The sequence below is a fragment of the Rhodococcus sp. 15-2388-1-1a genome (assembly GCF_002259145.1).
Lineage (GTDB): Bacteria > Actinomycetota > Actinomycetes > Mycobacteriales > Mycobacteriaceae > Rhodococcoides.
Genome location: NZ_NPFP01000016.1, coordinates 1 through 103,905, shown reverse-complemented (window position 1 = coordinate 103,905; position 103,905 = coordinate 1). Strand labels below are relative to the sequence as shown.

Genomic DNA, 103,905 nt, shown 5'->3' with positions numbered 1-103,905 from the left:
TTCTCGAGCTGGGCACGGTCGGAATCGGCGATCAACAACGGTGCGGCGCGCATGAGTAATTCAACCAAACAAAACCGCCCAACTACTTCAGGCGCGCCGCACTAGTGGGAATTCACGGCGCCTGCAGGCGGTGCGGATTCCGACGAGGGGCGTGGATGGCCGGCTACGCCTGCCGTTTCGGTCAGGACGTACGCGTAATTGCCAGTCGCCGCTGAGCGATGGCAACCACAGCCACGATCGCAACTCCGACGGCGAACAATCCCAAGGCAGCGGGCCATTCGTTGCTGACGGCCAGCAGCTCTCTGTTCTCGCCCTGCCACGGCCACAGCGCGCGCAACGACCCCAACAGCAGGCCGGCAGCGGCGACCATCGCGAGATCGTGGTAGTTCGCCAGCAACCACTCGAGCACTCGAACGAAGCTGACCAACCCCACCAGAGCGCCCAACGCGAAGACGGCCAGGTACGTCAGGTTCCGCTCGTCGACGGCCGTGAGCGTCGGCGCGTACAGGCCGATGACCAGGAGAAAGAACGACCCCGACACGCCTGGCAGCACGAGCGCACATATGGCGATCGTCGCGGCGAAGAACACCAGAATCAACGACGGGCTCGACGGCTCGACCCCGGGTAACGACGTGAGAACAACGACTCCGGCAGCGAGAACGACGAACAGAAGTACGGCAGACAGTCGAGACCGGGTGGTGCAGAAAGCGCCACGCGTGATCTCCATGAACGGGATCGCCACCGACATCGCGATCATGCCCATGAACAATGCCTTGGAGTGGACGGGCTGATCCGTGACGAACGACGCCATGATTCCCGCCACCGAGAACACCATCAACAGCATGCCGACACCGACCGTGACGAGCAGCCACCAATCGACCTGACGGACCTCGGCGCGCACGTCGGACCTCGTCGCCACGGCCTTGGGGATGTCCGTCAGATGCTTCGCCGACGCGATGGCCCTGGTGTAGATGCCGGTGACCAGGGCGACCGTGCCGCCGGAGACCCCGGGAACCGTTTCAGCCAGACCGATCAGACCGCCGCGAACGACGTTCGCCGCCAATTCCGTCGCCGGCGGCCGTCCCCTGGGAACCTCATCGAGTCCGGGTCGCTGATCCAGGCTGGGTCGACTCTGCTCGTTGTCCCCATGGTCGGAGGGCGTCTGCCGGTTCGTCGTCATGCCCGAATCGTCCCAAATGCCGCAGTGTCACCTGACACCGGCTCGATCAGCACCGATCGTTCGGCGACGGTCCCTGGTTCCTGATTCCGCTCCCGGGGGTCGGAGTTCTTTCGTTCGCGCCCCGCGTCAGATCGGCTCCTTGCTTTCGGAAATCCGACGCCGATCGGAGTCAGGAATTCGAAACGGAGGAGCCGATTCGGAGGTGTACGTCACCCGCCCCTGCGGGCTTGCTGAAGGTTAACCAGACTGCCGACGTAGTTCGAAGGGTGATGGTGCCTCGAACATGTCAGGTAGGAAGACCCGGTAGATGAGGCGGTGCTGGTCAACGGTGATATCCGGAGCGGGACTCGACATGATTTGCCGTAAGTAGGGGATCGAAGCCGGCTTTCGATGTACTTCGAGCTGTTCAGCCGTTCCGGTTTCGTGATTGCGTTCCCGTGCGAGGTATCGTAAGTGGGCGGATGTCAGCCGCGGACACGGGTGACGATATCGATGCCTGAAAAGTTGCTGGCTCGGACCGTCGCCCGTGCAAAATTTGCGACGAGGTGTTTAGATACCGATATGTCTGTGTCGGGAGATAACACAAATGTTTCGCGCGCTATCGGTGATGTCGTCGATGTAGTTCGACCTGAGAGCGGGGTCTGCGCCGGGACCATCGTCGAGGATTTCATCGATGTGTTGTCGGCCTCGAACGATCTCGGTCGAGACTGGGCGCAACCGCGGCGATGGGCGGTCGCGCTCGAGACCGGTGTGCTCGTCTTCGTCGACGATGCAGATCTCGACGATGCAGATCTCGCCGAGGGGGATACCGATGACGCCCCACGAAAACGATGACTGGATGGGAGATCGGTCTCTGTGTCGTGGGTGCGGTCGCCGTGAAGCGGAAAAGGTGCGATACGCGATGAATGTGATGAAGTTCTGGGAGTCGTGGTTGCCCGGGAGGCGTAGAACTGCGCGAGTGCAGACCGCGGCGGTGGTGGCCCGAGCACGAAAAGCGTTGCTGCATCATCAGAAGCTGGCGCGTACTGCGCAGATTACCGGCAGCGCCGATGATCGGCATGCCGCAGATGTAGCGCGCAGGTATTGCCAGCATCGGTGGTTCGCGATCGGCGAGGCAATGCGGTCTCTACCCAAACGGGAGCAGGAGTTGGTGCGGGTGTGGGACCACGCTGCCGCGATGACGTGGTGGCACCGAACCGGTGATCGTCAGGGGTGGGCTCGCTTCGAAGCGGCTGTGGCGCAAGTGATTGCGGCATTGCCCGACGGTGTGAGTTCCGACGCTGTCGCTGCGGTGATCGAGACGAACGCACGTCGTTGCGAACTGGAGTTGCAGCGGTGGAGCGATATCGATCCCGATCGGTCGGTACCGGGTGGGCCGGAGCCGATCGACCAGAACGAATTGCTGAACCTGCTGCGTGAAAACCAGTTGCAGGTGCTCACCGACGAGTCGGGATCGGTGCGTGCGGACGAGGCGCTGCGGTATTTCGAGCCGTGGCTGTGTGAGTCGATCGTGGAGTTGTCGCGCCCACAGTCCCAGGACAGGCTGCTCGAGATCGCCGATCGATGGCGCGCGCTGCGAGTGCGGTTCTCGGGGCACGTCGCCGGTCGGAGTGATCCGACACCCGCATGCCGAACCGCGTCCGGACAGCATCACGCGCACCCGCCTGTTCTGCGGCTTCGCGGGATGCCGCCCTGGCACCGGAAATCGCCGACTACGTAGATGATCGACCAGGCCGGCCGTAGATCTTGCCAACCGACCCCCGCAGAACATGAAACCCCGAGATTTCACGGGCGTGGTGACAAACTGGACGAAGCCGACGACGAGGGGCCAGCAGGCCTACCCACAGATGTGGAGGACGCAGCCGTGCACCTGCGTTACATCGACACCGGGAACCCGCACTGGACCAGCGCTGTCCTGTTCCTGCTCGCAGCCGTCATAGCGATCAGCCTCACCTGGTGGTTCTTCGGCAACGACGAATAGGCCTTCGCTCAGCCGCATGCGAGACCTCGCTCTGCTCGGAGTAGTCGGACGAACTACGCGTCCTCGACCAGGAGGCCTCACTGGTTGGTCCGTTGGAAAGGCCCTGGACGGCCCACGATCCGGATGTCACTCGCGAACCACGTTGACGTCGCAACGCTTTCTCGGCTACGGATTCGGAACGTCCCTGAGAAACAAGGGCGTCACCGCCCTGTTGTCGAACAGCCAGCGGCCGTCTTCATCTCTGACGTAGGTGTCGGAGTAGTCGGCCACGAGCACCGGATCGAGTCGAAGGGGAGGCGCACCCTGCTCGGCGTGCAAGGTCAGTACGCTGATTCCCGTGATGGCATCGTCGTTGGCTGTCAATCGAAGTCCGGTGAACAGATGTCGCGACGTTCGTGAGCCGCGAGCCCGACGGTCGTCGTAGAAGTGCTTGATGTCCTCTCGCCCGCTGATCACCCAGCCGGCGATGTCGTATACGCCGTGTTCGGTGAAGAGGTTCTCGACCCCCACGCCGTCGTTGTGGTCTACGCGCCAAGCGAATTCGGCGACCAAGTCGTGAATGGCGGAACGATGCTCCAGAGCGATGGGCATTGCCTTCAACTTTCTGTTCGAGCGTGTTCGGGGAGCGGACTCGACGGCACCGGCCATCACCCCGAGGGTGCGCGCCCGACCGATTCCACTGAGTTACATACTGATTCGCGCCTCGAAAGGAGTAGTACCGCGGGGTGGCACTCAGGGATTGCTCGATCTGCAGATCGAGTTGTCCAGACGACCGAGAGTATCGATTTCGATCGACACGGTTCCGCCGAACTGTGACAGATCGATCGATCTGATGGTCGGGAACCGATCCGGTCGGCTGGGCCGAGCTGCCGTGCCGAAGTGCACGATGTCTCCGGGCAGGAGTGTCATGGATTGGGACAGGTGCGCCAATACTGTCTCGATGGAGAAGGTCAAGTTAGCGGTCGAATCCTCCAGTACCAGTTCGTCGTCGAGGTATCCCCGAACACCGAGCGCATTGGGGTCGGGTACCGAGTGCGCCAAGGTGATCCATGGTCCGATGGGCGCGAATGTATCGGTACCTTTCGAGCGAGCGTGATACGTGAGGTAGAGCGACGTGTCCTGGGGGCCACGCATGGTGCGCCACGGTTCGTTCACATCGAAGCCCTCGGGCATGACGAGTTCGACGCTGTCGTCCGCTTTCAAACCAGGAGACGTGACATCGTTGATGATGGTGTACCCGAATATCGCGTCCAGCACTTTCTCGGGTGCCACGTTCTTCATCTCGGTACCGATCACTGCTGCGAGTTCGGGCTCAGGATGTACCAGTCCCCATGCAGGATCGATGCGAATGGCGCCGCGGTGCCCGGTCATGGCCGTCGACGGGCTCAGAAAGTACATCGGGGCGTTCATCTTCCGCGACGCGAGATAGTTGAACACGTCGTTGTTCAGGGCCACACCGACGATCTTCGATGGAGTGAGTATCGGTGGTCGCCAGGTGATCTCGTCGATGCTCACCACTGCCTCGTGTGTGGCGTGGCGTACTCGATCCAGGAGATGCCCTCGGCTGGTCGGGTCCAACTCGATGAGCTCGCGCATGGTCAAAGTTCGTTGTCTCGCAACGAACCCGACATCGACGAGATGGCCGTCGGTGTTCTGGGACAGCACAGTATCGCGGTCGCCGATGCGACCGGTAGCGAGCTTCATGATGGGAAACCTCCGTTGGTCACGGTGAGCAGAGCTGCCGTTGCGAGAACAACCATCGCGGTGCCGAACAGCAGGACGTTCAAGTCGAGGCCGTACCTACGTCGACCGATCGGTATCGCCAACTGCGGGTAGCCGTTCGGATCCGCGAGTCGGCCGTCGTAGAGCGGCATCGCGAGGGCGGAGACGAAGAATCCCAAGAGGACGACGAATGTGAGGGACATGGCCGTCACGAGGCGTAGTTCGATGGATCCGAGCGGTACCCAGACCAGCACCAGCGCAACAACTCCCACCCCGATGTGAGTGAATACCTGCCACACCACATGGAATCGGGCATGGCCGCCCCACAGGGGGTTGGTGGCGTGGGTGCTGTTGAGGTCGGCCGCTGCGGCTACGGCGGCGTACGCGAGAATGCTGATGGTCACAAGCAATTGGATCGCAAACAGCATGACTCACCTCCAAATATAGTAATCCAGCGATCGATGCGGTATCCGGGCGCGTGGGCTCTCACTTCTCACCGCTCAGCGGCACCAGTCGAAGCGGGAGTTCCTCCCAGCGGTAGATGACGTTGTTGGACGCTCTCTTGCCAGGTCCGCGACGTTCGATGGACTCGACGTGGTCGAGCAACGCCTCGAGGATCGAACTGGTCTCCAACCGGCCGAGACCTTGTCCGGCGCAGGAATGTACGCCGTAGCCGAAGCCCACGTGACCTACCAGATCCCTCGAGATGTCGAATGCGTCGGCGTCGTCCCAGACTCGGTCGTCGCGGTTGGCAGAGGCGAAGAGCATGAGAAGTCGTGAGCCGGCGGCCAGGTTCGTGCCCGCGACGACCGTGTCGTTGTTCACGCGACGCTGGAACGCTCTCAGGGGAGACGCGAGGCGGACGACCTCGTTGATTGCCTTGGGCATGAGCGATCGGTCGTTGCGCAGTGCGTTCCACTGATCAGGATTGTCGGCGAACAACTGCAGTGCGGCGGCAATGATGCTCGCTGTCGTGTCGATCGACGGTGCCAACAGGTCGATCAGCAGGGACGCGCACTCGGACTTGGAAAGAGTGCCGTCGTCTACCGCTGCCAGGAGTTCCTCTCCGGCACTATCGGGTGCGAAATCCCGACGGCGAACGACTTTTCCGACGAACATGCGCATAGCGATGACACGGGGCAGCGACTTGAAAAAGAGGCGGTTCGTGGGTCCGGCGAAGTCGAATCCTGCAATGCCCCAGTCCAACAGCTTCGCGCGCCCGTACTCGGGCCACCCGATCAAGTTGGGAACGACCGTCAGCGGCAGGGCGAGAGCCAGGTCCGCCACGCCGTCGATATCGCCACGGGACACGGCGGTCTGCACAAGCCCCTGTGCCAGCTCGGCGACTTCGGCCCGCAAGGGCCGCAAAGCCTTCGGAGTCAGTCGGCTGGTTACGAGCTTTCGGCGAGCAGCGTGCACATCGGCGTCGCTGACGAGAGCGGTCTTGCTTCCGAAGAAGCGCGCCAACTTGTTGAGTGCGATCGCATCTCCGGACCGGAACGTCGAATCGTCGGCCAGGACGTCATGAACCTCGGAATACCTGGAGACGGCGTACATGTCATGTTTCGAAAGCCACACGACCGGCCCGAGTTCCCGCAGTGCGCGGTAGTGGGTATAGGGATCGGCGATGGCATGCGCCGAGTACAGATCCACGTCGTAAGTCGGAACCGAATTCGACGACGATGAACGGTATCGCTCACGGCGAGTGGCTGGGTCCGCGTCAGCAGGTTCGGTTCGAGGAAAAGTGGGGTGTTCGTACATAGCTACTTCCGGGTTCCTTCCCTCGCTGTGAATGTGCGGTTTCACGTCACGCGCCACCGACGGCACCGATGATCGCGACCAGCGTGTCGATCAGAGAGTCGCGACTGACTCCGGTGTCTTCCGTCAGCCACCACGAAAGGGTGCCGGTGAGCATCGCGAACTCTGCCCGAACGGTGGCCCGTTGGTCAGGATCGACCGTGCTCGTGGTCGATGTTCGAGCGGCGACGAGTTCGAGTCGTCGCTGTTCCAGCAGGGCGTCGAACGGGTCGGCACCCGCGAGTAGCGAGGATGCGCGCATCGCGCCGACGAACAGATCGCGGTTCTGCTCGGCACACGACACGATGGCGTCGACGGCTCGACGATCTGTGGCCGACAACGACGAATCATCCTGTCTGACTTCCCATAGCGCTCGCGCAAGCTCTTCCACTGCCTGGCCGACGACGGCTGCTACCAGAGCGTCTCTGTCGTCGAAATGAAGGTAGAAAGTTCCGTTGGCGACACCCGCGTCTCGTGCGACGGAGGCTGTCTTGACACCGTCCAAGCCTCCCTGAGCCAATGCGCGACCACCCGCTTGAATGAGGCGGGCGTGAGTATCCCGCCGCATGCGTGCATGTGCGGACCCCTCTTTGGAAGACGTTTCTCTCATTCGGTGAGACTACTCTCAGTGAATTGCGTTCGTCAACGCTCTATCCGCCAGGAAAGTGGACTTCTCAGGAGGCTTCGGACATCCGACGCCGACCGGAGGCCGGAATTCAGAGCCGAGGGGCCGATTCGATGACGAAGCCGAGATCCGAGCCATCAGTTGTGTCGTCACCGACCAATGCGCGTCGCATCCAGCCGTACACCCTTTCGTCGTTGAGCAAGGTGAAGTGATGTGCGCTGTTGATCGCCAAACCGTCGTCCGGACGAAGTCCTATGTCGCGGAGCTTGTTTCGACCACCGGCGCTGTCGGTGCGGACCAGGCCGTCGCCCACGAAGATCCCGACCGGATGTCGAGGGTTTCCGGTGATGACGGCGGAGGCGTGATGATGCCGAACCCCCTCCGGAACCGTGATGTCCGCGGCCGTTCCGACATCGAATCCGTCGGCGTAGCTGGCATGTCCCTCTGTTTCGGTGATCGATCCGTGGACCAGGTCGCGGATTCCGGCGCTTCGGCGCGCCAACAGGTGTGCGAACGGCCGGGTTTCGGGCGCGAGTGCCAGCGCCGCCACAGCGACATGGACGCCGTGCGCGAGCGGTGCACCCAGATGCGGTGTCCCGAGTGTGAATACGTCCGTCAACAGGTCCACCCACCGGCGGCCGCTCTCGGCGGCGTGATGAGCGGCGCTGCGTGAGACCAAGCCGCCCATGGAGTGCCCGACCAACGTGATCCGGTGAACCCTGACGGGCCATGCCGTCACGAGCTGTTCCAGTAGGTCCGACAGGTCGGCACCGTTCGTCCCGATTCGACGTCCGGTGTTGTAGCGCAGGCAGATCGAGGTGGTGTCGGCTTCGGAGTCCAGCCGTTCCCCGTAGGTGGGTCGCCCGCCGAGTCGCCATGCCGATTCTGTCTCGACGAGCCCGTGCAGGAACAACACGAGGTGCGCTCCCGCGTCGGGGAACGCCGCGGCGAGGGCGCGGTACTTCGGAAGTACCGGGCGACCGTCGACGCGAATCGACATCGGGTAGGCGAGCACTCGGGCGGTCTTTTCCATGTCGTCGCCGATGAGACCGTGTAGGACCGCGATGGTCTGTGCCCCGAGGGCAGTGTGCGACGGCGACGGCCGGAGATCGTCCTCGATCGCGGCGTCGCCTCCGGTCAGCGCACCGACGGCCTTGGCTGCGCCGGTGCAGGCGGCCGCGATGCTCGCGTAGGTGCCGGCGGCGATAGCGTCGTGCATCAGCTGTGTCGGCAGGACGGCGGGTCCGACGCCGAGTTTCACGGCAGCGAATGTGCGTCGCGCGATTGCTGAGTGAACTGCGCGAACACCACCCGCGGCCGACGCCAATTCTCGTAAGGCGAGCTCGCCGAGTTCGCCCAACTCCTGTGTGCGCTGAGTTTTCGTCCCCACCGTTTCCAGTGTACGTATGTTCACTCGAATGGGTCGTCGGTTCTCTAGGACACCACCCGGCCGCCGTGCCACTATTGTCCGGTATTTCCCCTCGAACAGGAGAGAGCCGATGACGGTTGGACGACTTCCGCTGAAAGTGGCAACGATCGCGGCATTGACGGTTGCAGGGCTGTTCGTCGTGCCGGGGGTAGCGTCGGCCGCTCCTGCCTTCGATCCGAACAACGACGGTGCGGTCACCCTCGGTGAAGTGCTCGATGCACCGCTGTTGCCAGCGTCCCTGTCTCCGGGGCTCGACAGCAACGGTGACGGTGCACTCAGTATCGGCGAAGCGTTCGAGGGCAGAATCCCCACCAACCCCAAGCGGTGTCTGATGGTGGACGATGGGTTCATCTGCCCGTGACCGGTTCAGTCTCGGCGGCCCACCACCGGGTTCAGCTCCGAGGCCGCGAGGCCGCCGGGCTCGACGCCGGGTAAGAATTCGCGCCAGGTGCCGCTGATCAGCGTCGGCGACTCCACAACACGAGCCCCGTCGGCGAAGTAGGTGGTGGCCAGCGCTCGGCGCGGCTGCGTCGTCCGATTCGGCCCGGCAGTGTGGAAGCACAGCGCGGAATGGAACGACACGTCTCCTACCGAGAACGGCTCGGATTCCACCGCAACGCCGCGCTCGACGAAGCGATGAGCGACGGCCTCGTCGTACGAGGTGCCGACCTTGTCGAACTCCAGGTCGGCAACCTCGTTCAGCACCTCTCGGCCGCGGGCGAACGACAGCGGACCCATTCGGCCGGGGATCGCCGACATCGGCATCCACGCAGTGACCGCCTGCGTGGTTTGGAGCGGGAAATGCTCGGCGTCGTGGTGCCACGGTGTGCGTCCGCAACCGGGCTCCTTCGACAGCGCGTTGTCGTGATAGAGCCGAACGGCCGGTTCGTCGAGCAATGCCGCGGCCAGGCCGCCGATCCGAGGCGACAATGCCACGGCGCGCATCAGGTCGTCGTGCAACCACATCTGCTCCAACGCGGTGAACCGGCCGGAAACGTTGTCGCCGTGCTCGGCGCGCAGTAGCTCCTCGAGGCGTTCGGCGAGGCGTCGTACCACTGCGGGAGACAACACCGCGGGCAGCCGCACGAAGGCTTCCCGAGCGAAGGACTCGACTGCGGCCGGGTCGAGGGCGTACGGCTCGGCAAGCTCACGCTCGATCTGCTCGTCGGAAGCCGCCTCGATGTCGGGCAGGCCCGGCCCGTCGACCAACTCGGTGGGTGCCTGATCGTTGGCAGCCAGCGTGACGTACCAATCCCACCAGTCCTGATCGTTTCCGGCCCAGTCCTGGTCGATTCCGCCATCGCGGTTCTGCTCGGGAAGTCGTTCGTTCGTCAGATCCACAGCAGAGCTGCCTCGTGGGAGAAGGTGTAGGAACCCGACGCGTCGCGGCAGGACGCGAGGTAGTCGCCCAGCACCGGTGCCGCCTCCATCTCCTCGAGCGACACGGAGTCGTCGAAGGCGCAGCGCTGCAGAAAGCCCTCGGCGACAAGGCGATCGGATGTCGAGGTGGTGTAGGTGACGCGCTGGTCGCGCACGTCCGCGCCCGCTCGGATCAGCGCGTCGCGGACCTGCTCGGCCGTCGTGTACGGCGTTGCTTCACGGACGCCGGCGCGGAAGGCGTCGTAGAACGCGATGTAGTGGGACGCTTCGGTGGCCTGTGCAACCAAACCGAGGCCACCGGGGGCCAACGCAGCCACGAATCGTTCTGCCGCGGCGTCCAACTCGGCAGGCGGAAGGGCATACAGCGCGTGCGTGGCCCACACGATGTCGTATCCGGTCCGATCGGCGGGCAGGTCTTGCAGGGTCATCACCAAGTCTTCTCGAGGCACGAACGGCGCACCGAGCGCGCCGCGCGCCTCGGCCACCGAGAACGCAGACGGGTCCAGCAGGTCGTAGGCCAGCTCGGGCACCGCCGACAGATCGGTGTAGCGGCGCAGTGCGGTGGGGAACTTGCCGCTGCCGCAGGCCACGTCGAGCAGCGACCAGCCGTCGTGCGCGTGTTCGGCGAGCAGGGCGGGCCAGTCGGCTGCCAGTGCCAGTTGGTGGTAATCCTCCGTGGCCAGGGCGTAGAAGGCCTCCATGCCCGTTCGGCCTGCCTCGCTCCAATGCTCGAGACTGCGCTCGGCTGTGTCTCCGTTGCTCATGGCACTCCTCTCGGGAACCCAACAGCAACACCCTCGTGGATGGTGTCGTGGTTCACTCGATACTGATGTCCAACATAGCTCCGGTTCCGTCGAGCGACACTGCAGCCGGGTTTCTCGACGCGTTGCGCGCCCTGCGGCGTGGCACCGGGCCCCTGCCCGGTCTCGCGCCCGACTCCTATGCCCGAGACCACGCCGCTTTCGAGCGACTGTCCAACCAGCGCGGTCTGATCGCCGAGCACTTCACGAGCAGGCTGGCCAGGATGGGGGACGGACCGATCTCGGTGCTGTCGGTGGGCTGCGGTGACGGGTCGCTGGACGTCCGGATTGCCGAGGGGCTGGTGCAGCGGCTGTCCGGCGAACCGGTGCGGTACGTGGGTATCGACCCCTGGCCCGGCAGTGTGGAGCTGTTCACCGCCAGGATGGCCGCGCTGATGGCCGACGACCTCAGCGTCGATGCACACGTCGCGTCGTTCGGCGACGCCCCGATCGACGAGTCCTTCGACGTCGTGCTGTTCGTGCACTCGATGTACTACGTCGCCGACGTGGGGGCAACGCTGCGTAGCGCGCTCGATCTGCTGAGGCCCGGCGGTGAGCTGTGGGTGGCCGTTGCGCCGACGGCCGCGTTGAACAAGTTGGTCGGCGTTCTCGCCCCGCCGCTGCAGGGCCACCGACAGTGGTTCAGCGCCGACGTCGAGAGTGCCTTCGTCGACGCCGGGATCTGTCTCGACGACGTGGTCGCTCTGGATGCGCAGATCGACCTCTCTTGCGCGAGCGACGAGGTGCTCGACTTCTCCGTACAGGCCCGGCTGACGCCAGATCTGCGCGCGCCGGTACGGGCCTACCTGGATGCGGTCTCGGTGCCCGGTTCCGACGGCAGGCCCCGGGTGCCGCACCCGGTCGACGTGTTCGCCGCGACGCGTCGATGAGAGGGCCCGCAACATCGACCCGACGGTGACCGGAGTCGACTCCGCGGTCGCGACGCGAGTCGGCAACACAGCCTGGTGGAATCGACGGTCACGTCCACGGCAGGCGGGAGCGGTTGTTCCAGTAGCGCTCTGGATTCTCTGCGCTGTTCGGGCCGGCCGCCACGATCAGCTCGCGGTCGACGGAGAGTGCCGCAACATTCTGCTCGAGTTGCGTAGCGGTGGCCGCGCCGGACAGCACCACATCGGCCCACGGTTGCGCGAGTGCGATCGCCAGCGCGAGTGCGTCTCGGCTGATCCCGGCCGAATCCGCGACCCGGCCGAGTGCTGAATCTTCGGCCACGAGTCGGCCATTGGCCATTGCTTCTTTGACGACGACGAACCAGCCGGCGTCGTGTGCGTGTGCCAGTGCGGGGCCTACGGACGGCTCGAGTGGGTTCCACGTCGACTGCACCGAGCTGAAGACCCCCGTCTTCAACGCTGCGTGAACGACGTCGGCTTGGTGTGGCCCGCTCGTGCTGATGCCGATTCGGGTACCGCTGTCTGCCACGGCCCGCAGGTCGTCGAGCAGTGCACCGTCGCTCAGGGCCGGGCTGTCCGGGGTGACGCTGTGGATCAGATAATGGTCGGGCGCACTGCCGAGTTCGTGGAGGGTTTGTGGCCACTGCTCGGCCAAACGGGCAACCGAGTGTTCTTTCACCTCGTGAACCTCGGCTCCCTGCTGGAAATCGGCGACGTAGGCGTATCCCCACTTGGAGCCGATCACGAGGTCGTCGCGCCGATTCGGCTGTCGAGACAGCCAGCTGCCGAGGAACCGCTCGGCCCAGCCGTAGGACCGGGCCACGTCGAAGTGCCGAACTCCGCTGTCCCACGCCGCGTCGAGCACTGCGTGGCAGAGCTGTTCCAGGGCTGCCGGGTCGAATCGCCCGTCCACAGCGTCCGAGTGCCCGACCGTCAAGTACTCGGGGCGTCCGAGTGCGGCAAGGCCGAGACCGAGTTGGGTCATGTCGTCAGTACTTTCGTCGTGTTCATGTCGGAAACCGCCACCCTATCCGCGATCGGGTAGCGCTTGCGGCCTCGATGCGAAATGTTGCGAGACATGAGTTCTCGCCTGAGACTGGGAAGTTGCTGAGCCGCGCGACGCGATATCGAGAAGGCCCGGCCTGTGGATCGATTACGAAGGAGAGAGCTGTTGCCCGATTTTGCAGGTAAACCGTTGATAGGTGAGATTCGGCTTGCACGAGTACGCGCTGGATTGAGTTGGGCCGCTTTGGCCGAGGCGATCGACAAGCCGGTGGCATGGACGGTGTCGGCCCTGTACGGCCAGCATCCTCTGAGCGTTGCTCATGCCGATGTGCTCGCAGAGAAGCTGGGGATGCCCGAAGGTTCGTTGTTCGAGTTGACCCTGGCTCCTTATCGCGGATCACTCGACATCTCGTCGGACCCCACGGTCTACCGATTCCACGAGGCGCTGGAGGTGTACGGCCCGGCGCTCAAAGAACTGATCGCCGAGGAGTTCGGCGACGGCATCATGAGTGCCATCAACTTTACGATGAACGTCGAACGCCGCCCGCACGAGGACGGAGATCGTGTCGTGGTGACGTTCGACGGGAAGTTCCTCGACTATCGATGGACCGAGTAGAACTGGCGTGTCTCGGAACTCGGCCGTCTGACGTTCGGCCCGTCTTTTCTGATTCCTAGCTCGATCCGTTCCCGGTCCCGTCGCTGCGTCGGAGAAGTTCCAACACCAGATCTGCTGCAGCGCGCATACCCTCTGCTGTCGGATGGAACGACCCGGCGAGAAGTCCGTTGGGTCGGAAGCCGTGAACCCAGGGTTGTGCGGTACCGATACCGTGGCCGGACTCGAAGGACGACGCGGACACGATCTCTGCCCCGGTCTTCGCTCCGGCGGCGAGGTAGATGTCGGACAACGTCGCCGAGACGTTGCGGGCGAACGCAATCTCCTCGGCGGTGAGAGGAACGGTGTCGCTGGGAACAGTGGTGTCGTCGACGATCGGGACGTAGTCGACCATCACAACCCGCGCGTGTGGTGCACGCCGCCGTACCTCGTCGATGATCCTGACGACGGAGTCTGTGGTGTCCGATACGAGACCGTCGGTGATGTCTTTCTTGGACAGCGCCTTTCGGAACAACCATCCCGCCGGACGGCCGTACCAGCGGTGCGCTACCCGGTTCGCCGCAGCGCACCCGAGCAGTGCGCCGAGATAGCCCAGATCGTTTCCACCGACGGTGATCGTCACGAGATCGGTGGAGGTTCGGACTGCGTCGATCTGTGGCGCGAACCGCTTCGTCGAGACTCGTTGCTTCTTCTCGAGGATCGTGGCCGTGGTGGCACCCGACACCGTTGCATCCGTGAGCGCGGCACCCAGGTCCTTTGCGACGAGGTGTGCGTAGTTTCTCCCGGACCGCATCGCCTTGTCGTCGACCACGGGGTCGATTCCGGGTCCGGCAGCGAACGAGCTGCCCAATGCGACCATGACGGAGTACGTGCGTGTGCCCGGCATCCGAGGGGATGTATCCACCACTCCACTGTGGCCGATGCCACGGCCTGCGTCCAGCCGCTTCGAGCACACCCTCTTGATCACCGAAGCTGATTCACCAACGGGTCAATGGATGTCACGCAGTGGGATCGACGAAGATGTCGAGAGAGATGGGTTCTTCCCCGCCGTACGGACCGAGATCGGTGATTCCGGATTCGGCAAGGACGTCGACGTCGATCAGAGTTCGACCGTTGATCTCTCCCTGTTTGCGATCGAGCACGGCGACCGCGGCGTCGGCCATGATCCGGGGGGATCGCGAATGTGCCACTCCGGCTTTGCCTCCGAGGAGGTTCTCCACTGCAGCCGTGGCGATCGTGCTCTGCGGCCACAGGCAGTTGCTCGAAATCGGAAGGTGTGCAAATTCTGCAGCAAACCCGAGTGTCGCGAGCGTCATGCCGTATTTCGCGAGCATGTAGCCCGGATGTTCGCCGAGCCACTTCTGTGACATGTTCAGCGGCGGCGACAGCGTGAGAACGTGCGGGTTCGGTGACTCGACGAGGTGAGGGAGGCACGCCTGGGTCAACGCGAACGTGCCACGGACGTTCACCTGCTGCATGAGATCGAACCGCTTGAGCGGAAGCTCCTGCGTAGGAGCGAGATTGAGCACGCTGGCGTTGTTGACGACGATATCGATTCCGCCGAATCGGTCCACTGCCGTCGAAGCGGCCTTGGCGATGTCCTCGTCCTTGCGCACGTCGCCGACCACGGCAACTGCGTCGCCGCCGGCGGCGATGATGTCGGCGACCGCAGTGTGGACGGTGCCGGGAAGGCGGGGATCCGGGGTGTCCGTCTTGGCGAGGAGCACGACGTTTCCGCCGCGTTCGGCGATGGCGATGGCGAGTGCCAACCCGATCCCACGACTACCTCCCGACATCACTGCGGTTCGTCCTTCGAAGCTTCGTTCGGTCATCGGTGACTGCTTTCGTTCGAGTACTGGCGGGCTGTGAAGAGGAGCGGTCGTCTGCCGGCGACTGCGGAGAGTCCCGTGCGTGCCTTTGGATTGAACATCGATTTCACCACACAGTCAAGACTGACTGCTTTTGCCTCGATGGTCCAGACACGCTCGCGCACGGCAGTATTGCGACACGTTCGCGAGTGGTGCGTTTGCTGTGGGCGCACTCAGCGGCAACACTCGACGTATGCAGTCACGCAGCCTCGTCACGCAGAACCGTATTCTGAATGCCGCAGTGCAGGCCCTGGTCGAGTTCGGCTATGCGGGCGCGTCGACGGTGAAGATTCAGGAACTGGCGGACGTGAGCCGAGGCCGCATGCTGCACCAGTATCCGTCGCGGGACGAGCTGTTGGTCGCGGCCGTTCAGCACCTGGCGTCGGCTCGTGTCGATGACGCCGGCGCGCAGGTCGATTGGCCCGCCGCACCCGGCGCACGGATCTGTGCCGTGGTGGATGCGATGTGGTCGACGTACCAGCAGGACTATTTCTGGGCGGCGACCGAACTGTGGATCGGGGCTCGGCACAACGACGGACTCCGCCGTGCGCTGGTCCCGGTCGAACGCGCGTTGAACAAGCGAGTCCGCACCGCGACCGATGCGATGTTCGGAGTGCCCTTCATCGACGCACCGGCATACCCGGTGGTGCGTGAACTGCTCAACACCAGCATGCGCGGTGTGGCGCTGACGTACGCGTTCGACCGACGGAGGCCGAGCAGCGAGCCGGATCTGGCATTGTGGAAGGACTTGGCGCTGGACCGGCTGCTCGGACCGGATTGCCGCTGATGGTCGGTCTGTTCGTCTTCCTCGACGATCGAGACCTCGCGACGGACATCTGAGCCCCTGTCATTCGCCGATGCGGCGTGAGCGCAGGGGAGGTCGCGTCGAGTAGTTCAGGAGGCGTTCACGGAGAGCCGGTTCGAGGTGTTCCGTGCTCGGGCTTCTGAGCTGCTCGGCAAGCCGACGTCGATATTCGACCATGTGCAGGCCGAACTCCACGAACACATCTGCCGCCGACGCGCCTCCGTACGGCTCCCATGCCACCGCAAATGCCATCAATGGGTCGACCGAGTCGAGGGGTGTCATCGTTCGCTCCTGGTTCGTTCGATCCGTCCGATCGTCGATTACATATTGACACGAAGGCGTTCCTAGTTGCATGGTGAACTGAGAACGGTGCCGTTCCTGATTGGTGCCGATGACGGAATGCGGAGGAACGGTCATGGCGTCGAGCGCAGCACTGATGTCTCGGAAATGGGTGACGGGTCGGGCGGTCGGCCGCCGGATCGAGGAACTCGACCCGGTCGTCGGCAATGAGGAAGCCACTCATCTGAGCCTCGAAGTGCGTTATGGGGACGCCGTTTTCGCTCACGCCGCATACACCGTGGCCTTTGCCCGTCAGGTGGCGATTCCGTCCATTGCGCGAATTCTGTACCGGACCGGAACCGGCGACATGATGCATGACGTACGCAGACGCAACGACGACACGTTGCTCTTCTTCGGAGAGATGCTCCATCACGGGCATTCGAGCGAATACGGCCGATCGGTCATCGACCGGATGGAGCAGATCCACTCGCGATTCGGCATCACCGACGACGACAAGCTGTACACACTGGGATCGCTGGCTTTCGAGCCGGATCGCATCGTCGAACACCTCGGGTTGAACGTCTTCACCGACAACGAGCGTGAAGCGCGCTTCCACTTCTGGCGCCAGGTCGGCGAATACATGGGACTCGACGTTCCGCAGACGCGGGAGGGGTTCTTGCGCTGGACCTTCGACTACGAGGCCGGCTACGAGCACACCGACGGGGCCCGCAAGATCGTCGATCAACTGTTCCTCGATTGGCAGGAGCGGTGGTTCCCCGGTCACACGAAGCGCTTCGCTGACGGCATTCTGCTGTCGGTGTTCACCGAGGACCTGCGTGCACTCCATCGGCTGCCCGACCCGTCGGCCGGCTACCGGCGGGTGGTGCCGCCGGCAATCGGTGCCTACCTGGCATTTCAGGGCGTTCGCCCGCATCGGCCCCACCGATCCTGGTCCGATCACTTCGGAACGCGGCATCCCAAACCGCTGGACATACCGACGCTCGGCCACCGCAAGTCCATCGTGCGCGCGATCCGTCCGGCAGGAGAAGGCCGTTGAGCAGCAAAGGGATCGGTTCGCCGCTGACGGTATGCGAGGCGTTTCAGTGGACCAGGAAGATCGATCCCGATGCCGTCGCATTCCGTACCCCGGGCGACGCGGTCGCGGTGACGTGGGCCGAGTACGACTCTCGGGTGCGGGCATTGGCCTCGGGTTTGCATGCTCTCGGTGTGCGCCGCGGCGACGTCGTTGCCCTGATGATGCGCAATCGTCCCGATTTTGCGCTCGTGGACACTGCCGCAATGCATGTGGGTGCTACGACACTGTCGGTGTACAACACGTCCTCCGCAGCGCAGGTAGCGTACGTTCTCGGTCATTCCGGTGCCCGAATCATGCTGTGCGAGAGCGGAATGGTCTCCACTGTCGTGGCCAGCGGAGCCGAGCTCGATCACCTCGTGTCGATGGATGGCCCCGTCGAGGGTGCGGACCTGACCTTCGCGGAACTGGAAACGATGCAGTCCGCTACTCTCGATTTCGAAAGTAGCTGGGAAGCAACGAAACCGGACGACATCGTCACGCTCGTCTACACCTCGGGCACCACCGGCGATCCCAAGGCCGTCGAGATCTCGCACGCGAACGTCCTTGCTGCGGCCTTCGGCCTGGATGCGGTGATCCCCATCGAATTCGGCGATCGAATCACCTCGTTCATGCCTGCCGCGCACATAGCGGACCGGGTCTCGAGTCTGTACTGGATGGCGATCCTCGGCATGCAAGTGACCTACGTCGAGGACGCCAAGGCCATTCTCCCCGCGTTGATCGACACGCGGCCCACGGTGTGGTTCGCGGTTCCCCGGGTGTGGGAGAAATTTCGGGCAGCGCTCGAAGCGAAGGTCGATTCCATGACCGAAGACTCCGCTCGGGAAACCACCCGTCGAGCAATCGAACTGGGGCGTCGGCGTTCACGCGCCCGGCTCGGCGGACCCGACTTGCCCGCCGAGGACGCCGCCGAGTGGCGGACGTTGGACGCTCGGGTGTTGTCGCAGTTGCGCGCCGCCATCGGCCTGGATCAGGCGCGTGCGTCGATTTGTGGCTCGGCACCCATTTCACCCGCGACGCTCGAGTTCTTCCTTGCCATCGGGATCACCGTCGTCGAGGTGTGGGGCATGACGGAGACCACCGGAATCGGAACGATGAACCCGCCGGACGCTATTCGGCTCGGTTCGGTCGGAAGGGTGTTCCCCGGAAACGAGATCTCGGTGGCCGAGGACGGAGAGCTGCTCGTTCGAGGGCCGGTCTGTTTCGGTCGTTACCGGCATGCGCCGGAACTGACCGTGGCGGCCATCGACGGTGACGGATGGGTGCGCACCGGGGACATCGCGACCATCGATTCCGACGGGTACGTGCGCATCGTCGATCGCAAGAAAGAAATTCTGATCAACGCTGCCGGTAAGAACATGTCGCCGGCGAACATCGAGAACGCAGTGAAGGCCGCGTGTCCGCTGATCGCCACCGTCGCCGTCATCGGCGATGCGAGACCGTTCAACGTGGCACTGGTGACGTTGGACCCGGACGCAGCCGCGGCACTTGCCGCCAGGCTGGGAATCGGCGATATACCGAGCGAAGCTCTGGCACAGGACGAACGGATCGCGGCGGTGGTGGCCGAGGGGATCGCAGCGGCGAACGAGAACCTCTCGCGGGTGGAGCAGATCAAACGTCACCGCATACTGGGTGGGGTCTGGGACGCCGGTGGTGACGAGCTGACCCCGACGCTCAAGCTGCGGCGCAAGCCGATCTCCGAGAAATACGCAACCGAGATCGAGGAGCTGTACTCCTCGGGCACCGTGCACACCCTGGACAGTCTGGGCGGGCGCTGACAGCCGGCTTCCGAACAGGGTCAGGTCAGCAGGATCGTGCCGTGGGATCGTACGAGGGTCTTACCGTCCGCGGTGCGCAGTTCCGAATCGAGAAGGCAGAATCGGCGACCCCGTCGCACCAGGGTGGTCTCGATGATCAACTCGCCCATGGACAGCGCGGGAGAGCGGATGAGATCGACGCCGATGTCGGCGAGATAGAAGCCCTGTCCTCGTTCGGCAAGTGGCCGGGCGGCCACTTCGGTGGCAGTAGCCATGAGGCCGACGAGAACACCGCCCTGTACCGAACCGAAGGGATTGAGCATCCAGGACTTCGGCTCGACGCTCGCGGTGGTTGTCCCTGCCGACCTGTCGACGACCGTCAGGCCATAGACATCGGCCGGGCCGCCGCTGTCGGTGGTCGATGTCGGACCGAGAGGTAGATCGGCGGGGGACAGGGCCGGTATGCCGTCGATCATCGACCGCTCCACTTTCGCGGCGCGGGCGGTCGCGGTTGCCAGCACCACCCCGTCGCCGGTCCGAACTTCTGCGCGGCCGAGCGCTGTGCCCGTCGTGTCGTCCACGTGGACTGGCCAACCGTCGGCGACCAGTTCCGCGGAGTGGGACGTCGCGCCGGTCAGCGCGATCGACATGCTGGCGACCACGGCAATCGGTTGCGTCTCGCTTGCGCAATACCCTGCGGACCCGACTGTGCAATCCAAGAGCACACCGAACATCGGGAGTCCGAATCGGCCCACGTCGTCGGCGAGGGCAGGAATCGTGTTCTGCGCGAACGACACCGAATCGTGGTCCGATCGCACGTAGCGCACGCCCATGGCGGCGGCCGCCGCATCGCGACTCAGTAGCGCCGATGTTGCCGAATCTTGCATCAGGAGTTGTCCCCTCGTAGACGTTCTCCTGGGACTGTAGCTCAAATTTACGTACCGTTATATTTCCTGCCCACCCCTCGTTCTCGCCGGGGTGCGACCGGTCGAGTGTTGTCAGGGGCGGTCGCCTCGGCTAAGTTCCATGTGACCCAGGACATAGCCGCGCAAACATCAGGGCACAAGAATTGAATACAGATTCGATTCTCTGAGAATTTCGGCGGTGTCCCACCTCTCCGAACCTCGAAGGAGCTCATGCTGTGGCAACTCCGACCACCCCCCCGGGCGTCAGTCCGATCGACCGATCACCTGCCGTCACTGCGAGCCACGGCATCGACTACACAATTCTCCGCGTCTGCGTGTACTCCGGAGCCGCCTACGTGGTGCTCGGCCTGCTGGGATTTGCGGTGTTCGCCGGATTCTGGCCGCCGCCTGCGGAGAGCCTGACGGCGCGGGAGATCGGAGACTTCTTCCGCGAGAACAGCGTCGACATCCGCATCGGGATGGTGTTGATGGCAATGTGTGGGCCGTTCTACTTCGTCTGGAGCGCAGTGCTTTCCAAGATCGTGAGCCGCATCGAGGGTCCGATGGGCGTGCTGTCGAGCGTCGAACTGCTGGGCGGCCTGCTGACCGGGCTCGTCACGTTCACCCCCGCAGTCATCTGGGCGACGGCCGCATTTCGCGTCGACGCTCGGTCGGACGAGACGATTGCGCTCTTCTACGACTACGGCTGGCTGTTCTTCGACCTGACCTTCGTCTGCTCGTCGTTGCAGAGTGTCGCGTTGGGAGTGGCAATTCTGCGCGATCGACGCTCGACGCCTCTGTTCCCCAGCTGGGTCGCGTGGGTGTGCTTCCTCACCGCAGTGACCTATGTGCCGTTGGTCGGGGTCCCGTTCTTCCAGTCGGGTCCCTTCGCATGGCATGGCCTGATCAACTTCTGGGCCGTGTTCGTCATGTTCTTCATCATGATCTTCGTCGTGAGTCCGTACGCGTACAGAGCATTGCGCGCTCTGCAGGCGGAAGATTCACGAGTGTGATCGACGTCGGACATGCTCGTGCGAAATCGGGGCGGTTGCCCGGTATCGAGGGCGTGTGGGTGCTCATCTGTGGTGACCTGGCAATCTTCACACTCCTGTTCGGATCGTTCGTGCATGCACGGTCGACAGCGGTTCCGGAGTTCGAGTCCGGACGGCAATTCCTCTCTCCCGACTGGGGTGGGCTCAATACCCTCGTTCTGCTGACGAGTTCGTGGTTCGTCGTCCGGGCGCTCCTTGCCCTGCGGGCGGGAAGGGTCGGGGAGGGGCGGCGCTGGATCGGCGCAGGGGCCGCACTCGGCGCCGTGTTCGCAGTCTCGAAGGCCTTCGAGTACGCCCGGGAGATGCGGCACGGATTCACCCCTGCGTCGAGCGAGTTCTCGATGTACTACTACTCGCTGACCGGCATCCACCTGGTGCACGTCCTCTGTGGCACAGTGGGTTTGACGGTCTTCGCGCTCGTCCACACACGCGCTGCACGCGCGGGTGCTTCCGCAGGATTCGAGAGCATGGCGATCTACTGGCACATGGTGGATCTGCTGTGGATCTTTCTGTTCCCGATGCTCTACCTTCTGAAGTGAAAGCGCTACGTCCGGTTTCCTCGGTCACCGGCGTGTGGTTGCTGTTGATGACCGCCACCGTCCTCACCACGTGGGTACTCTCCGACGGAGCTGTCGGCGGGGAGGTCTCCACAGTGGTCGTCCTGCTCATCGCGGGCTCGAAGGTCCGGCTCGTGATGCGGTACTTCATGGAATTACGCGATGCCGGTCGGATTCCACGGGTGATACTCGAAGTCTGGGTCCTCGGGGTGACACTGATGATCGTCGGCTTCTACGTTCTCGCCCCGATGGGCTGAGGGGCCATTGACTCCTCGCTGCGGCCTACGTTACGTTTCTAATCCATAATCGAATCCGGCCTCCATGTGCGGTAAGACCATCGGAGACAAATCGAATGAACCCACGTGTGCTCACGGTGTGCGCTTTCGGCGGCCCGGCTGCCGTGATCGTCACCCTCGTCGGCTGGTCGATCGCGGGGGTGCTGCCGCTGCCGATCGGCCCGGGCGCTCCACAGGCCGAGGTCATGAGCTTCTACCTCGACAACAGCGTCAGAACCGGTACGGGCTTCGTCATCGCCTCGCTGGGAATCGTGCTCTATGCGCCGCTGGTCGCACTGACGACCATGCACATGCTGCGCATCGAGGGTAGAAGGCCGGTCCTGGCCTTCACTCAGTTGGTCACCGGCACAGCGACATTGCTCATCAACGGACTGCCCATGCTGCTGTGGGCACTGGCGACGTTCCGGGCCGACCGGAGCGCCGATACCGTGCTGCTTCTGCACGACATGGGATGGCTCATCCTCTTCCCGGGCATCATGTTGTTCTGCCTGCAGAACATCTCGATCGGCCTGGCGGTCGTCACCAGTGACGGCTCGGTCTTCCCGCGGTGGCTCGGATATCTGAACTTCTTCGTCGCGCTGTCGTTCGTTCCCGATCCGCTCGCCTTCTTCTTCCACTCGGGCCCCCTCGCATGGAACGGCGTCTTCGTGTTCTGGCTCGCACTGACGACCTACTGCATCTTCTTGTGTGCGATGACGTGGGCATGCCTGCGGGCCAACGTCACACTCGGCAGCGCGCTGGACCGCCCACGTCGTCGGGACGAGACCGTACTGTCCTCCTCATGAGGGCTCCGAGACCGTCATGAGCGAGCGTATGCCCGAATTCCTCTGGGACGATGAAGAACTCGACAGCAGATCGGTAGTGGCCGAGCAAGGTGTGCCGCGCCCGCAGACACCGGGACTGCCCGCGGAAACGGGCCTGTGGCTGTTCGTACTCGGGGACATGACGGTCTTCGGATGGTTCTTCCTCGTGTTCATGTGGGAGCGCCGCCGCGACGAGGGTCTGTTCGTGAGGTCATCGGCTGCCCTGTACCAACCGATCGGCGTGGTCAACACCCTTGTCCTTCTGGTCAGTTCGCTGCTGGTGGTACTCGCGCTGCATGCACATCGGGTCGGTCGTCGGCCATCGGCAATTCGGTACCTCGGTGGTGCTGGTCTGTGTGCCGTCACCTTTGCCGGGCTGAAGGCAGTCGAGTACACGCTCGAGATTCGGGCCGGCCATACGCCGACCGAGAACACGTTCTTTCTCTTCTACTTCGCGCTGACCGGTATTCACCTGGTGCATGTGCTGGTCGGTGCGTTGCTTCTCGGGGGATGGTGGCGAGTCGCGCGACGCGACAACTCGTGGAGCCGTGACCGTCTCTTCGTCGAATCGGCTGCAGTCTACTGGCACATGGTCGATCTGCTGTGGATCGTCATCTTCACTCTCGTCTACTTGGTGGGTACCGAATGAACGACGAGACCACGACCTTCCCGCGGCGGGCGGTGATCGTATGGGTGCTGTTGGTGGCGTTGACGATCTCGACGTTCTGGCTCGGCACACACCAACCGTTCGGCAGCACCGACACACGGGTTGCGTCGGCGCTGGTGATCGCGCTGGCCTTCGCCAAGGTGTATTTCATCGTCGCCGATTTCATGGAGGTGCGGCACGCCCCCCGCGCGCTGAAGATTGCCTTCGGCATCTGGTTCACCACGATCGGTGGTGCCATCGTGGTGCTGAACCTCGTCTGAGCAAGATTCCTCGTCAGGAGTCGATCCAGTCGACCACCTCGTCGATGTCGGCCCGGCTGGTTCGGAAGCTGTTCGTCGGGTCGTCCGTGTCGGCGTATCCGAACGAGATTCCGCAGACGATCGTACGGTCGGTTGCGAGGCCGAGTTCGGCGCGAATCACGCTCGGGTACATGGCCAGCGCGGCCTGTGCGATGCTACCGACCCCGTGGGCCGTCGCCGCAAGCAGGAAGCTGCTGACGTATCCGCCGCAGTCGACGGCTCCGTAGGAACCGAGCGCCTCGTCGGAATGCACGATCGCTACGTGCGGGGCGTCGAAGAACGAGAAGTTGCGAAGCGACTGCTCCATCTGTCGCTGGTGGTCGCCGCGTTCGATGCCGAGCGCGTTGTAGAGCTGCAGACCGCTCTCGCGTCGACGCGTTCGGTGCACATCCCGGTACTCACGGGGAAAGGGAATGTCCGGTGAATCCGTGCGGCCCTCCGTTGCGGCCGCGGTCAGGGCGCTCCGGAGCCTGTCCGTTCCCGCACCGCTGGTGATCGAGAGCTGCCACGCCTGGCTGTTGCACCAGGACGCCGTCCGCTGAGCGGTGTCCAGAATCGACCGAATCGTCTGGCGTGGTACGGGTTCGGGCATGAACGAGCGGCAACTCGTGCGCACCGCCATCAGATGATTCAGGGTGTCGACGGCGCCGTGTGGCAGCTCGGACGAGCGGCGGGTATCGAGCACGGATCGGATGTCGTTCGTCATGAGATTCCTTCGATGATGGTGGTGCCGAGTTTGTCGCGTCCTGCGACCAGACGTACCGCGTCGGCGGCGTCGTCGAGCGTGAAGCGTCCGGTGATGGGCGGGGTGATCCGGCCGGAGGCGAGCAGTTCTTCCAGTGCGTCGCGGTTCTGGGCGGCCTGCACGGGTTCGCGGTTCTCGAAGTCGGCGATCTCGTATCCGATGATGGACGAGCCCTTGAGCAGCACCAAATTCATCGGTACCCGGGCCGGCCCGCCGGCGGCGAATCCCACGATCACGAACCGACCGCCGTAACCTGTTGCCCGAAGCGCAGGTTCGGTGATGTCTCCTCCGACCATGTCCAGTACTACGTCCGCGCCCTGTGGGCACACGGCTTTGAGAGCGTCCTTGAACCCGGGTTCGGTATACGACACCACTTCGTCGGCCCCGATGTCACGGCAGAACTGCAGCTTGTCCGCTGTGGACGCGCAGGCAATCACTCTGGCACCGAGCGCCTTTCCGATGAGGATGGCAGCGCTGCCGACGCCACCCGAGGCTCCCAGGACCACCAGGTCCTCGCCTTCCCGCAGCGAGCCCTTCGAGACGATCGCGTCGTATGCCGTCCGGTACGGCACACCGGCCAAGCAGGCCAGGTCGAAGGGGAGGGCATCGGGGGTCGGGCGGAGCTTGTCCTCGGATATCGCAATGCGCTCGGCGAAGCCTCCGACGAATGCCAGTCCGTGTACGCGATCGCCCACCGAGAATCGCGTGCACGCATCTCCTACCTCGACGACGACGCCGGCAACGTTGTTCCCCGGAACGAACGGACGAGGCACGGGAATCTGATAGATCCCCCTCATGACGAGGGTATCGACGAAGTCGACCGAGGCCGCGCGTATGTCGAGCAGTACCTGGCGCGGCCCGGGGAGCGGGTCGGCGACCTCCTGCACGCGCAACTCGTTCAGGTCTGCGTCGTCACAGAGCAGGGCCTTCATGGCGAGTCCTTCCGGAAATGTCGACCGGGTGTCACGAATTCCGTGACAATAATCGAATCTAGGATAGATTATTTGCAACTACAGAGGAGAGATCATGACGCCCCATCCTACCGACCCGGAGTTCACTCAGGCGTTCTCGAAGGCGTGGACCGACGACCCCGATGCCTTGGTGGAGTTCTTTTCACCGAAAGCCTACTACCGCGACATGGCGTTCGAGCCGAAGTATGTTGGCCGTGAGGCAATCTCGAAATTCCATCGGTACATGTTGAAGTTCGCGCCCGACTCGTTCATCGAGTTCGAGGACATTCGAGCCGCAGATGGCCGCTTCTACGGAAAGTGGCGGTGGTCCGGTACCTACGGCGGCCCCCTCCGGTTACGCAACGGGAAGGTGATCGACGCGTCGGGCAAGCAGTTCACGGTGTCCGGGGTGGCGATTTGCGAGTACGGCGACGACGGAAGACTGACGAGCCACGAGGACTATTGGGACCTGGCAACCGTCCTCGACCAGGTCGGCGTCACGATCGCCTGACCGAGAGTTACTTCCCTGCTTGCCTGCCGGTCGTGATCGGTGAGCCCGGTGCCGACCGGTAGCGGCACCGAGCCGAGATCATCCGATCAGGTTGCGGAGCAATGCGATCTGGGCAATGCGCTCGGCCGAGTCCTTCGTGACCGGGGTGACGTTGAGTGTGGTGACGCCGGCCTCGGCGAACGCGGCGATTCGTTCCTTCACGTAACCGGCGGGTCCGATGAGGTTGACGGCTCGGGCCAGGTCGTCGGGTACCGCAGCGGCCGCCTCGTCCTTTCTCCCCGCGAGATACAGGTCCTGGATCGTCGCCGCCTCGGTTGCGTAGCCGTATCGGCATGCCAGATCGTTGTAGAAGTTCTTGCCCTTCGCTCCCATGCCGCCGATGTACAGCGCCAGATGCGGTTTCACACCGGCGAGGTATTTGTCTGCGTCCTCACCGATGGCCAAGGTCGGTCCGGCATAGATGTCGAGCTCGCCCAGCGACGGATCCCGTCTGGCCTTGCCCGCGGCCAGCGCATCGCCCCACACCGAGTGCGCCTTCTCCGGGGCGAAGAAGATCGGTTGCCAGCCTTCGGCGATCTCGGCCGTGAGCTCGACGTTCTTCGGCCCGATAGCCGCAACGAGGATCGGGATCTTCTCTCGAACTGGATGATTGATGAGTTTGAGCGGCTTGCCGAGTCCGGTTCCCCTGTCGGCCGGAAGCGGAATCTGGTAGTGCTTGCCCTGGTGCTGAACGCGCTCCCGTCGCCACACCTGTCGGCAGATGTCCACCACTTCTCGGGTACGAGCGAGGGGAGCGTCGTAGGTGACCCCGTGAAAGCCTTCGACCACCTGCGGACCGGACGCGCCCAAGCCGAGGACGAATCTGCCGTCCGACACGTAGTCGAGGCCTGCGGCAGTCATTGCTGTCAGTGACGGTGTGCGGGTGTAGATCTGGATGATGCCCGACGCGAGTTGGACCGTCGAGGTAGTGGCTGCAAGATAGCCGAGTTGGCTGACCGCGTCTAACGAGTACGCCTCCGGGACGAAGATGATGTCGAGCCCGACCTTCTCCAGCTTCGACACCTCGGCTGCGGAATCTCGGAACCCGCCCGAGTAGTCGATCATGGTGCCGATTCGCATAGCTCTCCTGATTGAGGTTCTCGCGGTGAACTTCACCGACGCAATCTCACAATTTTTAATCCATATTATGTAAAACTGCAAGAATGCGTTGGGAAATCGCGCGCTGGTCTGTGCTCGAAACGGAGGACATATGACAACACTGGAGACTCGCCCGGCCGATCGAGAGCGCGATCCTCTCGTCATGTCGTTCTGGGAACGAGACACGAGCTCGGATCTGGTCGACCACACGGTGGGTGGCGTACTCGCCGAACGCGCGGTCACTCACTCCGCGGTGACAGCGCTGATCGGAACTCGCCACGGAGACGGTGCGGAGCTTCGATTCACCTACGCCGAACTGTACGAGGAATCGCTGAAGGTGGCGACGGCTCTGCGGCAGCTGGCCGAGCCGGGGGAGTTCGTCGCCCTGTGGGCACCGAACAACGTCGAGTGGCCGATAATTCAGTTCGGTGCGGCCCTCGCAGGCGTCGTCCTGGTTGCGTTGAACCCGGTTCTTCGACGCGGCGAACTCGACTACGCACTCGGTCACTCCGGCGCACGCGTTCTGATCCATGCGGATTCGAGCCGCGACTACGACATGGCCGAGGTGGCGTCGAGCATCGCGGGGGATCGATCGGACTTGATCGTGATCAGCCTGTCCGAGCGCGCTCGCTGGCGGGCGGACGAGGTATCCGCCGAGACGTTGTCCAACGTTCCCCACGATCCTCTCGCGCCCGTCATGCTGCAGTACACCTCGGGGACCACGGGAAAGCCGAAGGGGGTGCTGCTCTGTCATCGATCTCTGGTCAACGTTGCCAAGCTCACGATGGAGTACGTCGGAATCGAATCGGGCTCGGTCGCGGTCAATCCGCTGCCGATGTTCCACACCGCGGCGTGTGTGGTCGCAACGCTCGGGCCGGTGTGGGTCGGTGGCACGGTGGTCCTGATCGAACAGTTCGCCCCGGCTCCGGTGATCGAGACCGTGCGGCGTGAATCAGCGGACCTGTTGTTCTACGTGCCGGCGGTACTCGGGGCCATCCTCGAATCCGTTCGAGGTGAGGAGGACAGGGCACCGCACGTGACCACGATGTTCGGCGGGGCCGCACCAGTGCCCTCGGCGATGATCGAATCTGCCGAGAGAGTGTTCGGATCGGCGGTGTTGAATGTGTTCGGACAGACAGAACTATCGCCGGTGCTCTCCGCGACCCGGCGGACCGATTCGCGGCGGGACCAGTTGACGACCGTCGGACACCCGTTGGCCCAGGTGGACTGCAAGGTGATCGACCCGGTGACGGGCGACGTGCTGCCGATCGGCGAGGTCGGTGAAATCTGCGCTCGCGGTTACCTGCAGTTCCTGGAGTACTGGAAGGATCCCGACGCGACCGCGCGAGCGCTGGACCGCGACGGCTTCGTGCGCACCGGCGATCTGGGCTCGATGGACTCGCGCGGCTACCTGACGCTGGCCGGTCGGCTCAAGGATCTCATCATCAGGGGAGGGGAGAACATTTCCCCGCTCGAGATCGAGTCGGCGCTGCTGGCCGTCGATTCTGTTCTGGACGCCACCGTGATCGGACTTGCCGACGCCCGGCTGGGTGAGGTGGTGGCCGTGGTGGTTCGAGTTCGCGGCGAGGCCGCCGCGGACTTGCGCGAGCAGCTCGAGCGGCATGCTCGGGCGGTCCTTTCGCCGTACAAGGTGCCGAGTCGGTGGTTCCTGGCCGAAGAATTACCGCTGACTCCGACCGGCAAGATCCGTAAGTTCCGGGTTGTCGAGGGCATTCGGAACGACGAGTTCCACGAGTTGCTCTGACTTCGCCGTCTGCGGCAGAAGCGAGGACTCGGTTGACTCCGATATATTTTTATCTATATTAGATTATGAACGAGCTGGTGCGATCGCGCCGGCCACCCACACGAACAAGGGACGGTCCAGCCGTGCAGGGTCTGATCAACGACAACGACGAGCACCGCCTGATCCGAGAGAGCGTCGCCAAGATCGCGGACCGATACGGTGCCGCGTACTTCCTCGAGCGCGCGCGGGCGAACGGGAACATCGACGAGCTGTGGAAGGAACTGGGAGAATCCGGCCTTCTCGGAGTGCATCTACCCGAGGAATTCGGCGGCGGTGGCGGCGGAATGGCCGAGGCCGTGGTTGTCGTCGAAGAACTCGCTGCGCATGGTTTCCCGCTGCTGATCTGGGTCATCTCACCGGCCATCTGCGGCTCCATCGTCAACATGCACGGGTCGACCGAGATGAAGCAGAAGTGGCTGCCGGCGCTGGCCGACGGATCGAAGAAGATGTCCTTCGGACTGACCGAACCCGATGCGGGCTCGAACAGTCATGCTCTGAAGACGACGGCGACGCGCGACGGCGACGGCTGGGTACTCAACGGCGGAAAGTACTACATCTCGGCGGTGGACGAGGCCGACGCGCTTCTCGTGGTGGCCAAGGACGTCGAGCATTCGACGGGCGAGCGCAAGGCGCTGTCGCTCTTCGTCGTTCCGACCGATACTCCCGGCCTGACCCTGCAGAAGATCGACACCGCGATCGTATCGCCCGACAAGCAGTTCACCGTGTTCCTCGACGACGTGCGGGTGGGACCGGACGCACTGATCGGTGCGGCCGGCCAGGGATTGAAGCAGGTGTTCGCCGGACTCAATCCGGAGCGGATTCTGGTCGGTGCGATCTGTGGTGGGGTCGGTCGGTACGCGCTGGACAAGGCCGTCGACTACGCCAAGACCAGGGAGGTCTGGTCGGTTCCGATCGGGTCGCATCAGGGTGTGGCCCACCCGCTCGCGGCCGCGCAGATCGACGTCGAGCTCGGACGTCTCGCCACGGCGAAGAGTGCCGAGTTGTTCGATGCAGGCAAGCCGTCGGGCGAGGCCGCGAACATTGCCAAGTACGCGGCCTCCGAGGCCGCTCTGAGGGCGCTGGACCAGTCGATCCAGACACACGGTGGAAACGGACTCACCCACGAATACGGCTTGGCGGAGTTGTGGTTCGTCACTCGCTTGATGCGTACGGCACCGGTGAGCAAAGAGATGGTCCTGAACTTCGTCGCGCAGACCACCATGGGGCTGCCGCGCTCGTACTGACACCCCGTACCGACACAAAGCCAACGCGCCGAACTGGTTTCGGTGAGCTGATCTCGAGGAGCACAGAACGATGAGTACACCGGAAACACAGCAGTTCGATGTCGTGGTGGTCGGTGCGGGCGCAGGTGGCCTGTTCACCGCAGCTCGGCTGGCGCACAAAGGGTATCGGACTTTGGTGGTGGAATCCCTCGACAAGGTCGGCGGACGCGCATCCACCGACGAGATCGACGGATTCAAGGTCAACAACGGCGCAATCGTCATCGAGTTGGGTGGCATCACCGAGGAGACGTTCGCGGAGGTCGGGGCGAAATTCGACATCCGGATGCCGTCCCCTCCGATTCTGTACAGCATCGGTGGCAAGAACGTCGACGTCACCGGTGGCGGGTGGGGCTTCCTGCTCTCCAAACTGACCCGACAGGGTGCCAAACTGGTCAGCGGCCTCGGTGCTGCCCGCAACGACAGCGGCATGCCCGAGGACGAGCTGTCCACCGCGGAGTGGGTTTCGAAGTACACGAAGAACGAAGGTGTGCACGGGATCTTCCGCAACATGTGTGCGTCGGTGTTCGCCGTCAGCTCCACCGAGCTCCCTGCGAAGGTGTTCCTGACCTACTTCACGCGCAAGAGTGCGTTCAAGAAGTTCGGCTTCCACCCCCAGGGCACCATCGGTGTCTGGCAGTCGCTGGTCGAGTCCATCGAAGGCAACGGCGGGCAGGTGTGGCTGTCGACGTCCGCAGACCGCATTCTCGTCGAGGACGGCGTGGTGCGCGGAATCGTGGCAACACGTGGTGGAGTCGAGACGACGGTCGAGGCGCGCGTGGTGATCAGCGACGTCGGTCCGAGCGCAACGCTGAAGCTGACCGGCGACGACGCCGTGGGTGCGGATTACGCCGCCCAGGTACGTGCGGCCGATCGTCCGTGCTCGATGATCGCGGTGAACTTCGCCAGCCAGGAGCGCCTCGTCGACGTTCCCGGAATGCTGAGCTTCGCGAAATCGCGTCGCCTCGCGTACATCGCCAACTTCACCGAGACCTGCCCCGAAATGGCTCCGGACGGGTGGAACCTGTACGTGGGTGGTGCAATTCCCGAACCCTCGGTCGGCGATTTCGATTCCGACACCGAGGTCGAACTGGTCATGGAGGACCTGCGTGACGCGATCGAGAACTTCGACTCACGTGCACGGGTGATCTCGGTCAACGTCACTCGTGACGGCTGGCCACCGCAGCGGGCAGTGGCCGGCTTCGATCTACCGAACACGACACCGATCACGGGCCTGTGGAACGTGGGTGACGGAGTGAAGGAATTCGCCAACGGCGGAACCACGGCCTGCGCTGAAACGGCAAAGATCGTGGCCGACAGTGTGATCGAGAGCTTCCCTCTCGTTCACCAGAGCTGAACCGAACTCGGCCGGTGCCGATGCCTCCACGAAGGCATCGGCACCGGCCGAGTCGTTTCGAAGCCGGGATCGAAGAGGCCGAGCTCAGATCGGGGAGATGGATCTGCGTTTGTGCGGCACCCGCGGTGGGCGACGGGCAGCGACGCGGGAGAGTGTCTCGGCTATCAACCGGCGAGACTGCGACGGCAGTACGACGTCGTCCAGCCCGAATCCGTCGGCCGCATGGAACGGGTCGATGTTCTTCTCGAACCCGGCGATCAGCTCCGCCCGTCGAGCAGCCGGATCCTCCGCGGATTGCCAGTCACGGCGATAGGCGATGTCGACGGCTCCGTCCACCGGCATCGCGCAGATCTGCGCGGTGGGCCATGCCAGAGCCAGATCCGGTGAGTACCCGCGCCCACCGCCCATGGCGATGTACGCGGCTCCGTAGGCCTTGCGCACCACGATGCTGATTCGCGGAACGGTGGCCTCGGCCAGCTCGTACACCAGACGGCCGCTGCGCCGGGCCAATTGTGTTGTCTCGGCTGCCGATCCGATCAGGAATCCCGGCAGGTCGATCAAGATCAACAGCGGTAGACCGAAGGCATCGCACACCGCGATGAAGTGTGCCGCCTTCTCGCAGGCGGCACTGTCGAGTGCGCCGCCGAGGTGCAGGGGCTGATTGGCCACCACTCCGACGGCGCGACCGTCGACGCGAGCGAAGGCCGTCACCACGTTGGGGGCTGCCGTTTCGCGTAGCTCCAGTATCGAATCCTCGTCGCAGATGCCGCGAACGGCATCCCGCACGTCGTAACCCTGGCGTCCGCTCAGCGGAACGAGAGTGTCCAGATCGATGTCCTCGGGCCACCGGGCACCCATGATCCGAGGCGGGGCCTCGAGCGAATTGGACGGGAGGAAGCTCAGATACGCGCGGACTGCGTCGATAGCCTCGTGCTCGTCCTCCGCAGCGAAGTCGGCGACTCCGCGGCCGGCCTGAACCTCGGCACCGCCGATCTCCTCGTTGGTCATGTGCTCACCGGTTGCTGCCGCGACGAACGGTGACGAGGACATTCCCAGGGTCGAAATGCCTTTGACCATCACGACGAAGTCGCACAGGGCCGCCAGATTCGTTCCGACTCCGAAGCCGGGGCCCATCATGACGGTGACGATCGGTACCAATCCGGACAGATCGTCGAACTGCTGAAACAGCGGTGAGCCGAGCGCCGCGTGCCGGGAGTCGAGACCTTCCTGCATTCGGTGCCCGCCGCTGTCGCTCAGCACTATCAGGGGAATGCGGTCCAGCAATGCGCGTTCGGCGCATCGCGACAGCTTGGCCATGCCGACGGCCCCGGTGCTTCCGCCCAGAACCGTGAAGTCGAACGCGGCGATGGCCGTTGCTCTGCCGTCGACATAGCCGATGCCGGTCACCATGGCGTCGGCCGGTGCCACCAGGGTGGGGCTGCCCGGTTGCGCCGGCCCCGGCCCGGCCAGCGCGCCGAACTCGAAGAACTCGCCCTCCCCGGTCAGTAGGTCGATTCGTTCTCGCGCCGTGAGCTTTCCGCGACGGTGCTGATGTTCGACGGCGTCCGGCCGAGCGACATCCGTCCCAGCGCGGTGTCGACTGTTCACTTCCTCGTGCAGGCACAGCCGCGCAGCGTCGTCACTCATCAGCTGTCCAGGCCACCGCGTGCCACGAGCTGCGAGACGATGACGTTTCGCTGTATTTCGTTGGTGCCTTCGCCGACGATCATCAGCGGTGCGTCGCGGAAGTATCGCTCGACGTCGTACTCGGTGGAATATCCGTAGCCGCCGTGGATGCGAACAGCGTCGAGGGCGATCTCCATGGCGACCTCCGATGCGTACAGCTTGGCCATGCCGGCTTCCATGTCGCACCGTTCGCCTGCCTCGAACTTCTCGGCGGCGTAGAGCACCAGCTGGCGAGCAGCGGTGAGCTTGGTGGCCATGTTCGCGAGGTAGTTGCCGATCGACTGGTGCTTCCAGATGGGCTTGCCGAAGCTCTCTCGGTCCTGCGAGTAGCGAAGTGCCGACTCGAGCGCAGCCCCGGCCACGCCCAAAGCCCGTGATGCGACCTGGATTCGGCCGGTCTCGAGGCCCTTCATCATCTGCGCGAAGCCTTTGCCCTCCGCCCCGCCGAGTACGGCGGACACCGGTACGCGGAAGTCCTCGAACGTCAGCTCGCAGCTCTCGACACCCTTGTAGCCGAGCTTGGGCAGATCACGCGAGACCGTCAGTCCTGGGCCGTGTTCGACGAGCAGGATGCTGATACCGCGATGTTTCGGCTCGGCCGTGGGATCGGTCTTGCACAGCAACGCGATCAGCTGCGAGCGGCGGGCATTGCTGATCCACGTCTTGGATCCGTTCACCACGAAGTCGTCGCCGTCCTTGCGCGCCACCGTCGTCATCGCCTGGAGGTCGGAGCCACCGCCCGGTTCGGTCAGCGCCATGGTGGCTCTGATCTCGCCGGTGGCCATCCGAGGCAGGTAGTGATTCTTCTGTTCTTCGGTCCCGAACGCGAGGATCAGTTTGGCGACAACGGTGTGTCCGCCCATTGCGCCGGCGAGGCTCATCCAGCCTCGGGACAGTTCCTCGGTGACCCTGGCATAACAGGGCATGCTGACGGGCGCTTCACCGTACGGTTCGGGAATCGCGAGTCCGTAGATCCCCATTTCCTTCATCTGCTCGATGAGCGCTTCGGGGTACGTGTTCGAGTGCTCGAGCACGTGGACGACAGGAAGCACCTCTTTGTCCACCCACGCTCGAACGGCATCGACGATCATTGCCTCGTCTTGAGATAGGGCGCTCATGGTTTCCTCTCGATCGTTGTCAGGTAGGCAAGGCAGGAATGCGGGCGATCAGGCCATCAGGGCGGAGAAGCGCCAGTCGAGTACGTCGGTGGAGTCCCCGTCGCCGACCGAGTGCACGACCGAGCGAAGGTGCAGGATCCCGCCCTCGCTCAGCGGTTCGGCGCGTTCGACGAATACGGTGCTGGTCAGGGTGTCGTTCTCGCGGACGGGTGCGAGGTGATCGCACGATTCCCAGCCCAGAACGGTGACGATGTTCGGCAGTGCCCGCGTGGCCTGAGCCAGCGCGAGGCCGATGGTGTGACCTCCGTACACCAGCCGTCCGAGCGGGCCCGAGCGCTGATCATGGTGTGTTGCTGCGATATTGAGACTCAAACGCGCCAGTTCCGGTGCGCTGGTGACGACGTCGGCGCTGCATTCGAATGTCACGCCCGCGAGCTCCGGCGAGAAGTGGGGTCCGTTCGCTCCTGTCCGGAACGTCGGGAGGTCGAGCCCGCCGACGATGGCGTCGCCCTCCTTGGTGCCGGCAGGTGCGGTGGGCTCGAGAGTGTCGGCGTGACGCACTCGTCCTTCGTCGGGGTCGTCGCCGATCGGCAGCATGGCGCATCGATGGAAATCCAAGACGGTACGCCCGCGCTGATCGGTGGACTTCATGTGCAGCGCTGCCAGCCCGGTCGATCGACGTCCTGGCTTCGGTGAGTTCTCGCGTAGGCCGGTGACGGTGGTGACCGTGGTGAGCGAATCGCCGATTCGTGGGAGCGTGTGGAAGCGCAGACCCCGATAGAAGAGGTTTGCCTTCACATGATGTGTGGCCGTGGTGGATTGGCCGATGGCGACGTCGCAGACCAGCGCCGGGTTCACCAGGGTTCCGCCGTGGCCGGCGACGCGTCGAGACAGACCGGCATCGAGTGGTAGGCGGAGCCGAATCCCGAGTATCGATTGATGAACTGCGGCCATTCCGTCGGTGAAGGTCACCGTCGGGGCCGTGTCGAACACGTGGCCGACCGACAGTTCGTCGAAGTACGGGCCACCGACCAGGACGGGGGACCGTACGGTGTTCTCGCTCATCGCCGACCGGCCTGCGCCAGTACGCGACGGGCCGCGACAGCAACGGCCTCGTCCAGCATCTGTCCGTCCAGCAACGCCGCGCCCGCACCCGCGTCCTCGGCAACCGCGAGTGATTCGACGACGCGCCGAGCGTGCTCCACCTGTTCGGCAGTGGGTGTGAACGCCGTTGTCACCGTGGCGATCTGTGCCGGATGGATGACCCATTTGCCGTCGAAGCCCAGCTGGGCCGACCACGTCACCGCACTCCGGAACTTCTCGTCGTCGGCGATCCCGAGAGCCGGGCCGTCGATGGCAGCCACCCCTGCCGCGCGGGCCGCGAGCAGAACCCGATCTTGGATGGAGATCCACTGTCGGATGTCCGCGGGGGATCGTCCGATCGCTGCGCCGAGGTCCGCGTAACCGATGATCACCGCACTCAGTCGCTCCGAAGCGGCGCAGATCTCGCGCGCGTTCAGAATCCCCTCGGGTGTCTCCAACAGGGCTTGAATCCGCAGTCCTGAGTTGTGCTCGAGAGCCCGGTCGACGTCCTCGATGTCCCTGCGCGAGTGGACCTTCGGAAGGACGATGCCGGTGAGGTGAGCGCACTGCGACACAGCAGCCACGTCGTCCGCGTACCAGGGAGAGTCGGGCGCATTGATGCGTACCGACACGGTGCGCCCGGCCGCATGCTCGTCGGCCAGACGCACTGCCGTATCGCGAGCCATCTGTTTCTGCGCCGGCACCACGGCATCCTCGAGATCGAGAACGACCTCGTCGGCATCCGAGTGCAGGGCTTTGAGCGCTTTGCGTTCGTCGGATGCCGGTGCGATGAGCACCGATCGCCTTCGATGGCCGCTGAGGGACATTCCACTCCGTCCGAGGTCCGTGGTCTCGTCGGCTCGATACCCGACGAGGTGTTCGAGAACGGTGACGCCCGAGGATCTGTGCACTCGAGCGTCACCGTTGTCTTTCATGCGATCAGGTCGCGACCGATGATCTGCTTCATGATTTCGGTGGTGCCGCCGTAGATCGTCTGGATGCGAGTGTCCACGTACGCTTTTCCGACGGCGTATTCGTTCATGAATCCGTACCCGCCGTGCAACTGCAGGCACCGATCGATGACCCGCTTCTGCAGCTCGCTGACGAACCACTTGCCCTTGGCTGCATCGACGTCGCTGAGGGTGCCGTCGTTGTACGCGCGCACAGAGCGATCGACGTAGGCCTCGGCGATGTCGATCTCGGTCGACATCTCGGCCAGCTCGAACTGAATGTGCTGGAAGGTCGAGATCGGCTTGCCGAATGCCTTGCGGTCCTTGCAGTACGCCACGGTGATGTCGAAGATCGCCCGGGTGGTGGCCAGCGCCATGGCGGTGACCCCGAGCCGCTCCCTCGGGAGGTGGCCCATCAGATACTGCAGTCCGAGCCCCTCCTCACCGAGAAGGTTGCTCGCCGGAACACGCGCATCCTCGAAGAACAGTTCCGCGGTGTCCTGGCCGGGGAGGCCGATCTTGTCGAGCTTGCGGCCCCGCTCGAAACCCGGTGTGTCCCGTTCGACGACGAAGAGGCTGAAGCCACGCGAGCCGCCCTCGGGGTTGGTACGCACAGCGACGACGAGCAGATCGGCCATGATTCCGCTGGAGATGAACGTCTTCTGGCCGTTGAGGATGTACTCGTCGCCCTCGCGTCGGGCAGAGGTCTTGATGCCACGCAGATCGCTTCCGGTTCCCGGCTCGGTCATCGCCAGCGCGCCGATCTTCTCACCGGAGGCGATCGAGGGCAGCCACCGCTGCTTCTGATCGTCGGTCGTCAGATCGAGCAGGTACGCCAGGAACAGGTCGTCCTGCAGAGCGACGGTGAGGCCGAACGACAGTGCGTTGATGCGGGCGACTTCCTCGCACACGACCATGCGGTATCGATAGTCGGTCTCGCCGGAACCGCCGTACTGCTCGGGGATCTGGATTCCGTACAAGCCCTGCGAGGCGGCCTTCGCGAAGACCTCGCGGTCGATCCACCGGGCCTCGTCCCACTTGTCCTTGTGCGGCTCGACCTCGCGAGCGAGGAAGTCGCGCACCGATTCCCGATAGATCTCGTGATCCTCGGTATAGAGCTGACGATCCATGTCAGAGCCTTTCGATGATGGTGACGTTGGCCTGGCCGCCGCCCTCGCACATGGTCTGCAGGCCGTAGCGTCCGCCGGTGCGCTCCAGCTCGTGCAGCATCGAGACCATCAGCCGTGCCCCGGTGCAGCCGATCGGGTGACCGAGAGCGATCGCGCCGCCGTTGGGATTGACCTTCGCCGGGTCGGCACCGATGTCGGCCAACCAGGCGAGCACGACCGGCGCGAATGCCTCGTTGATTTCGACGACGTCGATGTCGTCGATGGACATGCCCGTCTTCTTGAGGGCGTGCTGTGTTGCCGGAATGGGAGCGCTCAGCATCATCACGGGGTCTGCTCCGAGGACCGACATGTGGTGAATACGGGCACGCGGAGTGAAGCCGTACTGTGCGACGGCGTCCTCCGAGGCGATCAGCAGGGCGGCCGAGCCATCCGAGATCTGGCTTGCGGCAGCGGCAGTCAGGGTGCCGCCCGGGGTGAGAGTCTGCAGCGAGGCCATCTTCTCGAGGGTGGTGTCGGCGCGCGGGCCCTCGTCCGTCGAGATCCCTGCGAACGGGGTGATCTCCCGCTCGAAGTGCCCGGCGGCGATGGCAGCAAGCGCGCGTTGGTGGCTGCGCAGCGCAAACGCCTCGCTGTCCTGTCGGCTGATGTTCCAGCGCTCGGCGATCATCTCGGCTCCGCGGAACTGGGAGATCTCTTCGCTGCCGTATCGAGCGGCCCAGCCGTCGGAACCGGTCCAGGGATCGGTGGAGCCGAAGGGCTCGCCGGCGGTGAAGGCGCTCAGAATCGGGTACTGGCTCATTTTCTGGACGCCGCCGGCGACGATCAGGTCGGTGGTGCCGCTCATGACGCCCTGTGCAGCGAAATGTACTGCCTGCTGGGCGGATCCGCACTGGCGGTCGATCGTGACGCCGGGAACCGTTTCCGGCAGACCGGCAGCGAGGGCTGCGGTCCGGGCGATGTCGCCTGCCTGCGAGCCGATGTTGTCCAGGCAACCGAGGATCACGTCGTCGATCGCGGCGGGATCGAACGAATTGCGCTCGACGAGCGTCTTGATGACGTGTGCGGCCATGTCGGCCGGATGTGACTGTGCGAAACCTCCTTTGCGGCGTCCCACAGCGGTACGGGTGGCGTCGACGATATAGGCCTCGGGCATGTGTCCTCCTGGTTGCTGACGATATTTCAAGAATTTAACATAGACTCAAAAGTGGAACCACCGTCGCCCGGATCTGCGGGGATCCCGAAAAGCCCGGCGCATACGATGCTTTGCGCAGTGGCGACCAACACGTCGATCGAGTCGGTCGAGGTGCGCCACCACTCCGGCGTCCAGTTCAGTGCCCCGATGACGAGCATGCGCGCAATCCCGAGGTCGAGGTCCGGTAGGAGCAGGCCCTCGCTGCGTGCGGTTTCGAGGAGCGTGCGCCACATCCGGTGGTACCTGTCGCTCTCCGCCTGCTGGGCGCCGCGGACCTGTTCAGTCAGCTGGCTGGTGTTCCGGGTGACCGCCGTGGCGAACTCCGACAACTCGAGTTCCACCCGCAGGTGCGCCTCGACCGCAACTCGGATTCGTTCACGGGGCCCGGCATCATCTGGAACCGAGGCCAGGGCGGACTCGACGTGCTCGCGCACTCGACGCTGACCCACTCGCATGACCTCGGCGATCAATTCGTCCCGAGACGCGAAGTAGTAGTAGACGCCGGGAGTTCGTACGTCGGCCTCGGCGGCGATATCGGACAATCGGGTGGCTGCATACCCTTTGGTGCTCAACACCGTGGCCGCAGCGCTCAATATTCGCTGGCGAGTGGCATCGCCGCGATCGCGGGTGAGCGACGAGGTTCTGGTGTTGCTCGGCTTCACGGCGTGCTCATGGCATCGTGTATCCGCCGCTGACGGAGAACATCTGACCGGTCACCTGGCGGGCGGCGGATTCGGAGGACAGCCACAGAACCGACTTGGCGACGTCGTCGGCGGTCGTCAGCCGGCGTAGGGGAGTGTCCTTCCGTAGATACTCGATCTGCTTGTCGTTGAAGACGGCGTCCTGGCCGACCGACCACAGGCTTCCGCTGCCCACCGCCTCCGGTCCGTCCGGGATGACCAGGCCGGGGCAGACGATGTTGGATCGAATTCCGTTCCTGCCCTGCTCTTTTGCGGTCGTTCGGGCCAGCGCGACCACCGCCGCTTTGGTGGCCCCGTAGATCCCCTGGCGAATCTGTCCGAATGCCGCGTCGCTGGCGATGAAGACGATCGAGCCGCACCCCGCCTCGGTCATCGGCTTCAGGGCTGCCTGGGTGGTTGCTACCGCGGTGTAGAAATTCACCTCGACGGTCCGTTGCCAGCGTGCGCGATCGGTGTCCTCGCTCAGGAACCCCGGCACGCTCCATCCCGCGTTGTTGACCAGGACGTCGATGCCGCCCCAGTTGCTCGTGACCGTGTCGACGGCTGCGTCGGCGGCGTCCGGGTCGGTCAGGTCGCCCGCGCAGACCAGCGCGGACTCCGCACCCAGGGCGAGGGCTTCTGCGGCAACTCTGTCCGCCTGCTCGCCGTCGATGTCGCTGATGACGATCCGGCAGCCTTCCTCCGCAAAGGCGTGGACGATGCCCCGTCCGATGTTGGACGCGCCTCCGGTCACCAGCACCCGCGCGCCGACCAATCCGAGATCCATTCTTGCCCCTTCGCTGCCGTCCGACGATTGACTGGACGCTTACTTTAATTTAGATTCAATTCAAATACTATACCTACGAGATGGGGCGCTGCATGAAGATCTTCGAGGGGTTGCACGAGCTGAAGGACGCAGCCGGATGCGATCTCGGAACCACCGACTGGCTGGTCGTCGACCAGGAGCGGGTCGATCTGTTTGCCGATGCAACCGGCGATCACCAGTGGATCCATGTCGATCCCGAGCGAGCTGCGTCCGGGCCGTTCGGAGGCACCATCGCCCACGGCCTGCTCACGCTGTCGCTGCTGCCGCTGTTCCTGAACCAGCTCTACCGGGTCGACAACATTTCGATGGCTGTGAACTACGGAATGAACAAGGTGCGTTTTCCCAGCCCGGTTCGTGTCGGTGCCCGGCTCTCGGCCTCCGCCCGGATCGACAGTGTGCAGAGCCTGGAGGGTGCGGTGCAGGCGGTGTTCGTGACGACGATGAACGTCGAGGGTGCCACCAAGCCGGCGAGCGTCATCGAGTCCGTCGTGCGGTACATCGGATGAGCGGGCACGTAGTGGACGTGGCCCTGGTGCAGGGTAGGACGGCGATCGTCACCGGTGCAGCCCAGGGGATAGGCCTCGAGATCGCTCGGGTGCTGTACGCAGGTGGTGCGTCGGTCGTCCTGGCGGATCTCGACGCCGCAGCCGCCACTGCAGCTGCAGTGGCCCTCGGTGACCGCGCAATCGGAGTCGGTGCGGACGTCACGGACGAGTCCGCGGTCGACTCCCTGGTGGCGAGGGCCGTCGAGCATTTCGGCAGCCTCGACATCATGGTCAACAACGCAGGAATCACGCGGGACGCGTCCCTGAAGAAGATGACGGTCGACAATTTCGATGCTGTGATCACCGTCCATCTGCGTGGTACCTGGCTCGGTGTTCGGGCAGCGTCGGCCGTGATGCGCGAGCAGAAGTCCGGGTCGATCATCAACATCTCGTCCCTGTCCGGGAAGTCGGGCAATCCCGGCCAGACGAACTACAGCGCCGCCAAGGCCGGCATCGTCGGCCTGACGAAGGCAGCGGCCAAGGAGTTGGCACACCACAACGTGCGGGTGAATTCGGTACAGCCCGGGCTGATCCGAACGGCGATGACCGAGGCGATGCCGCCCGAGGTGTTCGCCGAGCGCGAGGCCGCGATCCCGATGAAGCGCGCGGGAGAACCTCGGGAAGTGGCCAATGCAGTGCTCTTCCTCGCCAGTGAGTTGTCGAGCTACATCACCGGCGGCGTCCTCGAGGTCGGCGGAGGTCGATTGATGTGAGCGTCGTCGACACCGTCGTGGACGGCCGCGTCGGCCGAGTCTTTCTGAATCGGCCCGAACAGATGAATGCCATCACGATCGAGCTTGGTCGTCAGTTGGAGGATGCGATCCGGACCCTGGGAACTCGGCCGGATGTCTGCGTCGTCGTCGTTCGCGGCCGGGGCGGAAACTTCTGCGTCGGTGGCGACTTCGGCGAGGTCGAGAGATTGCGGGAGTCGGGCCCGGCGGCATTGCAACCCCTGTTCGACAACTTCGGCGCGGCCTGCGCCGCGATTTCGGAGGTCGAGGTGCCGGTCGTCGCCGTCGTCGAGGGCTACGCCATGGCAGGCGGATTCGAGTTCATGCAGGCCGCCGACATAGTGCTGGTACGCAACGACGCCAAGATCGCGGACAATCACTCGAATTTCGGCCAGGTACCCGGTGGTGGCGGGTCGCAGCGGCTACCTCGACTTGTCGGAAGGCAACGAGCACTGGGGCATATCCTCTCCGGCGATCGTCTGTCGGGCCGGGATGCAGTCGAGTGGGGAATTGCCTATCGCGGGTTCGAGCCCGACGAATTCGATTCCGGTGTTGACGGTTTCGTTCGGAGACTCACCGAAAAGCGCAGGGACGCACTCGTGGGCATCAAACGGTTGGTGTGCGATGGGTCCGCGACATCTCTGAGCGAGGGCCTCGCCATGGAACGCGAGGCCGTTGTCGCCCACATATCCGGCGAGGCCGGGGGCTCCGGTGTATCCAGCTTCAACAGCAGGTAGTCCAACGCATCCCCGAGGAAGAGGAGTTCGATGACAGTGAGCAACACATTGATCGAGACCGGTCCGGTACTGCTGGAGGTCGAGGATTCGGGCGTCGCGCGACTGCGGCTCAATCGCCCGGAATCGTCCAACGGAATGAACGTCGAGTTCCTGGTCGCGCTGCACACAGCGATTCTCCGATGCCACTCCGAGCCCACCGTGAAGGTCGTCGTCATCTCCGGGGAAGGCCGGAACTTCTGCACCGGCGGTGACGTGAAGACCTTCCAGTCCAAGGGAGCCGACCTACCGGAATATCTTCGGGAAGCCACGGCGTGGCTGCAGATCGCCACATCTGCACTGATTCAGCTGAAAGTCCCGGTCATCGCCGCGGTCCACGGATACGCCGCAGGCGGCGGGGGTTTCGGCCTGGTGTGCGCAGCCGACCTGGTGATAGCAACGGAGTCGGCGAAGTTCTTCTCCGGCGCGGTCCGCGTCGGGATGGCACCGGATGCGGGCGTGACGGTGACGCTGACCCAGCTCGTCGGACTGCGCAAGGCGATGGAAATCTTGCTCACCAACTCGGTGTTGTCGGCGGCGGAAGCCAAGGACTGCGGAATCGTGACGTCGGTCGTCCCCGATGCCGAGTTGCCCAGCGCAGTAGACGAACTCGCGCTCGGACTGGCGCAGCTGCCCCCTCTCGCGCTGGCCGCGACCAAGCGGTTGGTGTGGGCCGGTATCGGTGCAGGCGTGGCAGGTCAGCTTCCAGAAGAAGCGCGAACGGTATCGGAGCTGTCCGGAACGGCAGACGCGCTCGAAGGACTGGCGGCCGTGCTCGAGCGTCGTACCCCCACGTTCGTCGGGCGGTGAGTCGAACTGTGACGACGGACGAACACACCCTGGTGACGGTCGAGGATCGAGACAGCGTCCGAGTTCTCACACTCAACCGTCCGCGGGTGAAGAACGCGATCGACATGCCACTGCGCGTAGTCCTTGCCGAGGCAGTGGAAGCGGCGATGGACGACGACTCGGTGCGAGCGATCGTGTTGACCGGTGCAGGCGGGGCGTTCTGCTCGGGTGGTGACATCTCGACGATGGCGCGGCAAGCTCCCGAGCTGACCCGCCCGCGAGCGCAGGCGGCGCAGCGGGTGATTCGTGCACTCTGGCGAGGTAAGCCGGTGATCGCGGCCGTGGAGGGCCCGGCATTCGGGGCGGGCACGGCGCTGGCGCTGGCCTGCGATCGTGTGGTCGCCGCGCGAGACAGCCTGTTCGGCACCACGTTCACCGGGGTGGGGCTGGCAGGGGACATGGGAATCTTCACCAGCCTGCCCGATCGCATCGGAGTCGCAGCAGCGAAGCAGTTGCTGATGTTCCCGCGGCGCATCTCGGGATCGGAAGCGGGAGAACTCGGTCTGGTCGATTCCGTCGTCGAACCCGGTGCCGCTCTCGACGCCGCGCTGTCCGATGCGGCCGCTGCGGCAGCAGGTCCCCCGTTGGCGTTGGCGGCGATCAAGGCGACATTGGCGAGCGGGATCGTCGACCGCGACGCGCGGCTCGATCTGGAAGTGGAGAACCAAGCGGTTCTGTTCGACACCGAGGACTTCGCCGAGGGTGTGCAGGCATTTCATGCGAGACGTCGACCGCAATTCGTGGGTCGGTGAGGGATGAACGGTTCTCTGCGCTCGGGTACATTTATTAATCTAACGGAGAATAAAGTGAGGCTGGCATGACTACCGGTATCGAGGATCGGCGCAGTGCGCTGATGAGCGAGCATCCCGAGTGGATACCACGCACTCTGGACGGCTGGCTCGACGAGTGCGCCGATCGCTATCGGCACCGTCCGTTGGTGCTGACGGAGGAGGTCACGTACTCGTACTCCGACGTGGCCGAACAGTCACGCCGCCTTGCGGACGGCCTGGCCTCGCTCGGGGTCCAGCGAGGTGATCGGGTCGGCCTGCTCATGGCCAACCACCCCGAGTTCGTCCCCCTCAAGTTCGCGATCGCGCGCGTCGGAGCGATCGCCATCCCCTTCAATTATCTGTACCGCCAGAACGAACTGGAATACGTTCTGCAGCAGTCCGAGTGCCGGGTGCTGATCACGATGAACGCGTACTCGACGCTCGATTACGTGGCCATGCTCGACGAAATCGCACCGGGGTGGGATTCCCTGTCGTTCGCGACACGGCCCGATTCGGCCGCCGACGCGGTGCCCGCTCTGCGTTCGGTCGTCGTGCTCGACACCGGCGGTACTCGACGCGTGAGTGCCATGACCGTGGCCGACCTGTCGGACCTCGGCATCGAGAATGCCGACGCGGCCGTGGGCCACGGTGCGGATCCGACCGACATCGGCGACATGCTCTACACCTCGGGGACCACAGGTTCGCCCAAAGGTGTACTCGTCACCCACGATGCGGTGCTGCGCACCGGGTACGCGTCCGCCCTGACCAGAGCGTACGAGGACGGACGTCGAATCCTGTTCTCGCTACCGTGCTATCACATGTTCGGCTACGTCGAGGGTCTGCTGTCGGTCATGTTCGTCGGCGGTGCCATCGTTCCCCAGACCTCGTTCAGCCCCGTCGGCTATCTCGCGGGAATCGAACGATTCGGGGCAACGGACATTCTCTGCGTGCCGACGATGGCTGTGGCGATCGTCGAACATGCCGACCGGCACAAGTACGATCTCCGGTCACTGACCGCGATCCTGTGCGGATCGGCCCCGGCCCCGGTGTGGCTGTGGGAGAAGGTCGAACGTGAATTCGGCGTCTCCGAGATCGTGACCGGATACGGCATGACCGAGTGCGGCGGGGCAATGACACTCACGCTGCCCGAGGACCCGCTCTCCCTCACATCCGATACCGTCGGCCGGCCCAAACTCGCCGGCGCGGCCAGCATCGAAGGATCGGACTCGTTGGTGGTCTATCGCACCGTCGATCCGCTCACCGGTGAACTGCAGCCGAACGGCTCCGAAGGCGAACTGGTGTCCTCGGGTCCCTCGACGATGAAGGGGTACTGGAACAAGCCCGAGGAAACTGCGGCGGCACTGCGGGGCGGGTGGCTCCACTCGGGCGACCTCGGCCTGGTCCGAGACGACGGGTACCTCCAGGTGACCGGGCGCAGCAAGGAGCTCTACAAGAGCGGCGGCGAGCTGGTCATGCCGAAGGAGATCGAGGATCTGCTCGCGGCACACGAGGGCATCAGCCAGGTCTTCGCGATAGGCCTGTTGGACGACCGATGGGGCGAGATCGGTTGTGCCGTCGTGGTTCGTGCACCCGGCTCGACCGTCACAGCAGCCGAGCTGATCGAGCTGTGCCGATCGAATCTGGCGCGATTCAAAGTACCGAAGAAGGTCGTCTTCCTCGACGCCGAGGAGCTTCCGACAACCCCGACCGGCAAAGTGCAGAAGTTTCGACTGGTGCAGCTGGCGACAGCGGCAGCAGCCCAATCCATGGAAGGAAGTGGAGTATGACCGCAGTCGTCCCCGCAGGGATGGACACCACCGGTACCGGAAGTCCGTCCGGGGAGTCGAAGTGCTCCCGATTGATCGAGCCGACCCGCGTGCACGGATCGCTCTACACCGATGAACAGATCTTCGCCGAGGAACTTGCCAGGATCTGGTACACCACATGGGTGTTCGTGGGTCACGAAAGTGAGATCCCCGAGCCCAACGACTACATCCGCAAGAAGCTCGGCCTGCAGGACGTGGTCATGACCCGTGACCGCGACGGCGAGGTGCATCTGTTGCTGAACCGGTGTGCACACCGAGCGAATCTGGTGTGCGACGACGCGCGCGGCAACTCGAGTTCGTTCCGTTGCCCGTACCACGGGTGGACGTACCGCAACACCGGTGAGCTGCTGGGGTATCCGTACAACAAGGGGTACGGCGGTAAGAACAACCTCGACCTGACCATGGGAAAGGTCCCACGAGTCGCGTCCTACCAGGGCTTCGTGTTCGGCAGCTTCGCGCAGGACGGACCCAGCCTCGTCGAGCACCTGGGCGGAGCCGCCGGTGAGATCGATCGGCTCGCGAATCTCTCGCCCGAGGGAAAGGTCGAACTCACCGCAGGGTGGCTGCAACACAAGACCAAGGCCAACTGGAAGCTGCTGACCGAGAACGAGACCGACGGCTATCACCCGCAATTCGTCCACGGATCGATATTCGGCGTGACCGGCTCGCCGATCGGCGCGCTGTACAGCGATGCGTCGACGGCCGTGACGCGAAACCTCGGAAACGGCCACAGCGAGAACGACCTTCGACCGGAGTTCCGCAAGTTCGACGAACCGATGCGCTGGTTCGGTACCACGGAATTTCGGGTACCGGATTACGTCGAGGCGATCCGGGCCCGTCACGGTGAGGATGCCGAACGAATTCTCGTCGAGGGCGCACCCCACGTCATGGTGTTCCCCAACCTGTTCATCGCCGAGATCCAGGTCTTCAACATTCAGCCTGTCGCCGCGGACGAGTGCGTGCAGTATGCAACCGCGGTGCAGCTCGCCGGAGCGCCGGAACTGAACAAGCGCATGATCTCTCAGTCGATCGGCTCCGTCGGACCGGCCGGAATGCTGCTCGCGGACGACACCGAGATGTACGAGCGAAACCAGCGCGGCGTCGGCATGCTCGCACCGGAGTGGCTCGACGTGCGTCGCGGTATCCATCGCGAGCAGACCGACGAGAACGGGTTCACGATCGGCACGGCCACGGACGAGGTCGGGATGCGCGGCTTCTGGGCTCACTACAAGAAACTGATGGAGGCCGACCAGTGAAAACAGCAGAGATCGCCGACGGACTCGTCGATGTGCCGGCAGGAACCGATCTTCGTGAGGTCGAGCAGTTCCTCTATCGGGAAGCACGATTCGCCGACGAGAACGATTACGACTCTTGGGAGGCGCTGTGGACCGACGACGCCATCTACTGGGTCCCCGCCTCGGACATGGACTCGGACCCGCTGACCTGTGTGTCGATCATCTACGACAACAGGAATCGTATTTCGACTCGGCTGAAGCAGGTTCGTACCGGAAAGCGGTATGCCCAGGCACCGCCGTCGCACATGCGTCGCCTGCTGTCCAACGTCGAGATTCTGGGCGGCCGTCGTTCCGCGGCAGGCGATGTCGATATCGAGGTCGGGTGCAATTTCATCGTCTTCGAGTCCAGGACACGAGGCAACGAGATCTGGGGCGGACGCACCACGTATCGGCTGCGACGAACGGAGACCGGCTTCGCGCTGGCCTACAAGAAGGTCGTGCTCGTCGATCACGACAAAGCCGTTGCCACAATGGGTTTCTTGATATGACGGTGGTGGGGGCAGGCAGTTCCGACGCAGGCGGTACCTCGCCCGGCGACATCGTCGGCAGCGAGTTCGCCGAAGTCGAGGTGACGTTCGACCGCTCCGGCAACGGCATTCGGCTTCGTCTGGAGGATCTGCGGACCGGGCGGGTTCGGTTTCTCGATGCGTTGGAACTGGAGACCATCGTATGGCTCAGCGACGGCCATCTGAATCAGTTGCTCGATCCGTCGTCCGACCGATGGAACAACAACAGTGCCGGGTAGCGTGATCGGCGCAGAACAGTCACTCGATCTCACGCGATTCGTTCGGCCCGGCGACAGCATCGTATGGGGTCAGGCGTGCGGTGAGCCGCAGACCTTGACCGAACGTCTTGTTGCACAACGCCATCAGATCGGTGCCGTTCGCTGTTTTGTCGGAATTCCGGCTCGGTCGATCCTGCAGCCGGAGTCGGTCGACGGACTCTCGTTGTCCTCGTACTGCGGGACCGGCAGCAATGCCGCACTGCACCAGGCAGGATTGCTCGAGATCGCACCGGTGCACTACTCGCGCATTCCGGACTTGTTGACGTCCGGTCCGGCGCGGGCCGATGTGGTGTTCGTTCAGGTCTCGGCTGCCGACGAGACCGGTCGACATTCGATGAGCTTGACCGACGACTACCTCTCCGCCGTCATCGATTCGGCCGCCGTCGTGATCGTCGAGATCAACGACAGGGCACCGGTGGTCGCGGGTGCCAGGACTCTCGGCCCAGGGGAGTGGACCGCGGCCGTTCGCAGCTCGCGTGAGCCGGCGCAGATGGAATCGGCTCACGCGAGCGACGTCGTGCACGCAGTGGCGCGGAACGTGGCGTCGTTGATCGAGGACGGAGCGACCCTTCAATTCGGGATCGGTGCCGTACCCGAGGCAGTGTTGCGTGAGCTGCACGGTCGACGCGATCTCGGTATCCACAGTGGCGTTCTCAACGAAGCCGCCATGGAATTGATGGAGTCGGGGGCGGCCACCGGAGCACGGAAGTCGCTCGACCGCGGCATTGCCGTCGCGGGGTTCGTCACCGGTACGCGTCGACTCTTCGACTTCGTGGATCGAAACCCCGCCGTGAACGTCAGATCGACCGGCTACACCCATGATTCGGCGATACTGTCCGCGCAGCATGCTCTTGCCGCGATCAACTCGGCCATCGAGGTCGACGTGTTCGGAGCGGTCAATGCCGAGGTCGCGGCGGGGAAGTATGTCGGTGCAGTCGGCGGGGCCATGGACTTCCTGCGCGGTGCGGCCGCATCACGTGGCGGACTACCGATCGTGGCTCTGCCATCGTCGGCCCGCGGGCTGAGCAGAATCGTGGCCGCACTCGGCGGTCCGGTCAGCACACCGCGGGCCGACGCGGCAATCATCGTGACAGAGAACGGCATTGCCGACCTTCGGGGGTTGTCGCTCGAACGCCGGGTCGAGGAAATGCTGAGGCTGGCCGACCCGGTGCACCGCGGCGAACTCGCGGCCGCGGCCGAGCCGATTCTTCGAGGAGAACATCAGTTGACGAGAGGAACTGTCAGATGAGACGCGCAGCAATCGTGGCACCACTGAGAACCCCGGTGGGTGCCTTCGGCGGTGCCCTGCGCCCGGTTCCGGCCGAAAACCTGGCCTCGGCGGTGATCCAGGCCGTGGTGGCTGCGTCGGGAGTCGATCCCGAACGGATCGAGGACGTGGCGTTCGCGCAGTCGTATGCCAACTCCGAAGCCCCGTGTATCGGACGATGGGCTGCGCTCGATGCCGGACTCCCGGTGGCAGTTCCTGGCTTTCAGACCGACCGGCGATGCGGGGGCGGGCTGCAAGCGGTGGTCACCGCGTCGATGATGATCCAGACGGGCGCGGCGGACGTCGTCCTTGCGGGTGGGGTGGAGTCGATGAGCAACATCGAGCACTACACCACCTCGGCTCGCTGGGGTTCTCGGTCGGGAAATCTCGCACTGTACGACCGGCTCGATCGCGGGCGGGAACGGTCGCAGCCGGAATGGCGGTTCGGGCGTATCAGCGGAATGATCGAAACGGCCGAGAATCTGGCGCAGAAGTACGAGATATCCCGAGAGCGGGCAGACGAGTTCGCGGTGCGCAGTCACCGCGCCGCCGCTCGAGCATGGGCGGACGGTTCGTTCGACGCCGAGATCGTCCCGGTGAATGTTCCCCAGCGCAAGGGTGATCCGATCACGGTCACCCGGGACGAGGGGGTTCGACCCGACTCGTCGATCGAGACTCTCTCTCGCCTGCGTCCCCTCATCGCCGGGGGAACGGTCACCGCGGGAAACGCGGCCCAGCAGAACGACGCGTCGAGTGCCTGTCTGGTCGTGGCCGAGGACAGGTTGGACGAGTTGGGTCTCGAGCCCATCGGCTTCCTGCACAGTTGGGCGGCCGTCGGATGCGAGCCGTCGATGATGGGGATCGGACCGGTCGGCGCAGTGCAGAAGTTGTTCGCCAAGAACGGCCTGGGTTTCGCGGATCTGGATCTGATCGAGATCAACGAGGCCTTCGCTGTACAGGTTCTGGCGGTGCTGTCCGGCTGGGGTCTGACACTCGACGACGTCGATTCCAGACTCAACGTCAACGGTTCCGGTATTTCCCTCGGGCACCCGATCGGTGCCACCGGCGGACGCATCATGACGACGATGCTCAACGAACTGCAGCGTCGCCGGGGGCGGTACGCACTCGAGACCATGTGCATCGGCGGCGGCCAGGGAATCGCCGCCATGTTCGAGAGGGCCTGACATGACTGCCGAGTTGGTGTCCTACGCCGCCTACCTCCCCACCTACCGACTGGCACCCGAGGACATCGGTGGCCGAGTGGGCGGAGCAGATCGGGTGGTGGCCTCGTTCGACGAGGACAGCACGACCATCGCCGTGGAGGCAGCCTCCGCCGCGTCGGCGGCGGAGTACGTACCGGCAACGGTGTACTTCGCGAGCTCGTCTCACGCATACGCGGACAAGACCAATGCCGTTGCAGTTCATGCTGCCTTGGGTTTGCCCTCCGACGTGTTCTGCGCGGATTTCGGTGGCACCGGAAAGTCGTCGATGGCCGCCATCAGGTGCGCGGCCGAATCCGGCGGTATGGCCGTCATGTCCGACGTGCGGACCGGACGACCCGGTTCCTCGGACGAACGGTCGGGCGGCGACGGCGGAGCTGCGTTCGTCTTCGCCGAGACCACCGAACAGGGCGCCGGAATCGCAGCATTGCTGTCCACGGCGTCGTCGACGCTCGAATTCCTCGATCGCTGGCGGGATCCGGCGTCGATCGGCGGGAGCCAGTGGGAAGAGCGCTACGGCCAGGAGGAGTACACCCCGTTGATCGCGGAGGTGCAGCGCCGGGCGCTCGCTGCCGCGGGTGTCGATGCACCGGACCACGTCGTACTCACCTCGCCGAACAGTGGAATTCGAAAGCGGCTGACCGCGTTGGCCTCCGGAACCGTCTCGACGGTCACGTCGACGTTGGGGTTCAGTGGTGCTGCCGACGTGGGGATCGCGCTGGCGGAGGTATTGGACTCGGCTGCGCCGGGGGAGACCGTTCTGGTCCTGTCCGCGGTCGACGGATGCGACGCTCTGGTTCTGCGCGTCCTTCCCGGCATCGTGAACCATCGTGCGAGACGTCCTGTTGCCGAACAACGCAGCGGGGGACACCGGATCTCGTATCTGACCTACCTGTCGTGGCGTGGGCTCCTCGACCGTGAGCCGCCGCGACGGCCCGAACCCGATCGACCGGCCGCGCCGCCCTCGGGGCGCGCGACGGCATGGAAGTTCGCATTCGTCGGATCCGGTTGTGATCGCTGCGGATTCGTCCACCTTCCGCCCGCGAGAGTGTGTCGCGGTTGCGGCAGCGTCGACTCCATGCACCCGGAATCTCGGCGAGGTGCGCGCGGGACGGTGGCTACGTCGACGATCGATCGCCTGGCGTTCTCGCCGTCGCCTCCGGTGGTGGAGGCCGTCGTCGACTTCGACGGCGGTGGCCGGTACTCACTGGAGGTCGCCGACGGCGCGGCGTCCTCGGTGACGGTGGGAAGTCGCGTCGAGCTGTCGTTTCGACGGCTGTTCACCGCGGGTGGAGTGCACAACTATTTCTGGAAGGCGCGACCGGTGAGCGAGGATCGTTCCGCAGTGGAGGAGTCGGTATGACCAGCAATGGGATTCGAGACCGTGTTGCGGTGGTCGGGATGGGCTGCACCGCCTTCGGTGAGCGGTGGGACAAATCCGCCGACGATCTCGTGATCGATGCCGTGCAGGAATGTCTGCCGGCCGACGGACGGCTGAGCCTGGCGGACGTCGACGCGTACTGGCTCGGCACTCTCGGATCCGGACAGTCCGGACTGGCGTTGAGCAGGCCGTTGGGCATCGACTACAAACCCGTCACCCGGGTCGAGAACTATTGCGCCACCGGCTCCGAGGCCTTCCGCAATGCGTGTTACGCGGTCGCCTCCGGTGCCTACGACACGGTGATGGCCGTCGGCGTCGAGAAGCTCAAGGACTCGGGCTTCTCGGGTTTGCTGCGTGCGGATCCGCCTGCGGACGGCACAGCCAGTGAGTTGTCACTCACGGCGCCGGCGGCGTTCTCGTTGCTCGATCCTGCCTACTGCGCGAAGTACGGCGTCGATCCGAACGACATGCGCAGCGCGATGACGCACGTGGCGTGGAAGAACCACGTCAACGGGTCGAAGAACGACAAGGCTCAGTTCCGGAAGGAAGTCGAACGCTCGAAGATCGAAGGTGCCGCCAAGGTGGCAGGGAGACTCGGTGTCTTCGACTGCTCGGGAGTGTCCGACGGGGCTGCCTGCGCGCTGATCGTCCGGGCCGAGGACGCGCTGAACTACACGGACACACCGATGTACGTCAAAGGCCTCTCGCTGGCTGCGGGGCCGATGCGAGGTGCGGTGGATCCGGCCTACGACTTCACGACCTTCCCCGAGGTGGTCCACAGTGCACGCGACGCCTACGCGCAGGCAGGTATCGAGGATCCGCGCCGAGAATTGTCGCTGGCGGAGGTGCACGACTGCTTCACTCCGACCGAGATCGTCCTGATGGAGGACCTCGGTTTCAGTGACCGGGGACAGGCCTGGAAGGAGATGCTGGCCGGCGATTTCGACTCCGACGGCAGCCTTCCCGTCAACCCGGACGGCGGCCTGAAGTCCTTCGGGCATCCGGTCGGTGCCAGCGGGCTGCGGATGCTCTACGAGTGCTGGTTGCAGTTCTCCGGGCGCGCAGGGCGTCGCCAATTGGACGATCCAAGGCTGGCGCTGACGCACAATCTGGGTGGTCGTCCCGGCGGTTGCGTCTCCTTCGTCTCGGTCGTCGGCAACTCGCCGAGTCGATAGTCGAGCAGCGCCTTGACGGGCGAGGCTATTTTTATTTATATTAAATTCGACAACCACGACGAAGGGGCATCATGGCGGAGGCCGGACCGATCGAGACCGCTCGCGCGCTGTATGCGGCGTTGGCCAGTGGTGACCGTGAGGTGCTGAAGAACGTCCTGCATCCCAGCTTCCGTGGCCACGCAACGGAGGGGCTCCCGTTCGGCCTCGGCGGAGACTACTCCGACGCGGCAGACATGCGGCGGAATTTCTGGGGTGGCATCGCCAAGGAATATTCGGCGGCGGCCCGCCCGGAAGAATTCGTCGGGCTCGAGGACGGACGGCTCTACGTGGCGGGAAGGTATGTCGGCACCGGTAGGTCGACGGGTGCCGCCCTGGACGCGGAGTTCGTACACGTGCTGACCTTCGTCGACGGCAAAGTCTCGAAACTGGTGCAGCTGACCGACTCACAACGCTGGCACGAGGCAGTCGATCGAACATCGCGGGGCGAACGGCAGCTGACGACCATCCGATATCGCGTCGAACAGTCGGTTGCGCGCATCACCCTCGATCGGCCCGAACAGCGCAACGCCATCGATCTCGCCCTGGCCGAGGACACGCTCGAAGTGGCCCGACGGTGCGCGGCGGATCCGACCGTGCGAGCGGTGCTCATCGAAGGATCGGGAACCAACCTCACTGTCGGCGGCGACATCACCTATTTCGTCGACGGCGACCCCGAGCAGATCGGACCGCTGCTGCGGCGGATGACCGGCCCGTTCCACGAAGCGTTTCGGCTGTTCAGCATGCTCGATGTACCCATCGTGACTGCTGCGCAAGGTGCCGTTGCCGGCGGCGGTCTCGGCTTCGTGTTTGCCGCCGACTTCGTGCTGGCGGCTCCGAACGCGCATTTCTCGACGGCGTTCGCAGCGATCGGATTGTCCGGCGACGGGGGCGGAAGCTGGTACCTGCCCCGGCTCGTCGGACCACGGCGTGCCGCGAAGATGTTCTTCCAGAACTACCGGGTAGGAGCCGAAGAGGCGGTGGAGTGGGGGCTGGTGACCGAGGTCGTCGACGCCGACCGGCTGGCCGACACGGCCTTCTCGCTTGCAGTATCGCTTGCGTCGGGCCCCACTCGAGCCTTCGGGAAGATGCGCCGACTACTTCGCGAATCGTCGACCAACACCCTGTCCGAGCACTTGCTCGACGAGATCGACGCTCTTGCGATCACCGGCGGGACGTCCGATGCGCGAGGTGCCATCGCCGCGTTCGTCGGTAAGCAAGCACCACAATTCGAAGGTCGCTGACCGTACCCGAAGAGGGGCGGTGAGCCGAGTGAAAGGAAATACGATGAAGGTCGTCGTCGATCGAACGAAGTGCACCGGATTGGGAATCTGCGAATCCCTGGCACCTGCCTTTTTCGAGGTGGATGATTCCGGTGATCTGCTCGCGCTCAAGGAGGACATCGAGCCCGACGAGTTGGCCGAGGTCGAGGAAGCCATTGCCGGCTGCCCCACCGAAGCCTTGCGAATCGAGCACTGACCGTGTTGGACACCCCCGGCAAGGTCACCGTCACATGACCGGTGTGTCGGCCGACAGCAGGCATCTGGTTGTCGTCGGTGCCTCGCTGGCCGGACTCAGAGCGGTCGAGAGTGCGCGGAAAGCCGGATTCGAAGGCACGATCACCCTGATCGGTGCCGAGAAACATCTTCCGTACGACCGGCCGCCGCTGTCCAAGGCATATCTCGAACCCGGTGTCGACGGGTCGAGCCCGGACGTCCCCTTCTTTCGTACTCCCGAGACCTTCGCCGAAGAACTCGACGTGACGATGCTGCTCGGCAACCCGGCCACCGGGTTGAGTATCGAGGAAAGAACTGTGCAGGTGGGGGATTCGGATATCCCGTTCGATCTGCTGATCATCGCGACCGGGGCCCAGGCGCGAGCTCTGTCCGGTACCGAACATCTCGACGGAGTGCACGGACTACGCACCATCGACGATGCGATCGCCGTTCGGGCTGCACTGGATTCGGGTGCTCGGACAGTCGTCATCGGCGCGGGATTCATCGGGTCCGAGGTGGCCTCCAACGCCAACAAGCGTGGTATCCCCGTCACCGTCGTCGAGGCGCTGGCGACTCCGCTCGTGCGCGCGATCGGACCGTCGATGGGTCCGGCGATCGCGTCGCTGCACAACCGTAACGGCACCGAATTGCGGTGTGGAGTCGGAGTGGACCGCGTCGAAGGGAACGGCCGGGTCGAGCGGGTCGTGTTGGCCGACGGAACCGTGCTCCCGGCAGAACTGGTGATCGTCGGCATCGGCACCGTTCCTGCCACCGGGTGGCTCGAAGGCTCGGGATTGACCCTGGACAACGGGGTCCTGTGCGACGAGACGCTGTTCACCGGAATTCCCGGCATCTACGCAGCCGGTGACGTGGCCAACTGGCGCAACCCACTCTTCGACCGCCACCAGCGGCTCGAACACTGGACAAGCGCGGCGGAGCAGGGTGCTGCTGCGGCCAGAAACGCACTGGATCCGGCGGCGGCCAAGCCGTACTCGACGGTCCCGTACTTCTGGTCGGACTGGTACGACAGCCGCATCCAATTCGTCGGAATCACCGATGCCGACGAGGTCGTCCTGGTGGAGGGTGATGTCGACGTCCCCGGCAAGTGGGTGGCGCTCTACCGCAAAGGCGAGACCGTCGTCGGCGCACTCACCGTCAACGGACAGGCGGACATCATGAAGTACCGCGTGCTCATCTCGAAGAAGACGGACTGGTCGGCAGCGTTGGAGTTCGCGGAGAAGCGCAAACTGATCGCGGCGGCGAAAGTCTGACCGTGACGAGGCCGGCGACTCGCTCCGGTCAGATCGCGGTCTGACCGGAGCGGCGACGGGGCCGTGCCGGTGCGGCTGTCTTGCGCGGCGCTGCAGCAGCAGTCGACGTGGTTTTGGGAGACAAGCCGGCCGAGACGATGGACTGGGCGGTGGCGACCACGGTGTCGAGGGAGCCCCGGCGTGGGTTCCACCATTCGGCCGCCCAGTTCAATGCTCCGATGACGAGCATCCGCGCCATCTTCACATCGAGGTCGTCGCGAATCTGGCCCTCGTCTGCAGCGTCCTTGAACAGCTTCTGCCAGATCTTGCCGTACTTGGCCTCCTCGGCCACCTGCCGCGCTCGGATCGACTCGGGAAGCTGACCGGCATTGCGAATCGATGCGGTCGTGTAATCCGAGATCTCGAGTTCGTGTCGCAGGTGTGCCTCCACCGCCACCAGAATGCGGTCCATCGGACTCGACGCGGGATCGACCGCGTCCAACACCGCGAGCACGTGCCGGCGCATGTCGGCGATGCCGACCCACATCACTTCCTCGATGAGTTCTTCGCGCGAGGGGAAGTAGTAGTAGATGGCCGGTGCCTGAAGTTCCGCGTATTCCGCGACATCGGTCAGCCGCGTTCCCGCATACCCCTTGATGCTGAGCACATGAGCAGCCGCGTCCAGAATGCGGCCGCGAGTCCGTGCGGATTTCGATTCGGGCAGTTCGCCCTCGTCGGTGAGCTTCGCGGTCGCTTTTCGTGCCATGGTCCGACTATAGATGTGCCGGGCACAATTCACGGTTCCGACCGATGTTGCAGCACTGGATATGGTGCACTGTTCGAACCTGACTTCGAAAGCACGGAACGAGAAGAATGCCTCCGCGGAACGACGCTGCTACCCGGCCTGTCACGGCGCGCGGGCGGGCGCGACGAGAACAGATCACCGCCGTCGCGGCCGAGCTGTTCCATCAGCGTGGCTACGAGGACGTGACACTCGCGGAAGTTGCTCGACGAGTGGATCTCACGGCACCTGCTCTGTACCGGCACTTCTCGTCCAAGGAACAGCTGCTGATGGCAGCGGTGGTGTCGACCCTCGGACCCGCCGAGTCGGTGCTGCGGCAGTACGCCGATCGCGACGTCTCCCATCTCGTCGCGCCGATGATCGACGTCGCGCTCGAGCGACGTGAGATCTGGACCCTGGTGCAGCGAGAAGTTCGACATCTGGATGCCGACGACAGACGTGTGATCGAGGGCCGCTACGCGATGATCGTGCATACCGTGACCGCATCGGTCTCCGCCTCGCACGCGGACCTCTCCCACGAGAACTGTCATCTGATCGCCTGCGCGATGCTCTCGGTTGCGGGCAGTCCATCGACCGACCCGGTGGACATGGATCTGTCCCGCTACAGAGAAGCGCTCGAGAACATCGAATTCGCACTGCTGTCCTTCGACCTTCGTCGGACTCGGGCGCGCCGTGACGGTGTCGGGGCTCTCGGCGATGGTGCTCGCCCTGGCTCCGATGAGGGCAGGACCGGGTCGAGGGTCACGGCCGTCGAGGACGCGGCCGTCGGACTGTTCTACCGGGTCGGTTACGCCGCGGTGACCGTGGACGACATCGGAGCCGCGGCCGGAATCACGGGTCCGAGTGTCTACCACTACGTCTCGTCCAAATCGGAGCTGCTGGTCGACGTCCTGTTCAGGGCGGTGACGATGGTGGCCGACGGTGCGCGCACGGCTCTGGCGCAGGCTGGCACGCCCGACGAGAAGCTGCGGGTGCTGGTGCGCAGCTATTGCGCAGTCGCTGCCGCGAACCGAGAGTTGTTCGGGGTCTACATCACCGAAGCCGGAAACGTGCCTCTCGGAGACGCTCGTCGGCTCCGTGAGTCGATGGCACGAGATGTCGATCGATGGGTCGAGGCAGTCATGCGATCGAGGCCGGGACTCGACGTGAACGACGCACGCGTTCGTGTCTTCGCGGCCCGTCGCGTGGTGACCGACATGGTCCGGCTCGAGCGAACCGACGAGGATCGTCTGGCCCACGTCACCGAGTTGCTGGCGCTCACCGTTCTTCAGGAGTCCTGAAACCGACCGAAGGTTTAATTTATCCAAGAATAAAGTTAATGAGCGTTAGGCCTTGCACATCGGCCGACGCTTGTGACAGGCTTCACAGGCGCGAGCGGCCCGCGGGGAAGCCGGTTCGTCGCCGCTGCCGGACAGGCAGGGTGCGCTGCGGGCAGGAAGCGAAATGCGTCCGCGGACAACCGACGTAGGAATCGAGAGGGGACCGGCTTGTCGTGAGTTCTGAACGCAAAGTAAAAAACGTGATAGAACAGGCTGCCCTCGGAGCCCCACGTCAGATCGGTAACTTCTACGCGACCGCGCTCGACGTGTTTCGCTTGATGTTCAAGCCGCCGTTCCACTTTCGTGAATTCGTGCAACAGGCGTGGTTCATCGCCAGTGTCTCGATCGTCCCGACTCTGTTGATGGCGATTCCCTTCTGCGTCATCGTGGTCTTCCAGATCAACCTCCTGCTCACCGAAATCGGCGCTGTCGACTTCTCCGGTGCAGGAGCAGGATTGGCTGTGGTTCGCGAGATCGGACCGGTCGTGACCGTGCTGGTGGTGGCCGGAGCCGGTGCAACCGCCATCTGCGCCGACCTGGGATCGAGGAAGATTCGCGAGGAACTCGACGCGATGGAAGTACTCGGCATCGATCCCGTTCATCGCCTCGTCGTTCCACGGGTGCTCGCCTCCATGGTCGTGGCTCTCTTCCTGAACGGTCTGGTGACCACTGTCGGGCTGGTCGGCGGCTACACGTTCGCGGTGTTCCTGCAGGGTGCGACACCAGGACAATTCATCACCAGCATTCCGGTGCTCACCAGTTTCGGCGATCTGATCGTCAGTGAACTCAAGGCTGCAGTGTTCGGACTACTCGCCGGGTTGGTTGCCTGCCACCTGGGTCTTCGTGCCAAAGGCGGACCGAAGGGCGTCGGTGACGCTGTCAACCAAACGGTCGTGTTCAGCTTCGTGCTGCTGTTCCTCGCGAACTCGATCATCACGACCATCTCACTTCAGTTGAAGTAGTCAGGAAGGCCGAGCGTGTTCGATTCGTTGACGAAATCCGGAGCAGGCGGATCCCGTTTTGCTCGCGGAGTACTGCGCACGACGCGAAAGCCCCAGGATGCGTTGGTCGGACTGGGTCAGCAGGTGCATTTTCATCTCCGCAGTTTCCTGTGGATCCGACGCACCATCGTGCACTATCGCAAGGAAGTCGTCCGACTCATCGCCGAGGTCTCACTCGGGACAGGCGCTCTGGCCGTGATCGGCGGAAGCGTCGTGGTCATCGGTTTCCTTACTGCGGCAGCGGGATACGAGGTCGGTCAGCAGGGAACGAAGACTCTCGGCAACGTGGGTATCGCCGCGCTCGCCGGGTTCGTCTCGGCATTCATCAATACCCGCGAGGCCATTCCCGTGGTGACCGGAGTGGCGTTGACCGCCACGGTCGGTGCCGGATTCACCGCACAACTGGGTGCCATGCGAGTCAGCGAGGAGATCGACGCACTCGAATCGATGTCGGTGCCGTCCATGCCGTATCTGGTGACGACGCGCATCATCGCCGGCTTCGTGGCGGTGATCCCGCTCTACGCGATCGCGCTCATCATGGGTTATCTCGCAACACAATTGGTCACCGTGGTGCTGGCAGGTGAGTCGAGTGGCACCTACGCCCACTACTTCAACGTCTTCCTCGTGCCCAGCGACGTGCTCTGGTCGCTGCTGAAAGTCCTTGCCATGGCGCTCATCGTGATGTCGGTCCACTGCTACCACGGGTACAACGCCAGCGGCGGCCCGGCAGGCGTCGGTGTGGCAGTGGGGCGCGCGGTCCGAACGTCGCTGATCGCCATCATGCTCGTCGACCTCCTGATCGGTATCGCCGTGTTCGGCGGCCCTGCGTCCAACGTTCGGATTTCGGGATGACGCGCACGCGGACGCGCCCAGCGGGCCAGGTGTCCCCGTCCGTGTATCTGGTACTCGGGGCGGTGCTGATCGTGGCCGTGGTGGCGTTGGCCTGGCTGTCCACTGCGTTCTACCGTGGTCTGTTCACCACAACCGAGGCGATCACGCTCGAACTCGACCGGTCCGGCCTTCTCATGGATCCAGGGTCGGATGTGAAGCTGCGAGGGGTGGTGATCGGCTCCGTCGACACAGTCGAATATCGGGACGGGAGCGCCGTTCTCACCCTCGCGATCACGCCCGACGAACTTCGGAAGGTCCCGTCGAACGTCGCTGTGCATCTCGAACCGACCACGGTCTTCGGTCGCAAGTTCGTCACACTCGAGATGCCGGCCGACCCGTCGCCGTCCTCGCTGCGTCCGGGGTCGACCATCGACGGCGGCTCCGTCACCGTCGAAGTCAACGACGTGTTCGCGAAACTGGTGTCGTTGCTCGACGTCGTGGACCCGCAGAAGGTCAATGCGACTCTGAGTGCAGTGGCGACCGCCCTCGACGGTAGGGGCGAGCAGGCAGGCACTCTGCTCACCGATCTCGACCGGTACCTCTCACAGTTCAACGGCAGCATCCCCACACTGCAACGCGACATCCCGAAAACTGCCGACAACCTCGATACCTTCGCCGACGCAACACCCGAGTTCCTCTCTCTCGCTGCGAATGTCGGCACGACCAGCGACACCGTGGTCGACAAGCAGGCGCAGCTCACTGCGTTCCTGGTCAGCTTCACCGCATTGGGCAACACGGGCGAGGACTTCTTCCGGAACGTAAAGGAACCGATGATCTCAGCACTGTCCGCACTGAGGCCGACCACGGCTCTGTTGGCGCGGTACTCACCACAGACCGTGTGCTTCTTCCAAGGTATGAGCCAGAACGTTCCGCGGCTCGAGCAGGTGATCGGTGGAACGAAGCCGGGACTGAACGTGCAGTCCACCATCATCGTCGGCCAGCCCGAGTACACCTACCCGAACAACCTGCCTCTGGTAGGTCTCGACGACGGACCCAACTGCCGGAGCACTCCCGTCGACTACAGCGATCCACTGCCTCCGCACGTGCAGTTCCACGACGGCAGCGAGGCCTACACACGAGAGTTCACCGCCGGTGAACTCGCCGACTCCCCGTTGCTGAAACTGTTGTACGGGCCGACCTTCATCTTCGGCCGATGACCGCCAGAGCTCCGGGCCTGAAGTTGATCGTGTTCATGATCATCACGGCGCTCACGACCGCGCTTCTGGCAACGGTGGTCGGAAACATGAGATTCGGACCGACTCGGACGTTCGTGGGGGTGTTCGCGGACGCGTCGGGAATCGTGTCGGGCGAGGACGTCAAGCTCGCCGGGGTCCCGGTGGGCAAGGTGAATTCGGTCGACCTCGCGATGGACGGCTCGAACGTCGTCAGCAAGGTCTCGTTCACGGTGGACCGCGCGATCGTCTTGACCTCGGGCACCACACTGGCGATCAAGTTCAAGAATCTCATCGGTGATCGATACCTCGAAGTGTCCCAGGGCCCAGGCAGTCTCGACGCCCTTCCCGACGAATCGACGGTGCCCCTGGACAAGACCCAGGCGGCCCTCGATCTGGACGAACTCGTCAACGGCTTCAAGCCGCTGCTGCAGGGGCTCAGTCCCGAGGACACGAACATGTTCACGTCCTCACTCGTCCAAGTGCTCAACGGACAGTCGCAGGTCATCGGTTCGTTGGTGCAGCAGATCGGTTCGCTCACCGGAACCTTGGCGGACAAGGACGAGGTGATCGGCCGAGTGATCACGAACCTGAACAACGTGTTGGTCACCGTCGACAGCAGGCGCGGACAGTTCTCGTCGATGATCGATCGACTGCAGAAGATAGTCACAGGACTGTCCGATGACCGGGTGCGCGTGACAGACGCGATCACGAACGTCGATGCGGTGACCGCGACGCTGTCGTCCGTCCTGAGTGAATCCAGACCCGCTCTGCAACAGGACATCACGCAGCTGGGCGCATTGTCGTCGAACTTGAACGCCAGTAGCGACACGTTGAACATGGTGCTCGGCCAGCTCCCCCAGGCGTACAAGTTGCTCGGCCGTGGCACCTACGGCAGCTTCTTCAACTTCTACCTCTGCGGTGTGGCAATCAAGTTCAGTGACCAGCTCACCACCCCCATGGCCGTATCGCCGACGCAGAGGTGCCAGCAATGATCGAGGGGTACCAGAAATGAAGCCGTTCCGAGACAGGAACCCGGTCCCCATCGGGATCGCAGGAACAGTGGGCATAGTTCTCGCGCTCGTCGTTGCCTTCAACTTCGACTCGCTCCAGTTCCTGAACGGAAGCAACACCTACACAGCGGAGTTCGTCGATGCCTCGGGTCTGCACACGGGAGACGACGTGCAGATCAGCGGTGTCAAGGTCGGAAAGGTAGCCGACATCGGACTCGACGACGGCGTCGTCGAGGTCGAGTTCTCGGCGACGACGACCGACGTGGTTCTCGGCGACCGAACCGAGGCCGCCATCAAGGTCCAGACCGCGCTGGGACGACGCTATCTCGATCTGGAGCCGGCCGGTTCCGACGTGCTGCGGCCGGGCTCGACCATTCCACGTGAGCGCACGCGCGCCAGCTTCGACGTCAGTACCTCGTTGTCGGATCTGACCCGAACGGTCACGGACACCGATGTGCCGGACCTGTCGGGAACCTTGGACACCGCCGGTCAGGTCTTCGATCGATTGCCCGCCGATCTGCGCGGATCACTCGAGGGCGTGAACCGGCTCTCGCAGACGGTCTCGTCCCGAAACGACGAGCTGCACTCACTGTTCGAGCACGCCGACGGAGTGACCGGCGTACTCGCCGAGCGCAATACCCAACTCTCGCAACTCTTCACCGATGGCCAAGCATTGTTCACCTCGTTGAACGAGCGGTCGGACACCGTGCACTCGCTGCTACTGAACATTCGATCGGTATCGGCACAGTTGACGGCGACCGTGTCGGAGAACCGTGAGCAGATCGGGCCGACACTCGACCAGCTGAACAAGATCGCGCAGCTGCTGCAGAACAACTACGACAACCTGAACCAGAGCTTGACCAGGGCTGCCCCGTTCGTACGGCAACTGGGCGAGTCGGTGGCGTCCGGTCCCTACTTCCAGGTGATCATCCAGAACGTCGTCCCCACCGATCTACGTGGTCAGCTCCCCAACAGCTTCGGAGGAGAGCGATGAAGCGCGCGAGTCGATGGATGCCCGCCACCGGACCTCTCGTGATAGGTCTGGTCGTGTGCGCTCTACTCGCATCGGTGGGGATCGTGGCCGTGGGACATATGTCGAAGATCAGCGTCACCGCCGATTTCACCAACTCGGTCGGGCTGTACGAGGGAGACCCGGTCACCATAGCCGGTGTCCCGGTCGGAACCGTCGACGCGATCACTCCCCAGGGCGCAACCGTTCGTGTGCACCTGACGTTCGACAGCGCGTACGACGTGCCCGCCGATGCGAGTGCAGCGATCGTCGCCCCGACGCTCGTGACAGGACGTTACGTTCAACTGGCTCCGACGTATTCGGGTGGGCCGACGTTGAGCGACGGCGCCGCCATTCCCGTCGAGCGCACCGCGGTTCCGGTGGAGTTCGACCAACTGAAGGACCAGCTCTCGCAGTTGACGGCAGATCTCGGCCCGGAAGGTCTCAACGCGGACGGTTCGGTCAACGAGCTGCTGGCCTCGTCGGCAGACGCGCTGTCCGGCAACGGCTCCACTCTGGGAGAAACGGTGCGAAGCCTGTCCGAGGCGACGACCACGTTGAACGACAGCGGCGAGGACATCTTCGCTACGGTCCGCAATCTGCAGGCTTTCGTCTCCGCGCTCTCGGCCAACGACGAACAAGTCGATCGTTTCGTTCGGCAGTTGGCGGACCTGTCGACTCTGTTGAACAACAACAGAACCGAATTCGATGCAGCACTGCAGGAGCTGGTTCCGGCGATGGAGCAGGTGCGCACGTTCGTGGCGGACAACAAGGACCAGTTGAGTACCGATGTCACCCAGTTGGTCGACATCACACAGCTTCTGGTCAATCGTGAGGACGACATCGCCGAGCTGCTGCACGTGGCACCGACAGCATTGTCCAACCTGTACAACATCTGGGATCCGTCGGCCAATTCACTGACCGGAGCATTGGCGGTGCCGGATCGGGTCGACCCGCTCAACTTCATCTGCGGACTGCTCACGACCGTGGGAGCACCCCAGAATCAATGTGCCGACATCGCAGCTCAACTCGGTGGTGTGGCTGCGTACGCGGCTCCACCGGCACCGGCCGCGGACAGCCCCGAAGAAGGTGAACGCTGATGAACAGGCGTGTACGCGGCGTCGCCGCTGCAGCAACACTGGCTGCCATGGGGGCGGTCACGGGATGCTCGTTCGACGGCCTCAATTCCTTTGCGCTTCCCGGCAACTCGACCGGGGGAGAGCCGGTGTTCACGATCGAGGTCGAGATGGCGGACGTGCAGAACCTGGTCGGTAACTCCGAGGTGAAGGCGGGCAACGTCACGATCGGAACCGTTCGATCGGTTCGGGTCGATTCCTCGATCGCAGTACTGACCGTCGATCTTCGGCAGGATGCGTACCTCGGCTCGAACTCCACGGCGACGCTGGCGCAGAAGAGCCTGCTCGGTGCGCAGTACCTGGAACTCGCCACGCCGGCGGGGCAGGAGACCGTCGGGCAGCTGCGCGACGGTGACGTCATCCCGCTGTCGCGGACCAGCCGCTTTCCGGAAACCGAAGCGGTGCTGTCCACGCTCTCGCTGTTGCTCAACGGTGGTGGACTGCAGCAGATCAGAACGATCACCCGAGAATCCAACGCTGCGCTCGGTGGCAACGAGGAAGCGATCAACGCTCTCTTCGGCCGGGTGGCCACCTTCGTCGACGGTCTCGATTCGCAGCGTCAGGACATCGTCAGAGCGATCGACTCACTCGACCGGCTCAGCGGTGAACTCGCTTCTCAGACGGGCACCATCGACCGGGCGGTGACGTCGATACAACCGGCGCTCGAGGTGCTCGACGACCAGCAGCAGTTGCTGCGCGACATGCTCGGGTCGGTGGGATCGGCGGCCGCAGTGGCGAACGAGGCACTCGACGCGAGCAAGGACGATCTGACCGCCAACCTGGCCAACCTGGCTCCCACGTTGACCGAACTGGCTGCGACCGGCTCCACACTGGCCAATTCGTTGATCATTGCAGGCACGATTCCGTTCCCGGTCACGACGGCCGCCAACACGATTCGCGGTGACTACATCAACCTGTTCATGAATCTCGACATCTCGATTCCGACTCTGCAGAACGACGTACTCGGCAGCATTCCCGACCCGGCCTCGTTGCTCGGAATACGAACGGCCACCGGTGCCGTCGACCCGTTGCTCGCTCCCGTGGGCGGAGGGGAACCGCGATGACCAAGTTCGTTCGTGCCCAGTTGGTGGTGTTTCTGGTCCTGACCGTGGTGAGCCTGTCGTACGTCACCTACAACTACCTCGGACTCAAACGGGTCACCGGGATCGGGACCTATACCGTCGAGGCCCATTTCGTCGATGCGGCGGGGCTGTACGAGAACGCGATCGTGACGTATCGCGGCATCGACGTCGGGTTGGTCCGCAGCGTCTCGGTCACGTCGACCGATGTGGTTGCCGAGCTCCAGATCGACTCGGAGTATTCGATCCCGGCGTCGTCTGCAGCCGCCGTCAAGAGCGTCTCCGCCATCGGCGAGCAGTATGTGGATTTCACACCGGAATCGGAGGACGGCCCGTTCCTGGTGGACGGATCCGAAGTCTCGGTCGACTCGACGTCGGTGCCGACCTCGACGGGAACGCTGCTGTCCAACGCCCAGGCACTACTGGCGTCGGTTCCCGGCGAAGACCTGCGTACGACGATCGACGAGTCGTTCGACGCCTTCAACGGTCTCGGGCCGGATCTGGCGCGGCTGCTCGACTCGTCGCAGTCGTTGGTCTCACTCGCGTTGGCGAACGTCGATCCCACGGTTCGCTTGATCGAGGACTCGGAACCGTTGCTGGACACAGGCATCGACGTTCGCCCGCAGACGCTGTCCTCGGTGTCGGATCTGAACGGGTTCTCCGAGCAGTTGGTGGCGAACGACGCGCAGATCCGCGACACCCTCGACGTCGGTCCCGGCTTTGCCGACACGGTGAGCTCTGCGTTCACCCAACTCCAGCCGGCCCTCCCGATGATGCTGGCGAACCTGCAGACCGTCGGTCAGGTTGCGCAGGTCAATCTCCCCGGGATCGAACACGTTCTGGTCGTCTACCCGGCACTGTCCTCGGCTGTGGGCAACGTGTTCCGCGAATTCCCGCTCGGGGGAGATCCCGATCGGGGTCAGGGTCCACTGGATGTCAAGCTCGGCAGTACACAGCGGCCCGCACCCTGCACGGAGGGGTTCGGTGGTATCGAGCGCCGCGACCCGTCCGACACCTCGCCCATGGACCCCGACACCAATGCGTATTGCACACTCCCTCAGGATGATCCGCGTGCGGTGCGCAGTGCGCGAAACCAGCCGTGTGCAACCGATCAGTCGGTGCGGACAGCAGAGGTGGCCAATTGCCCCCGCGGGCTGCCCTCGACCTGGGCCGAGATGTTGGCACGCCCGAACGGTGCCACCGGCCCCGGCCAGACCGTGCCTGCGCCCGTGGTCGCTCCGATCGCTCCGGCTGCGCCCGTTGCCGAGTCGGTACCGGCCGCAACGGAACCCACGACCGAAGCGGAGGAGGGAATGTTGGGGTTCCGTGACACGGGTGAATCGGTGCCGTACGACCCGTCCACGGGCAACTTCTTCGCTCCCGACGGAAAGATGTACACGCTCTCCGGCGTCGACGACACGAACAATGGAAAGGAGCTTCGAACATGGCAGGATCTGCGGTTGACCCCACTGAGGAAGTAGCGACACAGGATGAGCCGGTGGAGGATTCGAGTGCAGAGAGCACGTCCACCGCAGGCAACGGCGCCGGCCGACGGCTGACCGCGCTGTGCGCGGTGTTGCTCGTACTGTTCGTGAGTGCAGTGGCCGCGGCGACGGTGTTCACGGTCCAGAGCCGCGACGGTCGTGAGGTCACCGCTCGCAACGACGCGGTGCTCAGCACTGCCCGCGCCGCTGCGGTCAATCTCGTCACGCTTCGATACTCGTCCGCTCGTGATGACCTGGACCGCATTCTGGCATCGACGACGGGTGATTTTCGGAACCAATTCTCCGATGTGTCCGGCAGTTTCGAGAAGGTACTCGGTGACGGGCAGGTCGACTCGACGGGACAGGTGAACGAAGCAGGCGTCGTCACGTCGGACGAGAACGCCGCGACGGTGTTGGCGGCAGTGACGTCCACCGTGAAGAACACGGAAGCTCCCGATGGGGAGGAAAGGACGTATCGCATGAAGATCAGCCTGGAACACATCGACGAGTCCTGGCTCGTGTCGAACGTGGAGTTCGTCGCATGAGGCGTCCTGGACGGTGGTCGCGACGAACCGCGAAGGTCACCGCGTCGATTCTCGGAGTGCTGACGGTCGGAGCGATCGCAGGAGCGGCCTGGACCTGGTCCGAGGCCCGTACGGACGAGCAGATCAGTGCCGCACGGACAGCGGCGACGGCGGTTGCAGGCGAACAGGTTCCGCGTCTGCTCTCCTACACACCCGACACGGTCGATACTGCCTTGACCGACGCGTCCGATGCACTCACCGGGGAGTTCAAGGACCAGTTCGGTGAGCTCTCGACGACGGTGATCGCCCCGACCTCCAAGGACAAGGGCGTGACGACCGACGCCACCGTGGTGGAGTCCTCGATCGTCGACGTCGACGTCGATTCCGCAACCCTGCTCATGTTCGTCAACCAGACGACGACCACTACCGCGGATCCGGCACCCGCTCTTGCCGGCAGCAGAGTCGTCGTGGCACTGGTCGATACCGATCAGGGATGGAAGATCTCGGACCTGCACCCGGTGTGAGTCAGAGTGGGCGGTACGAGTCCGTCAGGCCGTCGGTGGTTCGGGAGACGTAGCCGCGCCATTCGAGGAGGTCTGCGTGCGCGACGGCTTCGAGGATCGCCGTCCACTGCTGGTTCGGGGCCAGTTCGGCCAAACCGATGTTGCGTCTTGTCCACTTCATGGCCGACGCGATGGCGAGTCCGGTCGATGCTCCGGCGTCGATCAGTTCGTGTACTTCACGTAGTCGGGCTTCGTGATGGTCGATCAATTCCTGAGCTCGCTCGTGAACGACCGGCTGCGGGATTCCGTGGGCCGGCATCATCTCGGCCGGAGCATGATCGACGAGCAGTCGAAGTGACGTCAGGTAGGACCGTAGGGCCATCCGGTCCGGGGAGCGCTCGTAAGCGATCGACGGGGTGATCCGGGGCAGTACGTGATCGCCGCTGAACAACAGGTTGCTTGTCTTGTCGTGAAACACCAGGTGTCCGCGTGTATGTCCCGGTGTGGACAGTACTTTGACGACGGTTCCGGACAGTCGAAGGTTCTCGTCCCCGTCGAGGTACTGGGTCGGATGCCCGTACGCCGTGTGTTTCTCGGTGTCGGCAACCGGCGTGGCTTCGAGTCGTCTCGCATGTTCGTCCGCGCCTGCCCCGTCGAGCAATCCGACCTGGTTCGGGAATGCCCCGTCGAGTTCGGCCCACGCCCGAATGCTGTGCTGCTCGTTCCGTCCGAGCAGCAGGGTGGTGTTGCGCTCTCGGTGCAGTGCGTATGCCTGGGTGTAGTGGTCCCAATGCGAGTGCGTGACAAGCATTGTCGAGACCTCGTCCATCGAGGAGCCGGCCTCTGTCAAAGCTGTGTTCAGCGACTGCTCGGTGTCCTCGGACACCCAACCCGGGTCGATCAGGGTGACTCCGTCGGTGCCCAACAGGGCGTAGCAGTTGACGCTCTTCAGTTCCGGTATCGGTAGGGGCAGAGGTATTCGCAGGACGTTGTCGGCCACGAATTCCCACTGGCCCACCTCGATCGGAGGTGTGGTGGTGGTGCACTCCGGTGCTCGAGTGGATCCATTCACGGCCGGTACTCCCTCGCTGGTGAAACGGGTCGGGCATTCTCATCGAATTTAACATGTGATAAAAAGTGTCGACGATGCGAGGTTCGCATCGATGGACGCCGTCGATCGGCCGGTGATCTCGAACATCAACTCGAATGCCAAGGAGAATCGACATGCCAGGAGTCAAGGACCGCGTCGTGGTCGTCACGGGAAGCGGCGGCGGGCTGGGCCGCGAGTACGCATTGCTGTCGGCCGCGGAAGGCGCTCGGGTCGTCGTCAACGACCTCGGCGGATCCAAGGACGGTTCGGGACGCGGTTCGGCGATGGCGGACGACGTGGTCGCCGAAATCCGCGACGCGGGCGGTGAGGCGGTCGCCAACTACGACGACATCTCGACCACCGACGGTGCCCAGCGGGTGATCGATACTGCAATATCGACTTTCGGAGCGGTCCACGGGATCGTCAACAACGCGGGAATCCTCCGTGACGGGTCCTTCGCCAAGATGACCCCCGAATCGTGGGACGCCGTGATGAAGGTGCACCTGTACGGCAGCTTCAACATCACTCGCGCAGCGTGGCCGCACCTGAAGGAACAGGGATTCGGGCGAATCGTGATGGCCACCTCGACGAGTGGCTTGTTCGGGAACTTCGGTCAGGCCAACTACGGCGCCGCCAAAGCAGGGCTGGTCGGGTTGCTCAACACGCTGGCGATCGAGGGGGAGCGAAGCAACATTCTCGTCAACGCTGTCGCGCCGATGGCCGCAACCAGGATGACCGAAGGCATCGCTCCGCAGGACCTTCTGGACACGCTTCCGCCCGCCTTCGTGGCACCGGTGGTCGGATATCTGCTGACCGAGGAGTCGACCACCACGGGCTCGGTTTTCGTCGCGGGCGGCGGAGCGGTGTATCGGGTTGCTCAGTTCCAGAACGACGGCGTCAGGTTCGAGACGCCCCCGTCGGTCGGTGTCGTCGCCGAACGGTGGTCGGAGATCACCGATCTGAGCGGCGCGCGCGTGGGATCGAACCCTCTTGGCTGAGCATCCCGGACCCCTCTCGGGCATCCGGGTTCTCGAGATCGGGGGAATGGGACCTACCCCGTTCGCCGGAATGACTCTGGCGGACATGGGTGCCGAGGTCGTTCGGGTGGAACGTCCAGGCGGACTCGGAGTTTTCCCGGGAAAGCCGGAGCAGGACATCCTCAATCGAGGCAAACGCTCGGTCGGTCTGGACCTGAAGTCTCGCGATGCGGTCGATGCCGTGCTGACGATGGTGGAGCGTGCCGACATTCTGATCGAAGGTGGGCGGCCGGGTGTCGCCGAGCGGCTGGGAATCGGACCGAACGAGTGTCACGCACGTAATCCCGCGCTGGTCTACGGCCGGATGACCGGTTGGGGTCAGGACGGTCCGCTGGCCACCAGCGCCGGACACGACATCGGCTACATCGCCATCACCGGCGCGCTCCACGCCATCGGTGATGCGGGAGGCCCTCCGCAGATTCCGCTGAACCTCGTCGGCGACTTCGGTGGCGGCAGTACCTATCTGGTGATGGGCGTCCTGGCGGCATTGCTGGAATCGAGGGTGACCGGGCGTGGTCGCGTGGTGGACGCGGCGATCGTCGACGGCACTGCGCACCTGCTGGCCGGCACCCACGCGCTGATGAACACCGGTACGTGGTCCGATACCCGCGGAGTGAACATGCTCGACGGCGGAGCGCCGTACTACGGGGTGTACGAGACCCGGGACGGCCGACACATGGCAGTCGGAGCCATCGAGCCGAAGTTCTATGCGCTGCTGCTCGACGGACTCGGCGTGACGGCACTGGACCCAGGTGCTCAGAACGACAGGAGCACCTGGGCGGCAACGGCATCGGTGATCGCGTCTGCGTTCATGACTCGGACGCAACGGGAATGGACGGCGGTGTTCGGCGGTACCGACGCGTGCGTGTCACCCGTGCTGAGCATGCTGGAGGCGCTCGATCATCCGCACATCCGCCGGCGTGGTTCTGTGGTGCGGGACAACGGCCTGGTGCAGCCGATGCCTGCGCCGAGATTCTCGGGCATCGAACCGACCGTCACGGCGGGGCCGCCCGCGGTCGGGCAGCATACCGAGGACGTACTACTGCAGTGGGGTGTCGATCCTGAGCCGTTGCTCGAGTCCGGAGCGGCCTTTCAGGGCTGAGGAGTCGACGGCGCATCCCGGCGGGCGGCGTCGAGCAGAAGTCGCAGTGACCATTCGAGGTCCGCGGCATCCTCGTCGTGCAACACCGATTGTTCGAACCCGGTGAGCATCGCGACCCCGGCGAGCGCGTAGCGGCGCGCGAGCTGCGGGTCCGACACGACGTGCTCGAACGCTTCTTCGGCGACGTCGTACCGCTGCAGGTCGACCGTTCGTTGAACGCGCGCCGCGGTGGGATCGACTGCGGCCCAGGCGCGGATGGCGGCCTCGGCACGGTGCGGGAGATTTCCGACTGCCTCTACGAGCATTCCCAACCGTTCGACCGGATCGCTGTGCGCCTGAGCGGTTTCGGCGATCCGCACGGTTCGTTCCTGATACCAGAAGTCGAGGAATTCGGTGCAGAAATCCTTCCACCCTCCGAAGCTGTGGTAGAACGCGCCGGTCGTGACACCGAGGGATTTGCACAGGGCGGCTTGCTTGAAGCCTCCGTAGCCGACCGTGGCCAACAGCACGAGGGCGTGTTCGAAGAACGGCCGCTTCAGGTCGCCACCGGCTCGGGGCGGTGGCCCGGGCCGGTGCTCCGGGACGGATGTTCGTTCGTTCACCGTTCGATGATACGGGGCAGGCATGGTCCTGCCGGAACCTCGGCCGTCCGAGGCTTGCGTAATTCCGTAAGTCGAGTTATGTTCGTGTGACGCACCGCACAGGTGCGCCAAGGTGTGAGGGTTTCCGACTCGCTTGTCCAGAATCTGTTTCTAATCGAACAAAGATTAAAAGAGATGATTCTGGCGGTCTACCAGGAGGTTTAGCAGTGAGCTTCACAGACTCGAACGAGGTCAAGAAGTATCTCGGAGGAATCTTCGAGGCCGCGTTCGCAGACGCGGAGATCGGTCCCAAGCTGAGGGACACCGGCATCGTGCTCAAGACGATCTACACCGATCCGGAGTCGATCCTGGTCATCGACACCACGACCGGAGAGGTCACGGGCGGCGACGAATCGTCCGCCTCGACCGCGACCATGCGGATGTCCGCAGACACCGGCAACGCGTACTGGCAGGGGAAGGTCAACCTGCCGCTGGCCATGGCCAAGAGCAAGATCAAGGTCGAAGGCAACGTCGCGTCCCTGCTGAAGTTGGCACCGCTGGGCAAGAAGTTGTATCCGAGCTACGTCGCGGCCCTTCAGGCCGACGGCCGCGACGACCTGCTGGTCTGAAGGGGCTGAGAACAGACATGTATCCCGGCATCCATGCCAAGTCCAACCCGGACAAGCCGGCGGTCATCCTCGCAGGCAGCGGGGAGACCGTCACCTACGGCGAACTCGACCGGCGTTCGACCGTCCTCGCCTCCGCTATGCATCGCCTCGGTCTTCGGAAGGGTGACGGCATCGCGATCCTTGCCGACAACGCCGCAGAAGTATTCGAGATCTACTGGGCTGGAATGCAATCCGGTTTCTACATCACGCCGGTCAACAAGAATCTCGCAGCCGACGAGGTGGCGTACATCGTCACCGATTGTGATGCCAAGGTGCTGTTCGTGTCCGGTGCTCTCTCCGGATTGGGCGCAGACGTTCGCGCACTGTTGCCGACGCTGACGCACGCCTACGCATTCGGTGACGCGATCGAGGGTTACGAGTCCTACTCGGACCTGCTGAGCGAGGGCGGCATTCCGCTCGTCGATCGTCCACGCGGCGCAGACATGATGTACTCCTCCGGCACCACGGGTCGGCCCAAGGGCATCCGCTCGGCGATGCTTCCGATCCAGGTCGATCAGCCGGGCGATCCGATCGTGGGACTGCTGGGCCACATGTTCAAGGTCGGCCCCGACGACGTGTACCTGCAACCGGCACCGATCTATCACGCAGCTCCGCTGAAGTGGTCCGGTGCCGTCCACGCGCTCGGCGGCACGGTCGTGATGATGGAGAAATTCGATGCGGAGGGCGCGCTCGCGGCCATCGAGAAGTACGGCGCAACGATCGCGCAATTCGTTCCCACGATGTTCGTTCGCATGTTGCAGCTCCCCGAGGACGTGCGGAACCGCTACGGCCATTCCAGTCTTCGGCTGGCCGTTCACGCCGCGGCACCGTGTCCACCCGAAGTGAAGCAAGCGATGATCGATTGGTGGGGCCCGGTGCTGTTCGAGTACTACGGATCCACCGAGCAGAACGGCATGACGTTCGTGTCCTCGGCCGAGTGGCTGCGCAAGCCCGGGTCGGTCGGTAAGGCGGTCGTCGGAGACCTCCACATCTGCGACGAGGAAGGCAACGAGTCGAATCCGGGTGACATCGGAACGGTCTACTTCGCGCGCGAGACCATGCCGTTCGTCTATCACAAGGACGAGAAGAAGACCGACGAAGCACGCCACCCGCATCATCCGACGTGGACGAGCGTCGGCGACCTCGGATACGTCGACGACGACGGTTACCTGTTCCTCACGGATCGAAAGTCGTTCGTGATCATCTCCGGCGGGGTCAACATCTACCCGCAGGAGATCGAGAACGTACTGGCCATGCACGACAAGATCTTCGATATCGCGGTCATCGGGGTCCCGGATGCGGAGATGGGCCAGTCGGTCAAGGCTGTCGTTCAACTCAAGCCGGGCGTCGAGCCGTCGGACGAGTTGGGGCAGGAGATCATCGAGTACGTGCGCGCCCGCATCGCTCGATTCAAGGCACCACGTTCGGTCGATTTCGTCGACGAACTGCCTCGCACACCCACCGGCAAATTGGTCAAGCGTGAATTGGAAAAGTCCTACCAGGTGCAAGGAGCGGTGTCGTCATGACGTCTGTCGTCGAAAGTCCTCGTAGGTCGTACGATCCGCTGTCCGTCTCGCACCTCGGTTTCTGGGCGTCGACTGCCGACGAACGCGAGAAGACGTTCTCGGTGCTCCGTCGGGAACGACCGATCAGCTGGCACCCTCCGCTCGAGGGTGGCCTCATGCCGCCGGAGAACGACGGTGTGTGGGTGTGTACCTCACACGAGTTGATCGCCGAGGTCAGCAAGCATCCGGAGCTGTTCTGCTCGGGACAGGGCTTCCAGTTCGAGGAAGTCCCGGACGACATCCTGGAGGCAGCTGGGTCGTTCCTCGGGATGGACTCGCCGCGCCACGGCGCTCTGCGCAAACTGGTCAGCGCAGCGTTCACCCCGAAGCAGGTCTCGAAGATCCACGATCAGATCAAGCGTCAGGCCGCCAGCATCGTCGACGACGTTCTGCAGACACCGTCGGGAGACTTCGTCACGCAGGTGTCCAAGCGTCTGCCGATGTGGACCATCTACGAAATGATGGGTCTCGACGACGAAGACAAACGCAACGAGGCTGCACACCATGCCGACGGAATGGTCTCGTGGGCGGACGAGGACGTCGCTGCCGGAAGAGAACCGGGTGAGGTACTCAACGACGCCCTCGTCAGTCTGTTGATGTTGGGAATGGACCTCGCCGCCGAGCGTCGGGCGCACCCGCGCAGCGACCTGATGACCAACCTGGTCAACGCCGAGGTCGATGGCAAGAAGTTGACGGACGAAGAGATCGGATCGTTCTTCGTGTTGTTGTCGGTCGCAGGAAACGACACGACGCGCAACACGATCAGCCTCACTCAGCGCGCATTGCAACTGAATCCGGACCAGCGAGACTTCCTGCTCGGAGATTTCGACGGCCGAATCGGCACTGCGATCGAGGAATTCGTTCGCTACAACTCTCCGGTCATGACATTCCGGCGTACCGCCACCCAGGACACCGTGCTCGGTGGAGAGAACATTCGGGCAGGTGACTGGGTCGCGATGATCTACTCGTCGGGCAATCGAGACGAGAAGGTATTCGATCGTCCGGACCTGTTCGATCTTTCGCGAAACCCCAACCCGCACCAAGGGTTCGGCGGTGGTGGCCCGCACTTCTGCATGGGAAATTTCGTGGCGAAGATGCAACTGCGCGAGATCTTCGATCAGCTGCTGCATCGCGCTCCCGGCCTCACCGTCGGCGAACCGACGTATTTGGCCGGCAACTTCGTCCACGCAGTGAAATCACTGCCGTACTCCCTCTAGCTTTTCGGAAGGTCAAGACATGTCAGAATTCGCGGGAAAGCGCTACGTCGTCACCGGTGCCGCATCAGGGATCGGCCATTGCGTGGCCGAGAAGCTTCTTGCCGAAGGTGCCGAGGTGTTCAGCCTCGATCGCAACACCCCGACCGCAGCGGTCACCGGGCACATCGAGGTGGATCTGGCGAATCCATCCAGCATCGATGCGGCCATCGAACAGCTCGACGGTACCTTCGACGCGCTGCTCAGCGTGGCCGGCGTCCCCGGAACCGCGCCTGCCGACACGGTTTTCGCGGTCAACTCGCTCGCAGTCCGGCACCTCACGGAATCGTTCCTCGATCGGCTTGGCGAGCAGGGCAACGTGGTCGTGGTCTCGTCCACGGCGGGCTTCGGTTGGCCACAGCGTCTCGAGACCATTCGTGAGGTTCTCGCCACCGACACCTTCGAGGAGGGTGCACAGTGGTTCAAGAGCAATCCGCAGCAGGGCAATGCCTACAACTGGTCGAAGGAAGTCACCACGGTCTACGTCATGTCCATGGGACTGGCATTGCACGAGATGGGATTTCGTATCAACGCCGTCCTGCCGGGCCCGGTGAACACGCCGATCCTGAAGGACTTCCGCGAGACCATGGGTGACGACACGATCGACGGACTCGAAACGATGCTCGGCAGGCACGCGAACCCGGAAGACATTGCGGATGTCGTTCTGTTCCTCGCCTCCGACTCCGCGAGGTGGGTCAACGGCGAGACGATCACGGTCGACGGCGGAACCGGTGGCGCGGTTCTGTCCGGCTCGGTGCCGGTACCGGAGTTCTGAGCCGACATGACAACGACAGAGACTCGCGAAATGTCCTCGCCTGCACTGGAACGACGTGTGCAGGCGTTGCGGGCAGTACATGCGTCGGGCCGGACACGGCCGATCGAATGGCGACTCAAGCAGCTCGAGGGCATCGTTCGCCTCGTCACCGAACGGGAGGCCGATGTCGCCGCGGCGTTGGCGAAGGACCTGGGGCGCAGTCCCGTCGAAACCTGGCTCGGCGACCTGACGTCGACCAAGGGTGAGGCCGAGTACGCGATCAAGCACCTGCGCCGATGGATGAAGCCCGAGCGAGTTCGTTTGCCGCTCAATCAACTTCCGGGCTCGGCGTGGGTTCAGGACGAGCCGCTCGGAGTCGTTCTCGTCATCGGACCGTGGAACTACCCGGTCTACCTCACGCTGGGACCGCTGATCGCGGCGGTTGCCGCAGGCAACTGCACCGTGGTCAAGCCCTCCGAGCTTGCACCCGCAACCTCGGCACTGTTGGCGACACTGTTGCCGCAGTACGTCGATCCCGACGCCGTCATCGTCGTCGAGGGCGACGGAGCGACAACTCAGGAATTGCTCGCGCTCGGATTCGACCACGCGTTGTTCACCGGTGGCACCGAGGTCGGCCGCAAGATCATGGCAGCGGCGGCACCGACTTTGACGCCGGTCACTCTCGAGCTCGGAGGGAAGAGTCCGGCCATCGTGACCGCCGATGCGGATCTCGACGTGGTCGCACGGCGGATCGCGTGGGTCAAGCTGCTCAACTCCGGGCAGACGTGTATTTCACCCGACTACGTTCTGGTCGACGAGAAGGTGCGCGACCGATTGGTCGAGAAGTTGGTTGCGACCGTGGCACAGTTCAGGTCCGATCAGGTCGGTGGCCAGCGCATCGTCAACAAACGACAGTTCGACAGACTTGCCGGGTACATCGCTGAAACGAAGGGCAGAATCGTAACGGGCGGTGGCGTCGACGAGGGTGCTCTGACCATCGAGCCGACCATCATCGTCGATCCCGATGTGGCGGAACCGGCGATGTCGGACGAGATCTTCGGTCCGATTCTTCCGGTTGTCGGCTACCGTACGACCGAGGATGCGATCGCATTCGTCAACCGGAGACCGAAGCCGTTGGGGCTGTACATCTTCAGCTCGTCGAAGAAGGCCGCCCGAGACATGACCGACAGAATTCCCGCGGGCGGAGTCGTCATCAATCACGTTGCGCTGCATTGCCTCGTGGCCGCGCTTCCGTTCGGCGGTGTCGGTGCCAGCGGTATGGGTGCGTACCACGGTGAATGGGGTTTCCATACCTTGAGTCACCGCAAGTCCGTGCTGTCGAAGACCCTCAAGCCGGACATTCGAGTCATCTATCCGCCCTACACCGAGCGGGCCAAGAAGATCATGCGAAGGATCTTCTGACGCTCGAAATGCAAGTGGTACAGACGGTTTCACTGGACAACGAAGGAGCACTGGATGGGCGTCGAGGTCTCGGTGAGTGGACTCACCAAATCGTTCGGTTCGCAGAGCATCTGGAAAGACGTGTCTCTGACATTGCCGGCGGGTGAGGTGAGTGCACTACTGGGGCCCTCGGGTACAGGTAAATCGGTGTTCTTGAAATCGTTGATCGGACTGCTACGCCCCGAAGAGGGTTCGATCGTCGTCGACGGCACCGACATCATGCAGTGTTCCTCGCGGGAGCTCTACGAGATTCGAAAGCTGTTCGGCGTGCTGTTCCAGGACGGCGCATTGTTCGGCTCGATGAACCTGTTCGACAACGTCGCCTTTCCGCTGCGCGAGCACACCAAGAAGTCCGAGTCCGACATCCGCGCGATCGTGATGGAGAAGCTCGAACTGACGGGTCTGCTCGGTGCGGAGGACAAGCTGCCCGGTGAGATCTCGGGCGGCATGCGCAAGCGGGCCGGATTGGCGAGAGCGCTCGTTCTCGACCCGAAGATCATTCTGGTCGACGAGCCCGATTCGGGGCTCGATCCGGTCCGCACCACCTACATCAGTCAGTTGCTACTCAACATCAATGCCCAGATCGATGCGACCACGCTGATCGTCACGCACAACATCAATCTCGCTCGAACGGTGCCGGACAACATCGGCATGTTGTTCCGCAAGGAGTTGGTGATGTTCGGGCCTCGAGAGGTGCTCTTGACGTCGGACGAGCCCGCGGTCAAGCAGTTCCTCAACGGAACGATGATGGGTCCGATCGGAATGAGCGAGGAGAAGGACTCTTCGCAGATGCGCGAGGAGATCGCACTGATGGAGGCCGGTCATCACCTCGGCGGCGTCGACGACATCGAGGGGATCATGCCGCAGATGGAGCCGACGCCGGGAATGCCGCGCAGACAGGCGGTCGATCGACGCAGGGAACGAGTACGGCTCATCGTCGACACCCTCCCGGCCGATGCCAGGGCGGCAGTCATGCGCAGTCTCGACGAGGACACACAGGAATTCGGGATGGTGAGGGGCTGAGATGCGCGTTGCCGTCATCGGTGCGGGTGTCGCGGGCGCTGCCGCCGCCAGAATCCTGAAGCGCGAAGGGCACGAGCCCGTCGTACTGGAAGCGGCCGACGGAATCGGTGGCCGGGTGCGGACCGTCGAGCACAACGGCTTCGAGATCGATTCCGGGGCCATCTTCGTCATGGGTTCGTACGCACGGACCCGCGCCGTCCTGCGGGAGCAGGGGCGAATGTCGATGATGCGGAGATGGCATGCGCGAACCGCAGTGCTGGACGGCGCAGGTCGCAAACACCGAGTGCGGCTCGATCGTCCATGGACCTTGTTGAGGTTGCCGCAACTCACCATCGGCGATCGTCTGCGCGCCGTACGACAGATCGGACGCTTGGCGCTGGGCCGCGACCAGGGGCCCTTCGATATCGACGACCTTGCCGCGGCCGACGACGGCCGCACACTGGACAGATGGTCACGGGATTCGCTCGGTGATCGAACGTTCGAGTACGTCGTGCGACCCTTGATGGACCCGTTGACCGGAGCCGATCCGAGGAAGATCTCGGCCGGATTCGTCAAAACCCTGCTGACTCAGGTGCATCGGACCCAGTTGACCGTTCCCGATGGTGGCCTCGGACGCATTGCCGAGTGGCTGCTCGACGGCGTCGACGATGTACGGATCGGTACGCGCGCACTCTCGCTCGAACGCAACACCGACGGGATCACCGTGCTCACTGCGGACGGTCCGGTCCACGCAGACGCAGCCGTACTCGCCACCGATGTTCGAACCGCCGCGGCCCTGCTCGACGGGGTCGTCGATTCCGCCATCACCGATGCCCTGTCCGCCGTGGTTCCGGTGACGGCTCATCACGTCGTGTTCGGATATCACCGGGATCCGTGGCCGGATGTGCCCTACGACCTCGTCGTGCACGGCGCGCCGGGAGTGCACCACAACTACGGAGTTCTGCTGAACGGCAGACGCGCTCCACGATCGGTGCCGACGGGTGCTCAAACGGCCAGCGTGTGGCTCGACGCGGCTCAGACGGACGGCCTGTCGGAGGTCGATGTGGTCGCCAGAGCCCGTCTGGCAGTGGCCATGGCATTCTCGGATGCCGAGCCCGATTTCACGCGCATCTTCCCGATGGATGTGGCGCTGATCGCTCCGGTTCCCGGGCACTACGCCGCAATGCGGACCGCCAGGGATTCGATGCCCGCGAACCTCCGACTCGCGGGCGACTTCCTCACCCACTCGGGCATCGAGGCGGCGCTGCTGGCAGGAGAGCGGGCCGCGAAGGACCTGCTCGGTGCCGGAGCCGACAACGTCCGGCAACTCCGCCGACGTGAGGAAATACGCCCCGCCTAGCAGGAAGTGCGTTCCACGTAGTGGACGCAGGAGCTCGCCCTCCTCGATAGTGGTCCTATGGACACGCTGAATCCCGATGTACCGGATGACGTCTTCGCGGACGTGTTGAAGCAGATCTCGCAGTTCGTGCGATCGCGTGTTGTGCCTCGCGAGCTCGAGATCATGAACACCGATTCGATTCCCGAGGATCTGCGGAAGCAGGCCGCGGAGATGGGACTGTTCGGCTACGCGCTTCCGCAGGAGTGGGGTGGGCTGGGCCTGAACCTGATTCAGGACGTCGAGTTCGCGATGGAGCTCGGGTACACCTCGTTGTCGCTGCGATCGATGTTCGGCACCAACAACGGGATCGCCGGGCAGGTGCTCGTGGGGTTCGGTACCGAGGAGCAGAAAGCGACGTGGTTGCCGGGCATGGCATCGGGCGACATCGTGGCGTCCTTTGCGTTGACCGAGGACGGGGCAGGGTCGAATCCGGCGGGCTTGAAGGCGACGGCGACGGTCGACGGCACCGGGTGGGTCATCAACGGCAGCAAGCGATACATCACCAATGCGCCGATCGCGAACATGTTCGTCGTGTTTGCCAAGTTGGATCCGAAACCGCAGAGTGGCAACGGTATCGCGGTATTCCTGGTTCCTGCCGACACCGCCGGGATCGACGTGGGCGTCAAGGACGCGAAGATGGGGCAGCAGGGTTCCGGGACGGCCGATGTGAACTTCACCGACGTGCGGGTCGAGGCCGACGCACTGGTCGGCGGCAATGGCGACATCGGCTACAAGGCGGCGATGACCTCGTTGGCGCGGGGGCGGGTGCATATCGCGGCGCTGGCCGTCGGTCAGGCGCAGCGTGCGTTGGACGAGTCGGTGTCCTATGCCGCGGCGTCCACTCAGGGCGGTGAGCCGATCGGTAACTTCCAGTTGGTGCAGGCGATGATCGCCGATCAGCAGGTCGGTGTGATGGCGGGACGGGCGATGGTGCGTGAGGCTGCGAGGGCATGGGTGCAGGAGACCGACCGACGTATCGCGCCGTCTGCGGTGAAGTTGTTCTGCACCGAGATGGTCGGCAGGGTCGCCGATCTGGCGGTCCAGATTCACGGCGGTGCCGGGTACATGCGGGAGGTTCCGGTCGAGCGCATCTACCGGGATGTACGGCTGCTTCGGTTGTACGAGGGCACGAGCGAAATTCAGCGGTTGATCGTCGGCGGTGGCTTGATCAGAGCGGAACAGAAGCGGACCTCGTGAGCATCGGAACGCACGAGTTGGGCTGCGACGAAAAGTAATTTACGTCGCAGCCCAACTCGTCATTCGGCGTGCGCGGGCGCCACGTCGAGGGACCAGGTCACACCGAACCGGTCGGTGACCATCCCGAAGCCGGGGCTCCACGATGACGCGGCGAAAGGTTCGATGATCTTTCCCTCGGTGCAGAGAGCGTCCCAGTAGCCCTGTACCTCGTCGATGGTGTGGCCGCGGACCGAGACGAAGAAGGGCTGATCGGTGACGGTGGTGCCGTGTTCACGGTAGGTGTGGCCGGTGACCTCGGTCGAATCGGCGGTCCGGCCGGGAATGTCGTAGGCCATGATCCGAAAGCCGTCCTGGTTCTCCACCTGACCGAAAACGACCTTGTCGGCCCCAGGAAGGTCCTTGGGCATCCCGAAATCGCCGTAGGTCGAGATTGCCGTCTGTCCACCGAATACCGACGCATAGAACTCCAGGGCCGCTCGGGCGTCACCGCGAAAGTTCAAGTGGGTGGTGGTGAGGATGCTCATCGTGTACTCCTGCTGCCGTCGACGTGCGGGGTCGTTCCCCGGTGATTCGACTGTGGCAGTCATGTAGGTCAGTTTCTGTCCTCTACTCCGCCTACGATCGAAAAGATGACGGCGACCACCTCCCGACTGCTGACCCTGTTGTCGTTGCTGCAGACCACTCGGGACTGGCCGGGCAGCGTGCTCGCCGAGCGCTTGGAGGTCAGCCCACGCACGGTTCGACGCGACGTCGACCGCCTCCGCGAGCTGGGATACAACATCGCTGCGTCGATGGGTCCCGAGGGCGGCTACCGCCTCGACGCGGGAAACCAGTTGCCGCCGTTGCTCTTCGATGACGACCAGGTGGTAGCGCTCACGGTGGCGCTGCGATCGGCCGGCGCGGCATTGGAAGAACCGGCAGTGCGCGCCCTGTCCACGGTCCGGCAGGTGCTGCCTTCCCGGCTGAGGCATCGCGTGGATGCACTCCAATTCACGTCGATCACTCATCCACCGGGCGGTACCGATCCGGCCCCGGTGTCGACGGACGTACTCGTTGCGTTGTCTGCCGCGGTGCGGTCTCGCGTAGTGCTCAGATTCGATTACGGGGGCCGGAGCGACGCCGAGGCGCGACCGCCCCGCACAGTGGAACCGCACTACCTCGTCACCTCGCTTGGACGGTGGTATCTGGTCGCGTGGAGTCGCGATCGCGCCGATTGGCGCGTCTTCCGTGCCGATCGCATCACCTTACGAACGCCCGACGGCCCACGGTTCGAGCCGCGACCGATCCCGGGCGGCGATGCGGCGGAATTCGTCTCGGCCAGGTTCAAGGGCTCCGATTCGGTGAACCGATGGCCGTGCGTCGGTACCGTGATTCTGCACCGGCCGGCCCGCGAGGTTCTGCCGTTCGCCGGCGAGAGTGTCGTCGAGGATCTGGGGCCCGACCGATGTGGTCTGACGGGCGGGTCGTGGTCGTGGATAGCTCTCGCGGCAACTCTGAACCATTTCGACGCCGATGTCGACGTGGTCGGCCCTGCGGAGTTGAGCGACGCTTTTGCAGTACTCGCACAACGGAACTCGGCCTCGGCAGGCGTGTTGAAGTAGTGGTCGACGATCTGATTCAGGTACCGCAGAATGTCTGAAATCCTGCACTGAAGTTCTCGGGCGCAGGCAGGGCGTAGTCCGACCGGTCCCCGCGTCGGTCGAACGGTGACGTGACGACGTCGAGCAGACGCTCGAACGGCTCGAGATCGCCCGCTGTGGCGGATCCGAGTGCGGCGTCCACCAGATGGTTACGAGGAATGTACGCCGGGTTCACGCGGTCCATGGCGTCGGCGATCGACGAGAAGTCCTGTCCCCGTGCCGAAACCGAAGTTCGCCAACGGTTCAGCCACGTCGAGGACGCGTCCGGCGGAACGAGGGAGTCGAACGGTGACGAGTGCCCGCGCAGGTTGTCCGCGAGCGCGCGGAAGGCCAGGGTCCAGTCGACGCGGTGGTCCGTGAGCACCCGGTGCAGGTCGTCGACCAACTCCGCGTCGGCGACCCCGTCTCCCAGTCCGAGTTTGGCGGACATCGCGGCCGCGTAGTGCCGGCGGTAGCGTTCCCCGAACGTGTCCAGGACCGCTGTGAGAGCTGTGATTGCGGTATCGGGCGTCGAATCGACCAGTGGAAGTAGTGTTTCGCCGAATCTGGCCAGATTCCAGCCGAGCACTGCGGGTTGATTGCCGTAGGCATAGCGTCCGCCGTGGTCGATGGAGCTGAACACCGTAGCCGGATCGTAGGCGTCCAGGAAAGCGCACGGCCCGTAGTCGATGGTCTCGCCGGAGATGGTCGTGTTGTCGGTGTTCATGACACCGTGTACGAATCCTACCGACATCCATTGCGCGACAAGCGATGCTTGGGCTTCGACGACGGCCTCGAAGAATGCGAGGTAGCGATCCTCGGCAGGCAACTCGACGAGTGCGGGGTAGTGGCGGGCGATGGCATGGTCGGCGAGGGGCTGTGTGAGCCCCTCACGCCGGGCAGCGAACTCGAACGTGCCCACCCGCAGATGGCTGGACGCGACCCTGGCGAGTACCGCTCCGGGTTGCGGACCTCCTTCCCGCACCACCTGTTCCCCGGTGGTGACCACCGCGAGTGAGCGGGTGGTGGGGATGTGCAAGGCATGCATTGCCTCGCTGATCAGGTACTCGCGCAGCATGGCTGCGACCACAGCCCGTCCGTCGCCACCACGTGAGAACGGCGTTGCTCCGGACCCCTTGAGATGCAGATCGATTCGACGCCCCTGCTCGTCGCGAAGCTCGCCGAGCAGCAGTGCTCGGCCGTCGCCCAGCAGTGGTTGGAAGCTGCCGAACTGATGACCCGCGTACGCCATCGCCACGGTGGCGGTCCCGGCCGGAGGAATGGACCCGGACAGCACGCCTGCCCCCTCGGCGGTGGCCAAGGACGCCGGGTCGAGCGCGAGTGACCGGGCCAGGCCGTCGTTGAGAATCAGCACGCGAGGGGCAGGTGCGTGGGCACCCTGCCACGGCAGCGTGACGCCGGGAACCTCGTCGGCCAAGGTGGTCTCGAACCCGAATGCGGGCAGGCTCGTGGTCGACACTTCAGGCCTGATGGATTCGCTCATGGTTCAGGGGTACCACGAATCGTGGCACCCAATCCCAGGGTGACTGCAATCCGATGCCGATCAGAGGCGAGAAACCGCCGTCACGCTGGTGTCCTGCTCCCCATCAACGGTCTCGTACCCGGCCGCTGCATCGAAGCGGATGTGCACTCGTCCGTCGTCCCCGTCCACCGAAACGCGCGCCCGCACTCGATACACCTCGGCGATGAGTTCTTCGGTCAGCACGTCCGCAGGTGTGCCTCCTGCGACGACCTTGCCGTCGTGGAGCACCAACACCTCGTCGCAGAACATCGCGGCCAGGTTCAAGTCGTGCAGCGCAACGATGCTGGTGATCGGCAGACGGGCGACGAGGGCCAGCAATTCGAGCTGGTGATGGATGTCGAGGTGGTTGGTCGGCTCGTCCAGCAACATCTCGCGAGGCTGCTGGGCGAGTGCGCGTGCAATGTGCGCCCGCTGCTGCTCACCACCGGAGAGCGTGCGCCACAACCGATCCGCTTTGTCGGTGAGTCCGGTCTGCGCGAGCGCGTCGTCCACTGCGTCGTCGTCGCGGTCGCTACCGCCGAACGCCCCGCGATGGGGGATCCGTCCCAGACGCACGACATCGCCGACCGTCACGTCGACGTCCGTGTGCGCGTGCTGTCCGACGACCGCGACGGCGCGAGCGATGTGCTTGCGTTTGAGCGAACCGAGCTCGGCACCGTCCAACTCGACGACGCCTGAGGTGGGCGACGCGGCCCCGGCCAGCAGGTGGAGCAGCGAGGACTTACCGGAACCGTTGGGCCCCAACAGGCCCACCGTTCGGCCGGGTGCCGGGTGCAGCGTCACTCCGTCGACCACGAGTGCGCCGCCGCGCTTCCAGGAGACGTTCGACGCGTGCAGTGTCATCGAATTCCTCTCTTGCGAGCCATGATTGCGATGAAGGCAGGGACACCGACCAGTGCTGTTCCGACGCCGACCGGCAGTGGGGTCGGGGCGAAGGCGACTCGGGAGACGGCGTCGACCCACACCATGAAGATCGCGCCGATGACGGCAGTGGTGGGCACGAGGCGGCTGTGGTTGGGCCCCACCAACAGTCGCGCCGCGTGCGGAAGAATGAGGCCGACGAAACCGATGGCACCGGCCACGCTGACGAGTGTCGCAGTGATCAGGGCGGTTCCGACGAGCAGTGCCAGGCGCACCTTCTTGACGTCGAAGCCGAGCGAGGACGCCACCGAGTTTCCGAACGCGAATGCGTCGAGCACGTACGCGTAGTAGCAACAGACCACTGCGCCGATACCGGCCACGGTCACACAGAGCACGACGTCGTTCCATCGGACTCCCTCGAACGATCCGAGGAGCCAAAACATCACGCCGCGGGTCTCGTCGGAGTCCGCGAACGCGAAGATCACGAAAGATGTCAGCGCCGAGAACAATTGAGTGGTCGCGACACCGGCGAGGATGACGCGGTCGTTTCCGCTACCGGACATGCGGGCAAGGAAGAGCACCAGCCCGAACGCAACGAGCGCACCGATGAACGCGCCGCCCGACAGACCGAGTGCGGCACCGCCGATACCGAGAACGCCGACCACGACGGCACCCGTCGAGGCGCCCGAGGAGACACCGAGCACGAACGGGTCCGCCAGCGGATTACGCAGGAGCGACTGCATGATGACGCCGCAGATGCCGAGTCCGACGCCACTGGCTGCGGCGACGAGCGCACGGGGGAGTCGCTCCTCCCAGATGATCGCGTTCTTCGATACCTTCACCGGGATGTCGGTGACGCCGAGATGGTTGAGCACCACATCGCGCACGTTGACCAGTGAGATGTTCGCCGGCCCGAGGGTGATGGCGACGAGGATCGACACCACGCACAGCACGACACCGCCCAGCAGGGCAGCCACCCAACGCCACAGGTGGCGGGAGGTCTGCGATCGCTGGGCGATGCGCGGGCGGGTGATGGTCGCGGTCAGGACGACAGTCCCAGGTCGCGCAGTCCGGCCGACACCTTTTCGACGCCGTCGACGGCCCGAATCGACGGGTTCATCTCTGCACCGTGCAAGGAGATGTAGTGCTTGTCTCGGACGGCGGCCATCGTGCTGGTGACGGGGTCGGACTCCAGGAATGCGATCTTGTCGGCGAGCAGGTCACCGGGAAAGCGGTTGCGCGCCAGGTCGCCCAATACCAGGACGGTCGGATCCCGATCCACCATGGTCTCCCAGCCGACAGCAGGCCAGTCGTCGTCCGTATCGGCGAAGGCGTTCGTCATGCCGACCGATCTGGCGAGTAGATCTGCCGATCCCCGTCCGCCTGCGATGTACGGACTCTTGGTGTCCGCGAACCAGAATGCCACGGAGACATCCGATTCGGCCGTGGTAGCGGTGGCGTCGGCCATGCGGGTCTTCAGTTCGTCGACGAACTCGGCACCGCGCTCGTTGACGTCGAAGATCGCTGCGAGTTCGGTGATCTCCTGGTACAGCGACTCCATCGTGAGCGGCGTCGTTCGGGTGTTGCCTCCGTTGACACTGCGGCCGGCGTCGCAGTCGGTGGGTGAAAGATACGTGGCGGCACCGGTTTCGGTGAAGCGTGACCGCTGAGCGACGCCACCTTGCTCGAAGTGGCGTCCGAACGATGCGGTGACGAGGTCGGGTTCGGTATCGACCACGACCTCGTAGGTGGGGGCGTTGTCGGCCAGTCGGAGAACCGAGGCGTTCGCGTCGGCGAGGTTCTCGCGGACCGGATCGGTCCAGGACGCGGTGCCCACCATACGGTCCTGCACACCGAGTGAGAGAAGGATTTCGGTGGAGTTCTGGTCGAGCGAGACCACGCGCTGCGGGGCGGAGTCGAAGGTGACCGTTTCGCCGCAGTTCTCGATCGTCAGCGGATAGGACGTCCCACCATCGGTGGCTTCCGCGGCCGCGTCCGGTACCTCCTCGGATGCTCCGCACGCGACGAGCGATCCGACCAGGGCGGCAGCGGCGGCGAGGGTGCCTGCGCGGCGACGAACATCGAGCATGTGAGATTGTCCTTCGGGTTCAGACAGCAACGAGCCGTCGGGGATCGCCCGACGGCGGTGCGCACCGAGGTGCGTATGAGCACAGGCTAACCTTTGGTTCTCATCGATGGAAATCGCAGGATGCGATCACGTCCGGTGCGACGTGCTGCGCGTCATACTCGTTGTATGGCCGACTTCAACCAGATGATCATCGACGAGTTCCGCAGCAACGGCGGACATGTGTCCACGGCGGGGTTCGGCGATGCGCTCGTCGTTCTGCACTCCATAGGTGCCAGGAGCGGCGAGGTTCGGTTGAACCCCTTGATGGCGATCCCGGAGGGCGAAAGCTGGCTGATCGTCGGGTCGGCCGCCGGCTCACCCAAGGATCCTGCCTGGGTGCACAACCTGCGCGCACACCCGGCAATCGACGTCGAGGTTCCCGGAGACGGTGCCGTCCGCACCATCTCGGTGACCGTGTCGGAAATCCCCGACGACGAGTGGGACGCGAACTGGCAGAAATTCTTGAACGCGTCCGAGGGCTTCGCGAAGTACGTCGAGACAGCCGAGGGGCGACGGTTCCCGATCTTTCGGTTGACGCCGGCCTGACCGGACGATGCCTCCTTACCGGTTCTGCATCGCAGCAACTCGATTCGAGTCGGCCAGTGCCGGCGTGTGACGAGTGTCGACGCTCGGTGGCCGATGTCGTGTCCGACCGGCAACAGCGATACCGATATCGGTGATCTGGGCAGCGAGGTCGTCCCGGTCTCTGGTGTCCGACTCGTACACGAATGTGGTGGAACCGACTGTGGCTCCGCAGTATTCGACGATACCGCGCTCGATCTGTGTGCGGAATGCGTCGTACACACCGTGGCGTTCGAAGCTCTCGGCGTCGTCGCCTGCGATCACCACCAGGTGGACGGTGAGGCGATCCAGCTTCTTGACGAACTCGACTCCCGGGCTGTACTCGTACGCCCATCCGCTGACGAAGACGCGATCGATCCACCCTTTCAGCAGGGCGGGCATCGACCACCAGTACATCGGGAAGACCAGAACCAGGTGGTCGGCTCGGTCGATTCTCTGTTGCTCTGCAACTACGTCAGCAGGCACGGTTCCGTTGCCGCGGAACAGATTCAGGTCGGCTGTGGAAAATCGGGGATCGAAGTTCTCCGCAGCGAGGTCGGCCGTCTCGACCGTGTCGCCCGCGGTGCGGATCGCGTCCGAAATGGATCCGGCGGCACGGTGGGTGAGGGAGTCGGGATCGGAATGGGAAACTACGACAAGTGTGGTCATGGCTGGTTCCTTCGATGAGGCGAACGGCTATGTACCAAGAGTAGGTTACTATTCGTATATAGCGCAAGGAGGCCCGTGATGGCTCGGACGAGACTGTCCCGATCGGACAGATACGACCAACTGGTCGAGGTCTCGTGGGCTCTCGTGCGGGCCGAGGGCGCCGACGCGCTGACATTGGGCCGGCTGGCCGAACACGCCGGTGTTGCAAAGCCCGTGGTGTACAGCCACTTCGGCTCACGTGCGGAATTGCTCGCAGCGTTGTTCACGGAATTCGACGACCGGCAAACGGCCATGCTCGAGGAATCCCTCGACGCCGCATCGGTGTCGCTCGACGGCCGCGCACGGGCGATTGCGAACTCCTACGTGGGTTGTGCTTCGGCTCAGGGGCGGGAGCTGACGGGTGTGCTTGCTGCGCTGGAAGGTTCACCGGAACTCGAACAGGTCAAGCGCGCTGCCGAGCGGGCGTACTCCGAACGTTGCCGAGCGATACTCGAGCCGTTCGGCATCGGTGGTATCTCGACGCCCGCGCTCACGGCGATCTTCGGTGCTGCGGATGCGTTGTCACATGCCGCTGTCTCGGGGTCACTCACCCGTGACGAGGCAACCGAGGAGCTGACGGAGTTGATCGTGGCCGTCGTGGGTAAGTCCTGACTGCTCGCCGGCCCGCTGCGTGCTACTACGGCGAGTAGTTGGTAGTAGTATCCCGTTCATGTCTGCCACCACGGATGGGTTCGCGCCTCTGCGCGGTGCCTCCGTGGGCGCTCTGTCCGCACTGGTCACAGCCACGGCACACACCTTCGGCGGTGGGATGTTCCCCTCGGACGCGGCGATAGTGCTGCTGGTGCTCGTGTGCGCGGCGGCCGGATACGCGACATCGGTCGCACCGACAGCGGGAGCACCCCGGGCGCAGCTGCTTGTCGTTCTGGCCACGGCGCAGGCGATCGGTCACCTGCTGCTCACCGCCGTCGACGGTCACCATCACGGTTCGATGCTCACCCAGCAGATGCTCGCCGCGCACGCCGTTGCCGTCCTGTTCGGCGCACTTGCCATCCGCGGAGCCGAGCACGGAATCCGGCGCGCGGTCACCTCGCTCCGCGAAACACTGCCGATGCTGGCAGCGCTCGTCGTCGACGACAATCGCATCGCCCCACCACTCCCGGTGTACCGGATCCCGGGATCACCACGACTTCTCGACCTTTCGGGCTGCGGAAACCGCGGACCACCGGCTCGAACTGCCTGAGCACACCCCACCGTCTCGCCCGCCCTGCTCGTCAGGCGTCGGGTAGTGGGTTGCTGCCGCATTCGACACCGCACATCGCACTCTCGGTGATTCACGCTGCCTCCGCGCGGCCCGGTCCCGTAGGCGATGCCACCTCGCGCACATCCGCGCGCCCACTCATCTCTTCACGAAACGAGACCTCGTGTCCACACCCGAAATGGAACGCGTCGCCGATCCTTCCCCGCCCACCCGTCCGACAAGCCCTCGCAGCTGGCGTCCGCTGATCCTGCGGCTGCACTTCTATGCGGGCATTCTCGTTGCACCGTTCATTCTCATCGCCACCATCAGCGGCGGGCTGTACGCCGTCGCACCGACCATCGAACAGCTCATGTATCGGGACTACCTGCACGTCGACGCCACCGGCCCGGCCGTGCCGGTGGCGGATCAGATACGCGCAGCGCAGGCCGAACGACCCGATCTCACCGTCGCCGCCGTTCGCCCCGCAGCCGAAGCAGGCGACACCACCCGAGTGATGTTCACCGACCCCACCCTCGGTGAATCGAAGCGGCTGGCCGTCTTCGTCGATCCCGCGACCGCGACGTCCGTGGGCGAGCTGACGGTGTACGGCTCGTCCGGCTCATTGCCTGTGCGTACCTGGATCTCCGAGCTGCATCGCCATCTGCACCTGGGTGAACCCGGTCGCCTCTACAGCGAACTCGCCGCCTCGTGGCTGTGGGTGATCGCGCTCGGCGGCCTCTACCTATGGTTCGAGCGCTATCGACGCAACCGCGACAAGGCACGACTGCTCACTTTCGATCGAAAGTCGAAGGGGCGCAATCGGTCGTTGAACTGGCACGGAGTGGCGGGAATCTGGATCGCTGTGGGTCTGATCTTCCTGTCCGCCACCGGACTCACGTGGTCCACCTACGCGGGCGAGAACGTCACCGACCTCCGCACGGCGCTGAGCTGGACCACCCCCGCCATCACCAAGACCATCGGTTCCTCCGAGGCGACGACGACGGGTGACCACTCCGGTCACGGCGGTCATTCGATGGACATGTCGGCCGACGCGTCGATGACCGACGACAACGTCGGTCGCATCGATTCGGTCCTCGGCATCGCGAAGGCCAACGGTATCGACGGGGCGGTGGAGGCGTCGATCCCGGCGTCGGACGACGCAGCGTTCGTCGTCGCCGAGACCCGTCAGCCCTGGGTGATGTCGAACAACTCCATCTCGATCGACGGCAGTACCGGCACGGTGATCGACACCCTGTACTTCTCCGACTGGCCCCTTGCTGCCAAGCTCTCGGCCTGGGGTATCCAACTGCACATGGGGACTCTGTTCGGTGTAGCCAATCAGCTTGCGCTGCTTGCACTTGCGGTCGCTCTGGCATCGGTCATCGTCCGCGGTTACATGATGTGGTGGAAACGCCGTCCCACCAAGGCAACCGGCCTCACCGCGGGGCGTCCCCCGCTGCGCGGCGGCATTCGCCGAATCTCACCGATGTCCGTCGTCGCACTGACGGTCGTCGCGGTTGCTGTCGGCTGGTTCGTCCCACTCCTCGGGCTGAGCCTGGTGGCGTTCCTCGCCGTCGACGTGGTCCTCGGCTCGATCCGTCGAGCACGGACCAGAACCGCCAATGCTGCTGCCTCTCGACACGAAAGCGAACTCGCATGACACTCTCCCGACGTACCTCGACCTTGTTGGCCGCACTGTCGGTCACCGGTCTGATCCTCACCGGATGTTCCAGCAACGAGCCGGCCGCCGCGGCGAAGGAGTCCGATTCCGTTGTCGTCCGCGAGCAGTGGGTCAAAGCCGCCGACTCCGGTATGACCGCGGCGTTCGCCGAATTGCAGAACACCGGCGACTCCGATGTGCACGTGGTCGGTGCGTCGTCGCCGGCGTCGAGCACAATGGAACTGCACGAGATGGCAACCGGGGCCGACGGAGCGATGGTGATGCGTCCGAAGGAGGGCGGCTTCGTCATTCCGGCGGGCGGAACGCATGTGCTCGCCGCGGGCGGCGACCATTTGATGCTCATGGATGTGACCTCTCCGCTCACTCCAGGAGCCGACGCGGAGTTCACCCTCGAGTTCGAGGATGCGTCGAGTACGACGTTCACCGCGCAGGTTCGTGACTTCTCCGGTGCCCAGGAGAACTACGAGCCGGGCAGCATGGACATGGACATGGACATGGACGGGTCGGCAACCCCTGCCCCGACACCCGGTGGCTGACAACGACAACCGGTCACCACGCTCGCTGAGCCGGCGACGTCTCCTCGGTGGAGGCGTCGCCGCGCTCGGAGTCGCGGGGGTGGGAGCCGCGACCGGTTACGGAATCATCGGCGACCGGGCCGAGGAGACGGCCACCGGAGGTGACACGGTGCCGTGGCGTGGCCTGCATCAAGCGGGCATCGATACGGTTCCGCCACAGGCACACTCGACGTTCGTCGGGCTGACCTTGCACGATCGAGTCGGGCGCGACGAGCTGATCGGGATTCTGAAGGTCTGGACCGAGGACATCGGACGGCTCACTGCCGGTGCACCCGCGCTGGCCGATACCGAAGCCGAACTGGCGCTTCGGCCCGCACGCCTGACGGTGACCGTCGGACTCGGCCCCGGCGTGTTCGATGCGATCGGTCTGCCGGATCGGCGGCCGTCGTGGCTGGCACCGCTTCCTGCCTTCGGAATCGACCGTCTGGAACCGGAATTCACCGGTGGAGATCTGCTGCTGCAGGTGTGCTCGGACGATCCTGTCACCGTTGCACATGCCCTTCGGGTACTCACCAAGAACGTTCGCTCGTTGGTGACGATCGCCTGGACGCAGCGCGGGTTCCGGCGCTCGCGGGGTACCGAGGAATCGGGCACCACGATGCGCAATCTGATGGGGCAGGTCGACGGTACCGTCAATCCGAAGGCCGGAAGTACCGACTTCGACGGCCTGGTCTGGGACGACGGCAGCGACCAGCCCTGGATGCAGCACGGAACGTCGATGGTGTTGCGTCGCATACGAATCGAGATGGACACCTGGGACGAACTGGACCGACCCGGCCGGGAGTTGTCGGTGGGGAGAACTCTCGACACCGGTGCCCCGTTGACCGGAACCGCAGAGTTCGACGAGGCCGATTTCGACGTGACCGATCGATTCGGCATTCCGGTCATCCCGCCGTCCTCGCACATCGCGAGGGCACGGCACCTTCACGACGGCGAGCGAATCTTCCGGCGGGCGTACAACTACGACGATCCACCTGCTCCCGGTTCGGTGTCGAACTCCGGGCTGCTGTTCGCGAGCTATCAGCGCGATGTGCTGACCCAGTTCCTACCGATTCAGCAGCGCCTCGACGAGTTCGATGCACTGAACGAGTGGACGACGCCGATCGGGTCCGCGGTGTTCGCGATACTGCCGGGAGTGGTCGACGGCGGCTATCTGGGTCAGAGCCTGCTCGGGTGACTGCGCCGACAGGTGCGGATCCCGCGACTCAGAACGAGGTTGCCAGGGCGACGCCGAGCGCGGTCAACGTGTCGACGAACTCGGCTTCGGTGAATGTCAGAGTGCCGCGCAGCCATCGGTCGAGAAGTTCGGTCGTCCCGGCGATCATCAGCACGGTGGCTGCCTCGGCGCGGGGGTCCGCAGGATCGGCGTCGAGCACTGCTTTCATCAGCAGTGGCGTGAACCTGTCGACCATCTGTCGGCGCCGGTCCTCGAGTGCGGGATTGGCCGACGCCTCGGTGTACAGCAGGGAAGACCGTGGATCGGCGGTGAGAGCGCGCACCAAGGCCGCGGCGGTGTGTGCGACGCGTTCTTCCGTCGATCCATGTTCCTGTTCGAGCTCGTTCAGTGCGGTTCCCACGGTATCGATCACGTCGTCGAGTGCAGAGACGAGGATGGCGTCGCGGTCACCGAAGCTCTCGTAGAAGTAGCGCTTGGAAAGGCCGGCGCGGGCACAGATGTCGTCGACCGTGACGGTGGAGACACCGGACTCCGCTACGGCGTCGAGGCACGCGTCGAGCAGCTTCTCGCGTCGCTCACGTCGACGTTCGTCGGCGGCGACGCCTCGGTAGGGACGAACGACGGGCGGCATGGCTACATCTTGACACGAAGATGTGCTCAGTTGTGCGCGGTGAGCCGAGGGCGGGTCTCTCGCCGCGCGACCGGGGTCAGAGCGCTGTCCACGTTGGACAGCGCAAGGCCCATGCTGGTCGTCATGCCTATTCCGGTGGTGACGGTGGCGACGTACACGCGATCGACCGGTTCTTCCAGCAGGAACTCCGAGCCCGGTGCCGAGCAGTACGTTCCCTGCCACCGCTCCGTGACGTCCACGCGGTCGACCCCGAACAGGGCCTTCGCTTCGGTGACCAACACCTCGAATCCGCGCTCGCTCTGGAACGGCGACGCGGTGATCTCGCGAACATGTGTGTCGCCCAGCAGGATCGAGCCGTCCGGTTGCGGGGTGTACATCTGGTGCAGGTCGAGTTCGACGTACTCGGGATGCTCGGCCTGCAGGCGGGCGGCGACGTCTGCGACGGCCGGCAGGTTCTCGAAACCCGAGTACCGGAGCAGGGACCAGCCTGTGAACAGCGGGGTGGGCAGCGGCGCACGCAGCGGCAGCGTGGCACGCAGCATGTGCAGCCTGCATCGCACCAGTCCGCCGCGTTCGGCGCTCTCGGGAAACAGGCGATCGATGTCGTGGTTGACGGTGACGAACGTGGTGCCGGCATGCAGCTCGCCGCGCGAGGTGTGGACGACGCCCGGGGTGAACGACGTTGCAGCGGTACGCCAGTGGAAGTCCACCCCGGAGTCGGCGAGCCAGCGCGCGATGGCAGGTGCGGCGGCACGCGGGTCGACCTGAACATCGGTCGGCATGTACATGCCGCCTACGACGTCGGCGTGCGCGATGGGCAGTCGGCTCGATATCTCGGCGCGGTCGAGCAGTTGTACCTGCTCCTTCCCTCGCAGTTCGGCGAACTGCTCGAGCACCGTGTATTCGTCCTCGTGCCGGGCAACACAATGCGTCCCCGCTTCCGCAGCCCAGAAGCCGGCCTTGCCTGCAAGGTCGAGCCAATGACTGCGGCCGACTCGAGCGTATTCGAGTGCAGTGCCGGATTGCGCAGTGATGCAGGCGTGTCCGAAATTCTGCACCGAGGCACCTGCGACACGATCGGCATGATCGACCACCGCCACGGTGAGCCCACGCCGATGGGCGTGATAAGCGTGTGCGAGACCGACGATGCCGGCCCCGACGACCACGACGTCGTACGTCGATGTCATGTCAGGCGTCTTTCTCGAGAGGTCATGTCAGGCGTCCATGACAGCGGTGAAGGTCATCCGGTCTCCGCGATAGAGCGATCGTCGGTGTTCGATGGGAACCCCGGCCGTGTCGTAGGAGACGCGGCCGAGCAGAAACATCGGTGTCCGGGTGTCGACGGTGAGCAGTGCGGCTTCTCGGGCATCGGGGAGGACGGTTTCGATGGTGTCGACTACGCGTCCGAAAGCGATTCCCCGTGCCGCCAATTCGGCGTACAGCGAGGAACGGTGATCGAAACTGTCCTGCAACCCGGGAATCCGATACGCGGGAATGCGAGTCGTCTCCAGTCCGACTCGGACGTCACCGGTGGTGAAGACGCGTTCGAGTTGGACCACCTCCGAACCGGTCTCGATGCCGAGTAGTTCCGCCAGAACGTCGTCGGCTCGGAACACGTCCCAACCGACCAGGATTCGGGTAGCGCTCATACCCTTCTCGCGCGCGGCCTCGGTGTACGAGCCGACGGCCAGCGGCAGCACCACTTTGGGTTCGGCCACAACCGTCGCACGGCCCCGTCGTTCGATTCGACCGGCTACCAACAGTTCTCGGATGGCTTGACGCAATGTCTCGCGGGACACGTCGTATCGATCGGCGAGATCGCGCTCGGAAGGAAACGCATCGCCCGCCGACATGCCGTCGAGCATGGCGTCGAGACTTCTGCGGACGATCTGGTGCTTGAGTACGCGAGGTTCGGTGTCCACGACCATGGACCAACCATAGCAGTAATTGGTCTAGACCTATTCGTCGTACGACGTTCACGGCCTGTTCACCCGAGTTCCACGTATTGGTCTATACCAAACGGCAGTGTCTTCCTCATGCCGAACTCCACCAGCCCGAACACCCGCACGGCCTTCGAACTCGTCGTTCTGGACATGGCCGGAACCACGGTCACCGACGACGGTCTGGTCCTCGAATCGTTCGATGCCGCTGCCACTGCCGTCGGACTCGCCGACGCCGGTCCCGAACGTGACGAGGCCCGCCGCTATGTCCTGGACACGATGGGGCAATCCAAGATCGAGGTGTTCCGTGCACTGTTCGGAGCAGAGGACCGTGCTCAGGCCGCCAACCGTGCCTTCGAGTCGGCGTACGACGCTCGCATCGACGACGGGGTCTCACCCGTACCCGGTGCGGCCCAAGCGATCACGAAGCTTCGCGAATCCGGAGTCGCCGTCGTTCTGACGACCGGATTCTCGGCACCCACCCAGAACCGCATCATCGACGCGCTCGGCTGGCGGGATCTGCCCGACGCGTTCCTCGCACCCGGGAGCGCCGGTCGCGGCCGTCCGTACCCCGATCTCGTCCTGTCGGCCGCCCTGCTCGCCGAGGTGACCGACATGTCCGCCGTCGCCGTCGTCGGTGACACCTCCAGCGACATCCTGTCCGGCCGCCGCGCCGGCGCATCTCTGCTGATCGGTGTGCTCACCGGAGCGCACTCCGAGAATCAGCTGCGCGAGGCGGGTGCCACGCACGTGCTCGACAGCGTCGCCGACCTTCCGCCCGTCCTTCTGCCCTGAACAGCTCTGCCCCGAACAACCACCACACTCGAACGTCACCGAACGGAAACCATGCCATGATCACCACCTCTCGCCGTCGTGCCGGAACCGCCGCAGCCGTGCTCTCTGCCGCGGCTCTGGTCGTAGCCGGTTGCTCAGGCTCCTCCGAGGGAGCCACTACCGAGCAGGGATTCCCCGAAACCATCACGCTCGCTGCAATTCCCGCCGAGAACTCGACGGATCTGAAAGCCAGCTACGACCCGGTCATCGAGCGGCTCGAGAACGAGACCGGAGCGACCGTCGACTTCGTCCAGGCCTCGGACTACGCCGGTGTGGTCGAGGGCTTGATCGCGGGCAACGTCGACATCGCGTTCTTCGGTCCCTTCGCCTACGTCGTTGCCGGAATCAACGGAGCCGACATGACGCCGCTGGGTGCCGTCGTTCAGGACGAGGCAAGTCCGCCCGGATACCAGTCCTACGGAATCGCCCGTTCGGACAATGCCTCGGTGAACGGTCTCGCCGACTACGCAGGCAAGAAGGTCTGCTTCGTCGACCCGAGCTCGACCTCCGGGTTCCTCTATCCGACAGCGGGACTGATCGAGGACGATGTCATCACCTCGGGTTCGGAGGCAGACATCTCCGCCGCCATGACCCCGATCTACGCGGGCGGGCACGACGCATCGGCACTTGGAGTCAAGGCCGGTGACTGCGACGCCGGGTTCGCATTCGACACCATGGTCGACCGCACGATGATCGACAACGGCGAGCTCGCACCGGGTGAGCTCAAGACGGTGTGGAAGTCCGAGATGATCGCCGGATCGCTCTTCGCGGCCAACAACGACCTCGGCAGCGAGGCCATCGCGAAACTCCAGGACGTGTTCAGCGAGGGCATGAACTCGGATGCCTTCATCGCCGACGGCATCTGCGCCGAGGAATGCCGCATCACCGACGAGGACGCCTGGGGCGTCGTGCCGGCACAGGACAGCGACTACGACGGCGTGCGCCACGTATGCGAGGTCACCGGTTCCGAGAAGTGCCAGGGCTGATGAAATCCGCACCGATGGACCCGCGCGACGTGGTGGTCAGCGTCCGCAACGTCACCAAGACGTTCGGGTCGACCACCGCGCTGCAGGACGTGAACCTCGACGTGCACCGCAGTGAAATGCTGGTACTGCTCGGGCTTTCCGGCTCCGGCAAGTCGACGCTGCTGCGATGCATCAACGGTCTGCATCCCGTCACCTCGGGGAGCGTCACTGCACTCGACATTCGCGTCGACCTCGCGAACCGGCGCCGAGTACGCGAACTGCGCCGAGACGTCGGGTTCATCTTTCAACACTTCAATCTCGTGGGCCGGTTGAGTTGCCTCGAGAACGTACTCGTGGGTGGCATCGGCCGCCTGTCGATTCCGCGCTACGGCGCGCTCACCTACCCGAAAGCGATGCGGGAGGAAGCCAGGGCGTGCCTCGACCGAGTCGGGTTGGCGGACTTCGCCGAACGCCGCGCCGACACTCTGTCCGGTGGTCAGCAGCAACGGGTGGCAATCGCGCGAACCCTGATGCAGCGTCCGCGGATCGTGCTCGCGGACGAGCCCGTCGCCTCACTCGACCCCGAGAACGCAGGTGTGGTCATGGACCTGTTGCAGCGAGTGTGCAGTGAAGAGAAGCTGACCGTGGTGTGCACCCTGCATCAGGTCGATCTCGCGCTCGGCTGGGCGCATCGCCTCGTGGGTCTGCGAGACGGCCGGGTGGTGCTCGATCGCCCCGCCGTCGGTCTTCGGCGCGATGACATCATGCCGATCTATCAGAGGATCGCGCCCGACCCCGGGAACATGACCACGGTGGCACCGACATGACCGTCACCGTGGAACCGAAGCCCACGAACGTTGCAGTACAGGATCATCCGCGGCGACGTCGATGGCTGTTCCCGGCGCTGGGTGTCGCCGCCCTCGTTCTCACCGTGCTCTCGGCGGGCTACATCGACTTTGCGCCTACGACCTTGATCGACGGTCTGGAGGATGTCGGCAACCTACTCGAGCGGATGCTGCCGCCCCGCGTCGACGACACCGGCAGGATCGTCTCCCTCGCACTCGACACACTGCTCATGGCGGTACTGGGCACTGTGCTCGCAGCGATCGTCTCGGTACCGCTGGCGTTTCTCGCGGCGCGGAACACCTCGCCGCACCCGATCCTGTACAGCATCGCTCGCGCCGTCATCACCTTCTGCCGGGCGATGCCGGATCTGCTGTTCGCGGTGCTGTTCGTCAGGGCGTTGGGAATCGGTGTGCTGCCCGGCATCCTCGCGCTCGCACTGCATTCCATCGGCATGCTCGGCAAATTGTTCGCCGACGCCATCGAAGAGACCGATGTGGGACCGCGAGAGGCGCTCCGTGCCGCTGGCGCCGGTTACTACCGGGAAATGATCAACGCCGTTGTTCCGCAGGTTGTTCCGGCCTGGATCGGAGCCTTCGTCTATCGAATCGACATCAACCTGCGCATGTCGGTGGTCCTCGGCTTCGTCGGGGCAGGCGGTATCGGCTTCGCCCTTCAGGACGCTCTGCGCGGACTGATCTACCCGCGTGCTCTCGGAATCGTGCTGGTGATCCTGGTGATCATCGCCGCGATGGAATTGGCGGCGATGGCTCTTCGCCGCATGCTGCTGGTGCCGTCCGCGGCAGGCCCACAGCGCGATCGACTGATGCGAATCGGGGCGTCGGCCGTGCTCGTCGTCGCGGTCGTGGCGTCCTTCGTCGTCCTCGAGCTGGATCCGCGGTCGCTGCTGACGTGGATCGGACCGTCCGTCGAGGTGTTCGGGCGAATGGTCCCACCGGATTTCTCCGCACTGGGAGCGGACCTGTTCGACGCCGCCGTGCAGACCGTCGCCATCGGAGTCGTGGCCACCGCAATCGGAATTGTACTGTCCATACCCGTCGGAGTTCTGGCTGCGCGCAACGCAACTCCGCATCCCGCGGTGTACTGGGTCGCGAGATCCTGGATCCTCCTGGTTCGCGCCGTCCCCGAACTCATCCTCGCCGTTGTGTTCGTTGCAGCGCTCGGACTGGGTCCGGTGGCGGGAACCTGCGCACTGGCCATCGGATCCGTCGGATTCCTGGGCAAGCTCGTCGCCGATGCCATCGAGGAGATCGACCCCGGTCCCCTCGACGCGGTGGCGTCGGTCGGTGGCGGGTGGTGGAACCGGACTCTGAGTGCCGTTGTTCCTCAGGCCATTCCGTCGATGGTCGGTTCGAGCCTGTATCTGCTCGACGTGAACATTCGGACCTCCACGATCCTGGGGATAGTCGGTGCAGGCGGTATCGGCTTCCTGCTCTTCGAGTCGATTCGTACCCTGAACTTCGACGTCGCCGGTGCAATCGTTCTCGTCATCTTCGTCGTCGTGTACATCGTGGAAAGGATCTCCGGATGGATCAGATCACTGTTGGTCTGACACAGGCCGCTGTCTGGACGGGGAGCGGGATCGAGATGTGGGACATAGGAATTCCCGCTCTCGAGCCGGGAGGCCTGCTGGTGCGAGTCGACCTCGCCACGGTGTGCGGCAGCGACCTGCACACCGTGTCCGGGCGACGACACGGTGCGTGCCCGTCTGTACTCGGGCACGAGGCCGTCGGTCGTGTGGTTGCCGTCGGTGACGCGACGTCGGCTGCGGAGGTGGGGGATCGGATCGTCTGGTCGGTGACCGTGCCGTGTGGCCGGTGTCTCCGGTGCGCGTCCGGCTTCACGGCCAAGTGTTCGTCCGTGCGCAAGGTGGGTCACGAGTCTGCCGAGAGCGCATGGGTTCTCAGTGGCTCCTACGCTCGACACATCGTGCTCCCGCGCGGAACCGCAGTGGCCCGTATTCCCGACACCATGCCCGACGCCGTGGCCGCGCCCGCAGCGTGTGCGACAGCGACGGTGATGGCCGCTCTCGACGCCGCCGGTGTCGTCGACGGCCGACGGGTACTGATCGTCGGAGCAGGAATGCTGGGGGTCACCGCCGCCGCGGCGGCGAGCGAGCGAGGAGCAGCGGTGTCGGTTCTCGATCGAGACCCGGAGCGGCAGAGACAAGCTCGTGTATTCGGGGCCGCGGAGGACGACGGTGGACGTACGGATGTGGCCATCGACTTCTCCGGATCGTCCTCGGCCGTGCAGGCGGCCCTGGGGCGACTCGACATCGGTGGGCGGCTCGTGCTCGCCGGATCCGTCGCGCCGGGTGCACCGATCGCCGTCGACCCCGAAGCAGTGGTGCGGAACTGGCTGACCATCACCGGAATCCACAACTACGAGCCCCGTCACCTCCACCAGGCCGTCGCCTTCCTGCACGACACCGGTGCGAAGTATCCATGGGAGACCCTCGTCGAGGCGCCGGTGCCCTTGGCGGAACTCGCTTCGGTGTTGCGGCCGACGCCGTCGGGCATCCTTCGGTCGTCGGTTGCACCGTGAGGAGCGGCGTCGGATTGCGTTTTCCGTAGCCGGGATACACAGCACGCATGCCCGAAGGTGACACCGTGTTCGTATTGGCCGCGAGATTGCGTCGAGCATTGGACGGCGCATCGTTGCGGGCCGGAAGGCTTCAGGTGCCCGCGCACGCAGTGGAGAATCTGGCCGGCCGAACCGTCGTCGCGCATCGGACGCACGGCAAACATCTGCTCACCGATTTCGACGACGACACCACGCTGCACACGCATCTGCGGATGAGTGGATCGTGGACGGTCGTGCGGGCCGGTCGCTCGATTCCGCAGCGCATTCGACCCGACGTGCGCGTCCGGCTTGCTGCGGTCGACGGGCCCACCGCGTACGGAATTCTGCTGCCGGTCGTCGACTACGGACACACGCGGGACATGAACGCGCTGATCGCGCATCTCGGACCGGACCCGCTGCATCCGACGTTCGACGCCGAGCGCGCAAGTGCCAACATTGCCGCCCAGGGACGGCGGCCGATCATCGCGACGTTGCTGGACCAGCGGGTGATCGCCGGGCCGGGAAATCTGTGGGCGAACGAGCTCTGCTTTCTCCGAGGAATGTGGCCCTGGACGCCGTCGAGTGATGTCGACGCGCAGAGATCGGTCGCGTTACTCGAGCGAGCGATGCGTCATTCGGCGACAGTTCCCGGTGCGATGCAGGTGACCACCGGAGACACTCGAAAGGGCCGTGCGCACTGGGTCGCCGGTCGAGCAGGAAAGCCGTGTCTGCGGTGTGGAACGTCGATTCGGGTGGTCGCGGAGGTTCCCGGTGACCCCGATCGGCGTCGAACATGGTGGTGTCCGAGGTGCCAACCGGAGCGGTAGCGACGAGCGGTCGATCGCTGTTGTCTCAACGACATAACCGCCCGCGGGTATCGCGTGTTGTCTGCCGATACCACTGACAGCCATTCCTCGTGAGCAGAGAATCGAAACCCGTCGGGTCGTCAGAAGGTCGAGTTCGTCGGGTGATCGGTCTCCACCAGGTCACGAGCCACACGGTGCAGAGGGAGATTCTGTTGCTGTGACAGCTTGGCCAGAAGATCGAACGCCTGCACCGCGTCCAGGTCGTAGCGCTCCATGATCATGCCCTTGGCCTGGCCGATGATGTCTCGACTGGCCAGGCCGGTCCGGAACTGTTCGTTGTCGCGGGCGCTGAGCATCGCGATGGCGGCATGCGCTGCGAGGGCTTCACCGATCTCGACCGCGTCGGTGTCGAAGGCTCCCTGCTCGTCGCTGTAGAAAATCAACGCACCGAGGTCATCGGCATTGCTGAAGAGCTGAAACGCCGCCAAGGACTTGAAGCCCTCTTTCACGGCCAGAACCGCGAACTCCGGCCATCTCGGTTCCGCCGTGAGGTCGTGGGATACGACGACGTCGAAGTGGCGAACCTCGGTGGGAATCGGGCCTTCGTCGAGCTCGTACTGAAGCCGACACAGCTTCTCGGCAAGGGGGTCGGTGGACGCTACGACGGTGCGCACGCCTTTGCGCACCGTGGTGACACATCCCACGGTCGCGCCCGGGATGAGCCGGATCGCTGTGCGCAGAATCTCGCTCACCGTCTCCGGCATCGACCGACGGGTGTCGCGCAGGGAGCGCGCGAATTCGGCGAGCGACGATGCGGGGGAAGACCCGGGAAGCTGTACACCGGTCGATGGTTGCGACATTCAGAGAGTCCTCTCGCACAAGACCTCCGCCGCCTTCGCCGGAGAGATCCACGAACACGCCTTCTGCTGGACGCCCATATCGGCCGACAATGTCGACTCCGTGCACTTTATACGTTGTCATCAGGAGGTTGTACCTAGAACCGAAGTGCATCGGCAGCGACACCCGAGAATGCAGCGAGGGCCGTCGATCCGGAGATCGACGGCCCTCGCGAATGCGACCTACTTGAAGGTGTCCTTGATGTTCTCGCCGACCTTCTTCACGCCTGCCGAACCCTGGTCCTTCTTGCCCTCGGCCTCGAGGTCCTTGTTGTTGGTGGCGTCGCCCACAACTTCCTTGGCCTTGCCGATGGCATCTTCTGCAGCGTTCTTGGCCTTGTCGATGAAGCTCATGTGAGTTCCCTTCTCGTTTCGTGCGGTGTCAGAAGTTGGTCGAGGCTCGAACCGGAAATCGCACGCCGGGTCGCTGAGATCTGGGTCACACCGGATACGTGCGCGGGCAACGTTTCCAGCAGCGGCGCGGCGGATACATTCGATCGATGATGGTCGGCAAGGTGGACAGCTTTCAGCGCAGACACCCGTCGGCGGGTTTCCCGCTCGCGGTTCTGTACAAGTTTCTCGACGACCGAGGTGGATATCTCGCGGCTCTCATCGCGTACTACTCCTTCCTGTCGTTGTTCCCGTTGTTGCTGCTCTTCACCACCGTGCTGGGAATCGTTCTGGCCGGTGACCCGGAGCTGCAGACCCGCATCATCGACTCGGCAATGAGCCAGATCCCCGTCATCGGTGATCAACTCGGTCAGCCGGATCGACTCAGCGGCGGAACAACGGCCATCGTCATCGGCGTGGTGGGGTCGCTGTACGGCGGACTCGGGGTGTCACTGGCCGCGCAGTACGCGATGAACACCGCATGGTCCGTCCCGCGAAACGAACAACCGGATCCGATCAAGGGTCGGCTGCGGGGGCTGCTGCTGCTCAGTACCGTCGGCACCGCCATCATCGGCCTGACCGTTCTCAACGGAGTCGCATCCTCGGGCGTGTTCGGGTTTGCCGGCGGTGCACTGGCACTCGTCGGAGCGGTCGTGGTCAACGCCGTGGTCTTCACCGCTGCGTTCCGAATCGGGACCGCTCGCGCCCTGAGCGTGCGCGAGGTTCTGCCCGGTGCCGCGATCGCAGCCGTGATCTGGCAGGCGCTGCAATCGTTCGGCGGCATCTACATTCGCTATGTCGTCGGCAATGCCAGCGCCAGCAACGGTATCTTCGCGATCGTCCTCGGCCTGCTCGGTTTTCTCTACGTCTCGTCTGTGCTGATCGTGCTGTGCATCGAAATCAACGCCGTACGCGTCGACCACCTACATCCCCGGGCGCTGTTGACACCGTTCACCGACAACGTCGAACTCACCGAGGGTGACAAGAACTCCTACACCGGCCAGGCAGAAGCGCAGCGCAACAAGGGATTTCAGGACATCACCGTCACATACGAGGAGCCGGATTCGGTGACGGAAGAGGACTCGCCGAGTAAGTGAGCCGACCGCGTCGGCCGGTTCTCCGGTCTATCGGGGATCGGGGTGAGGCAAACGCGCGCGCATTCGTTGGGTGCGCGCGGAATAGCGAGGTGATCGGGCGCGAAATCGCGCGCGGATGGCAAACGCGCGCGCATTTGCGGGGACTGGGGCCGCGGGGAC

109 protein-coding genes are annotated in these 103,905 nt (G+C 64.2%); 70 read left to right on the top strand and 39 right to left on the bottom strand.

The genetic code is table 11. The features are described from left to right. Positions 1 to 181: 181 nt before the first annotated feature. On the bottom strand, positions 182 to 1,180 hold the full coding sequence (locus tag CH302_RS10940; protein WP_082323800.1) for a DUF368 domain-containing protein: 999 nt from the start codon (positions 1,178 to 1,180) through the stop codon (positions 182 to 184). A 480-nt stretch (positions 1,181 to 1,660) separates the two neighbouring features. Between CH302_RS10940 and CH302_RS10935 the strand changes: the two genes are divergently transcribed. The 3 genes from CH302_RS10935 to CH302_RS29585 all read left to right on the top strand — a co-directional run bounded on the left by CH302_RS10935 (position 1,661) and on the right by CH302_RS29585 (position 3,161). Then, positions 1,661 to 2,014, top strand: a complete 354-nt coding sequence (locus CH302_RS10935) for a hypothetical protein (protein ID WP_230596405.1) — start codon at positions 1,661 to 1,663, stop codon at positions 2,012 to 2,014. Between the two features lie 67 nt (positions 2,015 to 2,081). Beyond that, on the top strand, positions 2,082 to 2,900 hold the full coding sequence (locus CH302_RS10930; protein WP_141216625.1) for a hypothetical protein: 819 nt from the start codon (positions 2,082 to 2,084) through the stop codon (positions 2,898 to 2,900). Then, positions 2,901 to 3,161: a hypothetical protein gene (locus CH302_RS29585; protein ID WP_141216624.1), complete on the top strand. Its 261-nt coding sequence runs from the start codon at positions 2,901 to 2,903 to the stop codon at positions 3,159 to 3,161. Positions 3,162 to 3,326: 165 nt separating this feature from the next. Here the strand turns inward: CH302_RS29585 and CH302_RS10925 are convergent, their stop codons facing one another. From CH302_RS10925 to CH302_RS10900, 6 genes are all read right to left on the bottom strand, one after another. After that, a complete protein-coding gene (locus tag CH302_RS10925) occupies positions 3,327 to 3,752 on the bottom strand; it encodes a nuclear transport factor 2 family protein (protein ID WP_037194630.1) in 426 nt (141 codons plus the stop codon). 141 nt (positions 3,753 to 3,893) lie between these two features. Beyond that, a complete protein-coding gene (locus tag CH302_RS10920; protein ID WP_037194289.1) occupies positions 3,894 to 4,865 on the bottom strand; it encodes a fumarylacetoacetate hydrolase family protein in 972 nt (323 codons plus the stop codon). Beyond that, entirely contained in the window at positions 4,862 to 5,311 is a 450-nt protein-coding gene (locus CH302_RS10915; RefSeq protein ID WP_052047976.1) for a hypothetical protein, read from the bottom strand. Before CH302_RS10915 ends, CH302_RS10920 begins: the two co-directional genes overlap by 4 nt. Positions 5,312 to 5,369: 58 nt before the next feature. After that, entirely contained in the window at positions 5,370 to 6,536 is a 1,167-nt protein-coding gene (locus tag CH302_RS10910) for a cytochrome P450 (protein WP_037194291.1), read from the bottom strand. Positions 6,537 to 6,690: 154 nt separating this feature from the next. Next, entirely contained in the window at positions 6,691 to 7,290 is a 600-nt protein-coding gene (locus CH302_RS10905) for a TetR/AcrR family transcriptional regulator (RefSeq protein ID WP_082323801.1), read from the bottom strand. A 106-nt stretch (positions 7,291 to 7,396) separates the two neighbouring features. Next, the gene (locus CH302_RS10900) at positions 7,397 to 8,695 is read right to left on the bottom strand and encodes an esterase/lipase family protein (protein WP_052047977.1); all 1,299 of its coding nucleotides are present in this window, start codon (positions 8,693 to 8,695) and stop codon (positions 7,397 to 7,399) included. A gap of 109 nt (positions 8,696 to 8,804) precedes the next feature. Between CH302_RS10900 and CH302_RS29580 the strand changes: the two genes are divergently transcribed. Continuing rightward, positions 8,805 to 9,095, top strand: a complete 291-nt coding sequence (locus CH302_RS29580; protein ID WP_037194295.1) for a hypothetical protein — start codon at positions 8,805 to 8,807, stop codon at positions 9,093 to 9,095. Positions 9,096 to 9,100: 5 nt separating this feature from the next. Here CH302_RS29580 and CH302_RS10895 read toward each other — a convergent pair whose 3' ends face one another. Both CH302_RS10895 and CH302_RS10890 read right to left on the bottom strand, forming a co-directional pair. Beyond that, positions 9,101 to 10,075 (bottom strand): phytanoyl-CoA dioxygenase family protein, encoded by a 975-nt coding sequence (locus tag CH302_RS10895; RefSeq protein WP_052047978.1) that lies wholly within the window; start codon positions 10,073 to 10,075, stop codon positions 9,101 to 9,103. Then, positions 10,066 to 10,878 carry a class I SAM-dependent methyltransferase gene (locus CH302_RS10890; RefSeq protein WP_037194297.1) on the bottom strand — a complete coding sequence of 271 codons (813 nt, stop codon included), beginning with the start codon at positions 10,876 to 10,878 and terminating at the stop codon, positions 10,066 to 10,068. The genes CH302_RS10895 and CH302_RS10890 overlap by 10 nt, the downstream gene beginning before the upstream one ends. Before the next feature lie 65 nt (positions 10,879 to 10,943). Between CH302_RS10890 and CH302_RS10885 the strand changes: the two genes are divergently transcribed. Continuing rightward, a complete protein-coding gene (locus CH302_RS10885) occupies positions 10,944 to 11,804 on the top strand; it encodes a class I SAM-dependent methyltransferase (protein WP_141216623.1) in 861 nt (286 codons plus the stop codon). A gap of 88 nt (positions 11,805 to 11,892) precedes the next feature. Here CH302_RS10885 and CH302_RS10880 read toward each other — a convergent pair whose 3' ends face one another. Next, entirely contained in the window at positions 11,893 to 12,807 is a 915-nt protein-coding gene (locus CH302_RS10880; RefSeq protein WP_037194301.1) for an aldo/keto reductase, read from the bottom strand. 186 nt (positions 12,808 to 12,993) lie between these two features. On the opposite strand from CH302_RS10880, the gene cynS reads away from it, so the two are divergent. After that, positions 12,994 to 13,443, top strand: coding sequence for a cyanase (gene cynS / locus CH302_RS10875; RefSeq protein ID WP_052047979.1), 450 nt, complete (start codon positions 12,994 to 12,996; stop codon positions 13,441 to 13,443). 55 nt (positions 13,444 to 13,498) lie between these two features. On the opposite strand, the gene CH302_RS10870 is transcribed toward cynS, so the two are convergent. Together CH302_RS10870 and CH302_RS10865 are read right to left on the bottom strand one after the other, a co-directional pair. Further along, positions 13,499 to 14,344, bottom strand: coding sequence for an SGNH/GDSL hydrolase family protein (locus CH302_RS10870; RefSeq protein WP_141216622.1), 846 nt, complete (start codon positions 14,342 to 14,344; stop codon positions 13,499 to 13,501). A 94-nt stretch (positions 14,345 to 14,438) separates the two neighbouring features. After that, on the bottom strand, positions 14,439 to 15,272 hold the full coding sequence (locus CH302_RS10865) for an SDR family oxidoreductase (RefSeq protein WP_094649938.1): 834 nt from the start codon (positions 15,270 to 15,272) through the stop codon (positions 14,439 to 14,441). A gap of 229 nt (positions 15,273 to 15,501) precedes the next feature. Between CH302_RS10865 and CH302_RS10860 the strand changes: the two genes are divergently transcribed. Next, positions 15,502 to 16,095, top strand: coding sequence for a TetR/AcrR family transcriptional regulator (locus CH302_RS10860; RefSeq protein WP_052047980.1), 594 nt, complete (start codon positions 15,502 to 15,504; stop codon positions 16,093 to 16,095). A 60-nt stretch (positions 16,096 to 16,155) separates the two neighbouring features. Here CH302_RS10860 and CH302_RS10855 read toward each other — a convergent pair whose 3' ends face one another. Next, on the bottom strand, positions 16,156 to 16,395 hold the full coding sequence (locus CH302_RS10855; protein WP_037194643.1) for a hypothetical protein: 240 nt from the start codon (positions 16,393 to 16,395) through the stop codon (positions 16,156 to 16,158). Positions 16,396 to 16,528: 133 nt separating this feature from the next. On the opposite strand from CH302_RS10855, the gene CH302_RS10850 reads away from it, so the two are divergent. Both CH302_RS10850 and CH302_RS10845 read left to right on the top strand, forming a co-directional pair. Then, positions 16,529 to 17,449 carry an oxygenase MpaB family protein gene (locus CH302_RS10850; protein ID WP_037194308.1) on the top strand — a complete coding sequence of 307 codons (921 nt, stop codon included), beginning with the start codon at positions 16,529 to 16,531 and terminating at the stop codon, positions 17,447 to 17,449. Then, positions 17,446 to 19,263: an AMP-dependent synthetase/ligase gene (locus CH302_RS10845; RefSeq protein WP_230596406.1), complete on the top strand. Its 1,818-nt coding sequence runs from the start codon at positions 17,446 to 17,448 to the stop codon at positions 19,261 to 19,263. The genes CH302_RS10850 and CH302_RS10845 overlap by 4 nt, the downstream gene beginning before the upstream one ends. Before the next feature lie 20 nt (positions 19,264 to 19,283). On the opposite strand, the gene CH302_RS10840 is transcribed toward CH302_RS10845, so the two are convergent. Beyond that, the gene (locus tag CH302_RS10840; protein ID WP_037194310.1) at positions 19,284 to 20,129 is read right to left on the bottom strand and encodes a PaaI family thioesterase; all 846 of its coding nucleotides are present in this window, start codon (positions 20,127 to 20,129) and stop codon (positions 19,284 to 19,286) included. A gap of 254 nt (positions 20,130 to 20,383) precedes the next feature. Between CH302_RS10840 and CH302_RS30005 the strand changes: the two genes are divergently transcribed. From CH302_RS30005 to CH302_RS10815, 6 genes are all read left to right on the top strand, one after another. Then, positions 20,384 to 21,160, top strand: a complete 777-nt coding sequence (locus CH302_RS30005) for a hypothetical protein (protein ID WP_037194312.1) — start codon at positions 20,384 to 20,386, stop codon at positions 21,158 to 21,160. Further along, a complete protein-coding gene (locus CH302_RS10835) occupies positions 21,157 to 21,738 on the top strand; it encodes a cytochrome c oxidase subunit 3 (RefSeq protein ID WP_052047982.1) in 582 nt (193 codons plus the stop codon). The genes CH302_RS30005 and CH302_RS10835 overlap by 4 nt, the downstream gene beginning before the upstream one ends. Further along, positions 21,735 to 22,013, top strand: a complete 279-nt coding sequence (locus CH302_RS10830; protein ID WP_037194313.1) for a cytochrome C oxidase subunit IV family protein — start codon at positions 21,735 to 21,737, stop codon at positions 22,011 to 22,013. The genes CH302_RS10835 and CH302_RS10830 overlap by 4 nt, the downstream gene beginning before the upstream one ends. 95 nt (positions 22,014 to 22,108) lie before the next feature. Next, positions 22,109 to 22,837, top strand: a complete 729-nt coding sequence (locus CH302_RS10825) for a hypothetical protein (protein ID WP_230596408.1) — start codon at positions 22,109 to 22,111, stop codon at positions 22,835 to 22,837. Between the two features lie 16 nt (positions 22,838 to 22,853). Beyond that, on the top strand, positions 22,854 to 23,504 hold the full coding sequence (locus CH302_RS10820; RefSeq protein WP_082323805.1) for a cytochrome c oxidase subunit 3: 651 nt from the start codon (positions 22,854 to 22,856) through the stop codon (positions 23,502 to 23,504). Further along, positions 23,501 to 23,782: a cytochrome C oxidase subunit IV family protein gene (locus CH302_RS10815; protein WP_052047984.1), complete on the top strand. Its 282-nt coding sequence runs from the start codon at positions 23,501 to 23,503 to the stop codon at positions 23,780 to 23,782. The genes CH302_RS10820 and CH302_RS10815 overlap by 4 nt, the downstream gene beginning before the upstream one ends. A gap of 13 nt (positions 23,783 to 23,795) precedes the next feature. Here CH302_RS10815 and CH302_RS10810 read toward each other — a convergent pair whose 3' ends face one another. After that, entirely contained in the window at positions 23,796 to 24,527 is a 732-nt protein-coding gene (locus CH302_RS10810) for a nitroreductase (RefSeq protein WP_176460686.1), read from the bottom strand. Then, a complete protein-coding gene (locus tag CH302_RS10805; RefSeq protein WP_032367206.1) occupies positions 24,524 to 25,498 on the bottom strand; it encodes an NADPH:quinone oxidoreductase family protein in 975 nt (324 codons plus the stop codon). Before CH302_RS10805 ends, CH302_RS10810 begins: the two co-directional genes overlap by 4 nt. Positions 25,499 to 25,592: 94 nt before the next feature. Between CH302_RS10805 and CH302_RS10800 the strand changes: the two genes are divergently transcribed. Beyond that, complete coding sequence (locus CH302_RS10800; RefSeq protein WP_037194315.1) at positions 25,593 to 26,027, top strand: ester cyclase; 435 nt, start codon at positions 25,593 to 25,595, stop codon at positions 26,025 to 26,027. Positions 26,028 to 26,105: 78 nt separating this feature from the next. Here the strand turns inward: CH302_RS10800 and CH302_RS10795 are convergent, their stop codons facing one another. Then, complete coding sequence (locus CH302_RS10795; RefSeq protein WP_037194317.1) at positions 26,106 to 27,146, bottom strand: LLM class F420-dependent oxidoreductase; 1,041 nt, start codon at positions 27,144 to 27,146, stop codon at positions 26,106 to 26,108. A gap of 130 nt (positions 27,147 to 27,276) precedes the next feature. Here CH302_RS10795 and CH302_RS10790 point away from each other — a divergent pair, with 130 nt between their 5' ends. From CH302_RS10790 to CH302_RS10780, 3 genes are all read left to right on the top strand, one after another. Beyond that, complete coding sequence (locus CH302_RS10790) at positions 27,277 to 28,929, top strand: class I adenylate-forming enzyme family protein (protein ID WP_052047985.1); 1,653 nt, start codon at positions 27,277 to 27,279, stop codon at positions 28,927 to 28,929. A 122-nt stretch (positions 28,930 to 29,051) separates the two neighbouring features. Next, entirely contained in the window at positions 29,052 to 30,212 is a 1,161-nt protein-coding gene (locus CH302_RS10785; protein WP_037194318.1) for an acyl-CoA dehydrogenase family protein, read from the top strand. Positions 30,213 to 30,282: 70 nt separating this feature from the next. Beyond that, positions 30,283 to 31,605, top strand: coding sequence for a phytoene desaturase family protein (locus CH302_RS10780; RefSeq protein WP_037194320.1), 1,323 nt, complete (start codon positions 30,283 to 30,285; stop codon positions 31,603 to 31,605). An 84-nt stretch (positions 31,606 to 31,689) separates the two neighbouring features. Here the strand turns inward: CH302_RS10780 and CH302_RS10775 are convergent, their stop codons facing one another. From CH302_RS10775 to CH302_RS10740, 8 genes are all read right to left on the bottom strand, one after another. Continuing rightward, positions 31,690 to 33,252 carry an acyl-CoA carboxylase subunit beta gene (locus CH302_RS10775; protein WP_052047986.1) on the bottom strand — a complete coding sequence of 521 codons (1,563 nt, stop codon included), beginning with the start codon at positions 33,250 to 33,252 and terminating at the stop codon, positions 31,690 to 31,692. Continuing rightward, a complete protein-coding gene (locus CH302_RS10770) occupies positions 33,252 to 34,409 on the bottom strand; it encodes an acyl-CoA dehydrogenase family protein (RefSeq protein WP_037194322.1) in 1,158 nt (385 codons plus the stop codon). Before CH302_RS10770 ends, CH302_RS10775 begins: the two co-directional genes overlap by 1 nt. Before the next feature lie 48 nt (positions 34,410 to 34,457). Next, complete coding sequence (locus CH302_RS10765; RefSeq protein WP_037194324.1) at positions 34,458 to 35,474, bottom strand: acyl dehydratase; 1,017 nt, start codon at positions 35,472 to 35,474, stop codon at positions 34,458 to 34,460. Next, positions 35,471 to 36,319, bottom strand: a complete 849-nt coding sequence (locus CH302_RS10760; RefSeq protein ID WP_037194662.1) for an HpcH/HpaI aldolase/citrate lyase family protein — start codon at positions 36,317 to 36,319, stop codon at positions 35,471 to 35,473. The genes CH302_RS10765 and CH302_RS10760 overlap by 4 nt, the downstream gene beginning before the upstream one ends. Positions 36,320 to 36,423: 104 nt before the next feature. Beyond that, positions 36,424 to 37,572, bottom strand: coding sequence for an acyl-CoA dehydrogenase family protein (locus tag CH302_RS10755; protein ID WP_037194325.1), 1,149 nt, complete (start codon positions 37,570 to 37,572; stop codon positions 36,424 to 36,426). 1 nt (position 37,573) lies between these two features. Further along, on the bottom strand, positions 37,574 to 38,725 hold the full coding sequence (locus CH302_RS10750) for an acetyl-CoA C-acetyltransferase (RefSeq protein ID WP_037194328.1): 1,152 nt from the start codon (positions 38,723 to 38,725) through the stop codon (positions 37,574 to 37,576). 26 nt (positions 38,726 to 38,751) lie between these two features. Continuing rightward, positions 38,752 to 39,426, bottom strand: a complete 675-nt coding sequence (locus CH302_RS10745) for a TetR/AcrR family transcriptional regulator (RefSeq protein WP_082323806.1) — start codon at positions 39,424 to 39,426, stop codon at positions 38,752 to 38,754. Between the two features lie 7 nt (positions 39,427 to 39,433). Beyond that, positions 39,434 to 40,231, bottom strand: a complete 798-nt coding sequence (locus tag CH302_RS10740; protein ID WP_037194330.1) for an SDR family NAD(P)-dependent oxidoreductase — start codon at positions 40,229 to 40,231, stop codon at positions 39,434 to 39,436. A gap of 92 nt (positions 40,232 to 40,323) precedes the next feature. Here CH302_RS10740 and CH302_RS10735 point away from each other — a divergent pair, with 92 nt between their 5' ends. From CH302_RS10735 to CH302_RS10660, 16 genes are all read left to right on the top strand, one after another. Beyond that, positions 40,324 to 40,776, top strand: coding sequence for a MaoC family dehydratase (locus CH302_RS10735; RefSeq protein WP_032367194.1), 453 nt, complete (start codon positions 40,324 to 40,326; stop codon positions 40,774 to 40,776). A gap of 11 nt (positions 40,777 to 40,787) precedes the next feature. Continuing rightward, positions 40,788 to 41,528 carry a 3-oxoacyl-ACP reductase FabG gene (fabG, locus tag CH302_RS10730; protein WP_094649937.1) on the top strand — a complete coding sequence of 247 codons (741 nt, stop codon included), beginning with the start codon at positions 40,788 to 40,790 and terminating at the stop codon, positions 41,526 to 41,528. Then, entirely contained in the window at positions 41,525 to 42,283 is a 759-nt protein-coding gene (locus tag CH302_RS10725) for an enoyl-CoA hydratase/isomerase family protein (RefSeq protein WP_037194334.1), read from the top strand. Before fabG ends, CH302_RS10725 begins: the two co-directional genes overlap by 4 nt. A 36-nt stretch (positions 42,284 to 42,319) precedes the next feature. Continuing rightward, positions 42,320 to 43,129, top strand: a complete 810-nt coding sequence (locus CH302_RS10720) for an enoyl-CoA hydratase/isomerase family protein (RefSeq protein ID WP_371828455.1) — start codon at positions 42,320 to 42,322, stop codon at positions 43,127 to 43,129. Between the two features lie 8 nt (positions 43,130 to 43,137). Next, positions 43,138 to 43,920 carry an enoyl-CoA hydratase/isomerase family protein gene (locus CH302_RS10715; protein ID WP_230596410.1) on the top strand — a complete coding sequence of 261 codons (783 nt, stop codon included), beginning with the start codon at positions 43,138 to 43,140 and terminating at the stop codon, positions 43,918 to 43,920. Between the two features lie 65 nt (positions 43,921 to 43,985). After that, entirely contained in the window at positions 43,986 to 45,725 is a 1,740-nt protein-coding gene (locus CH302_RS10710; RefSeq protein WP_037194336.1) for a class I adenylate-forming enzyme family protein, read from the top strand. Between the two features lie 20 nt (positions 45,726 to 45,745). Continuing rightward, the gene (locus CH302_RS10705; RefSeq protein WP_230596435.1) at positions 45,746 to 47,020 is read left to right on the top strand and encodes an aromatic ring-hydroxylating oxygenase subunit alpha; all 1,275 of its coding nucleotides are present in this window, start codon (positions 45,746 to 45,748) and stop codon (positions 47,018 to 47,020) included. Continuing rightward, a complete protein-coding gene (locus CH302_RS10700) occupies positions 47,017 to 47,547 on the top strand; it encodes an aromatic-ring-hydroxylating dioxygenase subunit beta (protein WP_037194342.1) in 531 nt (176 codons plus the stop codon). The genes CH302_RS10705 and CH302_RS10700 overlap by 4 nt, the downstream gene beginning before the upstream one ends. A 50-nt stretch (positions 47,548 to 47,597) precedes the next feature. After that, positions 47,598 to 47,804: a hypothetical protein gene (locus tag CH302_RS10695; protein WP_032367469.1), complete on the top strand. Its 207-nt coding sequence runs from the start codon at positions 47,598 to 47,600 to the stop codon at positions 47,802 to 47,804. Further along, on the top strand, positions 47,794 to 49,092 hold the full coding sequence (locus tag CH302_RS10690; protein ID WP_082323807.1) for an acetyl-CoA hydrolase/transferase family protein: 1,299 nt from the start codon (positions 47,794 to 47,796) through the stop codon (positions 49,090 to 49,092). Before CH302_RS10695 ends, CH302_RS10690 begins: the two co-directional genes overlap by 11 nt. Further along, positions 49,089 to 50,294 (top strand): acetyl-CoA C-acetyltransferase, encoded by a 1,206-nt coding sequence (locus CH302_RS10685; RefSeq protein ID WP_037194344.1) that lies wholly within the window; start codon positions 49,089 to 49,091, stop codon positions 50,292 to 50,294. Before CH302_RS10690 ends, CH302_RS10685 begins: the two co-directional genes overlap by 4 nt. Position 50,295: 1 nt before the next feature. Then, positions 50,296 to 51,693, top strand: coding sequence for an OB-fold domain-containing protein (locus CH302_RS10680; protein ID WP_037194346.1), 1,398 nt, complete (start codon positions 50,296 to 50,298; stop codon positions 51,691 to 51,693). Next, the gene (locus CH302_RS10675) at positions 51,690 to 52,886 is read left to right on the top strand and encodes an acetyl-CoA acetyltransferase (RefSeq protein ID WP_037194349.1); all 1,197 of its coding nucleotides are present in this window, start codon (positions 51,690 to 51,692) and stop codon (positions 52,884 to 52,886) included. Before CH302_RS10680 ends, CH302_RS10675 begins: the two co-directional genes overlap by 4 nt. A 71-nt stretch (positions 52,887 to 52,957) precedes the next feature. Continuing rightward, positions 52,958 to 54,166, top strand: coding sequence for an enoyl-CoA hydratase-related protein (locus CH302_RS10670; RefSeq protein WP_037194351.1), 1,209 nt, complete (start codon positions 52,958 to 52,960; stop codon positions 54,164 to 54,166). Between the two features lie 43 nt (positions 54,167 to 54,209). Then, the gene (locus CH302_RS10665; protein ID WP_032367183.1) at positions 54,210 to 54,401 is read left to right on the top strand and encodes a ferredoxin; all 192 of its coding nucleotides are present in this window, start codon (positions 54,210 to 54,212) and stop codon (positions 54,399 to 54,401) included. Positions 54,402 to 54,435: 34 nt separating this feature from the next. Then, on the top strand, positions 54,436 to 55,689 hold the full coding sequence (locus CH302_RS10660) for an NAD(P)/FAD-dependent oxidoreductase (protein WP_037194354.1): 1,254 nt from the start codon (positions 54,436 to 54,438) through the stop codon (positions 55,687 to 55,689). Positions 55,690 to 55,717: 28 nt separating this feature from the next. Here CH302_RS10660 and CH302_RS10655 read toward each other — a convergent pair whose 3' ends face one another. Further along, positions 55,718 to 56,434: a TetR/AcrR family transcriptional regulator gene (locus tag CH302_RS10655; protein WP_032367181.1), complete on the bottom strand. Its 717-nt coding sequence runs from the start codon at positions 56,432 to 56,434 to the stop codon at positions 55,718 to 55,720. Between the two features lie 107 nt (positions 56,435 to 56,541). Here CH302_RS10655 and CH302_RS10650 point away from each other — a divergent pair, with 107 nt between their 5' ends. The 11 genes from CH302_RS10650 (at position 56,542) to CH302_RS10600 (ending at position 67,622) form a co-directional block, all read left to right on the top strand. After that, the gene (locus tag CH302_RS10650) at positions 56,542 to 57,750 is read left to right on the top strand and encodes a TetR/AcrR family transcriptional regulator (RefSeq protein WP_052047988.1); all 1,209 of its coding nucleotides are present in this window, start codon (positions 56,542 to 56,544) and stop codon (positions 57,748 to 57,750) included. 317 nt (positions 57,751 to 58,067) lie between these two features. Beyond that, complete coding sequence (locus CH302_RS10645; protein ID WP_094633173.1) at positions 58,068 to 58,751, top strand: MlaE family ABC transporter permease; 684 nt, start codon at positions 58,068 to 58,070, stop codon at positions 58,749 to 58,751. 27 nt (positions 58,752 to 58,778) lie between these two features. Further along, entirely contained in the window at positions 58,779 to 59,642 is an 864-nt protein-coding gene (locus CH302_RS10640) for an MlaE family ABC transporter permease (RefSeq protein ID WP_371828148.1), read from the top strand. After that, a complete protein-coding gene (locus tag CH302_RS10635) occupies positions 59,639 to 60,838 on the top strand; it encodes an MCE family protein (protein WP_082323808.1) in 1,200 nt (399 codons plus the stop codon). The genes CH302_RS10640 and CH302_RS10635 overlap by 4 nt, the downstream gene beginning before the upstream one ends. After that, a complete protein-coding gene (locus CH302_RS10630) occupies positions 60,835 to 61,848 on the top strand; it encodes an MCE family protein (RefSeq protein ID WP_032367178.1) in 1,014 nt (337 codons plus the stop codon). Before CH302_RS10635 ends, CH302_RS10630 begins: the two co-directional genes overlap by 4 nt. Before the next feature lie 16 nt (positions 61,849 to 61,864). After that, positions 61,865 to 62,860, top strand: coding sequence for an MCE family protein (locus CH302_RS10625; protein WP_032367177.1), 996 nt, complete (start codon positions 61,865 to 61,867; stop codon positions 62,858 to 62,860). After that, positions 62,857 to 63,975 (top strand): MCE family protein, encoded by a 1,119-nt coding sequence (locus tag CH302_RS10620; protein ID WP_037194361.1) that lies wholly within the window; start codon positions 62,857 to 62,859, stop codon positions 63,973 to 63,975. Before CH302_RS10625 ends, CH302_RS10620 begins: the two co-directional genes overlap by 4 nt. Then, entirely contained in the window at positions 63,975 to 65,075 is a 1,101-nt protein-coding gene (locus CH302_RS10615) for an MCE family protein (protein WP_037194363.1), read from the top strand. Before CH302_RS10620 ends, CH302_RS10615 begins: the two co-directional genes overlap by 1 nt. Beyond that, entirely contained in the window at positions 65,072 to 66,571 is a 1,500-nt protein-coding gene (locus CH302_RS10610; RefSeq protein ID WP_094649936.1) for an MCE family protein, read from the top strand. The genes CH302_RS10615 and CH302_RS10610 overlap by 4 nt, the downstream gene beginning before the upstream one ends. A 17-nt stretch (positions 66,572 to 66,588) precedes the next feature. After that, a complete protein-coding gene (locus CH302_RS10605) occupies positions 66,589 to 67,119 on the top strand; it encodes a hypothetical protein (RefSeq protein ID WP_052047990.1) in 531 nt (176 codons plus the stop codon). Then, positions 67,116 to 67,622 (top strand): hypothetical protein, encoded by a 507-nt coding sequence (locus tag CH302_RS10600; protein WP_052047991.1) that lies wholly within the window; start codon positions 67,116 to 67,118, stop codon positions 67,620 to 67,622. Before CH302_RS10605 ends, CH302_RS10600 begins: the two co-directional genes overlap by 4 nt. Before the next feature lies 1 nt (position 67,623). On the opposite strand, the gene CH302_RS10595 is transcribed toward CH302_RS10600, so the two are convergent. Then, the gene (locus CH302_RS10595; RefSeq protein WP_082323809.1) at positions 67,624 to 68,673 is read right to left on the bottom strand and encodes an MBL fold metallo-hydrolase; all 1,050 of its coding nucleotides are present in this window, start codon (positions 68,671 to 68,673) and stop codon (positions 67,624 to 67,626) included. A gap of 152 nt (positions 68,674 to 68,825) precedes the next feature. Here CH302_RS10595 and CH302_RS10590 point away from each other — a divergent pair, with 152 nt between their 5' ends. Together CH302_RS10590 and CH302_RS10585 are read left to right on the top strand one after the other, a co-directional pair. Further along, a complete protein-coding gene (locus CH302_RS10590) occupies positions 68,826 to 69,689 on the top strand; it encodes an SDR family NAD(P)-dependent oxidoreductase (protein WP_037194368.1) in 864 nt (287 codons plus the stop codon). Next, positions 69,682 to 70,830 carry a CaiB/BaiF CoA transferase family protein gene (locus CH302_RS10585; protein WP_037194371.1) on the top strand — a complete coding sequence of 383 codons (1,149 nt, stop codon included), beginning with the start codon at positions 69,682 to 69,684 and terminating at the stop codon, positions 70,828 to 70,830. Before CH302_RS10590 ends, CH302_RS10585 begins: the two co-directional genes overlap by 8 nt. Here CH302_RS10585 and CH302_RS10580 read toward each other — a convergent pair. Then, positions 70,821 to 71,432: a TetR/AcrR family transcriptional regulator gene (locus CH302_RS10580; protein WP_052047992.1), complete on the bottom strand. Its 612-nt coding sequence runs from the start codon at positions 71,430 to 71,432 to the stop codon at positions 70,821 to 70,823. The two genes, CH302_RS10585 and CH302_RS10580, sit on opposite strands and share 10 nt — an antisense overlap. A gap of 206 nt (positions 71,433 to 71,638) precedes the next feature. Here CH302_RS10580 and CH302_RS10575 point away from each other — a divergent pair, with 206 nt between their 5' ends. From CH302_RS10575 to CH302_RS10540, 8 genes are read left to right on the top strand one after another with little or no spacing between them, the layout of a single operon-like run. Then, the gene (locus CH302_RS10575; RefSeq protein WP_032367170.1) at positions 71,639 to 72,040 is read left to right on the top strand and encodes an SCP2 sterol-binding domain-containing protein; all 402 of its coding nucleotides are present in this window, start codon (positions 71,639 to 71,641) and stop codon (positions 72,038 to 72,040) included. A gap of 17 nt (positions 72,041 to 72,057) precedes the next feature. Beyond that, complete coding sequence (locus CH302_RS10570; protein ID WP_052047993.1) at positions 72,058 to 73,605, top strand: acyl-CoA synthetase; 1,548 nt, start codon at positions 72,058 to 72,060, stop codon at positions 73,603 to 73,605. After that, the gene (locus tag CH302_RS10565; protein WP_032367169.1) at positions 73,602 to 74,861 is read left to right on the top strand and encodes a cytochrome P450; all 1,260 of its coding nucleotides are present in this window, start codon (positions 73,602 to 73,604) and stop codon (positions 74,859 to 74,861) included. The genes CH302_RS10570 and CH302_RS10565 overlap by 4 nt, the downstream gene beginning before the upstream one ends. A 19-nt stretch (positions 74,862 to 74,880) precedes the next feature. Next, positions 74,881 to 75,672: a coniferyl-alcohol dehydrogenase gene (locus tag CH302_RS10560; protein WP_032367168.1), complete on the top strand. Its 792-nt coding sequence runs from the start codon at positions 74,881 to 74,883 to the stop codon at positions 75,670 to 75,672. A 6-nt stretch (positions 75,673 to 75,678) separates the two neighbouring features. Beyond that, positions 75,679 to 77,073, top strand: coding sequence for an aldehyde dehydrogenase family protein (locus CH302_RS10555; RefSeq protein WP_082323810.1), 1,395 nt, complete (start codon positions 75,679 to 75,681; stop codon positions 77,071 to 77,073). 54 nt (positions 77,074 to 77,127) lie between these two features. After that, complete coding sequence (locus tag CH302_RS10550; RefSeq protein WP_037194373.1) at positions 77,128 to 78,135, top strand: ABC transporter ATP-binding protein; 1,008 nt, start codon at positions 77,128 to 77,130, stop codon at positions 78,133 to 78,135. A gap of 1 nt (position 78,136) precedes the next feature. Next, a complete protein-coding gene (locus CH302_RS10545; protein ID WP_037194375.1) occupies positions 78,137 to 79,474 on the top strand; it encodes an FAD-dependent oxidoreductase in 1,338 nt (445 codons plus the stop codon). Between the two features lie 57 nt (positions 79,475 to 79,531). Next, positions 79,532 to 80,710 (top strand): acyl-CoA dehydrogenase family protein, encoded by a 1,179-nt coding sequence (locus CH302_RS10540; protein WP_037194377.1) that lies wholly within the window; start codon positions 79,532 to 79,534, stop codon positions 80,708 to 80,710. A gap of 59 nt (positions 80,711 to 80,769) precedes the next feature. Here the strand turns inward: CH302_RS10540 and CH302_RS10535 are convergent, their stop codons facing one another. After that, on the bottom strand, positions 80,770 to 81,234 hold the full coding sequence (locus CH302_RS10535; protein ID WP_037194682.1) for a VOC family protein: 465 nt from the start codon (positions 81,232 to 81,234) through the stop codon (positions 80,770 to 80,772). A gap of 105 nt (positions 81,235 to 81,339) precedes the next feature. Here CH302_RS10535 and CH302_RS10530 point away from each other — a divergent pair, with 105 nt between their 5' ends. Next, positions 81,340 to 82,311, top strand: coding sequence for a helix-turn-helix transcriptional regulator (locus tag CH302_RS10530; protein WP_037194379.1), 972 nt, complete (start codon positions 81,340 to 81,342; stop codon positions 82,309 to 82,311). A 16-nt stretch (positions 82,312 to 82,327) separates the two neighbouring features. Here the strand turns inward: CH302_RS10530 and CH302_RS10525 are convergent, their stop codons facing one another. The 4 genes from CH302_RS10525 to CH302_RS10510 all read right to left on the bottom strand — a co-directional run bounded on the left by CH302_RS10525 (position 82,328) and on the right by CH302_RS10510 (position 86,822). Beyond that, positions 82,328 to 83,833, bottom strand: coding sequence for a protein adenylyltransferase SelO (locus tag CH302_RS10525; protein WP_037194382.1), 1,506 nt, complete (start codon positions 83,831 to 83,833; stop codon positions 82,328 to 82,330). Between the two features lie 60 nt (positions 83,834 to 83,893). Further along, a complete protein-coding gene (locus CH302_RS10520) occupies positions 83,894 to 84,715 on the bottom strand; it encodes an ABC transporter ATP-binding protein (protein WP_082323811.1) in 822 nt (273 codons plus the stop codon). Continuing rightward, positions 84,712 to 85,710, bottom strand: a complete 999-nt coding sequence (locus CH302_RS10515) for a FecCD family ABC transporter permease (protein ID WP_371828456.1) — start codon at positions 85,708 to 85,710, stop codon at positions 84,712 to 84,714. The genes CH302_RS10520 and CH302_RS10515 overlap by 4 nt, the downstream gene beginning before the upstream one ends. A 65-nt stretch (positions 85,711 to 85,775) precedes the next feature. Continuing rightward, the gene (locus CH302_RS10510) at positions 85,776 to 86,822 is read right to left on the bottom strand and encodes an ABC transporter substrate-binding protein (protein WP_037194384.1); all 1,047 of its coding nucleotides are present in this window, start codon (positions 86,820 to 86,822) and stop codon (positions 85,776 to 85,778) included. Positions 86,823 to 86,987: 165 nt separating this feature from the next. On the opposite strand from CH302_RS10510, the gene CH302_RS10505 reads away from it, so the two are divergent. After that, positions 86,988 to 87,407, top strand: a complete 420-nt coding sequence (locus CH302_RS10505; RefSeq protein ID WP_037194386.1) for a nitroreductase/quinone reductase family protein — start codon at positions 86,988 to 86,990, stop codon at positions 87,405 to 87,407. 15 nt (positions 87,408 to 87,422) lie between these two features. Here CH302_RS10505 and CH302_RS10500 read toward each other — a convergent pair whose 3' ends face one another. Continuing rightward, positions 87,423 to 88,091, bottom strand: a complete 669-nt coding sequence (locus CH302_RS10500) for an NAD(P)H-dependent oxidoreductase (RefSeq protein ID WP_052047995.1) — start codon at positions 88,089 to 88,091, stop codon at positions 87,423 to 87,425. Between the two features lie 78 nt (positions 88,092 to 88,169). Here CH302_RS10500 and CH302_RS10495 point away from each other — a divergent pair, with 78 nt between their 5' ends. From CH302_RS10495 to CH302_RS10475, 5 genes are all read left to right on the top strand, one after another. Continuing rightward, positions 88,170 to 88,742, top strand: a complete 573-nt coding sequence (locus tag CH302_RS10495; protein ID WP_037194388.1) for a TetR/AcrR family transcriptional regulator — start codon at positions 88,170 to 88,172, stop codon at positions 88,740 to 88,742. A 58-nt stretch (positions 88,743 to 88,800) separates the two neighbouring features. Beyond that, complete coding sequence (locus tag CH302_RS10490; RefSeq protein WP_037194391.1) at positions 88,801 to 89,331, top strand: hypothetical protein; 531 nt, start codon at positions 88,801 to 88,803, stop codon at positions 89,329 to 89,331. 181 nt (positions 89,332 to 89,512) lie between these two features. Beyond that, positions 89,513 to 90,988, top strand: a complete 1,476-nt coding sequence (locus CH302_RS10485) for a PepSY-associated TM helix domain-containing protein (protein WP_037194393.1) — start codon at positions 89,513 to 89,515, stop codon at positions 90,986 to 90,988. Beyond that, positions 90,985 to 91,545 (top strand): copper chaperone PCu(A)C, encoded by a 561-nt coding sequence (locus CH302_RS10480; RefSeq protein ID WP_037194395.1) that lies wholly within the window; start codon positions 90,985 to 90,987, stop codon positions 91,543 to 91,545. Before CH302_RS10485 ends, CH302_RS10480 begins: the two co-directional genes overlap by 4 nt. Then, positions 91,538 to 92,761, top strand: a complete 1,224-nt coding sequence (locus CH302_RS10475; RefSeq protein WP_037194397.1) for a Dyp-type peroxidase — start codon at positions 91,538 to 91,540, stop codon at positions 92,759 to 92,761. Before CH302_RS10480 ends, CH302_RS10475 begins: the two co-directional genes overlap by 8 nt. Before the next feature lie 28 nt (positions 92,762 to 92,789). Here CH302_RS10475 and CH302_RS10470 read toward each other — a convergent pair whose 3' ends face one another. From CH302_RS10470 to CH302_RS10460, 3 genes are read right to left on the bottom strand one after another with little or no spacing between them, the layout of a single operon-like run. Then, entirely contained in the window at positions 92,790 to 93,392 is a 603-nt protein-coding gene (locus tag CH302_RS10470) for a TetR/AcrR family transcriptional regulator (RefSeq protein ID WP_037194399.1), read from the bottom strand. 26 nt (positions 93,393 to 93,418) lie between these two features. Then, entirely contained in the window at positions 93,419 to 94,579 is a 1,161-nt protein-coding gene (locus CH302_RS10465; RefSeq protein WP_037194401.1) for a TIGR03364 family FAD-dependent oxidoreductase, read from the bottom strand. A gap of 27 nt (positions 94,580 to 94,606) precedes the next feature. Next, positions 94,607 to 95,320, bottom strand: coding sequence for a GntR family transcriptional regulator (locus CH302_RS10460; RefSeq protein ID WP_037194403.1), 714 nt, complete (start codon positions 95,318 to 95,320; stop codon positions 94,607 to 94,609). Positions 95,321 to 95,428: 108 nt separating this feature from the next. Here CH302_RS10460 and CH302_RS10455 point away from each other — a divergent pair, with 108 nt between their 5' ends. Genes CH302_RS10455 through CH302_RS10430 form a run of 6 tightly spaced genes read left to right on the top strand, consistent with a single transcriptional unit; the run spans position 95,429 to position 101,384 of the window. Then, positions 95,429 to 96,127 carry a phosphonatase-like hydrolase gene (locus CH302_RS10455; protein WP_037194405.1) on the top strand — a complete coding sequence of 233 codons (699 nt, stop codon included), beginning with the start codon at positions 95,429 to 95,431 and terminating at the stop codon, positions 96,125 to 96,127. Between the two features lie 56 nt (positions 96,128 to 96,183). Further along, positions 96,184 to 97,152, top strand: coding sequence for a phosphate/phosphite/phosphonate ABC transporter substrate-binding protein (locus tag CH302_RS10450; protein WP_037194408.1), 969 nt, complete (start codon positions 96,184 to 96,186; stop codon positions 97,150 to 97,152). Further along, on the top strand, positions 97,152 to 97,958 hold the full coding sequence (phnC, locus tag CH302_RS10445; protein WP_037194410.1) for a phosphonate ABC transporter ATP-binding protein: 807 nt from the start codon (positions 97,152 to 97,154) through the stop codon (positions 97,956 to 97,958). Before CH302_RS10450 ends, phnC begins: the two co-directional genes overlap by 1 nt. Continuing rightward, the gene (phnE, locus tag CH302_RS10440; protein WP_037194412.1) at positions 97,955 to 99,547 is read left to right on the top strand and encodes a phosphonate ABC transporter, permease protein PhnE; all 1,593 of its coding nucleotides are present in this window, start codon (positions 97,955 to 97,957) and stop codon (positions 99,545 to 99,547) included. The genes phnC and phnE overlap by 4 nt, the downstream gene beginning before the upstream one ends. Then, positions 99,523 to 100,539 (top strand): zinc-binding dehydrogenase, encoded by a 1,017-nt coding sequence (locus CH302_RS10435; protein ID WP_037194414.1) that lies wholly within the window; start codon positions 99,523 to 99,525, stop codon positions 100,537 to 100,539. Before phnE ends, CH302_RS10435 begins: the two co-directional genes overlap by 25 nt. A 47-nt stretch (positions 100,540 to 100,586) precedes the next feature. Further along, positions 100,587 to 101,384, top strand: a complete 798-nt coding sequence (locus CH302_RS10430) for a DNA-formamidopyrimidine glycosylase family protein (protein ID WP_037194416.1) — start codon at positions 100,587 to 100,589, stop codon at positions 101,382 to 101,384. Positions 101,385 to 101,503: 119 nt separating this feature from the next. Here CH302_RS10430 and CH302_RS10425 read toward each other — a convergent pair whose 3' ends face one another. Together CH302_RS10425 and CH302_RS10420 are read right to left on the bottom strand one after the other, a co-directional pair. Then, on the bottom strand, positions 101,504 to 102,223 hold the full coding sequence (locus CH302_RS10425) for a GAF and ANTAR domain-containing protein (protein WP_037194418.1): 720 nt from the start codon (positions 102,221 to 102,223) through the stop codon (positions 101,504 to 101,506). A 219-nt stretch (positions 102,224 to 102,442) separates the two neighbouring features. Then, the gene (locus CH302_RS10420; protein ID WP_027495724.1) at positions 102,443 to 102,613 is read right to left on the bottom strand and encodes a CsbD family protein; all 171 of its coding nucleotides are present in this window, start codon (positions 102,611 to 102,613) and stop codon (positions 102,443 to 102,445) included. Between the two features lie 149 nt (positions 102,614 to 102,762). On the opposite strand from CH302_RS10420, the gene CH302_RS10415 reads away from it, so the two are divergent. Then, on the top strand, positions 102,763 to 103,746 hold the full coding sequence (locus CH302_RS10415) for a YihY/virulence factor BrkB family protein (RefSeq protein ID WP_037194691.1): 984 nt from the start codon (positions 102,763 to 102,765) through the stop codon (positions 103,744 to 103,746). Positions 103,747 to 103,905: the final 159 nt, after the last annotated feature.

What these genes read in the sequence shown, in the direction of transcription:
- CH302_RS10940 (WP_082323800.1), bottom strand. Translation starts at nt 1,180, where the DNA reads ATGACGACGAACCGGCAGACGCCCTCCGACCATGGGGACAACGAGCAG.
- CH302_RS10930 (WP_141216625.1), top strand. Translation starts at nt 2,082, where the DNA reads ATGAATGTGATGAAGTTCTGGGAGTCGTGGTTGCCCGGGAGGCGTAGA.
- CH302_RS29585 (WP_141216624.1), top strand. Translation starts at nt 2,901, where the DNA reads ATGATCGACCAGGCCGGCCGTAGATCTTGCCAACCGACCCCCGCAGAA.
- CH302_RS10925 (WP_037194630.1), bottom strand. Translation starts at nt 3,752, where the DNA reads ATGCCCATCGCTCTGGAGCATCGTTCCGCCATTCACGACTTGGTCGCC.
- CH302_RS10920 (WP_037194289.1), bottom strand. Translation starts at nt 4,865, where the DNA reads ATGAAGCTCGCTACCGGTCGCATCGGCGACCGCGATACTGTGCTGTCC.
- CH302_RS10915 (WP_052047976.1), bottom strand. Translation starts at nt 5,311, where the DNA reads ATGCTGTTTGCGATCCAATTGCTTGTGACCATCAGCATTCTCGCGTAC.
- CH302_RS10905 (WP_082323801.1), bottom strand. Translation starts at nt 7,290, where the DNA reads ATGAGAGAAACGTCTTCCAAAGAGGGGTCCGCACATGCACGCATGCGG.
- CH302_RS29580 (WP_037194295.1), top strand. Translation starts at nt 8,805, where the DNA reads ATGACGGTTGGACGACTTCCGCTGAAAGTGGCAACGATCGCGGCATTG.
- CH302_RS10890 (WP_037194297.1), bottom strand. Translation starts at nt 10,878, where the DNA reads ATGAGCAACGGAGACACAGCCGAGCGCAGTCTCGAGCATTGGAGCGAG.
- CH302_RS10885 (WP_141216623.1), top strand. Translation starts at nt 10,944, where the DNA reads ATGTCCAACATAGCTCCGGTTCCGTCGAGCGACACTGCAGCCGGGTTT.
- CH302_RS10880 (WP_037194301.1), bottom strand. Translation starts at nt 12,807, where the DNA reads ATGACCCAACTCGGTCTCGGCCTTGCCGCACTCGGACGCCCCGAGTAC.
- CH302_RS10865 (WP_094649938.1), bottom strand. Translation starts at nt 15,272, where the DNA reads ATGACCGAACGAAGCTTCGAAGGACGAACCGCAGTGATGTCGGGAGGT.
- CH302_RS10860 (WP_052047980.1), top strand. Translation starts at nt 15,502, where the DNA reads ATGCAGTCACGCAGCCTCGTCACGCAGAACCGTATTCTGAATGCCGCA.
- CH302_RS10855 (WP_037194643.1), bottom strand. Translation starts at nt 16,395, where the DNA reads ATGACACCCCTCGACTCGGTCGACCCATTGATGGCATTTGCGGTGGCA.
- CH302_RS10850 (WP_037194308.1), top strand. Translation starts at nt 16,529, where the DNA reads ATGGCGTCGAGCGCAGCACTGATGTCTCGGAAATGGGTGACGGGTCGG.
- CH302_RS10840 (WP_037194310.1), bottom strand. Translation starts at nt 20,129, where the DNA reads ATGCAAGATTCGGCAACATCGGCGCTACTGAGTCGCGATGCGGCGGCC.
- CH302_RS10825 (WP_230596408.1), top strand. Translation starts at nt 22,109, where the DNA reads ATGAACCCACGTGTGCTCACGGTGTGCGCTTTCGGCGGCCCGGCTGCC.
- CH302_RS10820 (WP_082323805.1), top strand. Translation starts at nt 22,854, where the DNA reads ATGAGCGAGCGTATGCCCGAATTCCTCTGGGACGATGAAGAACTCGAC.
- CH302_RS10815 (WP_052047984.1), top strand. Translation starts at nt 23,501, where the DNA reads ATGAACGACGAGACCACGACCTTCCCGCGGCGGGCGGTGATCGTATGG.
- CH302_RS10810 (WP_176460686.1), bottom strand. Translation starts at nt 24,527, where the DNA reads ATGACGAACGACATCCGATCCGTGCTCGATACCCGCCGCTCGTCCGAG.
- CH302_RS10805 (WP_032367206.1), bottom strand. Translation starts at nt 25,498, where the DNA reads ATGAAGGCCCTGCTCTGTGACGACGCAGACCTGAACGAGTTGCGCGTG.
- CH302_RS10800 (WP_037194315.1), top strand. Translation starts at nt 25,593, where the DNA reads ATGACGCCCCATCCTACCGACCCGGAGTTCACTCAGGCGTTCTCGAAG.
- CH302_RS10795 (WP_037194317.1), bottom strand. Translation starts at nt 27,146, where the DNA reads ATGCGAATCGGCACCATGATCGACTACTCGGGCGGGTTCCGAGATTCC.
- CH302_RS10790 (WP_052047985.1), top strand. Translation starts at nt 27,277, where the DNA reads ATGACAACACTGGAGACTCGCCCGGCCGATCGAGAGCGCGATCCTCTC.
- CH302_RS10780 (WP_037194320.1), top strand. Translation starts at nt 30,283, where the DNA reads ATGAGTACACCGGAAACACAGCAGTTCGATGTCGTGGTGGTCGGTGCG.
- CH302_RS10775 (WP_052047986.1), bottom strand. Translation starts at nt 33,252, where the DNA reads ATGAGTGACGACGCTGCGCGGCTGTGCCTGCACGAGGAAGTGAACAGT.
- CH302_RS10770 (WP_037194322.1), bottom strand. Translation starts at nt 34,409, where the DNA reads ATGAGCGCCCTATCTCAAGACGAGGCAATGATCGTCGATGCCGTTCGA.
- CH302_RS10765 (WP_037194324.1), bottom strand. Translation starts at nt 35,474, where the DNA reads ATGAGCGAGAACACCGTACGGTCCCCCGTCCTGGTCGGTGGCCCGTAC.
- CH302_RS10760 (WP_037194662.1), bottom strand. Translation starts at nt 36,319, where the DNA reads ATGTCCCTCAGCGGCCATCGAAGGCGATCGGTGCTCATCGCACCGGCA.
- CH302_RS10755 (WP_037194325.1), bottom strand. Translation starts at nt 37,572, where the DNA reads ATGGATCGTCAGCTCTATACCGAGGATCACGAGATCTATCGGGAATCG.
- CH302_RS10750 (WP_037194328.1), bottom strand. Translation starts at nt 38,725, where the DNA reads ATGCCCGAGGCCTATATCGTCGACGCCACCCGTACCGCTGTGGGACGC.
- CH302_RS10740 (WP_037194330.1), bottom strand. Translation starts at nt 40,231, where the DNA reads ATGGATCTCGGATTGGTCGGCGCGCGGGTGCTGGTGACCGGAGGCGCG.
- CH302_RS10735 (WP_032367194.1), top strand. Translation starts at nt 40,324, where the DNA reads ATGAAGATCTTCGAGGGGTTGCACGAGCTGAAGGACGCAGCCGGATGC.
- CH302_RS10710 (WP_037194336.1), top strand. Translation starts at nt 43,986, where the DNA reads ATGACTACCGGTATCGAGGATCGGCGCAGTGCGCTGATGAGCGAGCAT.
- CH302_RS10705 (WP_230596435.1), top strand. Translation starts at nt 45,746, where the DNA reads ATGGACACCACCGGTACCGGAAGTCCGTCCGGGGAGTCGAAGTGCTCC.
- CH302_RS10685 (WP_037194344.1), top strand. Translation starts at nt 49,089, where the DNA reads ATGAGACGCGCAGCAATCGTGGCACCACTGAGAACCCCGGTGGGTGCC.
- CH302_RS10680 (WP_037194346.1), top strand. Translation starts at nt 50,296, where the DNA reads ATGACTGCCGAGTTGGTGTCCTACGCCGCCTACCTCCCCACCTACCGA.
- CH302_RS10675 (WP_037194349.1), top strand. Translation starts at nt 51,690, where the DNA reads ATGACCAGCAATGGGATTCGAGACCGTGTTGCGGTGGTCGGGATGGGC.
- CH302_RS10670 (WP_037194351.1), top strand. Translation starts at nt 52,958, where the DNA reads ATGGCGGAGGCCGGACCGATCGAGACCGCTCGCGCGCTGTATGCGGCG.
- CH302_RS10665 (WP_032367183.1), top strand. Translation starts at nt 54,210, where the DNA reads ATGAAGGTCGTCGTCGATCGAACGAAGTGCACCGGATTGGGAATCTGC.
- CH302_RS10660 (WP_037194354.1), top strand. Translation starts at nt 54,436, where the DNA reads ATGACCGGTGTGTCGGCCGACAGCAGGCATCTGGTTGTCGTCGGTGCC.
- CH302_RS10655 (WP_032367181.1), bottom strand. Translation starts at nt 56,434, where the DNA reads ATGGCACGAAAAGCGACCGCGAAGCTCACCGACGAGGGCGAACTGCCC.
- CH302_RS10650 (WP_052047988.1), top strand. Translation starts at nt 56,542, where the DNA reads ATGCCTCCGCGGAACGACGCTGCTACCCGGCCTGTCACGGCGCGCGGG.
- CH302_RS10645 (WP_094633173.1), top strand. Translation starts at nt 58,068, where the DNA reads ATGTTCAAGCCGCCGTTCCACTTTCGTGAATTCGTGCAACAGGCGTGG.
- CH302_RS10635 (WP_082323808.1), top strand. Translation starts at nt 59,639, where the DNA reads ATGACGCGCACGCGGACGCGCCCAGCGGGCCAGGTGTCCCCGTCCGTG.
- CH302_RS10630 (WP_032367178.1), top strand. Translation starts at nt 60,835, where the DNA reads ATGACCGCCAGAGCTCCGGGCCTGAAGTTGATCGTGTTCATGATCATC.
- CH302_RS10625 (WP_032367177.1), top strand. Translation starts at nt 61,865, where the DNA reads ATGAAGCCGTTCCGAGACAGGAACCCGGTCCCCATCGGGATCGCAGGA.
- CH302_RS10620 (WP_037194361.1), top strand. Translation starts at nt 62,857, where the DNA reads ATGAAGCGCGCGAGTCGATGGATGCCCGCCACCGGACCTCTCGTGATA.
- CH302_RS10615 (WP_037194363.1), top strand. Translation starts at nt 63,975, where the DNA reads ATGAACAGGCGTGTACGCGGCGTCGCCGCTGCAGCAACACTGGCTGCC.
- CH302_RS10610 (WP_094649936.1), top strand. Translation starts at nt 65,072, where the DNA reads ATGACCAAGTTCGTTCGTGCCCAGTTGGTGGTGTTTCTGGTCCTGACC.
- CH302_RS10600 (WP_052047991.1), top strand. Translation starts at nt 67,116, where the DNA reads ATGAGGCGTCCTGGACGGTGGTCGCGACGAACCGCGAAGGTCACCGCG.
- CH302_RS10590 (WP_037194368.1), top strand. Translation starts at nt 68,826, where the DNA reads ATGCCAGGAGTCAAGGACCGCGTCGTGGTCGTCACGGGAAGCGGCGGC.
- CH302_RS10570 (WP_052047993.1), top strand. Translation starts at nt 72,058, where the DNA reads ATGTATCCCGGCATCCATGCCAAGTCCAACCCGGACAAGCCGGCGGTC.
- CH302_RS10565 (WP_032367169.1), top strand. Translation starts at nt 73,602, where the DNA reads ATGACGTCTGTCGTCGAAAGTCCTCGTAGGTCGTACGATCCGCTGTCC.
- CH302_RS10560 (WP_032367168.1), top strand. Translation starts at nt 74,881, where the DNA reads ATGTCAGAATTCGCGGGAAAGCGCTACGTCGTCACCGGTGCCGCATCA.
- CH302_RS10555 (WP_082323810.1), top strand. Translation starts at nt 75,679, where the DNA reads ATGACAACGACAGAGACTCGCGAAATGTCCTCGCCTGCACTGGAACGA.
- CH302_RS10550 (WP_037194373.1), top strand. Translation starts at nt 77,128, where the DNA reads ATGGGCGTCGAGGTCTCGGTGAGTGGACTCACCAAATCGTTCGGTTCG.
- CH302_RS10545 (WP_037194375.1), top strand. Translation starts at nt 78,137, where the DNA reads ATGCGCGTTGCCGTCATCGGTGCGGGTGTCGCGGGCGCTGCCGCCGCC.
- CH302_RS10540 (WP_037194377.1), top strand. Translation starts at nt 79,532, where the DNA reads ATGGACACGCTGAATCCCGATGTACCGGATGACGTCTTCGCGGACGTG.
- CH302_RS10535 (WP_037194682.1), bottom strand. Translation starts at nt 81,234, where the DNA reads ATGAGCATCCTCACCACCACCCACTTGAACTTTCGCGGTGACGCCCGA.
- CH302_RS10530 (WP_037194379.1), top strand. Translation starts at nt 81,340, where the DNA reads ATGACGGCGACCACCTCCCGACTGCTGACCCTGTTGTCGTTGCTGCAG.
- CH302_RS10525 (WP_037194382.1), bottom strand. Translation starts at nt 83,833, where the DNA reads ATGAGCGAATCCATCAGGCCTGAAGTGTCGACCACGAGCCTGCCCGCA.
- CH302_RS10520 (WP_082323811.1), bottom strand. Translation starts at nt 84,715, where the DNA reads ATGACACTGCACGCGTCGAACGTCTCCTGGAAGCGCGGCGGCGCACTC.
- CH302_RS10510 (WP_037194384.1), bottom strand. Translation starts at nt 86,822, where the DNA reads ATGCTCGATGTTCGTCGCCGCGCAGGCACCCTCGCCGCCGCTGCCGCC.
- CH302_RS10505 (WP_037194386.1), top strand. Translation starts at nt 86,988, where the DNA reads ATGGCCGACTTCAACCAGATGATCATCGACGAGTTCCGCAGCAACGGC.
- CH302_RS10500 (WP_052047995.1), bottom strand. Translation starts at nt 88,091, where the DNA reads ATGACCACACTTGTCGTAGTTTCCCATTCCGATCCCGACTCCCTCACC.
- CH302_RS10495 (WP_037194388.1), top strand. Translation starts at nt 88,170, where the DNA reads ATGGCTCGGACGAGACTGTCCCGATCGGACAGATACGACCAACTGGTC.
- CH302_RS10490 (WP_037194391.1), top strand. Translation starts at nt 88,801, where the DNA reads ATGTCTGCCACCACGGATGGGTTCGCGCCTCTGCGCGGTGCCTCCGTG.
- CH302_RS10480 (WP_037194395.1), top strand. Translation starts at nt 90,985, where the DNA reads ATGACACTCTCCCGACGTACCTCGACCTTGTTGGCCGCACTGTCGGTC.
- CH302_RS10470 (WP_037194399.1), bottom strand. Translation starts at nt 93,392, where the DNA reads ATGCCGCCCGTCGTTCGTCCCTACCGAGGCGTCGCCGCCGACGAACGT.
- CH302_RS10465 (WP_037194401.1), bottom strand. Translation starts at nt 94,579, where the DNA reads ATGACATCGACGTACGACGTCGTGGTCGTCGGGGCCGGCATCGTCGGT.
- CH302_RS10460 (WP_037194403.1), bottom strand. Translation starts at nt 95,320, where the DNA reads ATGGTCGTGGACACCGAACCTCGCGTACTCAAGCACCAGATCGTCCGC.
- CH302_RS10455 (WP_037194405.1), top strand. Translation starts at nt 95,429, where the DNA reads ATGCCGAACTCCACCAGCCCGAACACCCGCACGGCCTTCGAACTCGTC.
- CH302_RS10450 (WP_037194408.1), top strand. Translation starts at nt 96,184, where the DNA reads ATGATCACCACCTCTCGCCGTCGTGCCGGAACCGCCGCAGCCGTGCTC.
- phnC (WP_037194410.1), top strand. Translation starts at nt 97,152, where the DNA reads ATGAAATCCGCACCGATGGACCCGCGCGACGTGGTGGTCAGCGTCCGC.
- phnE (WP_037194412.1), top strand. Translation starts at nt 97,955, where the DNA reads ATGACCGTCACCGTGGAACCGAAGCCCACGAACGTTGCAGTACAGGAT.
- CH302_RS10435 (WP_037194414.1), top strand. Translation starts at nt 99,523, where the DNA reads ATGGATCAGATCACTGTTGGTCTGACACAGGCCGCTGTCTGGACGGGG.
- CH302_RS10430 (WP_037194416.1), top strand. Translation starts at nt 100,587, where the DNA reads ATGCCCGAAGGTGACACCGTGTTCGTATTGGCCGCGAGATTGCGTCGA.
- CH302_RS10425 (WP_037194418.1), bottom strand. Translation starts at nt 102,223, where the DNA reads ATGTCGCAACCATCGACCGGTGTACAGCTTCCCGGGTCTTCCCCCGCA.
- CH302_RS10420 (WP_027495724.1), bottom strand. Translation starts at nt 102,613, where the DNA reads ATGAGCTTCATCGACAAGGCCAAGAACGCTGCAGAAGATGCCATCGGC.
- CH302_RS10415 (WP_037194691.1), top strand. Translation starts at nt 102,763, where the DNA reads ATGGTCGGCAAGGTGGACAGCTTTCAGCGCAGACACCCGTCGGCGGGT.